The sequence below is a fragment of the Corynebacterium sp. HMSC070H05 genome, from assembly GCF_001837615.1.
Classification (GTDB): Bacteria; Actinomycetota; Actinomycetes; order Mycobacteriales; family Mycobacteriaceae; genus Corynebacterium; species Corynebacterium coyleae.
This window is the reverse complement of record NZ_KV833317.1, coordinates 13,929-99,878: the sequence shown is the minus strand read 5'-3', so window position 1 is coordinate 99,878 and position 85,950 is coordinate 13,929. Positions and strand designations below refer to the sequence as shown.

83 protein-coding genes, 2 tRNA genes and 2 pseudogenes are annotated in these 85,950 nt (G+C 63.3%); 57 read left to right on the top strand and 30 right to left on the bottom strand.

Features of this window, described 5'->3' with window-relative positions:
* From HMPREF2617_RS12065 to HMPREF2617_RS05470, 5 genes and pseudogenes are all read right to left on the bottom strand, one after another.
* Nucleotides 1-387, bottom strand: a pseudogene (locus tag HMPREF2617_RS12065) (hypothetical protein); the annotation flags it as partial.
* A 113-nt stretch (nt 388-500) separates the two neighbouring features.
* The gene (locus HMPREF2617_RS05485; protein WP_083323219.1) at nt 501-1,949 is read right to left on the bottom strand and encodes a cytochrome b/b6 domain-containing protein; all 1,449 of its coding nucleotides are present in this window, start codon (nt 1,947-1,949) and stop codon (nt 501-503) included.
* Complete coding sequence (locus HMPREF2617_RS05480; protein ID WP_070614058.1) at nt 1,949-2,881, bottom strand: electron transfer flavoprotein subunit alpha/FixB family protein; 933 nt, start codon at nt 2,879-2,881, stop codon at nt 1,949-1,951. Before HMPREF2617_RS05480 ends, HMPREF2617_RS05485 begins: the two co-directional genes overlap by 1 nt.
* A gap of 9 nt (nt 2,882-2,890) precedes the next feature.
* Nucleotides 2,891-3,667, bottom strand: a complete 777-nt coding sequence (locus tag HMPREF2617_RS05475) for an electron transfer flavoprotein subunit beta/FixA family protein (protein ID WP_070840281.1) — start codon at nt 3,665-3,667, stop codon at nt 2,891-2,893.
* 52 nt (nt 3,668-3,719) lie between these two features.
* Nucleotides 3,720-4,514, bottom strand: coding sequence for a hypothetical protein (locus HMPREF2617_RS05470; protein ID WP_070421289.1), 795 nt, complete (start codon nt 4,512-4,514; stop codon nt 3,720-3,722).
* An 89-nt stretch (nt 4,515-4,603) separates the two neighbouring features.
* Between HMPREF2617_RS05470 and HMPREF2617_RS05465 the strand changes: the two genes are divergently transcribed.
* From HMPREF2617_RS05465 to HMPREF2617_RS05445, 5 genes are all read left to right on the top strand, one after another.
* Nucleotides 4,604-4,678, top strand: a tRNA-Gly gene (locus HMPREF2617_RS05465).
* A gap of 141 nt (nt 4,679-4,819) precedes the next feature.
* Nucleotides 4,820-4,893: transfer RNA gene (locus HMPREF2617_RS05460), tRNA-Pro, on the top strand.
* 80 nt (nt 4,894-4,973) lie between these two features.
* Nucleotides 4,974-6,326, top strand: coding sequence for a trigger factor (gene tig, locus HMPREF2617_RS05455; RefSeq protein WP_070840280.1), 1,353 nt, complete (start codon nt 4,974-4,976; stop codon nt 6,324-6,326).
* A gap of 187 nt (nt 6,327-6,513) precedes the next feature.
* Nucleotides 6,514-7,107 (top strand): ATP-dependent Clp protease proteolytic subunit, encoded by a 594-nt coding sequence (locus tag HMPREF2617_RS05450; RefSeq protein ID WP_070421293.1) that lies wholly within the window; start codon nt 6,514-6,516, stop codon nt 7,105-7,107.
* Between the two features lie 30 nt (nt 7,108-7,137).
* Nucleotides 7,138-7,758 (top strand): ATP-dependent Clp protease proteolytic subunit, encoded by a 621-nt coding sequence (locus HMPREF2617_RS05445; protein WP_070421294.1) that lies wholly within the window; start codon nt 7,138-7,140, stop codon nt 7,756-7,758.
* A 71-nt stretch (nt 7,759-7,829) separates the two neighbouring features.
* On the opposite strand, the gene HMPREF2617_RS05440 is transcribed toward HMPREF2617_RS05445, so the two are convergent.
* Nucleotides 7,830-8,474, bottom strand: coding sequence for a hypothetical protein (locus tag HMPREF2617_RS05440; RefSeq protein WP_070421295.1), 645 nt, complete (start codon nt 8,472-8,474; stop codon nt 7,830-7,832).
* 207 nt (nt 8,475-8,681) lie between these two features.
* On the opposite strand from HMPREF2617_RS05440, the gene clpX reads away from it, so the two are divergent.
* On the top strand, nt 8,682-9,956 hold the full coding sequence (clpX, locus tag HMPREF2617_RS05435; RefSeq protein WP_070569667.1) for an ATP-dependent Clp protease ATP-binding subunit ClpX: 1,275 nt from the start codon (nt 8,682-8,684) through the stop codon (nt 9,954-9,956).
* Between the two features lie 11 nt (nt 9,957-9,967).
* Here the strand turns inward: clpX and HMPREF2617_RS05430 are convergent, their stop codons facing one another.
* Entirely contained in the window at nt 9,968-10,693 is a 726-nt protein-coding gene (locus HMPREF2617_RS05430; RefSeq protein ID WP_070453686.1) for a TetR/AcrR family transcriptional regulator, read from the bottom strand.
* Nucleotides 10,694-10,873: 180 nt separating this feature from the next.
* Between HMPREF2617_RS05430 and HMPREF2617_RS05425 the strand changes: the two genes are divergently transcribed.
* The 7 genes from HMPREF2617_RS05425 to HMPREF2617_RS05395 are packed head-to-tail and all read left to right on the top strand — an operon-like array spanning nt 10,874 to nt 19,350.
* Nucleotides 10,874-11,845, top strand: a complete 972-nt coding sequence (locus HMPREF2617_RS05425; protein WP_070421298.1) for a malate dehydrogenase — start codon at nt 10,874-10,876, stop codon at nt 11,843-11,845.
* A gap of 22 nt (nt 11,846-11,867) precedes the next feature.
* Nucleotides 11,868-14,570, top strand: a complete 2,703-nt coding sequence (locus tag HMPREF2617_RS05420; RefSeq protein ID WP_070840279.1) for a valine--tRNA ligase — start codon at nt 11,868-11,870, stop codon at nt 14,568-14,570.
* Nucleotides 14,570-16,195 (top strand): bifunctional folylpolyglutamate synthase/dihydrofolate synthase, encoded by a 1,626-nt coding sequence (locus tag HMPREF2617_RS05415; protein WP_070840278.1) that lies wholly within the window; start codon nt 14,570-14,572, stop codon nt 16,193-16,195. The genes HMPREF2617_RS05420 and HMPREF2617_RS05415 overlap by 1 nt, the downstream gene beginning before the upstream one ends.
* A complete protein-coding gene (locus tag HMPREF2617_RS05410) occupies nt 16,192-16,767 on the top strand; it encodes a hypothetical protein (protein ID WP_070569660.1) in 576 nt (191 codons plus the stop codon). The genes HMPREF2617_RS05415 and HMPREF2617_RS05410 overlap by 4 nt, the downstream gene beginning before the upstream one ends.
* A complete protein-coding gene (locus HMPREF2617_RS05405; protein WP_070569658.1) occupies nt 16,764-17,609 on the top strand; it encodes an ATP-grasp domain-containing protein in 846 nt (281 codons plus the stop codon). Before HMPREF2617_RS05410 ends, HMPREF2617_RS05405 begins: the two co-directional genes overlap by 4 nt.
* On the top strand, nt 17,606-18,898 hold the full coding sequence (locus HMPREF2617_RS05400) for a hypothetical protein (protein WP_070840277.1): 1,293 nt from the start codon (nt 17,606-17,608) through the stop codon (nt 18,896-18,898). Before HMPREF2617_RS05405 ends, HMPREF2617_RS05400 begins: the two co-directional genes overlap by 4 nt.
* Nucleotides 18,899-18,918: 20 nt before the next feature.
* Nucleotides 18,919-19,350 carry a DUF4233 domain-containing protein gene (locus tag HMPREF2617_RS05395; RefSeq protein ID WP_070840276.1) on the top strand — a complete coding sequence of 144 codons (432 nt, stop codon included), beginning with the start codon at nt 18,919-18,921 and terminating at the stop codon, nt 19,348-19,350.
* On the opposite strand, the gene HMPREF2617_RS05390 is transcribed toward HMPREF2617_RS05395, so the two are convergent.
* The gene (locus tag HMPREF2617_RS05390; RefSeq protein ID WP_070840275.1) at nt 19,328-20,752 is read right to left on the bottom strand and encodes an AMP-binding protein; all 1,425 of its coding nucleotides are present in this window, start codon (nt 20,750-20,752) and stop codon (nt 19,328-19,330) included. The genes HMPREF2617_RS05395 and HMPREF2617_RS05390 overlap by 23 nt on opposite strands.
* 64 nt (nt 20,753-20,816) lie before the next feature.
* On the opposite strand from HMPREF2617_RS05390, the gene ndk reads away from it, so the two are divergent.
* The 7 genes from ndk (at nt 20,817) to proB (ending at nt 28,499) form a co-directional block, all read left to right on the top strand.
* Entirely contained in the window at nt 20,817-21,227 is a 411-nt protein-coding gene (ndk, locus tag HMPREF2617_RS05385; RefSeq protein WP_070421306.1) for a nucleoside-diphosphate kinase, read from the top strand.
* Nucleotides 21,228-21,371: 144 nt separating this feature from the next.
* The gene (locus HMPREF2617_RS05380; protein ID WP_070421307.1) at nt 21,372-21,938 is read left to right on the top strand and encodes a TetR/AcrR family transcriptional regulator; all 567 of its coding nucleotides are present in this window, start codon (nt 21,372-21,374) and stop codon (nt 21,936-21,938) included.
* 182 nt (nt 21,939-22,120) lie between these two features.
* Nucleotides 22,121-24,952, top strand: a complete 2,832-nt coding sequence (locus HMPREF2617_RS05375) for a translation initiation factor IF-2 N-terminal domain-containing protein (RefSeq protein WP_083323218.1) — start codon at nt 22,121-22,123, stop codon at nt 24,950-24,952.
* 169 nt (nt 24,953-25,121) lie between these two features.
* On the top strand, nt 25,122-25,427 hold the full coding sequence (rplU, locus tag HMPREF2617_RS05370) for a 50S ribosomal protein L21 (protein ID WP_070421308.1): 306 nt from the start codon (nt 25,122-25,124) through the stop codon (nt 25,425-25,427).
* A gap of 21 nt (nt 25,428-25,448) precedes the next feature.
* Nucleotides 25,449-25,778, top strand: a complete 330-nt coding sequence (rpmA, locus tag HMPREF2617_RS05365) for a 50S ribosomal protein L27 (protein WP_070421309.1) — start codon at nt 25,449-25,451, stop codon at nt 25,776-25,778.
* Between the two features lie 97 nt (nt 25,779-25,875).
* Entirely contained in the window at nt 25,876-27,381 is a 1,506-nt protein-coding gene (gene obgE / locus HMPREF2617_RS05360) for a GTPase ObgE (RefSeq protein WP_070453657.1), read from the top strand.
* 2 nt (nt 27,382-27,383) lie between these two features.
* Nucleotides 27,384-28,499 carry a glutamate 5-kinase gene (gene proB / locus HMPREF2617_RS05355; RefSeq protein WP_070840274.1) on the top strand — a complete coding sequence of 372 codons (1,116 nt, stop codon included), beginning with the start codon at nt 27,384-27,386 and terminating at the stop codon, nt 28,497-28,499.
* 15 nt (nt 28,500-28,514) lie between these two features.
* Here the strand turns inward: proB and HMPREF2617_RS05350 are convergent, their stop codons facing one another.
* A complete protein-coding gene (locus HMPREF2617_RS05350) occupies nt 28,515-29,003 on the bottom strand; it encodes a hypothetical protein (RefSeq protein WP_070453651.1) in 489 nt (162 codons plus the stop codon).
* Between the two features lie 194 nt (nt 29,004-29,197).
* On the opposite strand from HMPREF2617_RS05350, the gene HMPREF2617_RS05345 reads away from it, so the two are divergent.
* The 12 genes from HMPREF2617_RS05345 to HMPREF2617_RS05290 all read left to right on the top strand — a co-directional run bounded on the left by HMPREF2617_RS05345 (nt 29,198) and on the right by HMPREF2617_RS05290 (nt 39,561).
* Nucleotides 29,198-30,118 (top strand): D-isomer specific 2-hydroxyacid dehydrogenase family protein, encoded by a 921-nt coding sequence (locus tag HMPREF2617_RS05345; RefSeq protein ID WP_070840273.1) that lies wholly within the window; start codon nt 29,198-29,200, stop codon nt 30,116-30,118.
* A 224-nt stretch (nt 30,119-30,342) separates the two neighbouring features.
* Nucleotides 30,343-31,629, top strand: a complete 1,287-nt coding sequence (locus HMPREF2617_RS05340) for a glutamate-5-semialdehyde dehydrogenase (protein WP_070840272.1) — start codon at nt 30,343-30,345, stop codon at nt 31,627-31,629.
* 9 nt (nt 31,630-31,638) lie between these two features.
* Nucleotides 31,639-32,577: a cutinase family protein gene (locus HMPREF2617_RS05335; RefSeq protein WP_083279295.1), complete on the top strand. Its 939-nt coding sequence runs from the start codon at nt 31,639-31,641 to the stop codon at nt 32,575-32,577.
* Nucleotides 32,577-32,951, top strand: coding sequence for a hypothetical protein (locus HMPREF2617_RS05330; protein ID WP_070421315.1), 375 nt, complete (start codon nt 32,577-32,579; stop codon nt 32,949-32,951). The genes HMPREF2617_RS05335 and HMPREF2617_RS05330 overlap by 1 nt, the downstream gene beginning before the upstream one ends.
* 7 nt (nt 32,952-32,958) lie before the next feature.
* Nucleotides 32,959-33,582, top strand: a complete 624-nt coding sequence (nadD, locus tag HMPREF2617_RS05325) for a nicotinate-nucleotide adenylyltransferase (protein ID WP_070421316.1) — start codon at nt 32,959-32,961, stop codon at nt 33,580-33,582.
* A gap of 86 nt (nt 33,583-33,668) precedes the next feature.
* Entirely contained in the window at nt 33,669-34,142 is a 474-nt protein-coding gene (gene rsfS, locus HMPREF2617_RS05320; RefSeq protein WP_070421317.1) for a ribosome silencing factor, read from the top strand.
* 5 nt (nt 34,143-34,147) lie between these two features.
* Nucleotides 34,148-34,780, top strand: a complete 633-nt coding sequence (locus HMPREF2617_RS05315) for a histidine phosphatase family protein (protein WP_070421318.1) — start codon at nt 34,148-34,150, stop codon at nt 34,778-34,780.
* Nucleotides 34,780-35,577, top strand: a complete 798-nt coding sequence (locus HMPREF2617_RS05310; RefSeq protein ID WP_070840271.1) for a DegV family protein — start codon at nt 34,780-34,782, stop codon at nt 35,575-35,577. The genes HMPREF2617_RS05315 and HMPREF2617_RS05310 overlap by 1 nt, the downstream gene beginning before the upstream one ends.
* A 91-nt stretch (nt 35,578-35,668) precedes the next feature.
* Entirely contained in the window at nt 35,669-36,328 is a 660-nt protein-coding gene (locus HMPREF2617_RS05305; protein ID WP_070840270.1) for a ComEA family DNA-binding protein, read from the top strand.
* Nucleotides 36,329-36,345: 17 nt separating this feature from the next.
* On the top strand, nt 36,346-37,983 hold the full coding sequence (locus HMPREF2617_RS05300) for a ComEC/Rec2 family competence protein (protein ID WP_070569643.1): 1,638 nt from the start codon (nt 36,346-36,348) through the stop codon (nt 37,981-37,983).
* Between the two features lies 1 nt (nt 37,984).
* On the top strand, nt 37,985-38,920 hold the full coding sequence (holA, locus tag HMPREF2617_RS05295; RefSeq protein ID WP_070614020.1) for a DNA polymerase III subunit delta: 936 nt from the start codon (nt 37,985-37,987) through the stop codon (nt 38,918-38,920).
* Entirely contained in the window at nt 38,917-39,561 is a 645-nt protein-coding gene (locus HMPREF2617_RS05290) for a LysE family translocator (RefSeq protein WP_070840269.1), read from the top strand. The genes holA and HMPREF2617_RS05290 overlap by 4 nt, the downstream gene beginning before the upstream one ends.
* 23 nt (nt 39,562-39,584) lie before the next feature.
* On the opposite strand, the gene HMPREF2617_RS05285 is transcribed toward HMPREF2617_RS05290, so the two are convergent.
* From HMPREF2617_RS05285 to HMPREF2617_RS05270, 4 genes are all read right to left on the bottom strand, one after another.
* On the bottom strand, nt 39,585-40,610 hold the full coding sequence (locus HMPREF2617_RS05285) for a CE1 family esterase (RefSeq protein ID WP_141763011.1): 1,026 nt from the start codon (nt 40,608-40,610) through the stop codon (nt 39,585-39,587).
* A gap of 96 nt (nt 40,611-40,706) precedes the next feature.
* A complete protein-coding gene (gene rpsT, locus HMPREF2617_RS05280) occupies nt 40,707-40,970 on the bottom strand; it encodes a 30S ribosomal protein S20 (RefSeq protein ID WP_070421324.1) in 264 nt (87 codons plus the stop codon).
* A 194-nt stretch (nt 40,971-41,164) separates the two neighbouring features.
* A complete protein-coding gene (locus tag HMPREF2617_RS05275) occupies nt 41,165-41,659 on the bottom strand; it encodes a type II toxin-antitoxin system PemK/MazF family toxin (protein WP_070421325.1) in 495 nt (164 codons plus the stop codon).
* Between the two features lie 33 nt (nt 41,660-41,692).
* Nucleotides 41,693-42,568 (bottom strand): CPBP family intramembrane glutamic endopeptidase, encoded by an 876-nt coding sequence (locus HMPREF2617_RS05270; RefSeq protein ID WP_083284914.1) that lies wholly within the window; start codon nt 42,566-42,568, stop codon nt 41,693-41,695.
* A 44-nt stretch (nt 42,569-42,612) separates the two neighbouring features.
* Between HMPREF2617_RS05270 and lepA the strand changes: the two genes are divergently transcribed.
* Nucleotides 42,613-44,469: a translation elongation factor 4 gene (lepA, locus tag HMPREF2617_RS05265; RefSeq protein ID WP_070840268.1), complete on the top strand. Its 1,857-nt coding sequence runs from the start codon at nt 42,613-42,615 to the stop codon at nt 44,467-44,469.
* A gap of 100 nt (nt 44,470-44,569) precedes the next feature.
* On the opposite strand, the gene HMPREF2617_RS05260 is transcribed toward lepA, so the two are convergent.
* The gene (locus HMPREF2617_RS05260) at nt 44,570-45,526 is read right to left on the bottom strand and encodes a hypothetical protein (protein ID WP_141763010.1); all 957 of its coding nucleotides are present in this window, start codon (nt 45,524-45,526) and stop codon (nt 44,570-44,572) included.
* A gap of 58 nt (nt 45,527-45,584) precedes the next feature.
* On the opposite strand from HMPREF2617_RS05260, the gene HMPREF2617_RS05255 reads away from it, so the two are divergent.
* Nucleotides 45,585-46,763 carry an alpha/beta fold hydrolase gene (locus tag HMPREF2617_RS05255; RefSeq protein ID WP_246821703.1) on the top strand — a complete coding sequence of 393 codons (1,179 nt, stop codon included), beginning with the start codon at nt 45,585-45,587 and terminating at the stop codon, nt 46,761-46,763.
* On the opposite strand, the gene HMPREF2617_RS05250 is transcribed toward HMPREF2617_RS05255, so the two are convergent.
* The 10 genes from HMPREF2617_RS05250 to HMPREF2617_RS05205 all read right to left on the bottom strand — a co-directional run bounded on the left by HMPREF2617_RS05250 (nt 46,764) and on the right by HMPREF2617_RS05205 (nt 58,577).
* Complete coding sequence (locus HMPREF2617_RS05250) at nt 46,764-48,665, bottom strand: BCCT family transporter (protein WP_070840295.1); 1,902 nt, start codon at nt 48,663-48,665, stop codon at nt 46,764-46,766.
* A gap of 21 nt (nt 48,666-48,686) precedes the next feature.
* Nucleotides 48,687-49,592: a ribokinase gene (locus HMPREF2617_RS05245; protein ID WP_070840266.1), complete on the bottom strand. Its 906-nt coding sequence runs from the start codon at nt 49,590-49,592 to the stop codon at nt 48,687-48,689.
* Nucleotides 49,593-49,598: 6 nt separating this feature from the next.
* Entirely contained in the window at nt 49,599-50,930 is a 1,332-nt protein-coding gene (locus tag HMPREF2617_RS05240; RefSeq protein WP_070840265.1) for an ATP-binding cassette domain-containing protein, read from the bottom strand.
* Entirely contained in the window at nt 50,917-51,696 is a 780-nt protein-coding gene (locus HMPREF2617_RS05235) for an ABC transporter permease (protein ID WP_070840264.1), read from the bottom strand. The genes HMPREF2617_RS05240 and HMPREF2617_RS05235 overlap by 14 nt, the downstream gene beginning before the upstream one ends.
* The gene (locus HMPREF2617_RS05230; protein ID WP_070840263.1) at nt 51,693-52,616 is read right to left on the bottom strand and encodes an ABC transporter permease; all 924 of its coding nucleotides are present in this window, start codon (nt 52,614-52,616) and stop codon (nt 51,693-51,695) included. The genes HMPREF2617_RS05235 and HMPREF2617_RS05230 overlap by 4 nt, the downstream gene beginning before the upstream one ends.
* Nucleotides 52,613-54,034 carry an ABC transporter substrate-binding protein gene (locus HMPREF2617_RS05225; protein WP_083323216.1) on the bottom strand — a complete coding sequence of 474 codons (1,422 nt, stop codon included), beginning with the start codon at nt 54,032-54,034 and terminating at the stop codon, nt 52,613-52,615. The genes HMPREF2617_RS05230 and HMPREF2617_RS05225 overlap by 4 nt, the downstream gene beginning before the upstream one ends.
* 9 nt (nt 54,035-54,043) lie before the next feature.
* Entirely contained in the window at nt 54,044-54,823 is a 780-nt protein-coding gene (locus HMPREF2617_RS05220; protein WP_070840262.1) for a GntR family transcriptional regulator, read from the bottom strand.
* A 69-nt stretch (nt 54,824-54,892) separates the two neighbouring features.
* Nucleotides 54,893-55,879, bottom strand: coding sequence for an LLM class flavin-dependent oxidoreductase (locus tag HMPREF2617_RS05215; protein ID WP_070840261.1), 987 nt, complete (start codon nt 55,877-55,879; stop codon nt 54,893-54,895).
* Between the two features lie 58 nt (nt 55,880-55,937).
* On the bottom strand, nt 55,938-57,368 hold the full coding sequence (brnQ, locus tag HMPREF2617_RS05210) for a branched-chain amino acid transport system II carrier protein (RefSeq protein ID WP_070840260.1): 1,431 nt from the start codon (nt 57,366-57,368) through the stop codon (nt 55,938-55,940).
* 87 nt (nt 57,369-57,455) lie between these two features.
* Nucleotides 57,456-58,577: a MalY/PatB family protein gene (locus HMPREF2617_RS05205; protein WP_070840259.1), complete on the bottom strand. Its 1,122-nt coding sequence runs from the start codon at nt 58,575-58,577 to the stop codon at nt 57,456-57,458.
* Between the two features lie 73 nt (nt 58,578-58,650).
* On the opposite strand from HMPREF2617_RS05205, the gene HMPREF2617_RS11675 reads away from it, so the two are divergent.
* Nucleotides 58,651-58,905: a type II toxin-antitoxin system Phd/YefM family antitoxin gene (locus HMPREF2617_RS11675; protein WP_083279298.1), complete on the top strand. Its 255-nt coding sequence runs from the start codon at nt 58,651-58,653 to the stop codon at nt 58,903-58,905.
* Nucleotides 58,898-59,293 (top strand): type II toxin-antitoxin system VapC family toxin, encoded by a 396-nt coding sequence (locus HMPREF2617_RS11670; RefSeq protein WP_342027973.1) that lies wholly within the window; start codon nt 58,898-58,900, stop codon nt 59,291-59,293. Before HMPREF2617_RS11675 ends, HMPREF2617_RS11670 begins: the two co-directional genes overlap by 8 nt.
* Here the strand turns inward: HMPREF2617_RS11670 and HMPREF2617_RS05200 are convergent.
* Nucleotides 59,290-61,183, bottom strand: a pseudogene (locus HMPREF2617_RS05200) (ABC transporter ATP-binding protein). The gene HMPREF2617_RS11670 and the pseudogene HMPREF2617_RS05200 overlap by 4 nt on opposite strands.
* A gap of 72 nt (nt 61,184-61,255) precedes the next feature.
* Here HMPREF2617_RS05200 and HMPREF2617_RS05195 point away from each other — a divergent pair.
* The 4 genes from HMPREF2617_RS05195 to HMPREF2617_RS05180 are packed head-to-tail and all read left to right on the top strand — an operon-like array spanning nt 61,256 to nt 65,102.
* Complete coding sequence (locus tag HMPREF2617_RS05195; RefSeq protein WP_070484906.1) at nt 61,256-61,810, top strand: hypothetical protein; 555 nt, start codon at nt 61,256-61,258, stop codon at nt 61,808-61,810.
* Nucleotides 61,811-61,820: 10 nt separating this feature from the next.
* Nucleotides 61,821-63,782 (top strand): M3 family metallopeptidase, encoded by a 1,962-nt coding sequence (locus HMPREF2617_RS05190; protein WP_070569611.1) that lies wholly within the window; start codon nt 61,821-61,823, stop codon nt 63,780-63,782.
* A 30-nt stretch (nt 63,783-63,812) separates the two neighbouring features.
* Nucleotides 63,813-64,829: a trypsin-like serine protease gene (locus HMPREF2617_RS05185; protein WP_141763009.1), complete on the top strand. Its 1,017-nt coding sequence runs from the start codon at nt 63,813-63,815 to the stop codon at nt 64,827-64,829.
* Nucleotides 64,830-65,102: a hypothetical protein gene (locus HMPREF2617_RS05180; protein ID WP_070421342.1), complete on the top strand. Its 273-nt coding sequence runs from the start codon at nt 64,830-64,832 to the stop codon at nt 65,100-65,102.
* On the opposite strand, the gene malQ is transcribed toward HMPREF2617_RS05180, so the two are convergent.
* Nucleotides 65,099-67,249: a 4-alpha-glucanotransferase gene (gene malQ / locus HMPREF2617_RS05175; RefSeq protein WP_371441292.1), complete on the bottom strand. Its 2,151-nt coding sequence runs from the start codon at nt 67,247-67,249 to the stop codon at nt 65,099-65,101. The two genes, HMPREF2617_RS05180 and malQ, sit on opposite strands and share 4 nt — an antisense overlap.
* Between malQ and HMPREF2617_RS05170 the strand changes: the two genes are divergently transcribed.
* The 11 genes from HMPREF2617_RS05170 to pdxY all read left to right on the top strand — a co-directional run bounded on the left by HMPREF2617_RS05170 (nt 67,248) and on the right by pdxY (nt 78,711).
* The gene (locus HMPREF2617_RS05170) at nt 67,248-69,086 is read left to right on the top strand and encodes an AMP-dependent synthetase/ligase (protein WP_083323215.1); all 1,839 of its coding nucleotides are present in this window, start codon (nt 67,248-67,250) and stop codon (nt 69,084-69,086) included. The genes malQ and HMPREF2617_RS05170 overlap by 2 nt on opposite strands.
* An 85-nt stretch (nt 69,087-69,171) precedes the next feature.
* Nucleotides 69,172-69,840, top strand: coding sequence for a hypothetical protein (locus tag HMPREF2617_RS05165; RefSeq protein WP_070421344.1), 669 nt, complete (start codon nt 69,172-69,174; stop codon nt 69,838-69,840).
* 14 nt (nt 69,841-69,854) lie between these two features.
* Complete coding sequence (hemW, locus tag HMPREF2617_RS05160) at nt 69,855-70,973, top strand: radical SAM family heme chaperone HemW (protein WP_168168336.1); 1,119 nt, start codon at nt 69,855-69,857, stop codon at nt 70,971-70,973.
* Nucleotides 70,974-70,980: 7 nt separating this feature from the next.
* Nucleotides 70,981-71,997 carry a heat-inducible transcriptional repressor HrcA gene (hrcA, locus tag HMPREF2617_RS05155; RefSeq protein WP_070421398.1) on the top strand — a complete coding sequence of 339 codons (1,017 nt, stop codon included), beginning with the start codon at nt 70,981-70,983 and terminating at the stop codon, nt 71,995-71,997.
* A gap of 10 nt (nt 71,998-72,007) precedes the next feature.
* Complete coding sequence (gene dnaJ, locus HMPREF2617_RS05150; protein ID WP_070816560.1) at nt 72,008-73,141, top strand: molecular chaperone DnaJ; 1,134 nt, start codon at nt 72,008-72,010, stop codon at nt 73,139-73,141.
* Nucleotides 73,138-73,848: a 16S rRNA (uracil(1498)-N(3))-methyltransferase gene (locus HMPREF2617_RS05145; RefSeq protein WP_070840255.1), complete on the top strand. Its 711-nt coding sequence runs from the start codon at nt 73,138-73,140 to the stop codon at nt 73,846-73,848. The genes dnaJ and HMPREF2617_RS05145 overlap by 4 nt, the downstream gene beginning before the upstream one ends.
* 11 nt (nt 73,849-73,859) lie before the next feature.
* Nucleotides 73,860-74,882: a PhoH family protein gene (locus HMPREF2617_RS05140; protein WP_070840254.1), complete on the top strand. Its 1,023-nt coding sequence runs from the start codon at nt 73,860-73,862 to the stop codon at nt 74,880-74,882.
* Complete coding sequence (gene ybeY / locus HMPREF2617_RS05135) at nt 74,879-75,445, top strand: rRNA maturation RNase YbeY (protein ID WP_070453569.1); 567 nt, start codon at nt 74,879-74,881, stop codon at nt 75,443-75,445. Before HMPREF2617_RS05140 ends, ybeY begins: the two co-directional genes overlap by 4 nt.
* Nucleotides 75,442-76,755 carry a hemolysin family protein gene (locus HMPREF2617_RS05130; RefSeq protein ID WP_070421349.1) on the top strand — a complete coding sequence of 438 codons (1,314 nt, stop codon included), beginning with the start codon at nt 75,442-75,444 and terminating at the stop codon, nt 76,753-76,755. Before ybeY ends, HMPREF2617_RS05130 begins: the two co-directional genes overlap by 4 nt.
* A gap of 30 nt (nt 76,756-76,785) precedes the next feature.
* Nucleotides 76,786-77,850, top strand: a complete 1,065-nt coding sequence (locus HMPREF2617_RS05125; RefSeq protein ID WP_070453562.1) for a 2,3-butanediol dehydrogenase — start codon at nt 76,786-76,788, stop codon at nt 77,848-77,850.
* Nucleotides 77,851-77,859: 9 nt separating this feature from the next.
* On the top strand, nt 77,860-78,711 hold the full coding sequence (gene pdxY, locus HMPREF2617_RS05120; RefSeq protein WP_070613979.1) for a pyridoxal kinase PdxY: 852 nt from the start codon (nt 77,860-77,862) through the stop codon (nt 78,709-78,711).
* Between the two features lie 72 nt (nt 78,712-78,783).
* Here pdxY and HMPREF2617_RS05115 read toward each other — a convergent pair whose 3' ends face one another.
* The gene (locus HMPREF2617_RS05115; RefSeq protein WP_141763008.1) at nt 78,784-79,821 is read right to left on the bottom strand and encodes an HNH endonuclease signature motif containing protein; all 1,038 of its coding nucleotides are present in this window, start codon (nt 79,819-79,821) and stop codon (nt 78,784-78,786) included.
* Nucleotides 79,822-79,928: 107 nt separating this feature from the next.
* Between HMPREF2617_RS05115 and era the strand changes: the two genes are divergently transcribed.
* From era to HMPREF2617_RS05100, 3 genes are read left to right on the top strand one after another with little or no spacing between them, the layout of a single operon-like run.
* A complete protein-coding gene (era, locus tag HMPREF2617_RS05110; RefSeq protein ID WP_210400821.1) occupies nt 79,929-80,891 on the top strand; it encodes a GTPase Era in 963 nt (320 codons plus the stop codon).
* Nucleotides 80,881-81,597, top strand: coding sequence for a DNA repair protein RecO (recO, locus tag HMPREF2617_RS05105; RefSeq protein WP_070840251.1), 717 nt, complete (start codon nt 80,881-80,883; stop codon nt 81,595-81,597). The genes era and recO overlap by 11 nt, the downstream gene beginning before the upstream one ends.
* Before the next feature lie 9 nt (nt 81,598-81,606).
* Nucleotides 81,607-82,332: an isoprenyl transferase gene (locus tag HMPREF2617_RS05100; protein WP_070569577.1), complete on the top strand. Its 726-nt coding sequence runs from the start codon at nt 81,607-81,609 to the stop codon at nt 82,330-82,332.
* On the opposite strand, the gene HMPREF2617_RS05095 is transcribed toward HMPREF2617_RS05100, so the two are convergent.
* Together HMPREF2617_RS05095 and HMPREF2617_RS05090 are read right to left on the bottom strand one after the other, a co-directional pair.
* Nucleotides 82,329-82,709, bottom strand: a complete 381-nt coding sequence (locus HMPREF2617_RS05095) for a Fur family transcriptional regulator (protein WP_246815374.1) — start codon at nt 82,707-82,709, stop codon at nt 82,329-82,331. The genes HMPREF2617_RS05100 and HMPREF2617_RS05095 overlap by 4 nt on opposite strands.
* A 125-nt stretch (nt 82,710-82,834) precedes the next feature.
* The gene (locus tag HMPREF2617_RS05090) at nt 82,835-83,188 is read right to left on the bottom strand and encodes an ArsR/SmtB family transcription factor (protein WP_070453541.1); all 354 of its coding nucleotides are present in this window, start codon (nt 83,186-83,188) and stop codon (nt 82,835-82,837) included.
* Between the two features lie 164 nt (nt 83,189-83,352).
* Between HMPREF2617_RS05090 and HMPREF2617_RS05085 the strand changes: the two genes are divergently transcribed.
* The 3 genes from HMPREF2617_RS05085 to HMPREF2617_RS05075 are packed head-to-tail and all read left to right on the top strand — an operon-like array spanning nt 83,353 to nt 85,678.
* Nucleotides 83,353-84,735, top strand: coding sequence for a glycine--tRNA ligase (locus tag HMPREF2617_RS05085; RefSeq protein WP_070421399.1), 1,383 nt, complete (start codon nt 83,353-83,355; stop codon nt 84,733-84,735).
* Nucleotides 84,735-85,241 carry a hypothetical protein gene (locus HMPREF2617_RS05080; protein WP_070453538.1) on the top strand — a complete coding sequence of 169 codons (507 nt, stop codon included), beginning with the start codon at nt 84,735-84,737 and terminating at the stop codon, nt 85,239-85,241. The genes HMPREF2617_RS05085 and HMPREF2617_RS05080 overlap by 1 nt, the downstream gene beginning before the upstream one ends.
* Entirely contained in the window at nt 85,238-85,678 is a 441-nt protein-coding gene (locus tag HMPREF2617_RS05075) for a hypothetical protein (protein ID WP_070840250.1), read from the top strand. The genes HMPREF2617_RS05080 and HMPREF2617_RS05075 overlap by 4 nt, the downstream gene beginning before the upstream one ends.
* A gap of 83 nt (nt 85,679-85,761) precedes the next feature.
* On the opposite strand, the gene HMPREF2617_RS12060 is transcribed toward HMPREF2617_RS05075, so the two are convergent.
* The coding region (locus tag HMPREF2617_RS12060; protein WP_210400820.1) for a hypothetical protein at nt 85,762-85,950 on the bottom strand (189 nt) is incomplete at its 5' end.

The following is an 85,950-nucleotide window of genomic DNA, read 5'->3' as shown; positions in this document are numbered from 1 at the left end:
GGCCATCCCTTCGCGAGCACGAGAAAACCGTACTTGCTTTTCAGGCTCGGGTTTCTTCGCATCAATAACCCGATCGGCATAGCGCGACAGCGCGTCGAAGCGGCCCTGAAACTTCAGCAGGGTAAAACGCAACCGCCAACGCTTCGCGGCGTCGTCGACAATGGCGAGTTTGCGTTCAATCAAACACAACTGATCCAAGGGTGTGTCTGCTGCCATGTGGCGTGCGTCGGATTGTTTCCGCGTGAATTTCGTTGCCCCGTAGTAGACGTCGTGTACGCGTGACCATTCTCGGATGCGCGACGGGTTCAGCCCGGCAGCAAGGGCTGTGTCGCGGTCGAAGTCGGCGATGTCCGTAAGCCGGAAGCCGAGAAGGTCTACAAATGCCATGACATAAACGCTAAGCAACCTCCAAACAACCGACAAGACCCAACAAAAAATCTGTGGATAACCCACCGACTCATGCCGGAAAGTTATCCACAGATTTTGCTGGGTCTTGACTTTTAGCGTTTGGTCACTTTGCCGGTCAGTTTCGCGAGCGGTGCGGCGAAGGATCCGCGGGCGAGGAACCATCCGAGCGCAGTGACGGCTACGGCGCCGAGGAATACCAAGGTGCCGGTCCAGGATGTGGAGTCTTGGGCGGCGAACATGGCGTTGAGGTTGGCGCGCAGGCCGGTCGTCGCAACGAGGAAAACGTGGATGACCATGAAGATGAGGAAGTAGATCATGGTGGGGAAGTGCACGGCGCGTGCCCACGCGACGGGCACCCCGGTCCACGATTTCGGCCACATGGTGCTCATGCGGAAGCCGGATGCGATCGCGAGTGGTGAGGCGATGAATACGGTGGTGAAGTAGGCGAGTTCTTGCAGCGCGTTGTAGTGGACCCAGCCGTGTTCGTTAGGCCAGTCGAGCGCGAGGTATTGCAGTCCTGCGGAGATGGCGTTGGGGATGGCATCGATGCTGGTTGGCACGATGCGGACCCATTGGCCGGTGGCAAACAGTAGGATGTAGAACACTACGCCGAGTGCGACCCATGCGATGTCAAGGGTTTGGTGCAGCCATTGGGTCAAGGAAATCTTTTTGCCGTTGCGTTTCGACGTCCAGTAGCCCGCCGGCCGCTTCTCCCTGCGCACGTCGATGCCTGTTTTGACGATGAGCGCCATGAGGAACATGTTGAAGAAGTGGGCCCAGTTGAGCCAGGCGGGGAAGCCGACGGGGGCGTTGTCGGGTAGTGGCTGCATTCCGTCGTAACGTGCGACGAAGTCGGCGCCGGTGTCGGTGCCGATGAACCAGCGTGCGCCGAGGAATGCTGCGATGACCAGTACGAGGGCTGGAATGAGCCATCGCTTATCGACGACCCCACGCCCCGCCGGCACCTCCACCGGCGCAGGCGCTGCGGGCGTTGGGGCTGCCGGTGCTGCCGGAGCCGAATCGGGCTCGGGCGTTGGCGTGGCGTCGGCGGTTGTTGCGGCCGCTGGTGCAGCCGTCGGTGCTGGAGCTGGTGCGGCTTCGGGCTCGGCTGGTGCGGGCACGTGGACGGTGCCGGCGGGTGGCCAGGCTTCGCCACCTGTGACGCGGGGGAGACCACGGCGCAGGGGAACTTCGACGGTGTTTGCGGGGGTTGCAGCTGGAGCTGTGGCCTGATCAGCTGCGTCAGCCGTGCTAGTCGCAGCAGCGCCAGGCTCGCTCGGTGTCGCTGTGGACGGAGCCGCAGCAGCGCCCGCAGCGCCTGCGAAGGCAGCGACGGCGGTGGCCGGTGGCCAGGGTTCACCACCCGGGGTACGAGGTAGGCCCTGGCGCAAACCGGTGGTCGGCGAGGAAGCAGACACAGTGGCAGGCGCCGCGACAGGCTCAGCGGGTGCGCAGGTGGTCGGGGTGGTGGGGTCGTCGATTAGCGGGGGCCATGGTTCGCCGCCGGGAACACGGGGCAGGCCGCGTCGGAGTTGGGGCATTACTTACGAGCCTCGATCTCGGAGATGATCTGTGGGACGACGTCGAAGAGGTCGCCGATGATGCCGAAGTCGGCGATGTCGAAGATGGGGGCATCCTCGTCATTGTTGATGGCGACGATGGTGTCGGCGGTTTGCATGCCCACCAGGTGTTGGACGGCGCCGGAGATGCCGATGCCGATGTAGAGCTTCGGGCTGACCAGCACGCCGGTTTGGCCGATTTGGGCTTCGTAGGCGACTTGGTCTTCGTCGACGGCGGAGCGGGTGGCGCCGACGGCGGCGCCGAGGGTGTCGGCAAGTCCGCCGACAAGCTCTTCGAACATGTCGGCGTCGCCGAGCGAGACGCCACCGGCGACGACCTTGTCTGCGGTGAGCAGGTCGGGGCGGGTGGAGGTGCGCTCGACCGGCGTGACGGAGACCACCTCGGCGGTGCGTGCGCCGGAGGTTTCGACGTTGAGGTCGCGCACCTCAGGCGTTGCGACGGCAGCGGCGCGGGTTTCCACAGCACCGGGGCGCACGGTGATGATCGGTGCGGAGTGGGTGGCAGCGGCAGTCGCGGTGTAGGCGCCGCCGAAGTTCTGGTGGTCGGTGACGATGCCTTCTGCGTCTCGACGAACCGCCACCGCGTCGGTCAACAGCGCCTTGCCTGCGCGCACGGCTACACGGCCGGCGGTTTCGCGCCCGCGCACGGTGTGGGAAAACAACACGGCGGCGGGGTTGAGGGTGGTGAGGGCGGTGGTGGTGGCGTCGACAAGTGGGGCGTCGGAAACCAGCACCGTGGCCGCGCCGAGGGTGCTGAGGGCGTCGGCGTGGGTGCGGTCGTCGATAAGAACGATGGGGGTGCCGATTTCGGAGGCCGCGCCGATGAGTTCGGCGGCGTGGGGGTCGAGGCTGCCGTCGTGGGAGCGGTCCGGGACAACGAGAATTTCAGTCATGGGTGCTCCTTAGATGAGGTTTTTGGATTCGAGGAAGTCGACGAGTTTCGCGGCGGCGGTGGAGTTGGCGTCGATGATTTCGCCGCGCTCGCGTGCCGGGCGCTTGTCAATGGCGACCATGATGGCGCGCGGGTGGGTGAAATCTTCCGCGTCGATGTCCAGGTCGGCGAGTGTGAGTGTGTTGAGCTCCTTCTTCTTCGCCGCCATGAGTCCCTTGAAGTTGGGGTAGCGGGGGTCGGCGAACTCGTCGGCAACAGCGACGACGGCTGGGAGGTCGGCGCGCAGTTCGACGACCGCCCCGTCGGAGGCCTGGGTGGCGGTGACGTTTGTGCCGTCGACGGTCAGTTCCGTCAGGTTGGTCAGTACGGGCCAGTTCAGGTGTTCGGCGATCATGGGGGCGATGACGCCGGTGCCACCGTCGGAGGACATGTTGCCCGTAACGACGAGGTCGTACCCGTTCTTGCGAATCAACGCCGCAAGCACCTCGGCGGTGAGGGTGACGTCTGCGCCGGTCAAGGCGTCGTCGGAAACGATGTAGGCCTCGGTGGCCCCCATGGCGATGCCGCGGCGGATCGAGTCGGCAGACGTTTCGGGGCCGACGCTGAGGATTTCGACCACGGTGTCGTCGTCAAGTGCTTCCGCGATGCGTAGCGCTGCTTCGACGGCGCGTTCGCCAACTTCGTCGGCAACAACGTCGCCGGAGCGGTCGGTCAGACCAGTCTCCAGGTTCATTTCGCGGTCGCTGTAGGTGTCCGGCACCTCTTTCAGCAGCACGGCAATACGCACGGCCACTCCTTATAGGTAGGGGGTAGGCAATCGTGCGCAGTCTAGCGCACGGCTAAAAGTCGAATCCCCCGAAGTCGAAGCCGCCGCCGAAGTCACCCATGTCTCCGCCGAAATCGCCACCGCCCATGTCACCCATGTCACCCATATCTCCCATGTCGCCCATGCCTTCGGCGCCAGCAGCGTCGCCGAGACCGCCAGCCTCGAACGCTTCGGGTGCGGCAGCGCCGGACATGCCGGCGAACATGGTGGAGTAGAACATCATCGACGACGCAGCCCACATGCCGGTCATCATCGCTGGGGCCCACCATGCGGTGGAGTACCAGCCAGCAGGAACGGGGCGGCCAGCGACGGCGCCGCCGGGGTAGTAGTGCGGGGTGGCCTCGGTGGCCACCGGCGATGCGGTAACAACGGTGCCGTCTTCTTGGCGCACGCTGCGCTGTTCAGTCACGCGGCCTGCCTGGCGCTGGCCTTCCAACTCTGGCAGCGCAGGACCGGCGGGAAGCCCCATGATTTCGCGCGCGGCGTTGACGTAGTGCAGGCCCTCGAGCGCGGATTCGCGGGCGAGCATGGCCTGCTTTGGCGTGCGGGCGTCGGCAAGACCTGCGCTTGCTGCGTTGAAGCGCTCGGAGGCGTCGGCCATGGCCTGGGTGGAGGCGGCGTCGTTGCCGGAGAGGTTCAGCACCTGCGAGCCGAGGCGGTCGGTCCATCGCTTGGCGTCGGCGTAGGCGTCGTCGAAAGAAATCTGCACCTGCTGGCGCGATTGCACTTGACGACGACCGCCACCACCCATCGTGGGCAGCATGATCAACGCACCAATAGCAAAGACGATGAGCAACAGACCGAGCATGGCTCCTCCTAAAATTCGTTGTTGTTTGGTTCAACGGGTGAACCTGCGCTAAAGTTCCGAGCAGCCGTTAAGGCAGCGTTTCTACGCATGGGAATGTCGTATAGTGGCTAATACCTCAGCCTTCCAAGCTGAAGACGCGGGTTCGATTCCCGTCATTCCCTCCACGTTTGACCACCGGTTCTGCATGCAGAACCGGTTTTCTTCTACCCCGATGTGACCCCGCTTTGATCGCCCGCTACAATGATCAACCTGAACCGCTTGAGTGGTTACTGATTCGGTTCATACCGTGGCGGTTTTGCCGCCTACGGGGCGTGGCGCAGTTTGGTAGCGCACCTGCTTTGGGAGCAGGGGGTCGCAGGTTCAAATCCTGTCGCCCCGACAAAGGCGGGCCCGTTTTGTACGGGCCCGCCACTTATAAGCACTGAAACTCGTTGATGGAAACAAGTACAGGAGAAACCCGTGAAGACTAACGTCGAAAAGCTCAGCGACACCCGCGTTAAGCTCAACGTCAGCGTGCCGTTCGACGAGCTTGGCCCGGAGATCGACCAGGCATACAAGGCGATCTCCCAGCAGGTCAGCATTCCGGGCTTCCGTCGCGGCAAGGCTCCGCGCCAGCTGATCGACGCTCGTTTCGGCCGCGGTCCGATCCTGGAGCAGGTTGTCAACGACATGCTGCCGACCCGCTACGAGCAGGCTCTGGCAGAGAACGACCTGAACCCGCTGGGCCAGCCGGAGATTGAGGTCACCAAGATCGAGGACAACGACGTTGTCGAGTTCACCGCTGAGATCGACGTTCGTCCGGAGATTGAGGTGCCGGACTTCTCCAAGATTGAGGTCACTGTTCCGGAGCTCAAGGTTGACGACGAGGCTGTTGACGCCGAGCTCGACTCCCTGCGCGAGCGTTTCGGTGAGCTCAAGGACACCAAGCGCAAGATGAAGACCGACGACTTTGCGGTCATCGACCTTGAGGCTTCTATCGACGGCGAGAAGCTCGACGACGCTTCCGCTGAGGGCCTGACCTACCGCGTTGGTGCCGACGACCTGATGAAGGGCCTGGACACCGCTCTTCGTGGCATGAAGACCGGCGAAGACAACGAGTTCGAGACCGAGATCCAGTACGGCGAGAACAAGGGCAAGAAGGCGACCGTAAAGGTCCACGTCCAGCAGACCAAGGAGCGCAAGCTTCCGGATCTTGACGACGATTTCGTCCAGATGGCGACCGAGTTCGACACCGTCGACGAGCTGCGTGAGTCCACCCGCGAGCAGGTTGAGGAGAACGCGAAGGCGAAGCAGGCTGCTGACATTCGCGACGAGGTCCTCAAGGCTGCCCTCGCCCAGGTTGAGTTCGCGCTGCCGGAGTCGATCGTCGACGAGCAGGTGCACAACCAGCTCCACCAGCTGCTCGGCCAGATGGCTCACGACGAGAACGCACTGGCGCAGCTGCTTGAGGCTCAGGGCACGACCCGCGAAGAGTTTGACAAGGAGTCCCGCAAGCAGGCTGAAGAGTCCGTGCGCACCCAGCTGTTCCTCGACGCTGTCGCAGAGGAAGAGCAGCCGGAGGTTTCCCAGCAGGAGCTCACCGACCACATCCTGTTCACCGCACAGTCCTACGGCATGGACCCGAACCAGTTCGTGGCTCAGCTGCAGCAGTCCGGCCAGATCGCGAACCTGTTCTCCGACGTGCGTCGCGGCAAGGCCCTCGCCGCCGCTATCTCTCGCACCTCGGTGAAGGATGAGGCTGGCAACAAGGTTGACCCGAACGATTACTTCGGTGAGATCGAGGAAGAGGACGAGGCTGCTGAGGAGCAGTAACCCCCTCTAAACCAAGGGTTTTTGGGCGGCCGGAAGCGTACATTCGCTTCCGGCTGCTTTTTTGTGTGGGGGCGTGGGGTCGTCGATAAGAATTGGCCGTACGCCGGTAGCGAACAAGGTTCAACTCCCTCGCGCGCGCGAGTAGGGTGGTGGCGTTACACGACGAACTAGCGAAGGAGCATCTGTTATGACTTCCCCGACTCAAGGTATGAACCTGGGAGACTCGGTGTACGAGCGCCTCCTGCGGGAGCGCATTATTTTCCTGGGTCAGCAGGTGGATGATGAGATTGCCAACAAGCTTTGCGCCCAGATTCTGCTGCTGTCGGCTGAGGATCCGACGCGCGACATCAGTCTTTACATCAACTCGCCGGGCGGTTCGGTGACCGCAGGTATGGCGATTTACGACACGATGAAGTACTCCCCGTGCGACATCGCTACCTACGGCATGGGTTTGGCTGCTTCCATGGGCCAGTTCCTGCTGTCTGGCGGCACGAAGGGCAAGCGTTACGCGCTGCCGCACGCTCGCATCATGATGCACCAGCCTTCCGCAGGTGTTGGCGGCACTGCTGCTGATATTGCGATCCAGGCTGAGCAGTTTGCCGCGACGAAGCGTGAGATGGCTGAACTTATCGCAGAGCACACCGGCCAGACCTTCGAACAGATCACGAAGGATTCGGACCGTGACCGTTGGTTTACCGCGATGGAGGCCAAGGAATACGGCATCGTGGACCACGTCATCGAGAATGCCGCCATGGCTGGCGAGCACGCGATTGGCGACTAAGGCAAGCAACGAGAAGAGGAGACTTTTACTATGACTTTCCAAATGCCCAGCTCCCGCTACGTGCTGCCGCAGTTCCTGGAGGAGACCAGCTTCGGCACGAAGCAGATTGATCCGTACGGCAAGCTGTTTGAGGAGCGCATTGTGTTCCTTGGCACCCAGGTTGATGACACGTCGGCGAACGACATCATGGCCCAGCTGCTGGTCCTGGAGTCCCAGGATCCGGACCGTGACATCACGATGTACATCAACTCCCCGGGTGGTTCGTTTACCGCGTTGATGGCGATTTACGACACGATGCAGTACGTCCGCCCCGACGTGCAGACGGTGTGCCTCGGCCAGGCTGCATCCGCCGCCGCAGTCATCCTGGCTGCCGGTGCGCCGGGTAAGCGTGCGGCGCTGCCGAACTCGCGTGTGCTGATCCACCAGCCGGCTACCCAGGGCACGCAGGGTCAGGTGTCGGACCTGGAGATCCAGGCGGCTGAGATCGACCGTATGCGTCGTCTCATGGAGAACACGCTGTCGCACCACACGGGCCGTACGCCAGAGCAGGTTCGTATTGATACCGACCGCGACAAGATCCTCACCGCTGAGGAAGCCGTGGAGTACGGGATCATCGACCAGGTCTTCGACTACCGCAAGCTCAACGGCTAAAAAGAAAGGCGCCCGTAAGGGCGCTTTTTAGCTTTACGACGACACCCTCACCGGCGTCGCACCACAACCACCTACTGTTCGGTTGGGGTTTCCACGACGTCGGCGGAGGTCGGCGCTGCGTCGTCGCAGAACTTCACTGCGTTACGGATGGCTTCTGGTGCGCCCTCGAAGTCGCCGCGCGACCAGCACACGCCGTCTGCGGTGTTTTGCGGGTCTACAGACGCCCAACCGTTGCCCCGTGCGACCCAGTAGTAGTCCTGACCGTCTGGTGTGACGGTGCGGGCCCATTCACGGTCGCAGAAGGTGCTGTATTCGTCGCTGGCGCCCTGCGAGCCTTGTGCGGGCCATGCGCAGGCTGCCCCCGGCTCGTCCGGTGCGGGAGCGACCTCTGGCTCGCGTGCGGAACCGCCGGAGTTGCCGGATCCGCTCGAGCTGCGGCGACTGCTGCTGGACTTGGTGGACGACTTCGTCGTGGTGGACGTCTTCGACGAGGAGCTCGAGGAGCTCTTCGTGGTTGTGGACGAGGAGGTTGTGGTCTCGTCGTCTTCCTCGGAGGTGGTGGTCGTCGGGGTTGGGGTGGCTGTTGTGCTGGTTTGGGGGAAATCCAGCACCGGTTCAGCAATGCGTGCCTCGTCGTCCGAGCCGCCGCAGGCGGAAAGCGCCGGGACGGCGATGAGCGCTGCGGCGATGGTGGCAAGTGCGCGGCTGCGTTTCACGGGTACGGATTTCCTTTCAGACACATCAAAGAATGTGTCTAGGCTAGCTGATCGTTCCGAGGACAATGCGCTTAGTTTAGTCCCACTGCGTTTTGGGTGCGTGGGACGGGAACAGGGATGTGTCGTCGTGCGTTGTAGGGTGTGGGGTTCAGCACCCACTAGACTTGGGGAAGATTTCGGCGAGGGAACGGGAGTAGATACGCGCATATGGCCACTACGCATGACAGCGCTAGCCTTCTGAAGTGCTCTTTCTGCGGCAAAAGCCAGCAGCAGGTCCGCAAACTGATTGCGGGCGGAGGCGTCTACATTTGCGACGAATGCATCGAGCTGTGCAACGAGATCATCGAAGAGGAGCTCGCCGGCGCAGAACGCCAGGAGGAATCAGGAGAGCGTTTGCCGCGCCCTTCGGAGATCACTGCGTTTCTGGACGAGTATGTGATCGGCCAGGATGCGGCCAAGCGCACGCTTGCTGTGGCTGTGTACAACCACTACAAGCGCATTAAGGCGGAGGAGTCGAACCTTTCGGCCCGTGCGAAGGACGAGGAAGTGGAGATTTCCAAGTCCAACATCTTGCTGCTTGGCCCGACGGGTTCTGGCAAGACCTATCTCGCGCAGACGCTGGCGCGCATGTTGAATGTGCCGTTTGCGATCGCGGATGCCACCAGCCTGACCGAGGCTGGCTATGTCGGCGAGGACGTGGAGAACATTCTGCTGAAGTTGCTGCAGGCGGCAGACTTCGATGTGAATCGTGCGCAGCACGGCATCATTTACGTCGACGAGGTGGACAAGATTTCCCGCAAGTCCGAAAACCCGTCGATTACCCGCGACGTTTCGGGTGAGGGCGTGCAGCAGGCGCTGCTGAAGATCCTGGAGGGCACGGTTGCGTCCGTGCCACCACAGGGTGGACGTAAGCACCCGAACCAGGAGTTCATCCAGGTGGACACGTCGAACATCCTGTTCATCGTGGCCGGCGCGTTCGCTGGCCTGGACAAGGTGATCGCGGAGCGCGTGGGCAAGAAGGGCATCGGCTTCGGGGCGGAGATCGATTCGAAGTCGGAGCGCGACGAGGCGAACATGATGGCGCAGGTGCAGCCGGGCGATCTGGTGAAGTTCGGCCTGATCCCCGAGTTCATTGGCCGTTTGCCGATCATCGCGCACGTCGATGATCTGGATCGCGACTCGATGAAGCGCGTGCTCACGGAGCCGAAGAACTCGTTGGTGAAGCAGTACAAGCGCCTGTTCGCGATGGACGGCGCGGAACTGACGGTGACCGACGAGGCGCTCGGAGTGATCGCGGACAAGGCGGCGGAGCGCAAGACCGGTGCGCGTGGCCTGCGTGCGATTATGGAGGAACTGCTCGTTCCGGTGATGTACGAGTTGCCGGATCGTGACGGCATCGCTGAGGTTGTGCTGGATGAGGCAGCCGCTCGCGGGGAGGGCGAACCGAAGTTCATTGAAGAAGAAAAGCAGCGCTCCGCGTAACGCAGTTCTGCTTAGACTAGGCCGCCGTCGTCGCTGTAGACGTCGGCGGTTTCTTCTTCCGCAGTGGGGGTGGGTTCGAGGTAGGACTCGTAGCCGGAGTAGGGGATGTTGGACGTGAGGAACGTCAGCACGGTGTCGATGACCATGCGGCGCATGCCGTCGACGTTGCGGCGGCTTGCAAAGTCCACGTCGCTGACGCTCAGTGCGGTCAGGCTGTTGCCCACGCGGAAGAAACACAGCGATGCGACCAGCGTGAGCAGATCGACAGCGGAGATACCTGGGCGGAATGCTCCCGCGTCTTGGCCTGCGAGCAACAGACGTTCAACGTGGAGGAGTACTTCGTTCTCGCTGACAAGCGCTGCGGCGTCTTCTTCGGCGGCGACGGGGTCGAGGTTTTCACGCAGGACGAGGCGCACACCGTCGGGGTGGTCCAAAAACGCGTGGTAGAGGGCGTCGATGTAGCGGCGCATCCCCTCGACGGGGGCGGCGTAGGAGCGGGTGGCGATGTCCTGAGGCGGGGTGATGCGAGCACTTGCCACCTTGAGCGCTGCGAGGTACAAGCCGCGCTTGTTACCAAAGTGGTAGTGGATCATGCGCTTGCTCATGCCCGTGGTGCGTGCAAGCGCGTTGAGTTTGACGTCGTCGTAACCGTTGTGGGCAAACGCGACAATCGCGGCATCGACGACAGCACCGGGGGAAGGGGAGGTGGCAGTCTCGGGTGCGGCGGTGTCGGCCATGTCCGTGGGCTCCCTTTCGGTGTGGTTCGGTGTGGTTCGGTGTGGTGGGGTCGTCGATACGCTTCTTTGCTTCCTCTCATCGTGCACCACTTGGCAGATCAGTGGCGCAGTACCGGCCAATGTTGCCCCCTGTGGGGGTAGGTTGAAGGGGAAACAGAAACAGAAAGAGGAGGCCTCATCATGTCCCAGACCCCCGCAAACGTCGTTGTTACCGGCGCAGCAGGCAACATTGCGTACTCGTTGCTGTGGCGCGTGGCAGCAGGCGACGTCTTCGGCCCCGATCGTCCGGTGAACCTGACGCTGCTGGAGATCCCGGAGGCAGTGCGTGCGGCTGAGGGCACGGCAATGGAGCTCAACGACTCGGCGCTGCCGCTTCTGAACAAGATCACGGTGACCGACGACGCAAACAAGGCATTCGACGGTGCGCAGGCGGCGTTCCTGGTGGGGGCGAAGCCGCGCGGCAAGGGGGAGTCGCGCGCGGACATGCTGGCTGCAAACGGCAAGATTTTCATCGGACAGGGGCAGGCGATCAACAACGGTGCTGCGGATGACGTCCGCGTGCTGGTGGTCGGCAACCCGGCGAACACGAATGCCTACATTGCGAACAAGGCGGCGCCGGATGTGCCAGCGGATCGCTTCAACGCGCTGATGCGTTTGGACCACAACCGTGCGCTGTCGATGCTCTCCCAGCAGCTCGGGGTGTCCTCGACTGCCATTGAGCACCTGACAGTGTGGGGTAACCACTCGGATACGCAGTTCCCGGACATCACCTACGCCACGGTGGACGGCAACCCGGTTGAGGTGGATCGCGCCTGGTATACCGACGAGTTCATCCCGCGCGTGGCCAAGCGCGGCGCGGAGATCATCGAGGTGCGCGGTAAGTCCTCGGCGGCGTCTGCAGCGTCGGCGTCGGTGGATCACATGCGCGACTGGGTACAGGGCACGGCTGGCAAGTGGACGACGGCTGCGTTGCCGTCGACGGGCCAGTACGGCGTGGACGAAGGGCTTGTGTTCGGCTTCCCGGTGACGGGTGAAAACGGTGCGTGGGAGGTCGTCGAAAAGCTGGAGCTCAGCGACGATCAACGGGCTCGTATCGACGCCAACATCACCGCCTTGAAGGACGAGGCGGCGATCGCCGACAAGCTGTTCTAGGTAGCTCGTTAAGATAGGTCGCGTGACTGACAAAAATCTGAACCGCACTGACGCGCTGCCGAAGTCGTGGGAGCCCAGCGACCACGAACGCGACCTCTACGAAGGCTGGGTCAAGGCAGGCTATTTCACTGCCGACGCCCACTCTGACAAGCCTGCGTACTCCATCGTGCTGCCGCCGCCGAACGTGACGGGTCAGCTGCACATGGGCCATGCTCTTGACCACACGCTGATGGATTCCCTGGTGCGCCGCAAGCGCATGCAAGGCTACGAGGTGCTGTGGCTGCCGGGCATGGACCACGCAGGCATCGCCACCCAGACCAAGGTCGAGGCGAAGCTCAAGGCCGAAGAAGGCAAGGACCGCTACGACTACGGCCGTGAAGAGTTCATCGACCGGGTGTGGGAGTGGAAGGAGCAGTACGGCGGCACGATCACCACGCAGATGCGTGCGATCGGCGATTCCGTCGACTGGTCCCGCGAGCGCTTCACGCTGGACGAGGGCCTGTCGCGCGCCGTCCAGACCATCTTTAAGCAGCTCTACGACCGCGGCCTGGTCTACCGCGATTACCGCCTGGTCAACTGGTCGCCGGTGCTGGAGACCGCCGTGTCCGACATTGAGGTCGTATACAAGGATGTCGAGGGCGAGTTCGTCTCCATTCGCTACGGCTCGCTTGACGACGACCAACCGCACCTGATCGTTGCCACGACGCGTGTGGAGACGATGCTGGGCGACGTCGCCATCGCCGTCCACCCTGACGACGAGCGCTACTCACACCTCATCGGCGAGGTCTTCGAGCACCCGCTGCGCGAAGGCATGCAGGTCAAGGTCATTGCCGACGACTACGTGGACATGGAACTCGGCACCGGTGCGGTGAAAATCACCCCGGCGCACGACCCGAACGACTACGAGATGGGTCTGCGCCACGACCTTGAGATGCCGATCGTCATGGACGAGAAAGGTCGCATCGCCGATACCGGCACCAAGTTTGACGGCATGAGCCGCGAAGAAGCCCGCGTCGCCGTGCGTGAGGCACTGGCTGAGCAGGGCCGCATTGTCAAGGAAGTGCGCCCGTACGTCCACTCCGTGGGCCACTCGGAACGCTCCGGTGAGCCGATCGAGCCGCGCCTGTCCCTGCAGTGGTTTGTCAAGGTCGACGAACTGGCCAAGATGTCCGGCGACGCCGTGCGCGAAGGCGACACGAAGATTCACCCGGAGTCGATGGAGAAGCGCTACTTCGACTGGGTGGACAACATGCACGACTGGACCATTTCGCGCCAGTTGTGGTGGGGCCACCGCATCCCGATCTGGTATGGCCCGGAGGACGACAACGGCGAGCGTGACGTGGTTTGCGTCGGCCCGGACGAAGAGCCGCCGGCAGGCTACGAGCAGGATCCAGACGTTTTGGATACCTGGTTCTCGTCGGCACTGTGGCCGTTTTCCACGATGGGTTGGCCGGACAAGACCCCGGATTTGGAGAAGTTCTTCCCAACCACCGTGCTGGTCACCGCATACGACATCCTGTTCTTCTGGGTTGCCCGCATGATGATGTTCGGCACCTTTGCAGGCTCGACCACCCCGGAGATCCTGGGTGAGGGCAAGGATGGCCGCCCGCAGATCCCGTTCGAGCACCTGTACCTACACGGCCTGGTGCGCGACGAGAAGGGCCGCAAGATGTCGAAGTCCTTGGGCAACGGCATCGACCCGATGGATTGGGTGGAGCGGTACGGTGCAGATGCGCTGCGCTTCGCCCTGGCTCGTGGTGCGAACCCGGGTGTGGACCTGCCGATTGGCGACGACCACGCCACCGCCGCCCGCAACTTTGCCACCAAGCTGTTTAACGCCACCAAGTTCGCACTCATGAACGGCGCGCGCGTGGACGCGTTGCCTGCACGCGAGGTGCTGACCGACGCTGACCGTTGGATCCTGGATCGAGCCGAGGAAGTCCGCGCCAAGGTGGACGCCTACCTGGACGATTACCAGTTTGCCAAGGCCAACGAGGCGCTTTACCACTTCGCGTGGGATGAGCTGTGCGACTGGTACCTGGAGATCGCCAAGACCCAGATCCCGCGGGACGGCGAGAGCGAGCAGGGTGAAAACACCAAGATTGTCCTCGGCCGTGTGATCGATGTTGTGCTGCGCCTGCTGCACCCGACGATGCCGTTTATCACCGAGGTGCTGTGGAAGGCACTGACCGGCGGCGAAACGGTGACGCTCGCGCCGTGGCCGACCGCAGAGGACACCAACGGTGGTGCTGCGACTGACGAGGACGCTCGCCGTCGCATCGAAGATTCCATCAAACTGATTACCGAGCTGCGTCGCTTCCGCTCTGATCAGGGTGTGAAGCCGTCGCAGAAGGTGCCGGCTCGCCTGGACTTCGCTTCGGCTGATCTGGTTGGCCAGGAGGCAATGGTGCGCCAGATTGCGAAGGTGACGGCGCCGGACGATGACTTTGAGGCATCGGCAAGCATTGAGATGCGCCTGAGCAAGGTCAACCTGGACGTCGCGTTGGATACTTCCGACACCGTCGATGTCGCTGCGGAGCGCAAGCGCCTGGAAAAGGAGCTTGCGGCGGCGCAGAAGGAGCTCGACACCACTGGCGGGCAGCTCGCCAATGAGCAGTTCTTGGCTAATGCGCCGGCGCAGGTCGTCGAGAAGATCAAGGCGCGTCAGAAGGTCGCACAGGAAGAGTTTGAGCGCGTCACGGCTCGTCTTGAGGCGCTGAAGTAATGGCGGATAAGTCGTTCGACCCGGAAGCGCGGGCAGCGTACGAGGCACTTCGAGCACAGCTTGGCGACGACGCCCTCGAGGGCATCGACATCGCCGACCTCGAATCCGGCCGTGACACCGACTTCGGCCACCTGGAGATGACCGATCACGGCATCACGCTCAACCTGGCCGACATGTCGGCCGAAAGTGGCGCGGACGGCTCCGACGCCGATACCGACGAGCCTGCACCAACCTTGGCTCCGGAGGGCGACCACCCGGACTTTGACACGGTGGTTGCCAAGTTGGATGCGCGTGCGGCGGCGAATGACCCGAACCCGTCGCTGGATCGCATTGCGATGCTGATGGATCTGCTGGGCACGCCCCAGCAGTCCTTCAACGTCATTCACGTGGCGGGCACGAACGGCAAGACGTCGACGGCGCGTATGGCGGAGTCGATCCTTCGCGCGCTGAACCGTCGCACGGGGTTGTTCACCTCGCCTGAGTTGGAGCGTGTCACCGAGTGCATCCTCATCGACGGGGAGGAAATTTCCCAGACCCGTTTCGTGGATGTCTGGCGCGACATTGAGCCGTACGTGGACATGGTGGACGCGCACTTCCGCGAGCGCGGCGAGGCGGAGATGAGCCGTTTCGAGCTGCTTGTCGGCATTGCGTACGCGGCGTTTGCGGACGCACCCGTGGATGTTGCGATCGTCGAGGTCGGCATGGGCGGCACCTGGGATGCGACGAACGTGGTGGAGGCGGACGTGTCCGTCATCACCCCGATCGGTATCGACCACCAGCGGTTCCTCGGTGAGACGATTGAGGAGATCGCCACGCACAAGGCAGGCATTATCAAGGCCCGGGAGCGCGACGGCTACGGACCGGCGGAAAACATCGCCATCGTTGCTGAGCAGGAGCCGGAGGCGATGCACGTCATCCTGGAGCGTGCGGTGGAAACCGGCGCGGCGGTGGCGCGACAGGGCCACGACTTTACTATCGACGACTCCTCAGTCGCCGTCGGCGGCCAGCAACTATCGCTGCAGGGCCTTGGCGGAGTCTACGACGACATTTTCTTGCCGCTTTCCGGCGCACACCAGGCAGAGAACGCTTCGGTGGCGCTGGCTGCGGTGGAGAGTTTCTTCGGCGTGTCCCGCGAGCACCCGTTGGATATGGATTCGGTGCGCCAGGGCTTCGCGGAGGTGAAGGTGCCTGCGCGCGTGGAGCGTGTGCTGGGTGATCCGGTGGTGCTCATCGACGCCGCCCACAACCCCCACGGTGCGGCCACGCTTGCCGAGGCGATGCAGCGCGACTTCAACTACCGGTCCGTCATCGGCGTGGTGTCCATCTTCGCGGACAAGGATGCTCGCGCGATGCTGGCAGCGCTCGAGCCGGTGCTCGCGGATGTGGTGGTCACCCAGAACACCGACCCGCGCGCGATGGATGCCTACGAGTTGGCGGAGATCGCCTACGAGATCTTCGGCGATGAGCGTGTGCGTGTCGACGACAACCTGCCCTCGGCGATCGAACTCGCCATCGAGTTGGCCGAGGAGGAAGGCCCCGAAGGCGTCGGTGTGCTCATCACCGGCTCCGTTGCCACCGCAGGTCAGGCGCGCACCTACCTGCGTTCGTCGCGGGGTGTGCAGTGACCGCGCACCTGCTGTTGCCTGGCACGGCGCCTGTGATTGTTACGGCGCCGCACGCTGTTGAGCAGCAGCGCGACGGCAAGATCAAGCTTGCGGAGCCCGCGACCCGTTGGCTCGCGGAGCAACTCCACGAGCACGTAGGCGCGACAGCGTTGATCAAGACCGACGCGGATAAGGCGGATCCGAACTCGGACGAGCACAGTCCGTTCCGGGACGTCGCGGTGCGCGAGGTCGAGCAGCGTGGGATCGTTGCGGGCATCGACTTGCACCAGATGAACCCGGACCGGCCCGATCAGGTAATCCTGGGAACCGGTCGCGGGCGCAACATCCACGACGATTGGCGGGTGCGCGACATTGTGGTCGCCGAGTTCAACGCGTGCGGGGTGCCCGTGCTTGTCGACGAAATCTTTCCCGCAATGGGACTTCACCGCGTGTCCTCCGACGTCGCGCTGCGTACCAACATTCCGTACGTGCAGGTGGAGATGAACAGTGCTGCGCTCGACGAGGGGCCGCGCGAACACATGCTCGCTGCGTTGACGCGCATCGTGCAGCGCTTTGCGGAGGAATTGGCGTGAAACCGACCTGGCTGGTGACCAACCGATGGCTGCACTGGGACAAGTTTGAGTGGCAGTTCGACCAGATCATCGGGGCATCACACGGCCAGATTGAGCGTGTGACCACCGACTACGCAGTTACTCATTTGGAGGACCTTCCCGAGGTGGCCTTCATCATGGATAAGGATGTCGCCGCGGTTGCGCAGTTGGAGGCGTTCGGGGTCAGGTGCGTGAATTCGTCGCAAAGCATTGCGCTGTGCGACAACAAGGCGTACACGCATGCGGCGCTGACTCGGGCGGGGATCGCGCACCCGAAAACGATCACCGCGCCGCTGGTGTACCGCAACCTCGAGGCGGAGGAATGGGCGAACAGCGAGTTTCTCGCCGCCGTCGAATATGCCCTGGGGTTTCCGGCGGTGGCGAAACATGCCGTTGGGTCGTGGGGCAGCGGGGTGTTTCTTGTAAATAGCCGCGACGAGCTCATCGACGTGCTGCGTGAGGCGTACCCCTCACCGGTGATTGTGGAGGAGTATGTTGCCGGCTCGCACGGCCGCGACGCGCGGATCTACATGGTGGGCGACACACCCGTCGCAGCGATGCGGCGCTTTGGCCAAGGTGGAGATTTCCGCGCCAACATCACAGGTGGTGGGCGTGCGGAAGCCTGGGATCCCCCGGCCGAATACGTCGACGTTGCGCGCGCCGCGATGGCAGCGCTCGGGCTGGATATTGGGTCGGTGGACTTCCTTGATGCGCAAGACCCCCTGGTCGGCGAGGTGAACTCGAACGCGCAGTTTGCGTCGCTGACGGAAACCACCGGAATCGATGTCGCAGCAGCAGTCGTTGAATATCTGGAGCAGCTATGACCGAGATGTACCTGCCGGCCCGTGAGGTGCGGCTCAGCGGGAAGAAAGCCAGTGTGGCAACCTACCCGGTGAACTCACTGGTCATCGGCCGGGATTGGCCGGGCTGGGAGGGGCTCAGCGATTTCCACCCGGCGCTGTTGGACGGCACCACCGCGGTGCAGTTGATCAAGGGTGGTGCGGGCGAGGAGGCATCTGCAACCGCACGCATCCTCCATGCCGTGCCTGACGGTGTCGCGTCGGTTCAGCCTGTGCACGCGGAGGTGTTTTCCACCAACGTGAAACAGCGCGCGGACAAGGCGGGCGATAGCTCGATCGTGATCAGCGAAGCAGTTCGCGCCCGGCTGCCGGAGGCGGAGCACTACCGGGTGGTGTGCCCGTTTACCAGGTGCTCGTTCGTTGTCACCCGCGACGAGATTGAGACGTTCCCAGAAGGCGAATACTCCGAGGGCACCATCAAGATTTCTCGTTACCAGCGCATCCTGTTGCGCCTGCACCCGCCGATGGACATCACAAAGGCGCATCGTGACGCGATCCCGCCAGAGCACCACACGCTCATTGACGCCCACTACAAGGACAGGGGTGTTTGGCCGCGCGAGCGTATCGACGACATCGCGTACCCAGACCGCATCCAAATCAATAGGGCCCTTCGCGCAGCGAAATTCTTCGACATCATGGTCGTGCCGATGATCGAAGGGGAGGGCACGTCGGTGTTCGGGGACAACGAACGCTCCACCGCGCGCAAGAACCCGCTGCGCAGGTCGTGGTACTGGACCGCGAGGAAACTCCTCGGTTCGCGAACCTACGTGATGCGGGTCGCCCGACCGAACGACATCGACGAGTCCCGCGCGGTAGTGCGCCTCACTGCGGATTCGATGCAGTCGTTGGGCATCGAAGATTCGGATATTGTGCGGCTGCGCTACGGCGACCGGACGATTGCGGCGCGTGCGATGGCGATTGTCGATGACGCCCGTTTCCGCCAGAACTCCCACATCAGCGTCATCGAGCCACTCGATGCGGTCATTGGTATTCCGTCGAAACTGCGCGGACAACTTGGTGTACCGAGCATTAACGAGTCGGTGAAGGTAGACCGCGACGTCAACCACCTGCTGCGCAAAACCCTGAACGTGTACATTTTGTCGGCGCTCGCGTGGCTGTTTACCGTGCTGCAGGTCATCCCGGAAGGTCCTCGAGCGACGATTGGCACCGTGGGGTTGTTCGTTCTCGCGCTGCCGTTCATTGTCTACCTTGCAGCGGCGCCGCGCCGGGCGCAGGTTATGGATGCCAGCTAGGTCTGGCTACGATTACCACCATGGCGAGAAAGCAGACGCAGCAGGAAATGGGCCCACTTGGGCCCGGTCACGCTCCGGTGAAGGATCCGATGGCGGGGCTCAGCGGTGTTCTTTCCGGCACGTTGATCATGGAAGCGATCACGGTGCTGCTCATTCTCACGGTGATCCTCAAGGTGGATGAGGGTGAGCACTGGACCACGTTTAACTGGGTCTACATCACCGTCATTGGGCTGGCGCACGTGGTGATGGCTGCGTTTCAGCGCAAGCCCGGCGCCCTGTGGATCGACCTGGCGTTGCAGGTTCCACTAATTTTTGGCTTTTTCATCCACTGGTCGGTGACCGCTGTGGGCGTGATCTTCGGCATCGTGTGGTACTTCATCATTCAAATGCGCTCGGAGATGATTCAGCGCATGCGTCACGGTTACCTGGTTACTCAGCACCTGGGGACGTAAGTTCGCGCCGCAGGATTTTGCCTGCTGCGCTTCGGGGGATCGCATCGACGAAGGTGACCATTCGCACCTTTTTGTAGGGGGTGACGCGCTGCGCAACCCATGCCATGATGTCGTCTTCACTCAGCGCCGTTTGCGTGACGACGAACGCACGTGGCACCTCCTCAACCACCCCGTCTACCGTTCGGCGGTGGCCTGTGACGGCCACGTCGTCGATGTCGGGGTGGGTAAGCAGGAGCGCTTCGAGTTCTGCGGGGGCGATTTGGAACCCGTGGTACTTGAACACGTCCTTGGCGCGGTCGATGATAGTGACCGTTTCATCCTCGTTGAGCCGGGCGATGTCGCCGGTGTGCAGCCAACCGTCCCGGATGGCGTTTGCGGTGGCAGCCGGGTTGTCCAAGTAGCCACGCATGAGTTGAGGCCCGCGCACGAGGAGTTCGTTGTCCTGGCTGAGGCGGAACTCGGTGTTGGGGATGGCGAACCCGATCGTGCCCGGATCGGACTTGCCGGAGATGCCGACGTGGGTCACGGGTGCGGATTCGGTCGTGCCGTAGCCTTGGAGGATTTCAACGCCGATGTGGCGCTCGACTTTGCGCGCCAGGTTCGTATCCAGCGATGCCGCGCCGCACACCAAAAAACGGGTGGTGGCGAAATCTTCAGGGGTGGGGTGGTTGGACAACGCGAGTGCAAGCGGGGGAGCGATGTAGGACACATCGATTGCGCGGCCGCGGTGGGCAGCGGTGAACTCAGCAAGGTTGAAGCGGGCCGCGGTGGTGACGTGTCGGCGTGCGGTCAGCGACGACAACAGCAGTGTGTTGAGCCCATAGATGTGTGAAAACGGCAGGGGGGCGATCACACCACCGCCCCGGCCGATGCCGCTTGCAGCCAGTGCTGCGTTGAACTGGGCGGCGTTGGCGGTGATCGCGACGTGGGTTAACTCCACGCCTTTCGGCAGGCCTGTGGTGCCGGAGGAAAACGGAATCACCGCAACGTCGTCAGCGCTTCCGACGGGGTCGAACTCGCCGGGGCGGATGTCCTCGGCGGTGACGCGGTCAGTGGTGTGGGCGAGGGTTGCGAGGTGGTTCGCTTCGTCGTCGATAAGCGAATGCCCAATGACGCACACACGTGCGCCAGTCGCGGATGCGCCGAGGAGGCCCGCGGCGAAGTTGATGGAGTTCGGCATGCGCAGCTCGACGACGCTGCCCGGGCCCACGCCGCGCGCGGCGAGCGAGGCCGCAGTGCCGAGCGCCAACGCACGCAACTGCGGGTACGTGACTGTGCGGCCAGTGTCGATCTCCGTAATTGCGGGGGTATCCGGCAGCGCCTCTTCATCCGCCGCAAAGACAGACGCGAACAGGGTTGTCCCCGGTAGATCAATATCCGGAAGTGGGCTGCGGTGACACATGGGGGCAAGACTACGGCATAGCCAAGACGTGCAACACGTGTCGGGTTGGGTAAGATTGCGAGCCATGACTGAACGTACTCTGATCCTGATCAAGCCGGACGGCGTGGCAAACGGCCACGTCGGCGAAATCATTTCCCGCATCGAGCGCAAGGGCCTGAAGCTCGTCGAGCTCGACCTGCGCACCGCTGACCGCGAGACCGCTGAGAAGCACTACGCAGAGCACAAGGACAAGCCGTTCTTCGGCGATCTGGTCGACTTCATCACCTCCGCTCCGCTGGTGGCTGGCATCGTCGAGGGCGAGCGCGCCATCGAGGCGTGGCGTCAGCTCGCTGGCGGCACTGACCCGGTGTCCAAGGCAACCCCTGGCACCATTCGCGGCGACTTCGCCCTGACCGTTGGTGAGAACGTCGTGCACGGCTCTGACTCTCCGGAGTCCGCTGAGCGCGAGATCGCTATCTGGTTCCCGAACCTCTAAGCGGTAAGTCCGCTTCCCGGCACCGTGCCCCGTGTGAGGGGCGCAGGTGCCGTTTTCGTTTCTACGAAACGAAACTCTATGATTTTCTACGGCTTTTATTGGATTTAAAGAAATCGCATGTCTACACGATGCGATGGAGGGTAGATGGCAACGTCATCACGGTCCGAGCAGGCGCGCGCGATTGAAAAGCGCGCAGCAATTCTTCACGCAGCAACTGAATTGCTGCTCAACGAGGGGCTCCGCGGCGTGACCCACCGGCAGGTGGCCGCCGAAGCAAAAGTGCCGGTCGGGTCGATCGGTTACTACTATTCCACGCGCGAAAAGCTCGTGGTCACATGCCTGGATCAGCTTTTTGAGTCCCGCCGTAAGGTGTTCCACGAGATCATGGGGGGCAGCGTCGACCTGAAGGACCCTGTGCAGTTCGCTGAAGCGGTTGTCAATGTCATCTCGTGCGCACAAGCAGAGCGCGTACGCCAGACGGTCTATGCTTTCGTTGATTCCGAACGCGAGCCGGGCGAAGTGCAGGCGTTTTCCTCCGCTGGTCTTGAGGAGCTCAAGGGCATGGTCACCAAAATGATGGAACAGCATGGTGTGGACGGTCTGAACTCCACCCGTGTTGTCCAGGTAGCCGTCGGTGCTGCGGTGACCGAAAACCACCGCGACGCCCCGGTTTCTGCGGTGATTGATCTCCTGCGTGTCGCCGAGCAGTAGCGTCGCGTATCTGTGGCACGAAAGTTGTGCAAGAATGAGTCTCAGGCGACGAGCAAGGATGACTCGGAGCTGAGAAACTTTTGCATACCCGTGGCACACGATGTTCCGCGCGGCTGCTCGGTAGTCTTGCCGGCGCCCGGACATGACGGTTGGCCACGGCAGGAACACTGGAGCGTGCCGCTTTGGCTAAAAATAAATCAAACCGTTTCGCCGATTTTGACCGCTCGGCGCTGTCGGAAAAGACCAGGGTGTTCAACCTGGCGAAAATGCTTGATGTCCCATCGAAGGACTTGGTTGTCGCACTCGCAGACTTAGGTCTGGTGAAGGTTGCGCAGTCCACGCTGACCAAGGCGGAAGCAGACATGCTTCTCGACGCCTTGGCGGCAGGGGCCAGCACCACATCCGACCCTGAGCGCGATAAAGAGGCGGATGAGAAGATCCGTAACCGCGTTCGCAAGGACGTGGAAAACGAGATCCACCAGATCGAAGAAAAGGTCGAGGCGGAACTGCAGACGGCTGAAGAACCGGCCGAGGAGCCTGCCGAAGAACCAGCGGAGGAACCGGCTGAGGAACCGCTCACCGACATCGAGCCCGAGATCACCCCGGCGCCGCAGGAGGATCCGGAAGAGGATCGCATCCCCGCGACCCACGCGCCGCTGTTTAAGGCACCGACGCGTTCGGAACGCCGCCGCGCCACCCGCAAGGCGAAGCCGGCCGAGGACACCGCCCCGCAGAAGCGTCCGGTAGACGAGCCACTCGAAGATGATCGGGTGGAGGATTCGGGTGAGGGTGTCGTCGATACGCACAGCGAGATCGACGAGCCTGTGGCGATCAAGGGGTCGTCTCGTCTGGAGGCGCAGCGCCGTCGTCGCTCGGAGCGCCGCGAGGAACACCGCAAGCGCTCCCGCATTGTGAGCCAGGCGGAGTTCTTGGCGCGCCGCGAATCGGTCGAGCGCCACATGGTCGTGCGTGAACGGGAGCGCCACGACGGGCAGGGGCGGATCACGCAGGTTGGTGTGCTTGAAGACGGCATGCTCGTCGAGCACTTTGTTACCTCCGATGCGCAGGCCTCGATGATTGGCAACATCTACCTGGGGCGTGTGCAAAACGTGCTGCCGAGTATGGAAGCTGCCTTCATCGACATCGGGCAGGGCCGCAACGGTGTGCTCTACGCCAGCGAGGTGGATTGGAAGTCTGCCGGCCTCGGTGGGCGTTCGCGCCGCATCGAGCATGCGCTGAAGTCCGGCGACCAAGTGCTGGTGCAGGTGACTAAGGATCCGATCGGGCACAAGGGTGCACGGTTGAGTACCCAGATTTCGCTCGCGGGCCGCTACCTCGTCTACGTCCCGGGTGGGCGCAGCGCAGGTATCTCCCGCAAGTTGCCTACCCCGGAGCGCAAGCGCCTCAAGCAGATCCTTGCGGACGTGGTGCCGGGCAAGGGCGGTGCCATCATCCGCACCGCCGCAGAGGGCGTCAGCGAGGAAGCGATTGCTGCGGACGTGAACCGTCTCCACAACCAGTGGACCTCGATCCAAAAACGTGCCGAGGAGGAGAAAAACTCCAAGGGTGCCAAGCCGGTGACCCTCTACGAAGAGCCGAACCTGCTGGTCAAGGTTGTGCGCGACCTGTTCAACGAGGACTTCACCTCCCTGATTGTGGATGGCCGGAAGCCCTGGAACACCGTGCACGCGTACGTGCAGTCGGTTGCGCCGGATCTGCTGGATCGGTTGGAGAAGTTCGACCGGGGTGCCCACGAGGGCAAGGACGCGTTCGAGGAATACCGTGTCGACGAACAGATCTCCAAGGCACTGTCGCGCACCGTGTGGCTGCCGTCGGGCGGCACGTTGGTCATTGACCGCACTGAGGCGATGACGGTGATCGACGTCAACACCGGCAAGTTCACCGGCTCTGGTGGCTCGCTGGAGGAGACGGTCACCTCGAACAACCTCGAGGCGGCTGAGGAGATCGTGCGTCAGATTCGTCTGCGTGACATTGGCGGCATGATCATCATCGACTTCATCGACATGATCCTGCCGGAAAACCAGGACCTCGTGCTGCGCCGTCTCAACGAGGCGCTGGGCCGCGACCGCACCCGCCACCAGGTCTCTGAGGTGACCTCGCTGGGCCTGGTGCAGTTGACTCGCAAACGCCTGGGCACCGGCCTGCTGGAGACGTTCTCCAAGCCGTGCGAGTGCTGTGATGGCCGCGGTGTTGTGCTCACCGAGGACCCCGTCGAGGCCGAGGAGAGGAAGCCCGACCGCCCTGCTCGCAAGTCGCGCGAGTCGAAGCAGCCTCAGCGCAAGCCGCAGCAGAAGCAGCCGCTTGACGACGACCACATGGACGAACTGCTCGACTCCATCTTCTCCTCTGACAAATCTGTAAACGGCTCCGCTGAGGAGCCGACTGAAGAGTCGGCTGGCGAAGAGAAGCCGCGCCAGACCCGCCGTCGTGGGCGCCGTGGCGGCAGCCGTGGCCGCGGCCGCTCCGACGCCCCGCAGCGTGGTGAGCAGCGCACTGAGCAGCGTGATGGGCAGCGTGACAGCGACACCACCCCGGAGCGCGGCGAGCGGTCCGACAAGCCGGCGCAGCCAGAGAAGCCGACCCAGACGTACGAGGAAGCGGTTGAGGAGTTCGAGGCCTCGCCGCGCCGCAAGCGTCGCACGCGCGGCAACTCCCGATCCGATCACAGGCCGCGCCGGGAAGACTTCGAGCAGGAGTCGCAAGCGCAGCAGGAACAGCAGGTACAGCAGGAAGAAAAGACCCCGAAGCGCAGTGCGTCTCGTAAATCGAGGAGCGCAGAAGCAGGGGCAACCGTGCAGGTGACGACGAAGACGAACCGTCGTGGTCGCCGTCGTGTTGTCCGCAAGTCGGCAACCTCTGCGCCGGTGCGTCAGCACGTCGCAGCGGATCCGGAGGACAAGCCGGTGAAGAAGGAGACTCGTCGACAAGCGCCTGCTGCACGACGTGGCCGCCGCCGTGCTACCCGACGTGGTGGCGGGCGCGGTTTGGAGTAACGCGTAGGGGCGGTGTAGTCTTTGGCAGTCGCTGTTTTGGGGCGTGCCGCCTCGTTGCCTTTGCATGCGGGCACGGCTGGCCACGTTAGGCCCTAAAACGCTTAAGTTGTTCCATTCCGACCTCGTTGCATGCCGAGGTTGGGCGAGTAGAGATAAGGGGTAACCCTCTATGTACGCGATCGTCAAGACCGGCGGCAAGCAGTACAAGGTTGCCGAAGGCGACCTCGTCAAGGTCGAGAAGCTTGAGGGTGAAGCAGGCGACAAGGTCGAACTCACCCCGGTCCTTCTCGTTGATGGCGCAAACGTCACCTCCGGTGCCGACGCTCTGTCCAAGGCAAAGGTCTCTGCGGAGATCGTTGAGCAGGGCAAGGGCAAGAAGGTCAAGATTCTGAAGTACAAGAACAAGACCGGCTACAAGGTCCGTCAGGGTCACCGCCAGCCGCTGACCACCGTCAAGATCACTGGCATCAAGTAACCAACTAGGAGAGATTGAACTATGGCAACCAAGAAGGGTGCATCCAGCTCCTCGAACGGTCGTGACTCTGAGTCGAAGCGCCTCGGTGTGAAGCGCTTCGGTGGCCAGCAGGTCAAGGCCGGCGAGATCATCGTCCGCCAGCGCGGCACCAAGTTCCACCCGGGCGACAACGTCGGCCGTGGTGGCGACGACACGCTGTTCGCACTGGCCTCCGGCTCCGTGCAGTTCGGCATCAAGCGCAAGCGTCGCATTGTCAACATCATCCCGGCTGACGGCCAGGGTGTTGCTTCCGAGGTCCTCGAGCAGGCTGAGGCAGCAGGCGTTGTTGAGGAAAACACCGCAACCGCGTAAGCGCGTGTAACGCTTCGGCGCCGCAGGTCCCGTGCATTCGGGCTTGCGGCGCTTTTTGCATATCATCGTCCGTGTTACAGAAAGGCGGAAAACAACCATGGCTCAATTCGTTGACCGTGCCACCCTGCACCTCCAAGCCGGCGATGGTGGCCACGGCTGTGTGTCCGTCCACCGCGAAAAGTTCAAACCCCTCGGCGGACCGGACGGTGGCAACGGCGGGCACGGTGGCGACATCATCCTTGAGGTTTCCACACAGGTCCACACCCTGCTGGATTTCCAATACCGCCCGCATGTGAAGGCGAAGCGTGGTGGCAACGGCGCGGGTGATTGGCGCAACGGTGCACGCGGCGAGGATCTCGTGCTCGAGGTGCCGGTCGGCACCGTTGTGCGCAGCGAAGAGGGCGAGGTGCTCGCAGACCTCACCGTGCCTGGCACCCGCTTCATCGCCGCAGAAGGCGGTTTCGGTGGGCTGGGCAATGCTGCGCTGGCTACCGCCAAGCGCAAGGCACCGGGCTTCGCGCTCAAGGGTGAACCGGGCCAAGCGCTGGACCTGATCCTGGAACTGAAGTCCATGGCTGATGTGGGCCTGGTGGGTTTCCCGTCGGCGGGGAAGTCGTCGTTAATTGCAGTGCTCTCCGCGGCAAAGCCGAAAATTGCGGACTACCCCTTCACCACGCTCGCGCCGAACCTGGGTGTGGTCAACGTTGGCCATGACACGTTCACCATCGCCGATGTGCCCGGGCTGATCCCGGGGGCAAGCCAGGGCAAGGGGCTTGGTCTGGACTTCCTGCGTCACATCGAGCGCACCGCCGTGCTGGCCCACATCGTGGATGTGGCCACGATGGAGCCGGGGCGCGACCCGATCTCTGACATCGAGGCGCTGGAGCACGAATTGGATACCTACGCCGAGGCGTTGGATATGGACACCGGCCTGGGCGATCTGCGCGAGCGTCCCCGCATTGTGGTGCTGAACAAGATGGACGTGCCGGAGGCTAAGGAGCTCGCGGAGTTCCTCAAGGACGACATCGAGGAGAAGTTCGGCTGGCCGATCTACATGATTTCCACCGCCACCCGCGAAGGTCTTGATGAGCTGAAGTGGGCGATGTGGGAGATCGTCAAGAAGGCCCGCAAGGCTCGCCCGAAGCCGGAGCGCACCGCTGAGGCTGAGGTGATCCGTCCGCGCGCGGTGGGTCGTTCCAACCGTGGCGGCATCGAGGTCACCCGCGACCCGATGTACCCGGAGGGTTGGCTGGTTACCGGTGAGAAGGCGGAGCGTTGGATCCGCCAGACCGACTTTGAAAACGACGAGGCCATCGGCTACCTCTCTGACCGTCTGAACAAAGCTGGCGTGGAGGAAATGCTGCGCAAGCTCGGCGCGGAAGAGGGCGATACGGTCACGATTGGTGAGATCTCCTTTGACTGGGAGCCGTCGATTGGTGGCGACCCGACCCTTGCCGGCCGTGGTCAGGACGCGCGTCTTGGCGGCACCGACCGTGTGTCCTCGGCGGAGCGCAAGCGTGCATCGCAGGCTCGTCGTGGCCTGATCGACGAGTACGACTACGGCACCGGCGAAGAGGCCGATCGCGAGCGCTGGCAGGGATAGGGATGTCGGATCTTCGCAGCCAGATCGCGTCCGCACGTCGCATTGTGGTGAAACTGGGCACCAGTTCGCTTGTCGACGACACCGGGCAGGTATCCCCAGCAAAAATCGACCGCATCGTCGACGCCATCGAAGGACGCATCGCCCGCGGTACCGACGTGGTTGTCGTGTCCTCCGGTGCGATCGCCGCCGGCATGGTCCCGCTCGGGTTGAAGACGCGCCCGCGTGATTTGGCGACGAAGCAGGCCGCAGCGTCGGTCGGCCAGATTCACCTGGCTCAGGTGTGGGGTGCCTCCTTCGCCCGCTATGGCCGGACGACTGGCCAGGTGTTGCTCACCCAGTCGGATGCAGGTTCGCGTGAGCGGGCCCGCAACGCGCAGCGCACTCTCGAGCGGCTGCGTCAGATGGGTGCGGTGCCGATTGTCAACGAAAACGACACGGTGGCCACCTCTGAGATGCGCTTTGGTGATAACGACCGGTTGTCGGCGATCGTCGCTACGCTGATCGCTGCGGACGCGTTGGTGCTGCTCTCTGATGTGGATGCGCTCTACGACCGCAACCCGGCCGAACCCGGGGCAGTGCGTATCGACGAAGTCCGAACCGGCAAGGACCTTGAAACCGTCCAAGCCGGCGATGGCGGTGTCTTCGGCACTGGTGGCATGGCCGCGAAGGTGTCGGCGGCCCGCTTGGCGGCGCGCGGCGGCGTGCCGGTGCTACTGACTGCAACGGAGAACATCGACGCCGCACTCGACCACGGACAGGTGGGCACAGTGTTCCACACACGACCAGGCCGGAAGCTGTCGGCCTGGAAGTTCTGGGCGCTCTATGCAGCAGACGCGGAAGGTGTGCTGCGCTTGGATGAAGGTGCGGTCGAAGCCGTGACCCGTGGCGGCACAAGCCTGCTCGCGGTGGGGATCACCGGGATCGAAGGCGAGTTCCACGCTGGCGACATCGTGGAGATCCTCGGGCCCGACTCTGAAGCCATTGGCCGTGGCGAGGTGGCGTACGACGCCGCCGAACTCGCCGGGATGCTGGGTCGCCACTCCGACGAGTTGCCCGAACACCAGCGCCGCCCAGTCGTCCACGCGGACTACCTGAGCAACTACGCGTCCAGGTTGTAGTCCAGGCTGTAGGCGTTAGCGGAACAGTTCGGTGGGCATCCGCCAGATTTTTTCGCCGAGTGGGGTGATGCGGGTTTCGGGTTTGATCTTCATCAGGAAGTTTTCGTCGCTAGCTGTGCGCGGAAGGTAGGCGAATCCTGGAGTGTTGGTCAGTCCCATGATGGGCGGGTAGGACGGGTCGTAGTCGATGACCACGTCGAATTGGCGGAGGCGTTTCATGAGACCGTTGGCGCGTTCGCGGGACTCGTTCGTCAGTTTCCCGGGCGCGACCATTTCGTGTCCGATGAGACGGAATGCGACGAAGGTGGCGTTTTTGGTGAGGGCCGGATCGACGTCCCAGGGCAGGTTCTCTTGGACGGTGGTGATTGGAGAGGTGTAGCCGGCTTGTTTTGCCAGTTGATGGATGTATTGGCGGGAAACGTTGTACTCACGGGCGATTTCTACCTGGCGGTAGCCGTTTTCCATCATGTAGATCACGAGCTCGGGTGAGAGGGGAGTTGTCATAGGCAATGCACTTTCTTCTACAGGTGTCGGGGAAACACTACAGGTCCTATAGGTGTGATTAAGCGAGTTTTCTTGAGGAATTCTTGACGGGCACTGTTAACTTCCTTACAGGGGTGGCGCCCGTGCGATCGTGGACACTCGAATAGTTCCAATGTCGGTGCCGGGGGTCGGGTTCTTCCGTACTCTGGGCAGGCATGAAGTTCACGTATTTGCCAAAGCCCAAAGACGAGCCCATCGCCGCGCTGGAGGCACAGGGCCATGAGTATGTCGCTCTCGAGGACAACCCGGACTTGGTACTGTTCGGCGGCGGTCCGAAGGATTTCCCGGATGAGCTGCCGGACAGCGTGAAGGTCGTGCAGATCCAGTACGCCGGCATTGAAGGTCTGCTGGAGGCTGGCATCCTGACTGAACATGCGGCCAACGGTGTGCGCTTTGCTAATGCGGGTGGGCTTTACGACGACACCGTGGCCGAATCCACCCTCGCCCTCCTGCTTGCCGTGGAGCACCGTATGAAGGCCGTGGATCGCGAGTGGAACAACACACAGCTGTTCAAAGAGAAGGAGTACCTCTTCGATAACAAGAAGCTCGCCCTGATTGGTGCTGGTGGCATCGGTAAAACCCTGATCCGCTTCTTGGAGCCGTTCGGTATGGAGATCACCGCCGTGAACCGCTCGGGCAACCCGGTGGACGGTGCGGACCGGACCGTTGCCATGAAGGATGCCGACGAGGTCTGGGCCGATCACGATTACTTTGTCCTGCTTACCCCGTTGACGGAGGAGACCCGCCACATGGTGAACACTGATCGGATTGAGCAGATGAAGGACACGGCGGTCGTCGTCAATGTTGGGCGCGGTCCGCTGATTGATACGGAGGCGCTCACCGACGCACTGGTCAACGGCAAGCTCCGTGGCGCTGGTCTTGACGTGACGGAGCCGGAGCCGCTGCCGGCGGACCACAAGCTGTGGGACCTGGATAACTGTGTGATCACGCCGCACACCGCGAATATCCCGCGGTACATGGAACGCCGTATCGGGGCGCTGGCGTTGAAGAACTGGGACCTCTTCGAAGCGGGGGAGAAGATGTCGACCGAGGTCGACGTCGAGGCCGGGTACTAGATCACCACTACGTCAGTGCGGCAGAGTCCCGCTCTGAGCGCACCGCGTCTGCGACGGATTCTTGCCCGGTGTCCACCCGGGGAAGTTTGGTAAGTCGCGCTAAGGCTTCTGATCGTTTTACGTTTTCAGGGTCGGGCGTGTGCTTGTCGGACATGAAAAAATGGTGCGCCAGCCCACTATCGGTGTCAAGACCTTGGCAGTTGCATTAACGCTACGATTGCCGCATGACTGCCCAACAGACTGATCAGCAACGCCAAGCCGAGCGCGACGAGGTACTGCAGAAAGCACAGCGTGCCAAGGATGTTGCCCCGACGATTGCGGTGCTGCCGACACCGGCGAAGGATGCGGTGCTGTTGGCGGCAGCGCAGGCACTGGCCGAGCGCGCAGGTGAAATCCTTCAAGCCAACGCGCGCGACATCGAAGAGGGTCGCGCGAACGGGCTGGCGGAGTCGGTGTTGGACCGGCTGGCGCTCGACGAGGAACGCATCGACGGCATCGCCGGGGGGCTGCGCCAGGTTGCGGGCCTGCAGGATCCGGTGGGCGAGGTGCTTACCGGACGTACGCTGTCCAACGGGATTCAGATGAAGAAGGTGCGCGTCCCGCTCGGCGTGATGGGCATGGTTTACGAGGCACGCCCGAACGTCACCGTCGATGCGTTCGGTCTGGCGCTGAAGTCGGGCAACGTGGCCCTGCTTCGTGGCTCCAAGACGGCGCGCCACTCCAACGAGGCGCTCGTCGCCGTGTTGCAGGACGTCCTCGCTGCCAACGATTTGCCGCGCGAGGCCGTGCAGCTCCTGCCATGTGAGAGCCACGATTCTGTCCAGGACCTCATCACCGCCCGCGGGCTGGTGGACGTGGTCATCCCGCGCGGAAGTGCACGTTTGATCAACGCGGTGGTGACCGGCGCGACCGTGCCCACCATCGAGACCGGCACTGGCAACTGTCACTTCTACATCGACGCGTCCGCAGATCTGGACAAGGCGATCGCGATGCTGCTCAACGGCAAGACGCGCCGGGTCAGCGTGTGCAACGCGACAGAGACGGTGCTTATCGACGCCCACCTGTCCGAGACCGACAAACACACCATCATCGCGACGCTGCAGGAGGCTGGTGTGGTGGTGCATGGTGACGTCGATAAGCATGCTGCGTTCGGTGCCACCGTGGAACCCGCAACGGAGGAGGACTTCGCCGAGGAATACCTCAGCATGGACATCGCAAGCGCCATCGTTGACGGCGTCGATGGTGCGACCACGCACATCGCGCGTTACTCCAGCGGCCACACGGATGCGATCGCAGCCCAAGACGCAGATGCTTTGCGACGATTTGCTGCCGCCGTCGACTCCGCCGCCGTCGTCCTCAACGCCTCGACCGCATTCACGGATGGGGAGCAATACGGCATGGGTGCAGAGATCGGCATCTCTACACAGAAGCTTCACGCACGCGGACCCATGGCGTTACCGGAGCTGACCACCACGAAGTGGATTCTGGAAGGTAATGGCCAGGTGCGCTAGTCTATCGGCGTGCTAAAATCCCGGACCTCCATTCGCGCCAAGTTTGCGCTGTTTGCCACGGCTATTGCGACGGCTGTGACCGCAACGTTGAGCCCCGTCGCACCGACCCCCGAAGCAGACGCGCAGACGCGCTGTCCGGCGGTCGCCGTCATCGCTGCCCGCGGCTCGGGCCAGAACACGCAGATTTACCGCACGAAGTATTCGTGGGCTGCGCCGTGGACCTCCAACGGTTGGGAGGGTGAGACGATTCGTGCGTTCCTGCAGCATGCGGAGCGTCGCTACGCAGCCACCCACGGCGGTAACTCGCTGATGAAGGACGTCGAGGTCATCGGCCTGGAGCCGCGCTACTACCCGGCGACGTTCCCCGAATACGACGTACCGTCGGTTGCCGTACCAAGCACCATCCTGCAGGCACTGGCTCTTGCGCTGCAGTACGCCAACCCGGTGTGGATGATGGCAAGGCGAGTAGCCACAGAGTTCGTGGATTCGGTCCAGATCGGACGCACCGGTGTGATGCAGATGGTCAATGACTACGAGCATCGCAGTGGTTGCCGCCCGAAGTACATCCTGTCCGGCTACTCGCAAGGCGCGATGATTCTGCTTGAGCACGAGCGCGAACTGGCACGCCGTGGCCAGTTGGCGGGTGTGGTCTACTTTGGCAACCCGAACACGGCGGCGGGGGATTGGTCCACCGTCGGCGTGCCAGCAGGTGGTGCCGGAGGCATGCTTGGCTTCTTGCCGTTTAACACCAAGACCGCAGGGGCGACCCCGAACCGCGTGAACTACTGCTTGCCGCAGGACTCCGTGTGTGACCTGTCCATTCAGACGCTGCAGGCATCCCAGCCAACTGGTGGCAACCACGCACGTTACTTCCGTTGGCCATCGCGCTGGGACAACCAAGTCTCGGATGCTTTCGGCCGATTTGTTGATCAGGTACGCTACCGCTAATGAACCGCATCATTTCCGCTACTGTCGCTGCCGCGTTGTTGGCTGGCGCGACGCCTACTGTTGCCTCGGCCGCAGAGTTTGTGCGCAAGACCGAGGAAACGAAAACCGTCAAGGAAACGTGCCAGTGGAAAGTTGATGAGGAGGGCGGCAACCCCGTCCCGGTGACCAACAGCAAGGGCGAGCAGATCTGTGTCACGGAGACCGTGTCCCAGCCGGGCAGCTCCAACAAGGCAAAGTGGGCTGACGAGTCGAATCGTCCGGTGATCATCGGTACGGTGCTGGGTATTCTCGGCGCGCTGGTCGCAGGCGTGATCGGCATGTCTTTGCTGTTTATTGAGTCGATTAACATCCAGCCACTGCCAGGACTGAGGTAAACACCCAATGGCTGAGCACTACGCGGCATCTCTGGACAACGCCCGGCGCATCGGGGTGATGGGTGGCACGTTCGACCCGATCCACCACGGCCACCTCGTTGCCGCGAGTGAGGTGGCGGATCGCTTCAACCTCGACGAGGTCATCTTCGTACCCACCGGCCAGCCGTGGCAGAAGGCCGACCGGCACATCAGTCCGGCGGAAGACCGCTATCTGATGACCGTGGTGGCCACCGCGTCCAACCCGCGCTTCTCCGTTTCACGGGTGGATATCGACCGCGGGGGACCCACCTACACGATTGACACCCTGCGGGACCTACGAAAACAATTCCCGGACGAGGCCCTGTTCTTTATCACGGGCGCGGACGCGTTGGCGTCGATCATGTCCTGGCACGACTGGGAAGAAATGTTTGAACTCGCCGAATTCGTCGGCGTGACGCGCCCCGGCTACGAGTTGCGCGAAGACATGCTGCCTGCGGATATCCAGGAACGCGTGCACCTTGTGGAGATTCCCGCCATGGCGATTTCTTCGACCGATTGCCGCGAGCGCGCCTCCAACGGGCGCCCGGTTTGGTACCTGGTGCCGGACGGTGTGGTGCAGTACATCGCGAAGAATTCGCTCTACGCACCCTAGGCGCGACCCCTGAACTGGAAATGTTGCGGTCATACGTGGGACAATGGCCCAGTTGATTTGTCCATGACCTGAATAAGGATTGCCACTTGACTGCCCCGCAGATCTCCATTGACCGCGCCAAGGTAGCCGCGAAGGCCGCCGACGAGAAGCTCGGCACCAATATCGCTGTTATCGACGTGTCTAACGTCATGGCGATCACCGACGTGTTCGTCATCGTCTCTGCAGATAACGAACGCCAGGTTGCCGCCATTGTTGAAGAGGTCGAAGGCGACCTGACCGACCTGGGTGTTGAACCGAAGCGCCGTGAGGGCAACCGCGAAAACCGCTGGGTGTTGCTTGACTACGGCAACTTCGTGGTCCATATCCAGCGCGAAGCCGAGCGCGAGTTCTACGGCCTGGACCGCCTGTACGCAGACTGCCCGGCCATTGAGGTCGAAGGGCTCGAGCCTTACGAGCGTCCCGCAGCGTTTGGCGACGAAGCCGACCTGCGCAAAGCCCAGACCATCGAGGACCTTCCTCTGGCAGGTGAGGGACCCGAAGCCGCGGACGACGAGTACTAAGACCCATGCAGCGCCGACTGATTTTGCTGCGTCACGGCGAGACGCTCTATAACGCAACTCGCCGCATGCAGGGCCAGCTGGATACTGAACTGTCCGAGCGCGGACGCGCCCAGGCGCACGCTGCGGCAGAGGACCTACGGCACTTGGGTATTAACAAGATCGTGTCATCTGACCTCATCCGTGCGAAGGATACGGCTGATGTGGTGGCGGCAGATTTGGGCCTTGAGGTAGTCGTCGATAAGCGTCTGCGCGAGACCCACCTCGGCCAGTGGCAAGGCAAGACGCACGAGGAAGTGGACACCGCGCATGATGGGGCTCGTGCACTGTGGCGCACCGACCCGACCTGGGCGCCGCCGGAGGGCGAAAGCCGCATCGACGTTGCGCAACGTTCCCGCGAAGTGGTCATGGAACTCATGCGGGATCACGACGAGTGGGACAACGCCGCCGTTTTGCTTGTCGCGCACGGTGGCACGATCGCCGCGCTGACCGCCACGCTGCTTGGCCTGCAGGTGTCTCAGTATCCGCTGTTCAAGGGGCTCGGTAACGCGAACACGTCACGGCTGGTGGCAATGCCGCGCATTGACGACGACACCAAGACCCAGTGGTACATCGAAGCCTGGAACCGAGGCCGTAACTAATGGGTGTTCGCGTCGTGGTGGATTCCTCCGCGGGGTTGCCGCAGGAGGTCGTGGAGGAACTCGATATCTGCGTCGTTGACCTGCACCGCGTCGAGGGCGCAGAAGGGGAGTCCTCGTCTGGGTTGTCGTCGCTGGAACTCGCCGCCTGTTATGCCCGCCAGCTCGAGCGTGGTGGCGACGACGGCGTGATCGCCCTCCACCTTGCCAAGACGTTCTCGTCCACCTGGTCGGCTGCGGTGGCCGCGTCTGCGGTGTTCCCAGGCACGGTCCGTGTCGTGGAGACGCACTCTGCGGGCATGGCGATCGGTGCCGCAGCGATGGCAGCCGCGACTGTTGCGGCGGAAGGCGGCACGTTAGACGAGTGCGAAGCGATGGCGAAGTCCACCATTGCGCGCTCCGAAACGTGGTTGTACCTGCACCAACTCGACGATTTGCGCAAGTCCGGCCGCCTGCCTGCCGGCACTGCGATGCTCTCGGCTGCGCTGCTGGCAAACAAGCCGATCCTGCACATTCGGGAAGGCAAGCTCGAACTCGCGGGCAAGACTCGCACACAGTCGAAGGCGTTTGCCAAACTCACCGAGTTGGTAGAAGAGCGCGCGTGCGGCGAGCCCGTTTTCGCCGCAGTGCAGCACGCGGACGCGCCGGACGCCGCCGAGCAACTCGCGGACCTGCTGCGCGAAACACTTCCGGAAGGCTCACGGGTCATGGTCGAGCCGCTGGTGAAGGTGATCGCGATGCATACCGGCGAAGGGGCAATCGGCCTGTCGGTGGTGTTCTCATCTCGTAATTGTGGATAACTGTTGTTTTCGTCGCCCGTAGATGGCGGGTTATCCACAGATTTTTTCCGACCCCTTGGCGAGTGCGCCGGGGGTTTATAGCGTTTTTGGTGTGAACGCCACTGAACGACTCAAGGAGCTCACCCGGCCCACCGGGGAAGAAGACCTCCTGACGGTGCGCTACCCAGAGCCGCGGGTGCGCATCCCTGTGAAACAAGCTGCGGCCGCCGCCGGTGCAGTGCTGCTCGCCGTCGGCGGATGGGCGGTGACCCGATCCGGCCCCATGGATGATGAGGGCGTTGCGTGGGAGCAGGTCGCCTCTCCCACCGAGGTCACAGGCACCGTGGTGGTCTCTGTTGTTGGTGAGGTGGAAAACCCGGGCCTGATCACGTTGAACCAGGGTGCACGGGTCGCGGATGCGCTGCAGACGGCCCGGCCATTGCCGGATGCTGACTTGATCTCGATCAATCATGCGCAATTGCTTGTCGACGGCCAACAGATCCACGTCCGCTCCCAACACGCCCCACCGGCCGCTACGGATTCCGGTGGCGGTGCTGGCGCTGCTGGCGCTTCGGCGGGTGGGGTGGTGTCGATCAACTCCGCATCGGTGCAGGAATTGACGACGATTACCGGAGTCGGCCCGTCAACCGCAGCCGCGATCGTGGCGCACCGTGAGGCAAACGGGCCGTTTGCGTCGGTAGATGCGTTGACTGACGTGAAAGGAATTGGACCGGCGAAACTTGCGGCAATGCGCGACCAGGTCGGCTTATAGACGGGGGCGTGGGGTAAGTGGGGGAGATCAGGCTTGTCCCGGCGGCGCTGGTGGTGTGGGCAGCGGCTGCGGTGGCGATCACCCTCGGAGTGGGCATTGCGGTGGTTGTGGTGCTGGTGGCCGTTATCGGTGCTGTGGTGCTGCGCGCCTACGGGCAGGCGGTGTTCATTGCGGGGATGGGTGCGGCCGCCGTCGTGACCACCGGGGTGCGACTGCGCATTGCGCGGGCGTGGGAGCCCGCGGGTCAGTTCGTGGGCCGGGTATCGGGCGCGCCGAAGCAGACGAGCACCGGCGGGTTCATCGTCCGCGTGCAGGTAGATGGCAACCCGACGCTGACGCCCGTGTTTGTCGATGAAGTGCCGGACACTGCCGTGTCCGGCGCCCAGGTGGTTGTGCGCGGCGTGGTGAAGGAATCGGAGATGGCTGGGATCAACCCGATTGCGGTCAACGGGTCAGTTGAGGTGGTCGCCCCACCGCAGGGGTTGGCTGCGTTTGCACAGCACACCCGGGAAACGTTTGCCGGCGTTGTCCAGGCCACCGTGGGGGAGTCCGCCCAAGGGCTGATCCCGGGCATGGTGCTCGGGGACGTCTCGTTGCAAACCAGCCAGGAACAACAGGATTACATCGACACTGGCCTCTCGCACCTGTCAGCAGTCTCTGGTGCGAACGTGGCAATCGTGACCACGTTCGCAGCGATTGCCGCAGCGGCAGTGGGCTTGGGGCTGCGGGGCCGTATCGTGGCGTCGGCTGCGGCGCTGTTGCTCTACGCCTCGCTGGTCGGACCCGAGCCGAGCGTGCTGCGCGCTTCCGTGTCTGGGTTGGTGGGGTTGACTGCGGTGTTGGCTTCACGCCAGTCCGAGCCGATCCACGCGCTGTGTTTATCGGTGATCGGCCTAGTGCTGGTGGATTCAGACCTGGCGGTGCATTACGGGTTCGCGCTCTCGGTAGCGGCGACCGCGGGCATCGTCGCGCTGTTTCCGCTGTTGTACCGCGTCCTTGCTGCCACGGGCTGGCCCGACATTCTCGTGCGTGCACTTGGCGTTGCGGTTGCCGCCGACGTAGCGACGATGCCGATTGTCGCCATGATGGCAGGCCGGGTTTCTCTAGTCTCTGTGGTGGCAAACGTCATCGTCGCACCGGTGACCGGCCCGGTGACCGTCCTCGGCCTTGCGGCGGTGTTGCTCAGCCTCATCCACGGCGGGTTGGCTGCACCTGTGCTGTGGGTGGTGGAACCCATGGCCTATTGGGTGCGTGTGGTCGCAGAAAACGGTGCACGGTTTCCCGGTGCCACGGTAGAGACGGAACCCATCGTCGTCGTGGTTGTCTACGGATGGTTCCTCGCGGGCCTGTTTGCCGGATACCCGAAGACCACTCTGGCGGCGGCGCTTGTGTGCGGGTTTGGTGTGGTCCTGTCGCAGGCGCCGGCGGGCACGCCGGTGGATGTGGGCAGGTTGCGTGCTCATGTCGTCGAAAAGCAAGAAGATGCCCTGCCCATTCCGCCGGGCACGCAGCTTGTTGTCGTGCTTGAAAAGGGCCGCCCCCACCGAAGACCCGTGGTCACTGACCAGGGCATCCCCGTGATCTTTCCCAACCGCGACGGCAACGTTGCCATCTACCCGGATGGCACCCAAGTGCTGCCGCGGCGAGAGTTTTAAGATGGTCGTCATGCTCAACCCCGTGCACCTTGTCTTAGGCGAAGACGAATTCCTCGCCGAGCGTGCCACAAAAAAGATCATCGCCGACGCTGGCGACGGCATCGAAGTGACCACCCTGCGTGCAGGCGACGTCACCGAAGGCGAAATCGCCATGGCAACCAGCCCGTCACTGTTCGCCGAAGACCGCGTCGTACTGGTCAAACACGCAGAACTCGCAGGCAAAGAACCCACCGAGGTACTGCTGAAAGCGTGCGTGGATCCTGCACCCGGCATCGTGATCATCATCCAGCACACCGGTGGTGGGCGGCAGAAATCGCTGGTGCCCAAGTTCAAAAAACTCGCCGATGTGCACGAGGCCAATCCGCTTAACGACGGCCAACGGCGCACCTGGGTCACCGAAGAGTTCCGCTCCCACGGCGTGCGTCCTACCCCCGATGTGGTTGCCGCACTCCTGGAATCCGTCGGCTCAGACCTGCGCGAACTTGCCTCCGCCGTTAGCCAGCTTGTCGCCGACACCGACGGGGAAATCACCGTCGCCGCAGTGCGCGAATACTACGTTGGCGTCGCGGAGGTCGCAGGCTTTGACATCGCCGACCAAATGGTCGCCGGCCGCGCCGACCGCGCACTCGCATCGACGCGCCGGGCGCTTCAACTGGGCGTCAAACCGGCCACCATCGCCGCAGCGCTCGCCCACAAAGTCGGCGACATCGCGAAACTTTACGGCGTGCGCGGCAACCCCGACCAGATCGCACGCACCGTAGGCATGCACCCGTACGTGGCCAAGAAAACCATGCAGGTGGCGCGCCACTGGTCTGGCCGAGCGGTGTCCGAAGCGGTGATCATCGTGGCTGACCTCGACGCAGAGGTGAAAGGCCAAGGCGGCGACGCCGAGTTCGCCCTGGAAAACGCCGTGCGACGCATCGCGGAGCTCGTATGATCGCGCCGGGAGATCTCGCCGTCATCATCGGCCTCAACGTCATCGGTGCCGCCGCGCCAGGTCCCGACGTGGTGCTGATTACCCGCACCGCGACGCGTTCGCGCCGCCACGGGTGGGCAACCGCCATCGGCATCCAAACTGGCGTGCTCATGTGGTGCGCGCTCACCGTCTTTGGTGCTGCGGCGCTGCTCAACGCGTTCCCAGACGCGCTGACCTACGTCCAACTGGTGGGTGGTGCAGTGCTGATTGCGATGGGTGCGAGCAACGTTCGTGGTGGTCTCGCGGATCGGCACAACCCACCAATGACCCTCGAAGAGGCGGAGCAGCGGCTCGGCACGGTGCGTTCTGCATACATGCGTGGCTTAGCGACGAACCTCGCCAACCCCAAGATCGTCATCGCGCTGTCCGCCATGATCGCCCCACTGCTGCCGCCCAGCCCCAGCCTGAGCACCGCCCTCATCGTGACGTTTGCGCTGTGGCTGAGCTCCTTCGTCCTGTTCGCCGTCTTTGTCCAGGTGATCTCTACCCAGCGGGTGCGGCGGAAGTTCCTGAGCACCGGCCCCTACATCGACATCGGTGCAGGCGCGTTCTTCGTTATCGTCGGCCTGACCTTGATCGTGCGCGGGGCGCTGGCGCTCTAACCGCCCTGTAAACGGCTCGCCGTTTACAGGTACGGCAGGAGGAAGCGCACCGTGTGGGCGGTTGCGCTCGGGTCGGTGAACCAGGTGTGGATGCCACCCTCGATGCGCTCCACGCGCGTGGCCGCGTCGCAGCCCTGCGCCTCAAACGTGGTCACGTTGTCGGAGCGCGAACGGGTGGTCGTGCCCAAGCACTTGTTCTTCGAGGCCATGGTGCGCATGACGCTATCCACCGACTCGTAGAACGCACCGTGCCGGATACCGCCGTTGTATCCCACAACGTTGTCGTTGGTGCCGTGCATGATCAGCGTCGGCACCGCGCCGGAGGTGCAGCCGGTCACGGTCGGGTTGTAAAACGCACCAGCGACGGAGGCGACCGCCTTGACGGTGTCGGGGGCGTGGCAGGCAAGTGCGGCCGCAAACCCGCCGCCGTTGGACAGGCCGGCTGCGACGACACGGTTCGGGTCGGCGCCGTACTGGGTCGCGGCGTCGTCGATAATGGCGCGCGTGTAGGCGATGTCCTCATCCAGCGACGTGCGGGCATACGGCGCGCCAGCCCACGCGTTGTCAACACCCTGCGCGTAGATCACAATCGTGTTGTCGATTGCGGTCTCGAACTTCTGGTAGTCACGCGTCTGGCTCGCGGTGTGCTGCCAGCCACCAAAACCAAGAATCACCGGGTAAGCAACGCCTTCGGAGTAGTTCGACGGCAGGACCACATCGTAGGAGCGCGAGGTGCCATCCACCACGATGCGGCGCGTGTGCTTGCCCGGAGCCTTGTCGCCCACGGCGCCATTGCGTATCGACGACCCCGCTTCCGCCATCGGCACCGCAACCAAAATACCGGCGATGATCAACGTCAACACGCCAAGCGCCTGCTTGACCTGCGGGTTATTCATCGGAAGGAGTTTCGACAATGCCGAAACGAGCTCAGCTGCATCCACGGATGCCGAAACGGACGGGTCTGCAGCCTTCGCCTCTGGAGCGATTGCAGGGGATGCCATCAGGCTAAACGTCAGCGCGGCCGCAACCGCACGCTTTTTAATTTTCACGGAAGTTCCTCTTTTGTCGGGCCGCACGCGGCGTTAGAAACAAGTAAATCCCGCCCCGAATAAACCTGGGCGGGATCAACCTGTGAACAACGGCAATTAGTCCATCTTGTTCAGGGCGCGAGCCATGTTGGACTTCTTGTTCGCCGCAGAGTTGCGGTGGAAGACGCCCTTGGTCACAGCCTTATCCAGCTTGCGGGAAGCAACGCGCAGCTGTGCCTCAGCGGCAGCCTTGTCGCCGGACTCCACAGCCTCACGGAACTTACGGATCTCCGTGCGGGTAGCGGAACGGAAGGACTTGTTGCGCTGACGACGCTTCTCGTTGGTGAGAACGCGCTTCTTCTGCTGCTTGATGTTTGCCATCGTGAAATACCTCTTGGTTTCTCAATCGAACATGTACATGTCGCGGCATCTGGCAGGGCATTGCGTGCAGTGCTTTGGGTATCAAACGCGAACCCAAGGTCCTGTCCGCGTAGCACCGCACACCCTATTGAGCGCCGGATGCGAACAACCCCGAAAGAATAACAGTGTGAACTGCACAAACCAAACTGTTGGAGTTACGACCAGTTGAAGCGTTCGCGCAGCGTGTTGGCCACCCGCTGGAAGCGGCGTGGCGGGACGGTGGTGCCGCGACGTTCCACGTCTGATTCCGGCACGACCAGGGTCTTATCCAAACGCACCCAGCATGGCTGGCCGGAGGATTCCCAATCGCCCGGCCCGATTTCAAACCACCGCTCATCGTTTTCGTGTTCCCGCTCGGGGGAGATCAGCAACCCCAACACGTCGTGGCGCTCGCGGCCCACGATCAGGATCGAGCGCTGCCGCGGCGGATGTGAAGGGACGGTGACCCAAACAACCTCGCCTGGTTCGGCGGTGCCGTCCATGTCCGGGGCGTAGTAGATGCTGCGACACACGGAGTCGGTGGGGCGCACCGAGACTTGCGGGGCACGACCACGGCGTTGCTGGATCTGGGATGTCAGTCGATCACCAAACAGCGTAAAACCGTGGTCGAGGACGGGTTTCCTCTTTCGCTTAAAGCGCTCAAACGCCACGGTTTCACCTCCGGTTTATGGTCACTGGCCACTCTAAGCCTTCGCGGGGGATGGAACAACCACTTTTTGCTGCGAATGTTTCCCTACGTCGCGCAGCACCCACATGAGTAGCGCGGTCGTTCCGATGGTGAGCAACGCGGAGACGGCCGTTTGAGGCAGGGTGATTTCTGTTTCGCCTGGATCAGTCAATCCCAGCGTGCCGTAGGAAAACACAATCGTGTTGGACACCGCGTGCAAAACTACGGCCGCCTCCACACCGCGGGTGTGCCAGGTCAGCAGTGCGGCGCACAGGGCGAAAATGGCGATGTCGAGCAGGCCGATCCAGTTGTACAAGTGCAACGCCACGAACACGGCGGCGGGCAGCCCGTAGCAAATCCAGCCAGGTGAGATCCACTGGCCGAGGATCTGCGGCAGGCTCGCGCGGAAGACGTACTCCTCGGCCGCGGCCTGCAGCGGGACGACAACCACAAAGGCGGCGAGCAGCATCCATTCGCGAGGACTCAGCGAAAGGTCGCCGGTCCCGAACAGGAGGGCGTCGAGAAGCACCTGCGCCCCATAGATCGCGCCGACCACCACGAACGCGCGCCCAGCAACGCCCCAGCGGAAGTGCCCCTCGATGCTGGAGAGCGCACCAGGTTTGCGGCCGAGTACCCGCGCGGCGATAAACGGCGCAGGCAACCAGGCAGCAATAAAAAGCACCTGCACCAGGGAGGCAAGCGGGTCGGAGGAGGTTTCGTCGAAAAGATCGCCCAGCCCGTAGAACCCAGCGGCAAGGCCGATCGGCACCGCCATCGCCATCGTGAACGCTGCGATGCACACAGCAAGCACCACGAACTCGACGAGCGGACGCCACCACGCAGGCTTGCGCAAACGGTGCGTTAAACCAGCTCTGTGAAACTCAGTTGGCATGCCCACACGTTAGCGCGTCGCGCGACACGTAAGATGAAGCAATTATGGCTGCCAAATCGACGAACTTCGCGGAAAATACGTTCACGGACCCCGCCCGCATCCGTAACTTCTGCATTATCGCCCACATCGACCATGGTAAGTCCACGCTGGCAGACCGCATTTTGCAGCTGTCCAACGTGGTGGACGAGCGTGAGATGCGCGACCAGTACCTCGACAACATGGACATCGAGCGCGAACGCGGCATCACCATCAAGGCCCAAAACGTTCGCCTGCCATGGGTGCCCAAAACCGGCACGCACGCGGGTGAAGAGATGGTGCTGCAGATGATTGACACCCCAGGCCACGTGGACTTTTCCTACGAGGTCGCCCGCTCCCTCGACGCGTGTGAGGGCGCAATTTTGCTTGTCGACGCCGCCCAAGGCATCGAAGCCCAAACCCTGGCCAATCTCTACATGGCCATCGACAACGACCTGGAGATCATCCCGGTCCTGAACAAGATCGACCTGCCGGCAGCCGACCCGGAAAAGTACGCACTCGAGATCGCCAACATCATCGGCTGCGAACCGGAAGACGTGCTGCGCGTGTCCGGCAAGACGGGCGAGGGTGTGCCGGAACTGCTCGACCGCGTCGTTGAGCTGATCCCGGCTCCGGAGTCCGAGCACGGCGCAGAGGCGCCGGCCCGCGCCCTGATTTTCGACTCCGTCTACGACACCTACCGCGGCGTTGTCACCTACGTGCGCATGATGGACGGCCGCCTGGAGCCGAACCAGAAGGTGCAGATGATGAACACCGGCACCACGCTCGAGATCCTGGAAATCGGCGTGGTCTCACCCACGATGAAGAAGACCAAGGGGCTTGGCCCGGGCGAGGTCGGCTACGTGATCACCGGCGTGAAGGACGTGCGCGAAACCCGCGTCGGTGACACCGTCACCTGGGCTTCCAAGGGCGCTTCGCAACCTTTAGAAGGTTTTGAGGAGGTCAAGCCGATGGTGTACTCGGGCCTGTTCCCAGTCTCCCAGGAGGACTTCCCGGCCCTGCGCGAATCGCTGGAGAAGCTGCAGCTGAACGACGCCTCCCTCACCTGGGAGCCCGAAACCTCCGTCGCCCTGGGCTTCGGTTTCCGCTGCGGCTTCTTGGGCCTGCTTCACATGGAGATCACCCGCACCCGCCTCGAGCGCGAATTCGACCTGGACCTCATCTCCACCGCACCGTCGGTCACCTACCGCGTGATCTCCGAAGACGGCACCGAACAAATGGTGCACAACCCGTCCGACTGGCCCGGCGGCAAAATCCCCGAGGTGTACGAGCCGATCGTGAACATGACGATCATCGTGCCCCAAGAGTTCGTCGGCACCACCATGGAACTGTGCCAGTCCAAGCGCGGCCAGATGAAGAACATGGAGTACCTCTCCGAGGACCGCGTGGAGCTGCGCTACCTCATGCCGCTCGGCGAGATCATCTTCGACTTCTTCGACATGCTGAAGTCCCGCACCAAGGGCTACGCATCGCTCAACTACGAAGAAGCCGGCGAGCAGCAAGCCGACCTGGTCAAGGTGGACATCCTGCTCCAGGGCGAACCCGTCGATGCGTTCTCCGCCATCGTGCACAAAGACTCCGCCCAGTGGTACGGCAACAAAATGACCAAGAAGCTCAAAGAGCTCATCCCACGCCAGCAGTTCGAAGTGCCCGTCCAGGCCGCGATCGGCTCGAAGATCATCGCCCGTGAAAACATCCGCGCCCTGCGTAAGGACGTGCTGTCGAAGTGCTACGGCGGCGACATTTCCCGTAAGCGCAAGCTGCTGGAGAAGCAGAAGGCCGGTAAGAAGCGCATGAAGTCCATCGGTTCGGTCACCGTGCCGCAGGAAGCGTTCGTGGCAGCGCTGTCCACCGACGAGGAGTAGTTCGGCGCCCTAGTTTGATGTAAAACCACGCAGTACCGCCTGCGTGGTTTTACACTTTGCCCAGGTCGCTACCGTGGGCCTTGTAACATCTTGCATCGCGCTAGCGCCGACGCGCCTGCCGGATCGTTTTCTCCACGACCTCGACGCATTGCTGCATGGTTTTCGACCCCGCCCGGGGAACCGTCCAACCATGAAGCATCGATGTCAGGTTGATGGACGTATCTAACTGTCGTTGGTCGTACTCCCAGTGGTGTCGGCCGTCGAACATGATCCCGATCTTGAGTTCGGGGATGGCAAAATCAAAGGTCGTAATGGCTTTGCCGCCCACTGTCAGCGGATACTGCTCTACGAGCGTGTGGCCGTAGTTGCGAACCACTGGCTGGAGGAGCAACCGCAGTTCGGTTTCTTTCGGCGAATCGGCAGTTGAACGGGACAGATCGAGCGCCCGAGACAGCCACCGTTGATTGATTTGCCGAAGGGCGCTGGCGCGAATGTCTTCCGCCTGTAGTCCGAGGTGTCGACGGGCGCAGTCGACAAGCTGTACAGCCTTGACCATTTCTGGGCTCACACCGGGGATTGGCTCTGTCTGCCACGAGTGTTCGCCTCGTCGAATCTGTTGCAGAGCCTGCACGGTTGCACGTAATGGTCGAGAAACGCGGATGGGCACATCGCGGTGGGTGAGGGTCCATGTTTCTGTGTGTGGGGCGTGGAGTCGTGCGACGGAGGGACGTATAGCGGAAGCGCTGAGTTTTTGGGGTGTGGGTGCTCGCAGAGTAGTGTCTGCGCCTTCAACGAGATACGGCAATCCGTAGAGAGCGAGCGCGGAGAATCCGCACACCACGCTGCCTGGGCGTTCGTACGCGTGGACGACGGCGCGCACGGCTGCGGGCACGTCGTATTTCTGGTTGTGCGGGTGGTGTCGTGCCGCGAGTTGGACTGCCCATTGTTCCAGGCTGTGGCGCTCGTGGATGAAGCGTTGTTTGCTAACAGGCAGGTAGTTTTGTCCGCGTTCCATCTGGGACGCATTGACGATGGTTGGCGGGAATTCGATGTTCATTCCGTCGTACATAACTATTTGACGTGGAAACTCTCGCCCCGGTTCCTATAATCGCCGTATGCGTGAAATTGTGTTGAACCGTGGCGGCTTTTCCATCTTCGCCCGCATCTTCGGTGAGGCGGATGCCCCGGCGTTGTTGTTCCTGCAGGGTGGCCCGGGTTCTCCGGCACCGCGTGAGCGGTTCGAGTGGGTGGAAACTGCGCTCGAGCGCGGCTACCAGGTGGTCATGTTGGATCAGCGCGGGACGGGCCGCTCGACCAGGATTGATTCGGCGACGCCGTCGCTTATCGACGACACCGTGCTCACCCAGCTTCGCGCCAGCGACATCATCGCCGATGCGGAAGCCTTGCGTGAGGAGATGGGGCTGAAGCAGTGGGATGTGTTGGGCCAGTCCTTTGGCGGGTTCTGCCTGACGCATTATTTGGCCGTGCACCCGGAGAGTGTGGGGAGGGCGTTGTTTACGGGTGGGTTGCCGTCGATAAGCGAGGGCGCGGATGGTGTCTACCGTGCGACGTTTGCCAAGCTGAAGCACCGCCATCTGCAGTTCAACGAGCAGTACCCGGAGGCCGAGCGGACGATCCGTGAGGTGTGCCGCCACCTGGAGGCGGAGGAGGAGCTGCTGCCCACCGGCGAGCGGCTGAGCGCGCGGCGCCTGCGCACCCTCGGTATTGAGTTGGGGCGCGAGGACGGGTTCGCGTCGCTGGCGCAGTTGTTTGAGGCGCCGTTTCACCCGAACGGCAGGCTGCGCACGGACTTTTTGGCGTCGGTGGGGGAGCGTGTGAGTTTCGCCAAAGGCCCGCTGTATGCGGCGGTGCACGAGTCGATCTACGGCGGCACGGTGCCGGGGGCGACGAACTGGGCGGCGGAGCGAGTCTCCCGCGAACTTGCAGGGTTTGCGCCGGACACTAGCCCTGACGACGAAGAGTTTTACCTCACCGGCGAGCACATCTTCCCGTTCCAATTCGACGAGGATCCGGAGCTGCGCCCGTTCAAGGCTGCAGCAGAGGCGCTGGCAGTAAAGGACGACTGGGACAACCTGTATGGCGGGCTCGGTGGGGGCCACGATGCGTACGCGGCGGTGTACACCGACGACATCTACGTGCCGCGCGAGCTGTCGCTGGAAACTGCGGATGTCATCGGTGCGAAGGTGTTTGAGACGGACCAGTTCCAGCACGACGGGCTGCGCCGCCACGGCAAGGCGGTGCTTGGCCGCCTGCTGGACATGGCGGGGAAGTAGCTAGCCGCGGTTGTCTTCGGCGGCGCCGTCTTCTGTGCTTTCTTCCTCTTCGGGCTGGTAGCCGTCGGACCATTCGCCGGTTTCGTAGTCGTAGCCGACGGGGGTGCCTTCTTCGTCGGTGCGTCGATACCAGTCGGTGTATTCGTCGGACGTGGAATCGAACTCGGCACCTGCGCCTTCGCCCTCGGCGGAGGGCTCGACCACGATTTCAAAGTCGTCGCCGTATTCTTCGATACCTCGGATGACGGCGGACTTCACCGCGTTGCGGGCGTAGGAATTGCGGATGGCGATGGGGTCGGTGGAGAGGTCCTTGATAAACGAGTACATCAGCAACAGGATGACCACCGAGAACGGCATTGCGGACAGGATGGTCAGGGACTGCAGGCCGGACAGGGCGTCTTCGCCGCCGGAGAGCAGCATGACCACAGCGATGCCCATCATGGCCAGTCCCCAGAAGACCACCACGAGTTTGTTCGGCTCGGGGTCGCCCTTGGACGACATGGAGCCCATGATCACGGAGGCGGAGTCTGCGGAGGTGATGAAGAACACCGCGAGGATGCCGATGAGGATGTACGGGGTGATCTCCGCCAGCGGCATTTCGCCGAACATGTTGAAGAGCACTTGCTGCGGGGTGGCGGTGCCGTCGAAGCCTTCGCGGCCTTCGCGGGAGAAGGTGATTGCGGTGCCGCCGAAGATGGTGAACGCGCAGATGAGCACGGCGGTGGGGACGAGCGTGGTCACTACCGCGAATTGGCGCAGAGTGCGTCCGCGGGAGATTCGTGCGATGAACATGCCGACGAACGGTGCCCAGGCGATCCACCACGCCCAGTAGAAGGCAGTCCAGGCAGACTGGAAGTCGAGGGTGTCTTCACCCCAGGACAATGAGCGCGACGCCATGTCGAAGAAGCGGTCGGCGTAGACCAGGGTGCCTGACGGCAGCAGGTTGACCAGCAGCAGGGTTGGCCCGGTGGCGAAGATGAACAGGATGGCCGCCGACGTCAACGAGATGTTGATATTCGACAGGATGCGGATGCCTTTGCCCACACCAGAGACGGCGGAGATAACAAAGCCGATGGTGAGCACGCCCATGACGGTCAGCAGCACGCCCATGGGGGCGGAGTCGCCGCTGCGCATGATGGCGATGCCGTCGCCGATCTGCAGGGTAGAAATACCCAGCGTGGCCGCGGTGCCGAACAGGGTGGCCACGATCGCCAGGATGTCGATGATGGTGCCGAAAGGGCCTGAGCGCTTGAACACCGGGGTAAACAGCGACGACATAAGCGTGGGTCGTCCGCGGCGGTAGCAGGAGTAGGCCATGGCGCCACCGACCAGTGCGTAGAGCGCCCACGGGGAGAGGCCCCAGTGGAAGTTGGCTTGGGCGATTGCTCGGTGCAGTGCTTCTTCGGTTTCGGCCTCGACGGTCAGCGGTGGCGGGTCGAGGTACATGGTCAGTGGTTCGGAGGGGCCGAAGAAGAAGATGCCTACGCCGATGCCTGCAGCGAACATCATGGCGACCCAGGAGAAGAACGAGTATTCGGGTTCTTCGTCGTCTTTGCCCAGTGTGATGTTGCCGAAGCGAGAGAACGCCAGCACTGCCATGATGATGACGCAGGCGACGAGCACGATGTTGAAGAGCCAGCCGAAGTTGCGAAGGCCCCATGCCAGTGCGCTGGAGGCGCTCGAGCCGACCTGTTCTGGGGAGGTCACGCCCCAGATGATGAAGGCAAGGATCGCTGCGGCGGTCACGCCGAAAACGACTTTGTCCAGGCTGAAGTTGTGGCGTGATTCTTCGACGCTGATGCCCGGGACGAGGCCGGGGTGCATGTCGTCGGGGTAGACGCCTTGTGTGCGTTGGACGCGCATGGGGCGTTTATTGCTTGTCGACGACGACCGTCGCGGCATCATCTGCGGGCTCATTTGGGTTTACGCTCCAGGCAGGGTGTCGGCGGCGGTGGGGTAGGACGGTTGTGCCCCGGGGCGGGTGACGGAGAACGCGCCGACGCGGCACGCATAGGTGGAGGCCTCGACGAGCGTGTCGCCCTCGATGATGCGGGCACAGAACGCGCCTGCGAAGGAGTCGCCGGCGCCGACGGTGTCTACGGCCTCGACTTGTGGGGAGGGGATGTGGGTCAGCGCGTCGCCTTCAACCACGAGCGCACCTGCCGCGCCGAGGGTGAGCACGACGGAGGCGAAGCCCGCGTCCTTCAGGCGGCGTGCGAGGTCCTCGGGGGTGCCGGTGGAGTCGTAGCCAAGCTGGTCGAGGATCAGGCCCGCTTCGTGTTCGTTGGCCATCAGGGGATCGGCGGCGAGCAGGGCCTCGCGCGGTACGTCGACGACGGGTGCGAGGTTAATCACGACCCGTCCGCGAGCGAGTTCGACGGCGCGGGCGAAACCGTCGGCCGGGATTTCACCCTGCAGCAGGACAACTTCGGCGGCTTCGACGGGTGCGGCGTGGCGGGAGACAAAGTCGGCGTCCACCAGCGCGTTGGCGCCGGGGACGACCTGGACGGTGTTTTCGCCGTTGGCTGCGACGGTGATCACGGCAAGACCGGTGACCTCAGTGACTTCTTCGACGTGGGTGAGGTCGACGCCCGCCTCGCGCAGCAGTGCAGTTGCCGGGATGGCGTTCGAGTCGGTGCCTACCGCGCCGACCAGTGCGACGGGGGCGCCGAGGCGTGCGGCGGCGCAGGCTTGGTTCGCGCCCTTGCCGCCGGCGGTGATGCCTCCGCCGGAGCCGAGTAGCGTTTCGCCTGGGGTGGGGTGTCGGTCAACATTGACGGTGAGGTCGGCGTTGATGGATCCGACCACGCAGATTTTTGCGGCACTCATGGGTGCCTATAGTACGGCGGCGAGCAGTTCTCGGGTGTAGGGGTGCTGTGGGTTGGCCCAGATCTCCTCGGTTGGCCCCTGCTCGACGATGCGCCCGGACTGCATGACGGCGACGGTGGGGCAGAGTTCACGCGCGACGTTTAAGTCATGGGTGACGAAGATGAGGGTGTTGGCGCCTATGGTGTCGCGAAGCAGGTCAAGCACTTGGTCCTGGATGGTGGCGTCGAGGGCGGACACGGGTTCGTCGGCAAGCAAAATGCTCGGGCGAGGGGCTGCGGCGCGCGCAATAGAGATGCGTTGGCGCTGCCCGCCGGAGAATTGCGCGGGCTTGCGGTGGCCGGTGCCGGCAAGGCCGACGCGCTCGAGCATTTCGTCGGAGCGTTGCTTATCGACGCCTACCTCACGAATCGACGCCCCAACCTCCATACGTGGGTCAAGGGAGGAGTACGGGTCCTGGAACACCATCTGCACGTCCCCTGCGACCGTCACGGTGCCGGATGTGGCCTCGCGCAGCCCCGCAATCAGGTGGAGCAGCGAGGTCTTGCCCGAGCCAGACCCACCCACGATGGCCAGGCGCTCGCCCTCGCGGACGGTGAGGGTGACGTTGTCCACCGCCATGGTGGCGCCGCGCTGCAGCGAGACACCATCCAGTTCGACGACCGGCTCGCCGAGCGTGACAGGGGCAGCGGGCGCGCCGGGCTCGGCTGCGGCGGCGAGTGCTTTGGCGTAGTCGGAGTCGCCAGCGACGATGCGCCCGTCCTTAAACACCAGCACCCGGTCGGTCATGCGGCGCACCACGGCCAGGTCGTGGGAGATGAACAGCAGGCCCATGCCACGCTCGCGGACGAGGCGGTCGAGCAGGTCGAGGATGTCGGACTGGACGATGGCGTCGAGGGCGGTGGTGGGCTCGTCGCAAATGAGCACGTCCGGGTTCTGGGATAGCGCGAGCGCGATGAGCACACGCTGGCGCTGGCCGCCGGAGAGTTCGTGCGGGTAGGCGTCGGGGCGGTCCACGCCGACGTCTCGGAGCAGGTCGCGGGCAACGATCCGGCCGATCTTCTTCAGCGGGTCGAGTGCGGTCATGGGTTCTTGGAACACCATGGCGACGGTGTTGCCGCGCACTCGGCGGCGCACGCGGTCGCGGGTGCCCACCATCTCTGTGCCGTTGACGGTGATGGATCCGGTCGCGGGCAGGTCACTCAGCCCCATGATGCTTAAGGCGGTGACGGACTTGCCGGAGCCGGATTCACCGATGATGCCCACGCGCTCGCCGGGGGCGATGTGGAAGGTGATGTCGTGGAGAATGCCGTCGATGCTGAGGTGCTTAACGTCGATCATCGGTGCCTCCGAGCAGGTTAAATCCCAGCACGGTCACCGCGATGGCCAGGCCCGGCCACAGTGCGAGGTGCGGGGAAGTGGCCAAGAATGGTTGCGAGGCCTGCAGCATACGGCCCCACGACGCGTAGGGTGCGGGGGAGCCGAGGCCGAGGAAGGACAGGCCAGCCTCGGCGAGAATGGCGAGAGCTACGGCGACGGAGACCTGTGTGAGCACGATCGGCCAGATATTCGGAAGGACGTGGCGCCACGCGATCCCAGGGCCCGACACCTTGGCAATGCGCGCGGCCAGGATGTAGTCGTTTTGCATCACCTGCAGCGTGCCGGCGCGGGCGACGCGGACGAACCCGGGGGCGCCGGCGATGCCGATGGCCAGCACAACAATCCAAATCGAGGCACCAAACACGGCGGTGAACACGATGGCCAGCAGCAGCGCGGGGAAGGCGAGCAGAAGGTCGGCGCCGGCCATGACGAATCGGGCCGCACCGCGGCGCATGCCGGCCCAGATGCCCAGCGGCACGCCGACCAACGCGGAAAGCCCAACTGCGCCGATGGCCACCGTTAAGGTCAGGCGCGCGCCGTCCATGACGCGCGAGGTGATGTCGCGGCCGAACTGGTCGGTGCCCATCCAGTGCGCTGCCGAAGTGCCCTGGAGTCGGTTCTGAACGTCGGCCTGTAGCGGGTCGAACGGCGTCCACACCAGCGACAGCAGCGCAACTGCCGCGACGGCCAGGACGATCAGCCCGCCGATTTTGCGTTGTGTTGTCATGCTTGCCTCCGAATCCGCGGATCAACCACCGCATACGTCAGGTCCACGATGAGGTTAACCACCAGCGTGAATGCCACGACCAGCATCATCACGGTTTGGACGGTGGTGAGGTCACGGTTGCCTACGGCGTCGAGAAGCATTGTGCCCAACCCCGGAATTGTGAACACGCGCTCGATGACCACCGCGCCAACCACCAGCGACGCCAGTTGCACGCCCACGACCGTGATCACCGGCAATGCCGCGTTGCGCAGGGCAGAGGAGTAGAGCACTGCGCGTATCGACGACCCCTGCGCCCGCCCCGTACGCACATAGTCCTTGCCCAACTCTTCACGCACCGACGCCGCAATGTAGCGGGTCAGAATCGACGCCTGCACAAGCGAAAGCGCCGCCACCGGCAGCACCACGTGCGCAGGCGTTCCCCACCCATTGGCAGGCAGCCAGCCTAGGCGCACGGAGAACAACGCCACCAGCGCGATACCGACCAAAAACGACGGGACGATGATGCCCACCTGCGACAGGCCACTGACCAGCGCAGGTCCCGCAGAACGGCGCCGACCCGCGATGTACACACCGGCGGGTACCGCGACGAGCAGCGACACCGTCATCGCAAGCACCGTGAGCGTAAGCGATACCCCGGCGCGTTCAATGACGGATTCGGTGATCTCCTTGCCCGAGGACAACGACACACCAAAGTCGCCGGTGATCAGCCCTGAAATCCAGTCGAAGTACTGCGCTGGCAACGGGCGGTCGAGCCCGAGGCGGGTGTTGAGCTCTGCGATGTCTGCCTCGGTTGCCGCCACGCCGAGCGCGATGCGCGCCGGGTCGCCCGGCACTGCGCGCAGCAGCGTAAAGATGATCAGGCTGGCGGCGACGAGCAGCAGCACAAAGCGCAGCAGATGTTTGCTGATGGTGCGGATCATTTCTTCACCTCGTTCAGCCGTAGCGAGTCAGTGACCACGTTGGGGTTGAGTCCACTCACGCCTGGGGCGTAGAGCACGATATTGGGCGCGTTGACCAGGGTCAGCGACGCCGCGTCGGCCATGACTTGGTCGATGGCGGCTTTGATGTCGCCGTCCGCGAAGTGCTGCTGGGCCTCGGGCGAGTCGTAGCCCAGGTAGTAGTCCGGGTTGCCGAACAGTTGGGCGGCGTCGCGCGGCTCCACGTGGGCGATGAGTGAGGACTGGTAGTCGTGGCCCTTGTGCACTTGGCTGAGCCACACGGCGGGGAACTCGACGGTTTCCAGTTTGATGTTGAAGCCGACGTCGCGAAGTTGCGAGAAGAGCAGCTCCGATGCGGTCTGTGCGTACGGCAGGTTGGGCACCGTGATGGTGACCTCCGGGGTGCGCCCGGCGAGCAGTTTGCGGGCCTTGTCGGGGTCGAAGGGGTAGTAGTTGTGCCCGGTGAACCACGGGTCGGTCGGCGGGACGGGTGCGCCGCCGGTGTCGGTGGCCAGCCCGTTGTAGACCACCTCGTTGATCGCGTCGCGGTCGATCGCGTACGCCACCGCGCGGCGGATGTCGGGGTCGTCGAAGGGGGCGCGTTGGTTGTTCATGCTCAGTAGCACTTCGCCGTTGGTGGTGCCCACTTCCACCCGGATGTCCTCGGGCAGCGTCTCGATCAATTGCGGGGCTTGCATCGCCCACACCACGTCCGCGTCACCCACGCGCAGCGCGTTGACGGCGGAGACCGGGTCGTCGAAGTAACGCATCACGGCGTTGCGCTCGACGGAGCCGTCCCAGTAGTCCTCGCGTGCCTCGAAGACGATCTTCTCGCCGATGTCGAAGCGCTGCACTGTGTATGGGCCGGTTCCCAGCGGGTCGGTGGCCAGCCGCTCGATGCTCGCTGGGGTCATCATCGCGCCGGTCAGCGTTGCCATGGACCACAGCCACGCATCCGCGTCACCCTCGACGGTGACGGCCAAGGTGTGCTCGTCGAGCACGTGCGTATCGACGACCGGAGCCATCTGGGCCTTCAACCCATTCGTCCACTCGTTTTGCACGTAATCGATTGAGAACGCGGCGTCCTCGGCGGTAAACGCTTTGCCGTTGGAGAACGTCACGTCGTCGCGTAGGTGGAACGTGAATGTGTCGCCGTCGAGGTCCCACGAGGAGGCGAGGTGGGGGATGGGCTGGCCGTTGTCGTCGATACGCACCAGCGTCTCGTACACATTGCCCACGAGAGCCTGGGGTGCGGCGGCACCGCCAGTTGTTGTGAAGTCCAAGCCAGCAGGTGCTGCGGAAGCCGCAACCACCACCTCATCGCGGGCCTCGGAATTGGTACAGGCAGCCAACGTAAGTGACAGGGAGACGGTGGCTGCGACCAGCGTCCTTGAAAGCATGCTGTGAGGTTAGTGGATGTCGGATTCCACCTGGAACCACAGGGGGGACGAGTGCCCCCGAACATTGTTCAATCCGAAGGACACCTTGTCCGCGCGGAAGATGTGCACGGCGTATTCGAGCACGTCACCGTTATGCGTTAGGGCCTTCAGCGCAACCACAACAACCGGGTCGTCTTCTTCGATGCCGAGCTGCTGGGCCAGCTTCGCGTCGGCGCGCTCGACCGTGAAGGAACGCGACAGGTTGTTAAAGTCCGCGCCCGCGCGAATGAGCTCGCGGTGGATGGAATCCTCGGAGGTATCCACCGTCTCAATCACGTCGGTCAGCGACGCGTCGAAGTACATCACTTCGGCCACGAGCGGCTCGTCGTCGGCGCTGCGCACCCGGTCGAGCACGTAGACGTCTGTGCCAGGAGTGATGCGCATCTTCTCGGCGACGGTCTCGTCGGCCTGGATGATGCCGCGGCGGTTGACCACCTCGCCCGGGTTCTTGCCCATCCGGTACAGCCACGAGGTGGTGGACAGGATCTCCTCGAACGTCTCGGTGCGGGTATTGGACAGCACCAGGGAGCGACGCCCGCGGCCCGAGGAGAGCAGGCCCTCCGCGCGCAGCGTCGCTACCGCCTGGCGTACGGGGCCGCGGGAAGTGTTGAACTGCTCGCACAACTCGACCTCGCTTGGCAACGATTCGCCTGCAGGGATGTGGCCTGCGAAAATCTCGTCGCGAAGGTAATCGGCGATCTCTTCGTGCTGCTGCGGGCGACGGAGTGGACCGGTGGGCAATTGAGCCATGGGGGTCAGTTCTTTCGTGGTCGAAGCGGATTTGTATAGCCAAATCCTAGACCACTGTTCACCAGAATTTTACTTTCCCCAGGAACCGGCAAGAATTTCCATGTTGCGCAGGGTTGCATCGTGGCTGCCGGACTGCAACGAGATCATCAACTCGTCTGCCTTGGCCAGTTTTTGGAACGCCTCGAGGTACTCCGCAACCTGCTCACCGGTGCCCTTCGCGGTGTAGCGCAGCATATCCGTGATCTGACGGCCCTGGAAGGAATTGACCACGGCGTCGAGCTGATCGTCCGAAAGTGCAGTGCCACGACGACCCATAAACGCGCGCACACGGTTGCGGTGCACGATACGGGTTTCCTCCACGGCCTCCTGCTCGGAATCGGCAGCCGTGACGTTGACTGCGGCGATGCAGTACGGCTCCGGGTAGCGCTCCGACGGCTGGTAATTCTCCTTGTAGTAGGTGGTGGCCTGCTCCAAGTGCTGCGGCGCGAAGTGGGAGGCGAACGCGTACGGCAGGCCCAGCTTCGCAGCCAGGGATGCGCCGAACATGGACGAACCCAGAATGATCAGCGGTACGTTCGTGTTAAACCCGGGCATCGCGGTCACGCCTGGCAGTGGGGACTCGTTGGACAGCCACGCCTGTAGCTCGAGAACATCGTCGGGGAAGCGCTCGGCGGCGGCAGGGTCTCGTCGCAAAGCGCGGCCCAACGTCTGCTGATCAGTACCGGGCGCGCGCCCCAAACCAAGGTCGATGCGGCCGGGGTAGAGCTCCTCGAGCATGCCGAACTGCTCCGCAATCACGTACGGGGAGTGGTTCGGCAACATCACCCCACCCGAACCGAGGCGAATGCGCTCGGTCTTCGCGCCGATGTGGCTAATGAGCACTGCGGGTGACGACGACACAATGCTCGACATGTTGTGGTGCTCCGCGTACCAAATCCGGTCGTAGCCCAACCCTTCCGCCTTTTGGGCGAAAGTAACGGAGCGTTTCATCGCCTCGCCGACGGACTCGTCGGGGTAGCGGGTGCAAAAATCGATCAGAGAAAGTGGCGTACGCATAAGGCCCCACCGTACGCGTTTTGCGAACAGTGGGGCCTCGCAGGAGAGCCAGGTGCGACTACGACTGCAGCACCGGTGCAGCGTCACCTTCGGCGGAGAGGTCTTCGCCTTCGATGGACTCCATGGTGCCCGGGATCATCGCAGGCTTCGGCTTGGCCAGGTCCACGATCAAACCGATGATGAAGGCCACAACAACCGGAACAACCCAGCCGAGGCCCTCGGCGGCCAGCGGTGCCCACTGCACGATTGGGCGCAGTGCGTCGGCGGCCCACTCGAGGGAGATGAAGGTCTCGATAGCGGACCACACCACAGCGACCCACAGTGGCAGGAAGAACGCCCAGCTAAAGCGAGTACGTGCGCGGAATGCCGGCTCGATGAGCGTCAGTGCGATCAAGGTGATGGCTGGCGGGTACAGGAAGCCGATCACCGGAGCGGCAATCGCCATCACGAAGTCCAAGCCCTGCGTTGCCATGATCATGGAAGCCACAGCGAAGATGACGGCCCACACGTGGTAGGAACCCGGGAACTGCTCCGAGAAGTACTCGGCGGTTGCGGTGATCAGGCCGACAGCGGTGGTCAGGCAGGCGAGCAGCACGATGGCGGAGAACACTGCCTGTCCAGCACCACCCATGGTCAGGTTGGAGGCTTCAGCGAGCAAGCCTGCGCCGTTGTCAAAGTTGGATGCGCCCGGCATGACACGGCCAATGACGCCAAGACCGACGTACACCAGCGCAAGCATGGCACCGGCGCCAACACCTGCATAGATGGTGCCGCTGACCAGCGGGGTGCCTTCCTTGAAGCCGTGGCCGCGCAGGGTGGAGATCACCACGATGGAAAACGCCAGCGCCGCAATGGAGTCCATGGTCAGGTAGCCCTCGAGCAGGCCGGAGGTCAGCGGGCCGTTGTCGTACGGCTCCTGCGGGGTGACCGGCTCGGCAGTCCAGCGGAATGCCGCCACGGAGATCATGACGATCAGCAGGACGAGCAGCGCCGGGGTGAGGAACTTGCCCAGTTTCTCCATGATGGTGGTCGGGTTCCAAGACAGCGCCAGGGCGATGCCGAAGAACACGACGTTGAAGATGCCCGAGGCAACCAGCGAGTCAAAGCCGAACAGCGGAGTGATCGCGGTTTCAAACGACACGGCACCGGTACGTGGCAGTGCGTAGAACGCGCCGATGGAAAGGTATGCCAGGACCGGGAAGACCACGCCGAAGGCGGTGCCGGCGCGCTGTGCAAGGTCGCGCAGGTTCGAGCCGGACAGTGCAATCGCGATCACGGCGAGCACCGGCAGCAGCGATGCGGTGAGGAGGAAGCCGATGAGTGCCGGCCAGAAGTTGTCACCGGCCTGGACGGCCAGCATTGGCGGGAAGATGAGGTTTCCCGCGCCGAAGAACATTGAGAACAGGGCGAGCGCAGTCACGATGATGGCGCTGGTGGAGCGTCCATTCGTTGACTGGCCGTCTGCCCGTGAAATCGCTGTGGAACCCATTGGGAGAACCTCTCTAGCTAGTGTGCAGTTGCCTTAGCATAGACCACACGCCCGCTAGATGGGAACTAAGTTCCAGTAGGTGGGATGTTAGAGCGCGTCGATCGCGTCCCCGATCCGCCGGACCGCCTCCTGGAGAATCTCCGGGGAAGTAGCAAAGTTCATCCTCGCGCGATGCTCCCCGCCGGGGCCGAAGTCCATGCCCTCATTCATCGCAACTTTTGCGTGACGACGAAGCCACGCCGCCGGCTTTTCGTCCACAAGCTTGGTGTTTCTAAAATCCAGGAACATCAAATAGGTCGCCTGCGGGACCTCCATCGCAATACCCGGCACCGCCTTTGGCAGGTTTTCGACGAGCCAATCCCGGTTCGCCCGCAGCTGCTCAATCTCCTCGTCGAGGAACTCGCGGCCGTGCGTGTAACAGGCTTCCGCGGCAACAATGCCGAGGGTACCTACGCCGTCCTTGGCTACCCCCGACAACGCATTCCACGTACGGACGTCCTCGTCGTTGGTAAAGATCATTTGCGCGCACTTTAAGCCCGCTACGTTCCATGCCTTCGACGTTGCCGTCACCGTGATGCACACGTCCGGGTTGTTTGCTGCGGCGCAGACGTGGGCGCCGTCGAAGACGAGGGGCGCGTGGATTTCGTCGACAATCACGCGCGCGCCATGCTTGCGGGCAACCTCGCACACCGCATCCAACTCATCAGCAGTAAAAACATATCCGCCTGGGTTAAATGGGTTGGTCACGATGATGCTGCCCGCGCCGCCCGCAAACGCTGCGTCCACCTCATCCAGGTCGAGCCCGCCCGCGCTGGAGACATCCACGCGCTTGCGGCCCGCAACCTGGGCAACTTCCAGGAACGGGAAGTACGCCGGCACCGGCACAATCACATCGCCCTCGGTGAAGTACTTGATCGCAAGCATCACGCCACGCACCACGTCCGCAACCGGGAAGATCTTATCCGCGTCCGGGCGCCAGCCGTAGCGGTGCTCGTAGAACCCAGCCACCGCTTCACCCAAATGGTGCGCGTGCGGCGCCGGGGTGTAGCCGAACATCTCGCGCTCCACCGCATCCGCAATCGCTTCCTTCACCGCCGGGGCGGTGGGAAAGTCGCTTTCCGCGATGAACAACGGCAGCACGTCAGCGTCGAACTGCGTCCACTTACGCGTGCCGCGGGCTTGCAGGGTTTCAAGGCTGGGAAATTGCATGCGCCCTACGGTAGTGGGATTTTTTCTTTCGCGGACCCTTTTATGCCGTAGCGCGTGGTGCTACGGTCAGTCCATGACGGAGACAATCAGCCAGCGAGAGCTGCGCAATGAAAGCGGGCGTATCATGCGAGCGCTCGACGAGGGGGAGACATTTGTGATTACAAGCAACTCGCATCCGGTAGGTGAATTGCGACCATTAAGGAAGCCACGATTCGCACGAAAAGAAGACTTGCTAGCGACGGTCAGGCGGCTTCCGAAAGTCGATTTTGAAAAGTTCCGGGCCGATATTGACGAGTATGTAGACCAACGAATTGATCCGCGTGACTAGCAGAGGCTTGTTGGATACATCAGTGCTCCTCGATCTCGATGAAATAGATCCAAATCTACTGCCAGAGCAGTGGACAATCTCGTCTATCGCTTTCGCTGAGCTGGCTGTCGGCCCTGTTGCAGCGCAGGATCCTTTGGAGCGTGCCCGCCGATCAAATCAGACCCGTGCAATCGCTGAACTAGTTGAGTGTATTCCGTTCGACGATCGTGCAGCACAAGCCTATGCCCTTGTATATGGGGCAGTGATCCGTGCCGGGCGAAAGCCACGAGGGCGTGCGTTTGATCTCTTGATCGCAAGCACTGCTGTGGCGGAAGGGCTTGATTTGTATACGAGGAATCCGCAGGACTTTAGAGGTCTTGAAGAACTTTTGAACGTGATTTCGGTTTAGTCCGTTGTGCCCTCGTCTTCATCTTCGTCGTACTCGTCGTCATCGCCCCCGTCGGCGGCGAAGCCAAATGCCTTCAACCGCTTCCTATCTGCAGCAGAAGAGGATGCCGTCAGGCGCAACAGCTCTGAATAAATACCGCCAGAGACAGCCAGATCTGCCGGCGAGCCGATCTCGTCGATACGTCCGTCGCGCAGGGTGATGATGGTGTCCACGCCGGCAATCGTCGATAAGCGGTGCGCGATCATGATCGTGGTGCGGTTGCGCATGAGCTCATCCAAACCGGCTTGGACGGCGCGCTCGGCTTTGGTGTCCAGGACGGAAGTAGCCTCGTCGAGAATCAACAGCGGGGCGTCCTTGAGCATCGCGCGCGCCACCGCCACACGCTGGCGCTGACCACCAGACAGGCGCAGGCCGCGCTCGCCGATGATCGTGTCATAACCATCGGTGAACTTCATGATGAAGTCGTGCGCGTTCGCACGCTTGGCCACGGCAACGACCTCTTCCATCGTCGCGTCCGGCTTGCCGTAGGCGATGTTTTCAAACACCGAGCCGGAAAACAGCGCAGCCTCCTGGAACACCACACCCGTGGTGGCGCGCAGCTTCTCCACGTCCAGGTGCGAGATCTCCTCGCCGCACACCTCAAGCCTGCCGTGCGTGATGGGGTAGAGCCCGAGTAACAGGTTCACAATCGTGGACTTGCCGCCGCCCGATTCACCCACCAGCGCGATCTTCTCGCCCTCGCGGGCGGTAAACGTCACGTCGTGCAGCACGGGCTCGCCCGGCATGTACTCGAAGGTGACGTTCTCAAACGCGACGACAGGTTCGCGCACCTTCAGTGGCGCCTGCTGCGTCGCGTCGAGCGCCGGCATGCCCGAGGCCTCCGTCGCGGACACCAGCTGGCGGTTCGCTGGGCGGCTCCACCGGCTCGTCCATCACCTTGAAGTAATCGCGCGAACCGGCGACGGCTCGCTGGGCGGCATCGACGATCCAGCTCATCATGGTCACCGGCTGGCGCGCCATGGTCACCATCTGGATGAGCATGACCATCTCACCAACCGTGAAATGCCCATCGAGCGTGCGCGTGAACAGGATCAGGTAAATCCCCAAAAAGATCAGGTTCATCGCCACGCCACGCGCGGTATCCATGGAGTGCCACCAGCGCGACTGCGGGCGCGTGATGTCCACGGTGTTGGTGTAGTGGCGGCCGAACTTTTCTAACTCGCGCACCTCGGCACCGTAGGACTTGGTCACCTTCACCTGGCCAACGACCTCGGCGAAACGCCCGTTGCCCTCGTCGATATTGGCGTTCTTTTCCTGCTCGAAAACCTGCCAGCGTTTCGACGTCAACGCCGTCAGCCACGTATACAGCGGGAACAGCAGCGCCAGCAGCACCGTCAGCGGCCAGTAGTAGTAGGCCGTGATGCCCAAAATGGCCACGACCTGCAGCAGCATCGGCAGGAAATTATTGGTAAAGGATTGGATGAACTGCGTGACGTTCGCAATCGAGCGGTCCAGCCGCGCGATGATCGTGCCGGTGACCTGGTTGTCGTAGTAACGCTGCGGTAGTGCGAGCAACTTGGCAAAGTAGCGCGTAGACAGAATCTGGCGGATGCGCGCCACCATCACATCGCCCAGGTATCCGGACACGTTGTGCAGCATGGAAGCGGACGCCTCTGCGACAAACAGCGCGATGGCGAGCCAGACGACGGTGCGGGTTGCGTCGGGCACGGGCTCGTCGCCAAGCGCCGCAATGATCGTGTCGGTTGCCTCCCGAATGAGGAACGGGGAGATAAGCCCAAGCCCCGCGACTATCGACGACACCACCACAACCGCGATATAAAACGGCCACAACGCGGAAGCACTGCGAACGACGCGCATCAAAGACTGCATAATTTCCACAGGGTACCTGCGCGGTATTGTGTGCAGCGAAGCACTAGTTACGCGACAGAAAACGAGGCGCACATGTCCATCCGCACGAGCACCCGGCTTGCCGCCGTCATCCTGGCCACGACCATGCCGCTGGCAGCTTGCGTGGACCAACAAGAAGACCCGATTGGCGACGAAACCAGCCAGAACCTCGAAGAATCCGTCGAATCGAAGGTCAACGACAAGCCCACCTTCAACGTTGAGGAAACCGACCCGAAGGTCACCGACGAGCTCACCGGCAAGTCCGTCAAGGATCCGGCGATGGAGTTGTCGTACAAGTGGCAGGGGACGTCGTCGACAGGCGTGGGCACCGTGGTCGTTATCGCGGTGACCAACACGTCCGACGCGCCACTGCCTGTCGACGCCCTGAAGCCGGAACTGCGCTACAGCACCGACGGCTCCTCCTACACCGACGCCACGTATATCTCCAATGCGGAGAAGGCCCAGGTGGATGTCGTCGGCATCGATATGCCGCTCGGCCCGGGTGCCACCACGAACGCGAAGTTCCCCTTCGAGGTCGCGCAGGGCAACCTGTGGGACGCAGAGTTCACTGTTGGCAACGTCACATTCAAGGGCAATTTGAGCTATTAGACTGTCGCGCATGACAAATCCTTTGCTTGCGCCATCGACGTTGCCCTACAACCTGCCGGACTTCGCCGCAATCCGGCTTGAGCATGTGGAACCCGCCTTTGAACAGGCGTTGGTCAACCACGCGCAGGAAATCGCGGACATCACCACCCAAGACACCCCAACCTGGGAGAACACCGTCGAGGCCTTCGAGCTCGCCGGTGCGGACCTGGACCGTGTCATGGCGTGGTTCTTCAACCTGCAGGGCACCGATTCCACCGACGAGTTCGACGCCGTCGCCGACCGGATCGTGCCCAAGTTGTCCGCGCACGTGGACTCTATCTACCAAAATAGCGAGCTCTACTCCCGCATCCAGCAGGTCACGGCGCCGGAGGATGAGGAATCGCAGCGGCTTCACGACGAACTCAAGCGCCGGTTCGCACGCCGCGGCGCCGATTTGGACGCGGCCGGCAAGACGCGCCTGCAGGAGATCAACCAGCGCCTGTCGGAACTCTCCGAACTCTTCGGCCGCAACCTGCTGGCGGATACGAAGAAACTCGCCGTGGAACTGACCCGCGAAGAACTCGACGGCCTGTCCGAGGCACAGATCGAGGCCTACCAGGACGGCGAGCGCTTCGTCGTGCCGATCGAACTGCCGACCACCCAGTCCCTGCAGGCCGAACTCGAAAACTCGGGCGCGCGCCACAAACTTTTCGACGCCTCCCGCGCCCGCGGCCGCGACACCAACGCCGACATCGTCGCCGAGTCGGTGAAGCTGCGCCTCGAGCGCGCGAAGCTGCTCGGCTTCGATTCGCACGCCGACTACGTCATCGCCGAGGAGACCGCAGGCAACGCGGCCGCCGCCCGCCAACTGATCGCGGACCTGGCGCCTGCCGCCGCTGCGAACGCCGAGGCGGAGCGCAAGCTCGCCTCCGAACTCGCCGGTGAAGACCTCGACGGCGCGGACTGGCCCTACTGGCAGGCGAAGCGTCGCGAGCAGGAACTGGGCATCGACGAGGCGGAGATCCGCAAGTACTTCCCGCTCGAGCAGGTGCTCACCGACGGCGTGTTCTACGCCGCCAACCTCCTTTACGGCATCACGGTGGAAAAGCGCGAGGACCTCAACGGTTACCGCGACGACGTGGACGTCTGGGAGGTGAAGGAAGAAGACGGCACTGGCATTGGGTTGTTGCTGACGGACTACAACGCGCGTTCGTCGAAACGCGGCGGCGCCTGGATGAGCTCCTTTGTGGACCAGTCGCACCTGGCGGGCACGAAGCCGGTGGTGGTCAACGTCATGTCGATCACCTCGAACCTGCTCACTATCGACGAAGTGACCACCCTGTTCCACGAGTTCGGCCACGCCCTGCACGGCCTGCTGTCGGACGTGCGCTACCCGTCGAACTCCGGCACCAACGTGCCGCGCGACTGGGTGGAGTTCCCCTCCCAAATCAACGAAAACTACGCGTTTGCCCCGGAGATCGCCCGCAACTACGCGCGCCACGTGGACACCGGCGAGGTCATTTCCGACGAGCAACTCGCCGCACTGAAGGCCTCGCGTCAGTTCGGCCAGGGCTTCCTCACCGCCGAGTACCTCGCGGCCAGCGCGATCGACCTGGCGTGGCACTCGATCACCGAGGACACCCCGTCCGACATCCAAACCTTCGAGGAAGAAGCCCTGCGCGAGGTTGGCCTGGACATCGACGGGCTCGAGCCGCGCTACCGCTCCACCTGGTTCAACCACATCTTCGCCGGCGGCTACTCGGCGGGCTACTACTCCTACCTGTGGGCAGAAGCACTTGATGCCGACGGCTACCAGTTGGTCGAACAGGAAGGCATCAACCGCGACACCGGCGCGAAGTTCCGCGAGACCATCCTGTCCAAGGGGTCCTCGCGCGACTACGCCGAGGCCTACCGTGCGTTCCGTGGCCGCGACAAGGACACGCGTCCGTTGCTGGAGCGTCGCGGCCTGGCGGGCTCCGACGTATCGGCATAGCCGGTTAACGGCCTGCGCTACGCTGGCGGCATGTCCCGCGGAAGTGTGAAGCATTGGTGCGCGGCTGCGGTGGTTGCCACGACGCTTGCGGCGTCGGTGGTTCCTGCAGTCGCGCCTGCTTCGCCTGCGTTGAATGCGGCGCAGGGTGGGCGGATTTTCGTCGATAATTTAGGCTCGGACCGCCTCACTGCCTGCACGCTTGGTTTCAACGACGTCGAGCACCGTCGTAGTTACACCGCCGCCCACTGCGTGGTACAAAACGAGCAGTACTTCCCCCAGGGTGCGCTGGTCTACCTTGCAGATAGCGCCGGCAAACAAATCGACGAGCCCGCAGGGTTGATCTTCCCCGCGCGGGCGTATTCGCCGAAGACGTCCGCCAACGACTGGGCGGTGATCTACTGGTTCGAAGACGTTCGTGTTGGCGGCAACCCGTATGGCGGGACGGTTATACCGGTGGAAAAGATCAGCAGCACCGACACGATCTGCTTCCGCGGCTATTCCACCCACGGGCGCTCGGATGCGTCGACGTGCGGCAAGTTCGTCGGCACGGTTGAAAACACCACGTACTTCGACGCGCCGCAGATGCCGGTGCCAGGTGACTCCGGTGGGCCGGTGTACATCCCGGGCCGCGGCCTGGTGGGGGTGATCTCGGGCGCGAACTATGTCGCGGGCGAGGATAACCATCAGTTGATTGGGTTCCAGCGCGCCAGTTCGCTCGACAGTGGCCCGGTGTACGGGGAGGAGCAGGTCGACGACTTTTTGGAGTACCAGTATTCGCTGCGCTACTCCACGACGATCACCAACCCGCCGGGTGGCACGATCACGTTGACGCCGACCTTGGTGCCGCGAAGGACGCCTGCGCAGGCGACGTTTGAGTCTGGTGCCGCGACGCCGACGAGTGTGCCGACGGTGGCACCAAGGCAGAAGGCGGTGGAGCAGGCGCCGTCGGGCCCGTCGGCGTCGCAAGTTATCGGGATCATTATCGGCATTTTGGTGGTTGTTGCCGCGGTGAGCCCGATCGTGATGATGGCGTTGAAAGCGGTCTAAATGGGCTGGTTAATGGGGTTGAGCCCGTGGTTGCAGGTGCCGCTGATTGTGGTGCTGGCGCTGCCGGCGTGCGCGGCGGTGTCCTATGTGCTGCTTTGGGTCGTCGACCGGCTCGGTCTAGGCTTGGGCACCATGGCCAACCCTGAAGAGCTGCGCAAGCAGGATCAACAGCTGCCCAAGCCGCAGCGTAAGTACCCGCAGTCGCGGGTGACCCAAGCAATGTGGGTGCTCATCGCTCTTGTCATTGTTGCTGCGGTGATCGGCGCGCTTTAGTTGCGTATCGACGCCTCCGCCACCGCCTTAAACAACTCCATCTCCGGTAGGTGTTCGATGAGCACGGGGGTGCCGGTGGCGTCGCAAAGTGGCATGCGCCAGTTGGTGTACTGCTCGCCGTTGGTGCCGGGCTGGTTTTGAATGCGCTCGTCGCCAACCATGTCCACCAGGTTCGTACACGTCATCGCCGATGGGGTGGAGGCGACGAAGCGCGTCAGTCCCGTGATCAGTGCCTTTTCGTCGTCGCCGGTAAGCGCACCTTCCTCCCGCGCGAGGCCAAGCACCTGGTCGATCCAGATGCGGTCGGTGGCGTTGAGGTGCTCCACGGGGTCGTCGACAAGCCCAAGCTCATGGCGCAATTCGTTGTGTGCACCCTTGAGGTAGCCAGCGGTGGGCGGCAGGTCGTGCGTGCCCACAGCCGTCAGCGCCAGGTGGCGGTACTGCTGCGAGGGGCGCGGCACGCCCGGCGGGATGGATTCGAACCACAGCACTGAGGTGCCCAAAATGCCCTTGTCGCGCAGGAAGTCCTGCACCCACGGCTCGAACGTGCCTAAGTCCTCGCCGACGACGACTGCCCCGGCGCGCTGCGCCTCCAACACGAGGGTGCCCACCATGGCCTCAAAGTCGTAGTTCATGTACACCCCGCCAGCGGGTGTGCCGGCGCGCGGCACCCAAAACAGGCGGAACAGTCCGAGCACGTGGTCGACGCGGATGCCGCCACTGTGGCGCAGCGCTGTGCGCAGCAGGTCGCGCCACGGCCCGTAGCCGGACTCGGCGAGTTGCTGCGGGTTCCACGGCGGCTGCGACCAGTCTTGGCCTTTTTGCGAGTACTGGTCCGGGGGAGCGCCCACCGACGCGTCGGGCACTAGCACCTCGCGCAGTGTCGCCGCGTCCGCACCACCTGGGTGGATGCCCACCGCAAGGTCCGTCATGATGCCGATCGACATCCCGGCCGCTGTCGCACGTTCCTGGGCCAGACGCAATTGCTCGTCGGCGATGAACTGCAGCCACATATAGAACTGCACGAGGTCCTCGATGTCGCCGCCAGCGTGCCTCGAGCGATGCTCCGGGTGGTGCTCCGGGTGGTGCTCCGACTCGGCGGCTTGCGCGGCGCACCAGGTGGCAAACTCGCGCAGGCCTTCGCCCTCGTCCAGGCAGAACAGTTCAAAGTCGTGGGTGCGCGCGGCATCGGCCTGGGAGGCCCAGAACAGCTCGCGCAGTGCCGCCAACTTTGCGGCGAACACACGGTCGCGATCCAGGGGCGCCGGCGAGGTGTTCAATGCCTTCAGGGGCGCGGCCAACTCGGTGATCGCCGCACGCAAATCACTATCCACCAGCTCGAACTCCGGCACCTGCTCCACCGCGATGTAGAGCGGGTTGATAAACCGGCGCGAGGTGGGCAAATATGGCGAATCCTCCACCGGCGGCACCGGCTGGGCGGCGTGCACCGGGTTGATCAGCAGATAATCGGCCCCCTGCGCGGCGACCGTCTCCGCGAGCAACGCCAGATCCCCAAAATCGCCCAACCCCCACGAGGCAGCCGAGCGCACCGAATACAACTGCGCCATCACGCCCCAGACGGGGTGCTGGACGACACGGGAGTTCGTCGACAAGCAATCGGGCACCACGAGCAACGTGCACACCGCATCAAAATTGTCCGACTCCAAGTGCAGCTCGTGCCAGCCCGGCGGCAGATCCCCAGGCGTATGAAACGTCGCCTCGCCCCACACCACACCATCTGAAGCCGTAAACGGCGGCGCCCAATTCTCATCCTGGTAGCAATCCCGCGAGGAACCATCCTCCATCCGGATCCAACAGTGCGCCGGGTGCCCGTCGTGCACGTGCACGTTGAAGTGCTTCTCGTGTCCCTCGGTGGCCACCACCGTCGGCGGCAAGGGGCGCGTCGCCCAGTGCTCGCGCCGGGCATCCAGGTGGAAGTGGAGTTCCTCGTCGGTGGGGTCGTCGTCAAGCGAAAGCCCCAACGCCCGCAACAACGCCACAAACGACTCAGGCGGCGGCGACACCATCCGACCATCAGTCGCGCGATAGGAGGTGCCAAAGCCATAGGACTCGGCAAGGGCGTGCAGCAGTTCCACGTTGGTCACGCTTCCGCATTCTGCCAAAACGTCGGTAATGTTGGGCACCATGCCATCGACTTCTCACACGACGGAACTTGGATTCACCCTCAACGACACGGAAACGTGCCTGAGCCGACTCATCGAAATGTGCGAGAAGCACCCGCACCTCGTGCTGTTCTCGCGGCCCCGCAACTACGAATGGGTGTCGGTTACGGCAGGGGAGTTCCTGCAAGAAGTCTACGACGTGGCCAAGGGGCTGATTGCCGCAGGTATCGAGCCCGGCGACCGCGTGGCCATCCTGTCCAGCACGCGCTACGAGTGGGCGCTGCTCGACTTCGCCATCTGGGCCGCCGGCGCCGCATCCGTGCCAATCTACCCGTCGTCCTCGATGCACCAAATCCAGTGGATCCTCGAAGACTCCGGCGCGAAAATCGCGTTCACGGAAACGCGCGACCACACGATGCTCATGAGCCCGTTCCTCCTCGGCGAGGACGGCACCCCGCGCATGGCCGACTCGACCTCGCAGTTGCAGCGCATCTACGAGTTCAACTCGGCCGCCGTGGAGCAGATCAAGTTTGAGGGCCGCGAGGTGGAGCAGTCGCTTATCGACGACCGCGTTGCCGCCACCCGCCACCCCGATCTGGGCTCCATCGTGTACACCTCCGGCACCACCGGCCGCCCCAAAGGTGTGGAGATCACCCACGGCAACTGGGCGTACCAGGCGTGGGCGCTGCTGGAAAACGAGATCGGCTCCGTGTCCTTCCCTGGCCAGCGCATGGTGACGTTTTTGCCGCTGGCGCACGTGCTTGCGCGCGCGGTGGCGCTGGCGTGGACGATTTCGGGCGCGACCCAGTCGCACTGGTCGGATACTTCGACGTTGACCGTGGAGCTGCAGCGCGCACGTCCCAACCTGGTCATTGGCGTGCCGCGCGTGTTTGAAAAGGTGCGTGAGGGTGCCTACAACAAGGCCGCGGATGGCTCCGCGATTGGCAAACGTGTCTTCTTGGAGGCCGAAAAGGCCGCGATTGAGTACTCCAAGGCGCTGGATACGCCGGACGGCCCGTCGCGCGTGCAAAAGGCGAAGGTGAAGCTCTACGACAAACTGGTCTACGCCAAGATCAAGGAGGCCATGGGTGGTTCCGTCTGGTACGGGATTACGGGTGGCTCCGCGATGAGCGCGGACCTGTCGCACTTCTTCCGCGGCATGGGTGTGCCGATCTACGAGGGCTACGGCCTGACCGAAACGTGTGCGGCGGCGTGTGTGAACAACGCGCACAGCAACAAGATCGGCACCGTTGGCCGCCCGGTCAATGGCTACTCGGTGCGGATTAACGACGACGGCGAGATCGAATTCAAAGGCCCCGGTGTGTTCTCCCAGTACTGGCGCAACTCGGCCGCAACCGAGGAAGCGCTTACGGACGGCTGGTTCAACACCGGCGATCTCGGCGAGGTCGACGAGGACGGCTTCGTGTCCATCACCGGCCGCAAGAAGGACCTCATCGTCACCGCCGGCGGCAAGAACATCTCCCCGGGACCGATGGAGGAGATCATCCGCCAGCACCCGCTGATCTCTAACGCGTTGGTGGTCGGCGACGGTAAACCGTTCGTCGGCGTTTTGGTCACCCTCGATGAGGAGGAACTGAAGCGTTGGAAGGCGAACCACAACATTCCGGCGAACAAGAAGGTCTCCGACCTTGCACAGGACCCTGCGTTGCGCGCCGAGGTGCAAGACGCGGTGAACATGGCCAACGCGACCGTCTCGCGTGCGGAGGCGATTAAGAAGTTCCGCATCCTCGACCGCGACTTGTCGGAGCAGCACGACGAGATGACGCCGACGATGAAGGTGAAGCGCAATGTGGTGTTCCAGCGTTTCCAGGAGGACATCGACAAGCTGTATCAGCGTTAGCGGCGCGCCTACCCTCATCGGCTCACGCTGTGGCATAGCATCCCATTTTGTCACTTCCACAGTCCGTTTTAAGGGGGTTCACGCCGTGCACAAAACTGCAGCCGTGCTGCGTCACCGTGAACTTACCCAGGAGATTTACAACATCGGCGACGAGGTTGCGGAGTACATCGAGCACGTCGCCGAGTCGATTGCGGACTATGACGGTGAGCTCACCGAAGATTGCCTGGCAGAGTTCGAGGAGATTGTCGACGACGCCCGCCAGGACGCCCGCCGCATCGTCGCCGAGTTAATCGGCCTGCGCCAAGCGCTGACCTCGGGCCGCGCCGCCGGCTACCTGTCGGTGGGTGTGCGCCCGGAGGAGCGCATTCCGCAGCCCGAACTTCTCGACGCCGCCGGCCTCAAAGACCTCTTCCCCCTTCAAGCACCGTTCTCGGTGCAGACGATGCACGACGCGCTCGTCGGCCGCACCGAACTGGTGGTGCAGCACTTGGAGGAGATCGTCTCGTTCACACTGGAGCAGACCGACATGGTCGCCCGCGAACTCGGCGTGGTGTCGCTTCCACACCTGTACGCGCGGGTCGGCGAGATCGTCGAGGAAGCCGTGATCGGCTGGGTGGAAACTGTCTGCTTGGACCACCCGGCGTTCGTGCGCACGATGCGCGGATCCAACCCGCCGGAGTTTTTGGAGGAGCGTGCCCGCATCGACCGCATTGTGGCGAAGGTGGCGGCGAAGCGTTCTCTGCGCGGGGCTTAGGTGGGGGTTCCGTGATGGATTCCTTCGGCGTGTATATCCACGTGCCGTTTTGTGCGACGCGCTGCGGCTACTGCGACTTCAACACGTATACGCCCACCGAGGTGGATTCCTCGCACGCGCAGTACCTCGACGCCCTCGAGCGTGAACTCGAACTCGCGGCTGCCCGGGGCCTGCCGGAAGCCCAGACCGTGTTCATCGGAGGCGGTACCCCAAGCCTGCTCGGCGCGGACGGGCTGGGCCGCATCCTGGACGCCATCCGCAACACGTTCGGCATCGCGGCCGGCGCGGAGATCACCACCGAATCCAACCCGGAATCCACCAGCCCCGACTACTTCGCGGGCCTGCTCGACGCCGGTTTCACCCGTGTCTCGCTCGGCATGCAGTCCGCCTCCACGCCGGTGTTGAAAGTCCTAGACCGCCAGCACACCCCGGGCCGCGCCGTCGCCGCCGCACGCGAGGCCCTTTCCGCAGGCTTCGAGCACGTGAACCTGGACATGATCTACGGCACGCCCACCGAAACCGACGACGACGTGCGCCGCACCCTGGATGCCATCCTTGCAACCGGCGTCGACCACGTCAGCGCCTATTCACTGATCGTGGAAGACGGCACCGCCATGGCGCGCAAGATCCGCCGCGGCGAACTGCCCGCACCGCAAGAGGACGTCTACGCGGACCGCTACGAGATCATCGCCGCAACACTGGAGACCAACGGCTACGACTGGTACGAGGTCTCCAACTGGGCCAAACCCGGCGGCGAGTGTCGCCACAACCTCATCTACTGGCACAACCAGAATTGGTGGGGCGCAGGCCCCGGCGCGCACAGCTTCGTCGACGGCGAGCGCTTCTTTAACGTCAAGCGACCCGAGCGCTACGCACAGTTGCTTCACGACGACACCCTGCCCATCCAGGACACCGAAACCATCACCGCAGACGAAGCCCACATGGAGGCGATCATGCTCGGGCTTCGCCTGCGTGAGGGGATTCCGGCCGGGTGGGTTGGGGATCGGGCGCGTGGGGTCGTCGATAAGCATGTGCGCGCGGGACTCCTAGAGCGGGGAGAGCGCTTGCGCGTGACTGATACCGGCAGACTGCTTGCAGACGGCATCATCACCGATATCCTGGCAGCCGAGTAAGGAGGCGATCATGAGCGCAGCAGACGAGCGGCGCCAAAAGGTGCTGCGGGCGATCGTGGCGGACTACATCGCCAGCCAAGAACCCGTCGGCTCCAAAGCGCTGGTGGAACGGCACAACATGGGGGTGTCGTCGGCCACGATCCGCAACGACATGGCGGTGCTTGAGCAGCAGGGCTACATCTCGCAGACGCACGCCTCGTCCGGGCGCATCCCCACCGAGGCCGGCTACCGCAAGTTCGTGGATGCGCTCCACGACGTCAAACCACTGTCCGCCGCCGAGCGCCACGCGATTTTGGACTTCCTCGAAGACGGGGTGGACCTCGAAGACGTGCTACGCCGCTCCGTGCAACTGCTCTCTCAACTGACCCACCAAGCCGCCGTGGTGCAACTGCCGAACCTGTCCGCCTCGCGCGTGAAACACTGTGAGGTTGTCGAACTCACACCAACGCGCCTGCTGCTCGTGCTCATCACCGACGCCGGCCGCGTCGACCAACGCAACGTCGATCTCGCCGCGCCAATTGGCGACGACGGCGTGCGCATCCTTCGCGACATCCTCAACGACGCACTTGTGGGCAAGAACATGCGCGACGCCTCCGCCTCACTCGCCGGCGTGGCCGTCAGCGCACCGCCGCACCTGACCGAACCGACCACACGCGCCGCCGAAGTGCTCATCACCACACTTGTCGACGCCGCCCCCGACCGCCTCATCATCGCAGGCTCCTCAAACCTGCTCGTGCCCTCCGGCGGCCTCCAGGACGTCATCGACGCCCTCGAGCAGCAAGTTGTCGTACTGAAACTGCTCGCCGGCGCCCAAGAACTCGAACGTGTCTCCGTGCGCATCGGCCGCGAAAACGAAGACGAGGAATTATCCAGCGCCTCAATTGTTACAACAGCGTACGGGGCAGGCGATGCAGCACTCGGCGGCCTCGGGGTAGTCGGTCCAACCCACATGGACTACCCCGGTACCATGCAGAAGGTTGCCACCGTGGCTCGTTACATCAGCCGCACACTGCGGGGTGAATAGAAGGGAAGATATGGCTCGCGATTACTACGGCATCCTCGGCGTGGACAAGGACGCCACCGAGCAGGAAATTAAACGGGCGTACCGCAAGCTCGCACGCAAATACCACCCGGACGTGAACCCGTCCGAGGAAGCTGCCGAGAAGTTCGCGGAGATCGCGGCAGCGCAAGAGGTGCTGCTGGATCCGCAGAAGCGTTCCATCGTGGACCGCGGCGGCGACCCGATGGAGGCCGGCGGCGGCATGGGCGGCGCCGGTTTTGGCGGAGGTGGCCTCGGCGACATTTTCGAGGCGTTCTTCGGCGGTGGCGGTGGTGCTCGCCAGCCGCGCTCGCGCGTGCAGCCGGGCAACGACGCGCTGCTGCGCACCTCGATCACGCTCGCGGAGGCGTTCACGGGCGTGAAGCAGGACGTCACCGTGGATACCGCGGTGCTGTGCGACAAGTGCCACGGCTCGGGCTCCAAGTCAGGGGCTAAGCCGGTCACCTGTGACGTGTGCCAGGGCCACGGCGCGGTCCAGGAGATGCAGCAGTCTTTCCTGGGCAATGTGATGACCACCCGCGAGTGCCACAAGTGCCATGGCTTCGGCGAAGTGATCACCGACCCGTGCGCCCAGTGCGCCGGCGACGGCCGCGTGCGCGCCACCCGCGACCTGGTGGTGAACATCCCGGCCGGCATTAATAACGGCATGCGCATCCGCATGGCGGACCAGGGCGAGGTCGGCCACGGCGGCGGTCCCGCCGGCGACCTGTACGTCGAGGTGCACGTCGAGCCACACCCGGTGTTCGTGCGCGACAACAACGACCTGCACCTGCGCCTGACTGTGCCCATGTATGACGCGGCGCTGGGCACCGAGCTCACCGTGGAGAATCTCACGGGCGATGAGACCCGCATCGAGGTGCCCGCAGGCACCCAGCCGGACGACCGCGTCGTGCTTTCCGGCGAGGGCATGCCGCGCCTGCGCGCCGAAGGTGCCGGCGACATGATCGCGCACATCGAGGTCACCGTGCCCACCGCGCTGTCCAACGAGGAACGCGCTGCACTCGAGGACTTGCGCGCCGGCCACCCGGAGGACCCTAAAGTCCACTCCGAGGGCGGCGAGCACGGCGATGGTTTCTTCTCCCGGATGCGTGATCGTTTCCGCCGATGAGCCTGCCCTATTTTCTTAGTGACGACCCCACCTCCGGCATCATCGAAGGCCCCGAGGCCAAACACGCCCACGTTAAGCGCATCCAGCCGGGTGAGCGCATCATGCTTTTCGACGGCACCGGCAACCAGGCGGAAGTCACCGTCACGCGGGTGGATGCCTCAAGGGTTGAGGGGGTCGTCGATAGGCATGAGTTCGTGGAGCGTCCCACGCCGCGCGTGACGGTTGTGCAGGCGATCCCGAAAAGTGAGCGTGCGGAACTTGCCGTCGACCTGGCAGTCCAAGGCGGGGCGGACGCGATCGTGCCGTGGATTTCGCACCGCACGATTGCGCGCTGGCCGGCGAACAAGCAGGCGAAGCAGGTGGAGAAGTGGCGCTCGCAAGCGCTGGCGAGCGCGAAGCAGGCGCGCCGCGCGTGGGTGCCGCAGATCCACGAGCCGGTGACCACGAACCAGTTGTCCGATCTCCTCCGTGACTCGAGGAACGAGGGTCACGCGCTTGTACTCCACGAGGATGCGACCGTGCCGCTGCGTGAGGTGGACTTCGGCGAGGACATCTGGCTTATCGTTGGCCCCGAAGGCGGCATCGGGCAAGACGAACTCGAACTGCTCGGCGCGGACGCCGTGAAACTCGGCCCCGAAGTCCTGCGCACCGCAACGGCCGCGTTCGCGGCGCTCAGCGCGATCGGCGCGCTGACAAACCGCTGGTAGGGTAAACGCACATGGAAGAAATGGTGACGCGCAAGGTCGAACTCGACTCGGCGTACGCACAATCCGTTCTCGGCATCAACGACAACAACCTCCAACTGCTGGACCGCTATCTGGACGTGAGTTTCCACGCCCGCGGCACCACCTTGTCGGTGCGCGGCACGGCCGCCCACGTGGCGCACGCGCTGCGCGTGGTGGAGGAGCTGGAGTCCATGGCGCGACGCGGCGTGCCGCTTCGCCCTGACACCGTCGTGGAGGCGGTGAAACTCATGGAGATGGAAGCCCCCGGCTCGGTCGCGGACATCCTCGGCGAGGAGATCATTGCGCGGCGCGGCAAGGTTATCCGCCCGAAGACTGCCGGTCAGCGCCGCTATGTGGATGCGATCGACGAGAACACGATCACCTTCGGTATCGGGCCTGCCGGCTCCGGCAAGACGTACCTTGCGGTGGCGAAGGCGGTGCAGGCGCTGCAGAACAAGCAGGTCAAACGCATCATCCTGACGCGCCCCGCCGTGGAAGCCGGCGAGAAACTCGGCTTCCTCCCAGGCGGCCTGTCGGAGAAGATCGACCCGTACCTGCGCCCGCTCTACGACTCGCTGCGCGACATGATGGACCCCGAAGCCATCCCGAAACTCATCGAAGCCGGCATCATCGAGGTCGCGCCCCTGGCCTACATGCGCGGGCGCACCCTGTCGGACGCGTTCGTCATCCTTGACGAGGCCCAGAACACCACCGGCGCCCAGATGAAAATGTTCCTGACCCGCCTCGGGTTTGGTTCGAAGATGGTGGTCACGGGTGACACCTCTCAGGTGGATCTGCCGCGCGGCACCGTCTCGGGCCTGCGTGTGGCGCGTCGCATCCTGAGCGACATTCCGGACATTTCGTTCCAGGAGATGCGCGCCGACGACGTTGTGCGCCACCACCTGATTTCCCGCATCGTGGCCGCCTACGACCACCACGATGCCCAGAACGCGCTGCGCTACGAAAAGCGGCAGCAGAAGATTGAAGCAGAGCGCGAAGCGGAGGCAGCGCAGTGAGCATTGAAGTCTTAAACGAGTCCGGCGAGGCGGAAGTCAACGAGCAAATGCTTATCGACGTCGCCTCCTACGCCCTACGCACCATGGACGTCCACCCCGACACCGAAGCAACCATCACGCTTGTCGACGAAGCCACCATGGCCGACCTCCACGTCCGCTGGATGGACCTCGACGGCCCCACCGACGTGATGAGCTTCCCCATGGACGAACTCACCCCGGGTGGGGGACGGCCCGACGCCGACATGCCGGGACCTGCGATGCTCGGCGACATCATCCTGTGCCCGGCCTACGACCGCAAACAGGCCGAGATGGCCGGCCACGACCTCGCCCACGAAATGGCGCTGCTGACCGTCCACGGCGTGCTGCACCTGCTCGGCTACGACCACATCGAGCCGAAAGACGAGCGGGAAATGTTCGCGCTGCAAAACGAGATCCTCGCCGACTGGTACGACGACCTGGCCCGCCGCGGGGTGGCATACCAGCCGAAGCCGACCGGCCCGCACGCCTTCCCGTCCGCAGCTGACCGCGACGAGCTAGACAAGCTGATGAAGGGCGCCGAGTGACACTGACCATCACCTTCGCAACGATCACCGTCGTTGCGCTACTGCTCTCCGGCCTGCTCGGTTCCGTCGAATCTGCCCTGGCCCCCATCTCGCGTGCCCGCGTGGAAGGCATGGTCAAGGATGAGACGCCGGGTGCAGATGCGTTGCTGCGCGTCGTCGAAAATCGCGCGAATCACATCAACACCCTCGTGCTGCTGCGCACCGTCTTAGACGTTATGGCGGCAGTCTCGGCGGCGATGCTGGCCATGGACGTCATCGCGTCAGATGCGTGGGCGATTGCGGTGGCGGTAATCGTCGTCACGCTGCTGCAATTTTCCATCATCGGCGTGTTCGCACGCACCGCCGGCAAACGCAACCCGTACACCATCTCGCTCAAAGCCGCCCAAGGCCTGCACATCTTCCACACCGTGCTCGGACCAGTGGCGAAACTGCTCATCTGGATCGGCAACCTGTTCCACCCCGGCGAAGACTTCCGCAACGGGCCATACGCCACCGAAATCGAACTGCGCGAAATGGTCGAAGTCGCCCAAGAAAAAGGCGTGGTGGAAACCACCGAAGGCCGCATGATCCAAAACATCTTCGACCTCGCCTCCACCACCGCACGCCAAGTCATGGTTCCGCGACCCGAAATGGTATGGATCGAAGGCGAAAAACTCGCCCGCCAAGCCACCGCACTCATGGTGCGCTCCGGCCACTCCCGCGTGCCCGTTATCGGCGAAAACGTCGACGAAATCATCGGCGTCGCCTACCTCAAAGACATGTTCACCGACCGGGGCGCGCCCGTCGACCCGAACACGCCACTGACCGAGTTGATGCGCCAACCGATGTTCATCCCGGACTCCAAGCCGCTCGACCTGCTGTTGCGCGCGATGCAGCAGCAGAACACCCACATCGCGGTGGTTATCGACGAGTTCGGCAACGTCGCAGGCCTGCTCACCATGGAAGACCTTCTTGAAGAAATCGTCGGCGAGATCACCGACGAATACGACGAGGATGAAGAAGCCCCCATCGAAGAAATCGACGAGCGCGTCTTCCGCGTCCAAGCGCGCCTGCCTCTCGACGACCTCGTGCACTACCTCGCCGACCACCTCGACTACACGCTGGAGTACTCGGAGGAGGTCGTCGACAATGTGGACACCGTCGCCGGCCTGCTGTCGTACGAACTCGGCCGCGTGCCCCTTCCCGGCGCCTCCATCCTGCGCGACGGCATCCGCTACACCGCAGAAGGCGGCCGCGACCGCCGCGGGCGCATCAAGACCCGGACCGTCCTCGTCGCCGTCGGCGAGGAACCCGAAAACGGGGTATCGTAGCACCTGTAATCAACCGAAAGGAGTTCCACCATGCGAGCAGTTCGCTACTACGGCCAGAAGGACATCCGCGTCGAGGAAATCGACGCCCCGGTTGCAGGCAAGGGAGAGGTGCTCATCGACGTCGCCTGGTGCGGCATCTGCGGCACTGACCTGCACGAGTACCTCGAAGGCCCGATCTTCTGCCCGAAGCCTGGCCATCCGCACCCCATCACCGGTGAGGAGCCGCCGATCACCCTCGGCCACGAGTTCTCCGGCGTTGTTTCGGCGCTCGGCGAGGGCGTGGACGACCTCGAGGTCGGCCAGCACGTTGTCGTCGAGCCGTACGTCCTGCCGGACGACGTCGACCCGAAGGAGCCGGGCCCGTACAACCTCCACCCGGACGTGAACTTCATCGGCCTCGCAGGTGGTGGCGGCGGCCTCTCCGAGAAGATCGCTGTGCAGCGTCGCTGGGTTCACCCGATTTCCAACGATGTTCCGCTCGACGAGGCTGCGCTCATCGAGCCGCTGTCCGTCGCCCACCACGCATTCGTTGCGTCTGAGGCGAAGGAAGGCGACGTCGCCCTCATTGGTGGCGCCGGCCCGATCGGCGTGCTGACCGCAGCTGTGGCGAAGGCATACGGCCTGACCGTCATCGTCTCCGAGCTCTCCGAGCTGCGTCGCCAGAAGGCGCTCGACGCAGGTGTCGCCGACTACGCGATCGACCCGAGCGCAACCGACCTCAAGGCAGAGATCGAAAAGATCACCGACGGCAAGGGCGTCGACGTCGCATTCGAGTGCACCTCCGTCAACGTTGTGCTCGACCAGCTGATCGACTGCCTGAAGCTCAAGGGCACCCTGGTCGTCGAGTCCATCTGGTCGAAGAAGGCCGAGCTGGACATCCACGCGCTCGTGATGAAGGAACTGACCATCCGCGGCATCATCGGCTACGCCCACGATCACCCGCAGACCATCAAGTTGGTGGAGTCCGGCAAGATTGATCTGAAGCCGTTTATCACCGGCAAGATCGGTTTCGACGGTGTTGTTGACGAGGGCTTCGACACCCTGATTAACCGCAACGAGACCGCAGTGAAGATTCTGGTGTCGCCGGAGCTCTAAAATGCTCCTATGAGCAATATTCTCTCGATCCAGTCCGCCGTCGCGTTTGGCCATGTTGGCAACTCGGCGGCGGTCTTTCCTTTGCAGCGCATCGGCCACGAGGTGTGGCCGGTGTACACGGTGAACTACTCCAATCACACGGGTTATGGTGCGTGGGAGGGGCCGATCATTCCGGCCGCCGACGTTGCGGCGGTGCTCAAGGGCATCCGCGACCGCAATGCGTTCCCGCTTATCGACGCCATCCTCACCGGCTACCAGGCCTCCCCGGAAATCGCCGACGTGATCGTCAGCACCGTGCGCGACATCAAGGCTGAAAACCCGGATGCGCTCTATGCGTGCGATCCGGTGATGGGGTCGGCGAAGTCGGGCTGCTTCGTGGCGGATACGATCCCGCCGCTGTTCCGCTCGACGATCGTGCCGGCGGCGGACATCATTACGCCGAACCAGTTCGAGTTGGGCTACCTCACCGAGCGCGACGTCACCGACCTGGATTCGACCCTTGCCGCCGTGGACGCGGCCCGTGAGATGGGCCCGTCGACCGTGCTGGTGACTTCGGTGGAGCGCCCCGAAACGCCCGAGGATGCGATCGAGATGATCGCCGTGGACGACAACGGTAAGTGGATCGTGCGCACCCCGCGCCTGCCGTTTAAGCGCAACGGCTCCGGTGACGTCACCGCAGCGCTGTTCACCGGTCACTACGTGCGCAGCCACGACGCAAAGGACGCGTTGGCAAAGACCGCCTCCTCGGTCTACGACATGCTGCGCCTCACCTTCGAGGCCGAGACCAACGAACTCCAGCTCGTCGAGGCCCAGGAGTTTTACGCCAACCCGCAACTCCAGTTCGAGGTCGAAGCCCTCTAACTCGTTTCAGGCACGCCGACTGGCCCGCCCACCCGGGCGGGTTTTTCGCGTTTTCGGGGCCGGGTGAATCGATTAGTCGAACAGCAGCTCCATCGCCCCCGTCACGGTGGGCACTTCGGTCCCGTTGGGTGCGATCCAGCAGATGCGCCCGTTCGGGTTGTCGATGTGCCCGCGGATCGCCCGCCACCGGTCGTCGTCGTTGACTCCGTTGTGGTAGGCGCACAGTTGCGCCAGATTGTCTATGTTGGTCATCCCGCCGTGCTTCCAGGCGTGCATGTGGTGGGTTTGGGTGGTTTCGGCGGAATGCCGGCAGTCGGGGAAGGCGCAACGTGGCGACATCAACTTCGACATCGTCCGCTGCTTCCCATTCGCCAGCCGTTGCGTCCGGTACAGGTTCACCGCACCTTTCTGCGGGTGGAAGGCGGCCACCTCGAGCACGTCGCCGAACTCACTGGTGAGAAACTCGGCGCCGGTCATCGTGGTGCCGTCGGTAAGTACAAGTTCGACGTCGTCGCCGCAGCCGTCCATGATGCGGGTGTAGGCCTGGATCGGCACCAAAATCATCGGCCGCAGCGCCGCGCGCGGCACCTCGCCGCCCTCGCGCAACAGGCGGAACAGTGAGCCGGCCATCTGCTCCGCAGCAGGCCGATCCTCATCGACCATCGAGCGCAGCGTGTGCTCCAAATCCGCCAAGTCGCGCTCGTTGTACGTCAGCGTCATGGTACGCATGCCCTCACGCGAGCGCGTGAACCGGCAGGAGGGTTTGGGGGCGGTCACGGGGACGTCGATAAGCCTGCTGATGCGCTTCGACAACGAGCGAAACGAACCACGATGCCGCACCAGATCCAACCGGATGCGCCACCGCTCAGCAGCCGAGCCCACCACAACCAACTTCTTCTCGATGAGCACCAACTGGTCGATCGGCAACCCCTCCGCCAACGCCAGCGCATCAGCCTGCTTGCGCGTGAACTTGGTCGGGCCATAGTACGTATCGAAGACGCGGGCGAGGTCGCGCGCTCGTGTCGTCGATAAGCCAGCTGCAACTGCGGCCTCCCGAGAAAACCCGGCGAGCATCCCCACGCCCGCTTGACAAAACTCCAAAAAATCCATGCACCCGACGCTAGAAACCCACCGCAACCCCCACAAGACCCCACAAAAAATCTGTGGATAACTCCCACGCGCGAGAAAAAGTTATCCACAACGGTAGGATGCGCACCATGATTGATTTCCCGGACAACCTGCCAGAAGACGCGATCGCTCACGGCGGTTTCACAAACACGCCGGAAGGGTTCAAGTCGGGCTTTGTCAGCTTCGTCGGCCGGCCGAACACCGGCAAGTCCACGCTGACCAACGCGCTGGTGGGGGAGAAGATCGCCATCATGGCCGACCAGCCGGAAACCACGCGCCACCCGATCCGCGGCGTGATCAACCGCGACGGCGCGCAGGTCATTGTGGTGGACACGCCGGGGATTCACCGCCCGCGCACGCTGCTGGGCGAGCGCCTCAACGACATTGTCAAGGACACGTTCGCGGACGTCGACGTGATCGGCTTTACCGTGCCGGCGGACGAGAAGATCGGACCCGGCGACCGCTTCATCCTCGACGAGATCCGCAAAACGAAGCCGAACACGCCGATCGTGGGCATCGTGACCAAACTGGACAAGACCGGCAAGGACACCGTCGGCGAGCGCCTGCTCGAACTGCACGACATGCTCGGCCCCGACTGCGAGGTCGTGCCGGTCTCCGCAACCGCGGGTGTGCAGACGGACACGCTGCTGGACATTCTCATCGACCACCTGCCGGAAGGCCCGCGTTTCTACCCGGAGGACCACACCACCGACGAGGATGTGGAGACGCGTATCGCCGAGTTGATCCGCGAGGAGGCACTGCGCGGTCTTCGCGACGAGCTCCCGCACTCCGTCGCCGTACAAATCGACGAAATGCACCCAGACCCGAACACCCCGGAGCGCACCATGATCTACGCGGTGCTCTACCTGGAGCGTCCGGGCCAGAAGCGCATCATTGAGGGCCCGGACGGGCGGCGCTTAAGCGGCATTGTGCACCGTGCGCGCAAGCAGATCATCGACCTGGTTGGCCAGAACATCTACTTGGATGTGCGTGTGAAGATCCTGAAGAACTGGCAGCAGGATCCGAAGGCGTTGGGCCGGCTTGGCTTCTAGGCCGTCGTGGCGCGATCGTGCTTTTGTGGTGCGCACTTACGATTTCGGTGAGGCGGATCGCGTCGTTGTGCTGCTGACCCGCAACCATGGTTTGGTGCGTGGGGTGGCGAAAGGTGTGCGCAAGGTGAAAAGTCGCTTCGGCTCGCGCTTGCAGCCGTTTGTGGATGTGGATGTGCAGGTGTATCCGGGCAGAGGCTTATCGACGATCACCGGCGCCGACACCGTCACCTACTTCGGCGCCCGCATTATCGACGACTTCGACCGCTACGCCGCCGCCTGCGCCGTCATGGAGGTCGCCGAGAAGCTCTCCTACGACCAGGGGGATCCGGAACTGTTCGCGCTTGTGCAGGAGGCGCTGACCAACCTGCAGACCGACCAGCACCCGACGCTGGTGCTCGACGCGTTTATGCTTAAGGCCACCGAGCACGCCGGCTGGGGTTTAAGCCTGTTTAACTGCGCGAACTGCCAGGCACCTGGGCCGCACAAGGCGTTCAACACCACCGTCGGCGGGGCGGTGTGTAACAACTGCCGACCCACCGGCTCGATGGATGTGAATCCGGAGACGCTGCACGATATGTGGTTGTTGCGGGGTGGGTACGGGGTGTCGTCGATACGCGTTGCGCAGATTCACCGCGCGACCGTGGCGCACGTGCAGCACAACCTTGAGGCCGGGCTGAAGAGTCTGAAGATCATGGAGCAGGCATAATGAACGCCCATGGGCGCACCGAAGATTGACAAGAAGTTCATCCCGAAACACATCGCACTGGTGATGGACGGCAACGGCCGTTGGGCGCAGCAACGGGGCTTGAAGCGCACGGAGGGGCACAAGGTGGGCGAGGAAAAGCTCATGGACGCCGTCGATGCCTGCATCGAACTTGGTGGGGTGGAGTGGCTGTCCGCGTACGCGTTTTCTACGGAGAATTGGAAGCGCAGCCCTTCCGAGGTGCATTTTTTGATGAACTTCACCCGCGATGTGCTGCGCCGTCAGCGCGACGAGTTGCATGAGAAGAACGTGCGCGTGGTGTGGTGCGGGCGTCGCCCGAAACTGTGGGGCAGCGTGATTGAGGAGCTTGAGGTCGCTGAGGAGCTCACGAAGCACAACACGGGGCTCACCCTTGCGATGTGCGTGAATTATGGCGGTCGCGCCGAGCTCACCGACGCAGTGCAGGCGCTTATCGACGACAACGTGCGCCACGTCGACGAAAAAACCATCCAGCGCTACCTGTATCGCGCCGACATGCCCGACGTGGACCTGTTCTTGCGCCCGTCGGGCGAGCAGCGCACCTCAAACTTCCTGCTGTGGCAGTCGGCCTACGCGGAGATGGTGTACCAGGACGTGCTGTTCCCGGACTTTACTAAGCAGGACCTGTGGGACGCGGTGCTGGAGTACGCGAAGCGTGACCGGCGCTTTGGTGGTGCGGTAGATAAGTTCGATAGCTAGCGTTTGGCCTGGCAGTCGCGGCACACGCCGTAGATTTCGGCGTCGTGGCCGACGAGTTCGTAGCCGTAGTGCTTCGCCATCACCTCGGCCCATCTTTCTACCGGGCCGCCTTCGATTTCCTCGCTGCGCCCGCATTTGGAGCACAGGAGGTGATGGTGGTGGTGGTCGGCGAGACAGTCGCGGTAGAGCGTTTCGCCTTCGGGGGAGTAAAGCACGTCCACCGCGTCGACGTCCGCGAGTGATTGCAGCGTGCGGTAGACGGTGGTCAGTCCTACGGACTCGCCTTGTTCGGTGAGGATCTCGTGGATGGCTTGTGCGGAGGCGAATTTGTCTAAGCCACGCAGCGTATCGACGACCGCCGCGCGTTGCTTAGTCATCCTCGGGCCAAGCTTCGGGACCGGACGCGTGCTGTGTGGGCGGTGTTTCATACCGGGCCAGCTTAGCCGGGATGGCGCTCGACTGGGACGAGGCCTAGCCGGATCTTGCCTAGTGCTGATTCGGGCTAGTCCTGGCCCGGCACCGACGTGCGCCGGGTTGTGTCAGCGGCCGGCGCGTAGAACTCGCAGGCATGGTCTACGAGCGCGTGGATAATCCGGATCACGGTGGGGTTGGCAAGTTCGTAGGCGACTTCGCGGCCGCAGCGTTTGGCGGCGACTAGGCCTTCGTCGCGAAGCACCCGCAAATGCTGCGACACCAGCGGCTGCGACTTCCCCAAAATCCCCACCAACTCATGGACCGCGCGCTGTGAATCGTGCAGCAGCAGCAAAATCCGAAGACGCATCTCCGAATCCAGCACTCGGATCAGTGCGGCAGTGTGGTCTAACTCCTCCGGCGAAAAGCGAAGGTCGTCACGCATGGGCGGCCCCTTTCGACGACAGTCCTACACAGTTGTCACACAGTTTACTCGAAGCAGGCGTAAAGGTGGGACTTATGTCCAAAGGGTCGTCTGTGTCGTCGCAAAGTGAAACGGCTAGACTGATCGACGTATTTTGGCAACCGTATTACACGCAGGAGATTGTGATGCCCGCATCCAAGATCGAAACCGTCGTCAACCTCTGCAAACGCCGTGGTTTGGTGTACCCCGCAGGTGAGATTTACGGCGGAACACGCTCCGCGTGGGACTACGGCCCACTCGGCGTCGAGCTGAAAGAAAATCTCAAGCGCCAGTGGTGGAAGCACATGGTGACCTCCCGCCCCGACACCGTCGGCGTCGACACCTCTATCATCCTGCCCACCCGCGTGTGGGAAGCCTCCGGTCACGTCGAGGTGTTCACCGACCCGCTCGTTGAGTCGCTCTACACCAACAAGCGCTACCGTGCCGACCACCTGATCGAAGCCTACGAGGAGAAGCACGGCCACCCGCCAGCAAACGGGCTCGCCGACATCAACGACCCGGAGACCGGCCAGCCTGGCAACTGGACCGAGCCGAAGGAATTCTCCGGTTTGATGAAGACCTACCTCGGCCCCGTCGACGACAAGGAAGGCCTGCACTACCTGCGCCCGGAGACTGCGCAGGGCATCTTCGTTAACTTCAAAAACGTGATGACGTCCGCGCGCCTCAAGCCGCCGTTCGGCATCGCCAACATCGGCAAGTCCTTCCGCAACGAAATCACCCCGGGCAACTTCATCTTCCGCACCCGCGAGTTCGAGCAAATGGAGATGGAATTCTTCGTCAAGCCAGGCGAGGACGAAACCTGGCACGAGTACTGGATTGAAAACCGCTTCAACTGGTACGTCGACCTGGGCATCAACCCGGAGAACCTGCGCCTGTACGAGCACCCGCAGGAGAAGCTGTCGCACTACTCCAAGCGCACCGTGGACATCGAGTACGCGTTCGGCTTCACCGGCTCCAAGTGGGGCGAACTCGAAGGCGTGGCCAACCGTACGGATTACGATCTGAAGACCCACTCCGAGGCGTCCGGCGAGGACCTGTCGTACTACGACCAGCAGAACGAGGAGCGTTGGATCCCGTACTGCATCGAGCCGGCCGCTGGCCTGGGCCGCGCCATGATGGCATTTCTTATCGACGCCTACGATGAAGAAGAAGCACCCAACGCCAAGGGCGGCACCGACACCCGCGTCGTGCTGCGCCTGGACCGTCGCCTCGCGCCGGTGAAGGTTGCCGTGCTGCCGCTGTCGAAGAAGCCGGAACTCGCCGGCCCCGCCGAGGAGTTGGCTACCAAGCTGCGTCAGTACTGGAACGTGGACTTTGACACCTCGGGTGCGATTGGTCGTCGTTACCGTCGCCAGGATGAGACCGGCACCCCGTTCTGCGTCACCTACGACTTTGACACCCTTGAGGACAACGCTGTGACCGTTCGCGAGCGCGACACGATGGAGCAGGAGCGCGTGCCTCTCGACGAGCTGGAGGCCTACCTGGCCGCCCGCCTGATCGGCTGCTAATGCACTACGTCAGCTGGGATCGCACGGACCGCGACGCGCCGAAGTTGCTCGCCGAGGACGGCCCTGAGGTGTTGGGCGTGTTCTCGCACGACCACGCCGTTGTGGGCGGCGAGGAGTGGCAGTTGGTGTCGCACCCCGAATCGGGTGCGGTAGCGACGCGCCGCGGCGAGGAGATCGTGCGCACGTCGAACAGTTTGAAGCGCGCGAAGCGCATCGACCTGGTCATCGAGGGCCACGCCTACGCGTTCGTCCCGGAGACCTCCAAGAACTGGGTGGTCGAGGATGCGAGCGGCGAGAAGGTTGCCCAGTTCACCCAGGACCACAACGGTGTGCGCAAGGCGATCCTCGAGTTCGAGGGCGAGACCGACCTGCCGCCGACGCAGGTCGCCGGCCTTGCGTGGTTGACCCGCGAGGTGCTTGAGGCCCGCAAGATGGTCAATTCGACCGCGCTGATCAGCACTTTGGTGTTCTTGTCGCTGTTCATCGTTGTGGTGGCGTTGCTGTGATTTGGCAGGGCGCCACGCTTCTCGACGACTCCCGCACCCGCGCCACCGCCACCGCCGACACCATCACCGTCGGTGGGGCACACCCGAGCGCGGTGCTGCGCATCACCGCCGGGAGCGCGCGCCGGTTTAAGGCCGTCGATGCGGATACGGGCGGGGAGTTCGTGCTGCGCAAGGCTGGGTTTACGGTGGCGCGCTACACCGCGGATTGCGACGGGCGCCGCTACACCCTGAACCGTTCTGGCCTGCACCGCGAGATCCGCGACGCCGCCGGAACCCTCGTCGCCGTGACCCGCGGGAAGGCCTCGGGCGACCTCCACGTTGAGGTCAAAGCGGATGTCGACGCTGCAGCCGAGGCCGACCTGCCCATGGAGGATCTTGTCTTCATGACGTGGGCGCTGACCTTCGTGGACACGCCCACGCGCCGCACCCGCATTTAGCGCCGCGGCGGCCCGGCAGCGCGGCTGCCCAGCGCGGGCCAGCACCACCGCTGCGTCAGCCTGGCTGTGCGGCCCCGCGCGGCCTAGAACGTGCCGCCGCGGTTGGAGGGGCGACCGCCGGAAAAGCCTCCGCCTCCGCCACCGCCAAAGCCACCGCCGCCTCCCCCGAAGCCACCGCCGCCACCGCCGCCGGAGAGCAGCGTGCCCCATAGCACGGCCCTGGCCAGGGAGTCCGCGGTTTGGCGGTTGCGGGCTGCTTGGTAGCGGCGGAC

Excerpts from the sequence above, each read along its gene's own strand:
- HMPREF2617_RS05485 (WP_083323219.1), bottom strand. The coding sequence starts at position 1,949 with ATGCCCCAACTCCGACGCGGCCTGCCCCGTGTTCCCGGCGGCGAACCA.
- HMPREF2617_RS05480 (WP_070614058.1), bottom strand. The coding sequence starts at position 2,881 with ATGACTGAAATTCTCGTTGTCCCGGACCGCTCCCACGACGGCAGCCTC.
- HMPREF2617_RS05470 (WP_070421289.1), bottom strand. The coding sequence starts at position 4,514 with ATGCTCGGTCTGTTGCTCATCGTCTTTGCTATTGGTGCGTTGATCATG.
- HMPREF2617_RS05450 (WP_070421293.1), top strand. The coding sequence starts at position 6,514 with ATGACTTCCCCGACTCAAGGTATGAACCTGGGAGACTCGGTGTACGAG.
- HMPREF2617_RS05445 (WP_070421294.1), top strand. The coding sequence starts at position 7,138 with ATGACTTTCCAAATGCCCAGCTCCCGCTACGTGCTGCCGCAGTTCCTG.
- clpX (WP_070569667.1), top strand. The coding sequence starts at position 8,682 with ATGGCCACTACGCATGACAGCGCTAGCCTTCTGAAGTGCTCTTTCTGC.
- HMPREF2617_RS05430 (WP_070453686.1), bottom strand. The coding sequence starts at position 10,693 with ATGGCCGACACCGCCGCACCCGAGACTGCCACCTCCCCTTCCCCCGGT.
- HMPREF2617_RS05425 (WP_070421298.1), top strand. The coding sequence starts at position 10,874 with ATGTCCCAGACCCCCGCAAACGTCGTTGTTACCGGCGCAGCAGGCAAC.
- HMPREF2617_RS05415 (WP_070840278.1), top strand. The coding sequence starts at position 14,570 with ATGGCGGATAAGTCGTTCGACCCGGAAGCGCGGGCAGCGTACGAGGCA.
- HMPREF2617_RS05400 (WP_070840277.1), top strand. The coding sequence starts at position 17,606 with ATGACCGAGATGTACCTGCCGGCCCGTGAGGTGCGGCTCAGCGGGAAG.
- HMPREF2617_RS05395 (WP_070840276.1), top strand. The coding sequence starts at position 18,919 with ATGGCGAGAAAGCAGACGCAGCAGGAAATGGGCCCACTTGGGCCCGGT.
- HMPREF2617_RS05390 (WP_070840275.1), bottom strand. The coding sequence starts at position 20,752 with ATGTGTCACCGCAGCCCACTTCCGGATATTGATCTACCGGGGACAACC.
- ndk (WP_070421306.1), top strand. The coding sequence starts at position 20,817 with ATGACTGAACGTACTCTGATCCTGATCAAGCCGGACGGCGTGGCAAAC.
- HMPREF2617_RS05380 (WP_070421307.1), top strand. The coding sequence starts at position 21,372 with ATGGCAACGTCATCACGGTCCGAGCAGGCGCGCGCGATTGAAAAGCGC.
- rplU (WP_070421308.1), top strand. The coding sequence starts at position 25,122 with ATGTACGCGATCGTCAAGACCGGCGGCAAGCAGTACAAGGTTGCCGAA.
- rpmA (WP_070421309.1), top strand. The coding sequence starts at position 25,449 with ATGGCAACCAAGAAGGGTGCATCCAGCTCCTCGAACGGTCGTGACTCT.
- obgE (WP_070453657.1), top strand. The coding sequence starts at position 25,876 with ATGGCTCAATTCGTTGACCGTGCCACCCTGCACCTCCAAGCCGGCGAT.
- proB (WP_070840274.1), top strand. The coding sequence starts at position 27,384 with ATGTCGGATCTTCGCAGCCAGATCGCGTCCGCACGTCGCATTGTGGTG.
- HMPREF2617_RS05350 (WP_070453651.1), bottom strand. The coding sequence starts at position 29,003 with ATGACAACTCCCCTCTCACCCGAGCTCGTGATCTACATGATGGAAAAC.
- HMPREF2617_RS05345 (WP_070840273.1), top strand. The coding sequence starts at position 29,198 with ATGAAGTTCACGTATTTGCCAAAGCCCAAAGACGAGCCCATCGCCGCG.
- HMPREF2617_RS05340 (WP_070840272.1), top strand. The coding sequence starts at position 30,343 with ATGACTGCCCAACAGACTGATCAGCAACGCCAAGCCGAGCGCGACGAG.
- HMPREF2617_RS05330 (WP_070421315.1), top strand. The coding sequence starts at position 32,577 with ATGAACCGCATCATTTCCGCTACTGTCGCTGCCGCGTTGTTGGCTGGC.
- nadD (WP_070421316.1), top strand. The coding sequence starts at position 32,959 with ATGGCTGAGCACTACGCGGCATCTCTGGACAACGCCCGGCGCATCGGG.
- HMPREF2617_RS05315 (WP_070421318.1), top strand. The coding sequence starts at position 34,148 with ATGCAGCGCCGACTGATTTTGCTGCGTCACGGCGAGACGCTCTATAAC.
- HMPREF2617_RS05310 (WP_070840271.1), top strand. The coding sequence starts at position 34,780 with ATGGGTGTTCGCGTCGTGGTGGATTCCTCCGCGGGGTTGCCGCAGGAG.
- holA (WP_070614020.1), top strand. The coding sequence starts at position 37,985 with ATGGTCGTCATGCTCAACCCCGTGCACCTTGTCTTAGGCGAAGACGAA.
- HMPREF2617_RS05290 (WP_070840269.1), top strand. The coding sequence starts at position 38,917 with ATGATCGCGCCGGGAGATCTCGCCGTCATCATCGGCCTCAACGTCATC.
- rpsT (WP_070421324.1), bottom strand. The coding sequence starts at position 40,970 with ATGGCAAACATCAAGCAGCAGAAGAAGCGCGTTCTCACCAACGAGAAG.
- HMPREF2617_RS05270 (WP_083284914.1), bottom strand. The coding sequence starts at position 42,568 with ATGCCAACTGAGTTTCACAGAGCTGGTTTAACGCACCGTTTGCGCAAG.
- lepA (WP_070840268.1), top strand. The coding sequence starts at position 42,613 with ATGGCTGCCAAATCGACGAACTTCGCGGAAAATACGTTCACGGACCCC.
- HMPREF2617_RS05260 (WP_141763010.1), bottom strand. The coding sequence starts at position 45,526 with ATGAACATCGAATTCCCGCCAACCATCGTCAATGCGTCCCAGATGGAA.
- HMPREF2617_RS05255 (WP_246821703.1), top strand. The coding sequence starts at position 45,585 with ATGCGTGAAATTGTGTTGAACCGTGGCGGCTTTTCCATCTTCGCCCGC.
- HMPREF2617_RS05250 (WP_070840295.1), bottom strand. The coding sequence starts at position 48,665 with ATGCCGCGACGGTCGTCGTCGACAAGCAATAAACGCCCCATGCGCGTC.
- HMPREF2617_RS05245 (WP_070840266.1), bottom strand. The coding sequence starts at position 49,592 with ATGAGTGCCGCAAAAATCTGCGTGGTCGGATCCATCAACGCCGACCTC.
- HMPREF2617_RS05240 (WP_070840265.1), bottom strand. The coding sequence starts at position 50,930 with ATGATCGACGTTAAGCACCTCAGCATCGACGGCATTCTCCACGACATC.
- HMPREF2617_RS05235 (WP_070840264.1), bottom strand. The coding sequence starts at position 51,696 with ATGACAACACAACGCAAAATCGGCGGGCTGATCGTCCTGGCCGTCGCG.
- HMPREF2617_RS05230 (WP_070840263.1), bottom strand. The coding sequence starts at position 52,616 with ATGATCCGCACCATCAGCAAACATCTGCTGCGCTTTGTGCTGCTGCTC.
- HMPREF2617_RS05225 (WP_083323216.1), bottom strand. The coding sequence starts at position 54,034 with ATGCTTTCAAGGACGCTGGTCGCAGCCACCGTCTCCCTGTCACTTACG.
- HMPREF2617_RS05220 (WP_070840262.1), bottom strand. The coding sequence starts at position 54,823 with ATGGCTCAATTGCCCACCGGTCCACTCCGTCGCCCGCAGCAGCACGAA.
- HMPREF2617_RS05215 (WP_070840261.1), bottom strand. The coding sequence starts at position 55,879 with ATGCGTACGCCACTTTCTCTGATCGATTTTTGCACCCGCTACCCCGAC.
- brnQ (WP_070840260.1), bottom strand. The coding sequence starts at position 57,368 with ATGGGTTCCACAGCGATTTCACGGGCAGACGGCCAGTCAACGAATGGA.
- HMPREF2617_RS05205 (WP_070840259.1), bottom strand. The coding sequence starts at position 58,577 with ATGCAATTTCCCAGCCTTGAAACCCTGCAAGCCCGCGGCACGCGTAAG.
- HMPREF2617_RS11675 (WP_083279298.1), top strand. The coding sequence starts at position 58,651 with ATGACGGAGACAATCAGCCAGCGAGAGCTGCGCAATGAAAGCGGGCGT.
- HMPREF2617_RS05195 (WP_070484906.1), top strand. The coding sequence starts at position 61,256 with ATGTCCATCCGCACGAGCACCCGGCTTGCCGCCGTCATCCTGGCCACG.
- HMPREF2617_RS05190 (WP_070569611.1), top strand. The coding sequence starts at position 61,821 with ATGACAAATCCTTTGCTTGCGCCATCGACGTTGCCCTACAACCTGCCG.
- HMPREF2617_RS05185 (WP_141763009.1), top strand. The coding sequence starts at position 63,813 with ATGTCCCGCGGAAGTGTGAAGCATTGGTGCGCGGCTGCGGTGGTTGCC.
- HMPREF2617_RS05180 (WP_070421342.1), top strand. The coding sequence starts at position 64,830 with ATGGGCTGGTTAATGGGGTTGAGCCCGTGGTTGCAGGTGCCGCTGATT.
- HMPREF2617_RS05170 (WP_083323215.1), top strand. The coding sequence starts at position 67,248 with ATGCCATCGACTTCTCACACGACGGAACTTGGATTCACCCTCAACGAC.
- malQ (WP_371441292.1), bottom strand. The coding sequence starts at position 67,249 with ATGGTGCCCAACATTACCGACGTTTTGGCAGAATGCGGAAGCGTGACC.
- hemW (WP_168168336.1), top strand. The coding sequence starts at position 69,855 with ATGGATTCCTTCGGCGTGTATATCCACGTGCCGTTTTGTGCGACGCGC.
- dnaJ (WP_070816560.1), top strand. The coding sequence starts at position 72,008 with ATGGCTCGCGATTACTACGGCATCCTCGGCGTGGACAAGGACGCCACC.
- HMPREF2617_RS05145 (WP_070840255.1), top strand. The coding sequence starts at position 73,138 with ATGAGCCTGCCCTATTTTCTTAGTGACGACCCCACCTCCGGCATCATC.
- HMPREF2617_RS05140 (WP_070840254.1), top strand. The coding sequence starts at position 73,860 with ATGGAAGAAATGGTGACGCGCAAGGTCGAACTCGACTCGGCGTACGCA.
- HMPREF2617_RS05125 (WP_070453562.1), top strand. The coding sequence starts at position 76,786 with ATGCGAGCAGTTCGCTACTACGGCCAGAAGGACATCCGCGTCGAGGAA.
- pdxY (WP_070613979.1), top strand. The coding sequence starts at position 77,860 with ATGAGCAATATTCTCTCGATCCAGTCCGCCGTCGCGTTTGGCCATGTT.
- HMPREF2617_RS05115 (WP_141763008.1), bottom strand. The coding sequence starts at position 79,821 with ATGGATTTTTTGGAGTTTTGTCAAGCGGGCGTGGGGATGCTCGCCGGG.
- era (WP_210400821.1), top strand. The coding sequence starts at position 79,929 with ATGATTGATTTCCCGGACAACCTGCCAGAAGACGCGATCGCTCACGGC.
- HMPREF2617_RS05100 (WP_070569577.1), top strand. The coding sequence starts at position 81,607 with ATGGGCGCACCGAAGATTGACAAGAAGTTCATCCCGAAACACATCGCA.
- HMPREF2617_RS05095 (WP_246815374.1), bottom strand. The coding sequence starts at position 82,709 with ATGACTAAGCAACGCGCGGCGGTCGTCGATACGCTGCGTGGCTTAGAC.
- HMPREF2617_RS05090 (WP_070453541.1), bottom strand. The coding sequence starts at position 83,188 with ATGCGTGACGACCTTCGCTTTTCGCCGGAGGAGTTAGACCACACTGCC.
- HMPREF2617_RS05085 (WP_070421399.1), top strand. The coding sequence starts at position 83,353 with ATGCCCGCATCCAAGATCGAAACCGTCGTCAACCTCTGCAAACGCCGT.
- HMPREF2617_RS05080 (WP_070453538.1), top strand. The coding sequence starts at position 84,735 with ATGCACTACGTCAGCTGGGATCGCACGGACCGCGACGCGCCGAAGTTG.